General features: G+C 28.7%; 114 protein-coding genes, 2 tRNA genes, 1 other RNA gene, 1 pseudogene, 1 riboswitch and 1 other annotated feature (1 of these 120 running past the window's edge). Of the genes and pseudogenes, 17 read left to right on the top strand and 101 right to left on the bottom strand.

The window, feature by feature from the left end:
- The 7 genes from dltA to O3802_RS05750 all read right to left on the bottom strand — a co-directional run.
- A protein-coding gene (gene dltA, locus O3802_RS05780; protein WP_371458692.1) for a D-alanine--poly(phosphoribitol) ligase subunit DltA crosses the window boundary here: on the bottom strand, nucleotides 1-1,248 show its 5' portion. It extends 255 nt beyond the left edge of the window; only the first 1,248 of its 1,503 coding nucleotides appear in the window; the start codon lies at nucleotides 1,246-1,248; its stop codon lies off the left edge, out of view.
- A 150-nt stretch (nucleotides 1,249-1,398) separates the two neighbouring features.
- Complete coding sequence (locus O3802_RS05775; RefSeq protein ID WP_371458691.1) at nucleotides 1,399-5,250, bottom strand: PD-(D/E)XK nuclease family protein; 3,852 nt, start codon at nucleotides 5,248-5,250, stop codon at nucleotides 1,399-1,401.
- A 56-nt stretch (nucleotides 5,251-5,306) separates the two neighbouring features.
- Entirely contained in the window at nucleotides 5,307-8,336 is a 3,030-nt protein-coding gene (locus tag O3802_RS05770) for an AAA family ATPase (protein WP_371458690.1), read from the bottom strand.
- Nucleotides 8,323-9,459, bottom strand: coding sequence for an exonuclease SbcCD subunit D (locus O3802_RS05765; RefSeq protein WP_371458689.1), 1,137 nt, complete (start codon nucleotides 9,457-9,459; stop codon nucleotides 8,323-8,325). Before O3802_RS05765 ends, O3802_RS05770 begins: the two co-directional genes overlap by 14 nt.
- A 92-nt stretch (nucleotides 9,460-9,551) precedes the next feature.
- Nucleotides 9,552-10,856: an RIP metalloprotease RseP gene (rseP, locus tag O3802_RS05760; RefSeq protein WP_371458688.1), complete on the bottom strand. Its 1,305-nt coding sequence runs from the start codon at nucleotides 10,854-10,856 to the stop codon at nucleotides 9,552-9,554.
- 17 nt (nucleotides 10,857-10,873) lie between these two features.
- Entirely contained in the window at nucleotides 10,874-11,647 is a 774-nt protein-coding gene (locus O3802_RS05755) for a phosphatidate cytidylyltransferase (protein ID WP_371458687.1), read from the bottom strand.
- Entirely contained in the window at nucleotides 11,637-12,401 is a 765-nt protein-coding gene (locus tag O3802_RS05750; protein ID WP_371458686.1) for an undecaprenyl pyrophosphate synthase, read from the bottom strand. The genes O3802_RS05755 and O3802_RS05750 overlap by 11 nt, the downstream gene beginning before the upstream one ends.
- Before the next feature lie 531 nt (nucleotides 12,402-12,932).
- Between O3802_RS05750 and O3802_RS05745 the strand changes: the two genes are divergently transcribed.
- Genes O3802_RS05745 through O3802_RS05730 form a run of 4 tightly spaced genes read left to right on the top strand, consistent with a single transcriptional unit; the run spans nucleotide 12,933 to nucleotide 16,660 of the window.
- On the top strand, nucleotides 12,933-13,952 hold the full coding sequence (locus O3802_RS05745) for a methionine ABC transporter ATP-binding protein (protein ID WP_371458685.1): 1,020 nt from the start codon (nucleotides 12,933-12,935) through the stop codon (nucleotides 13,950-13,952).
- Complete coding sequence (locus O3802_RS05740; RefSeq protein ID WP_371458684.1) at nucleotides 13,942-14,622, top strand: methionine ABC transporter permease; 681 nt, start codon at nucleotides 13,942-13,944, stop codon at nucleotides 14,620-14,622. The genes O3802_RS05745 and O3802_RS05740 overlap by 11 nt, the downstream gene beginning before the upstream one ends.
- A 20-nt stretch (nucleotides 14,623-14,642) precedes the next feature.
- Complete coding sequence (locus tag O3802_RS05735) at nucleotides 14,643-15,467, top strand: MetQ/NlpA family ABC transporter substrate-binding protein (protein ID WP_371458683.1); 825 nt, start codon at nucleotides 14,643-14,645, stop codon at nucleotides 15,465-15,467.
- A 20-nt stretch (nucleotides 15,468-15,487) separates the two neighbouring features.
- Nucleotides 15,488-16,660, top strand: coding sequence for an aminotransferase class I/II-fold pyridoxal phosphate-dependent enzyme (locus O3802_RS05730; RefSeq protein ID WP_371458682.1), 1,173 nt, complete (start codon nucleotides 15,488-15,490; stop codon nucleotides 16,658-16,660).
- A gap of 45 nt (nucleotides 16,661-16,705) precedes the next feature.
- Here the strand turns inward: O3802_RS05730 and O3802_RS05725 are convergent, their stop codons facing one another.
- The 45 genes and pseudogenes from O3802_RS05725 to O3802_RS05505 form a co-directional block, all read right to left on the bottom strand.
- The gene (locus O3802_RS05725; RefSeq protein WP_371458681.1) at nucleotides 16,706-17,179 is read right to left on the bottom strand and encodes a LysM peptidoglycan-binding domain-containing protein; all 474 of its coding nucleotides are present in this window, start codon (nucleotides 17,177-17,179) and stop codon (nucleotides 16,706-16,708) included.
- A gap of 16 nt (nucleotides 17,180-17,195) precedes the next feature.
- Nucleotides 17,196-17,372 carry a DUF6501 family protein gene (locus O3802_RS05720; RefSeq protein WP_371458680.1) on the bottom strand — a complete coding sequence of 59 codons (177 nt, stop codon included), beginning with the start codon at nucleotides 17,370-17,372 and terminating at the stop codon, nucleotides 17,196-17,198.
- Nucleotides 17,373-17,482: 110 nt separating this feature from the next.
- Entirely contained in the window at nucleotides 17,483-18,925 is a 1,443-nt protein-coding gene (panF, locus tag O3802_RS05715) for a sodium/pantothenate symporter (RefSeq protein WP_371458679.1), read from the bottom strand.
- Nucleotides 18,925-19,170 carry a DUF997 family protein gene (locus O3802_RS05710; protein WP_371458678.1) on the bottom strand — a complete coding sequence of 82 codons (246 nt, stop codon included), beginning with the start codon at nucleotides 19,168-19,170 and terminating at the stop codon, nucleotides 18,925-18,927. The genes panF and O3802_RS05710 overlap by 1 nt, the downstream gene beginning before the upstream one ends.
- Complete coding sequence (locus O3802_RS05705) at nucleotides 19,158-19,766, bottom strand: phosphatase PAP2 family protein (protein ID WP_371458677.1); 609 nt, start codon at nucleotides 19,764-19,766, stop codon at nucleotides 19,158-19,160. Before O3802_RS05705 ends, O3802_RS05710 begins: the two co-directional genes overlap by 13 nt.
- Nucleotide 19,767: 1 nt before the next feature.
- On the bottom strand, nucleotides 19,768-20,850 hold the full coding sequence (locus tag O3802_RS05700; RefSeq protein WP_371458676.1) for an undecaprenyldiphospho-muramoylpentapeptide beta-N-acetylglucosaminyltransferase: 1,083 nt from the start codon (nucleotides 20,848-20,850) through the stop codon (nucleotides 19,768-19,770).
- A 2-nt stretch (nucleotides 20,851-20,852) separates the two neighbouring features.
- Nucleotides 20,853-21,344 carry a pantetheine-phosphate adenylyltransferase gene (gene coaD / locus O3802_RS05695; protein ID WP_371458675.1) on the bottom strand — a complete coding sequence of 164 codons (492 nt, stop codon included), beginning with the start codon at nucleotides 21,342-21,344 and terminating at the stop codon, nucleotides 20,853-20,855.
- A gap of 2 nt (nucleotides 21,345-21,346) precedes the next feature.
- A complete protein-coding gene (rsmD, locus tag O3802_RS05690; protein ID WP_371458674.1) occupies nucleotides 21,347-21,898 on the bottom strand; it encodes a 16S rRNA (guanine(966)-N(2))-methyltransferase RsmD in 552 nt (183 codons plus the stop codon).
- A 124-nt stretch (nucleotides 21,899-22,022) separates the two neighbouring features.
- The gene (locus tag O3802_RS05685; protein ID WP_004632449.1) at nucleotides 22,023-22,295 is read right to left on the bottom strand and encodes a DUF2129 domain-containing protein; all 273 of its coding nucleotides are present in this window, start codon (nucleotides 22,293-22,295) and stop codon (nucleotides 22,023-22,025) included.
- Nucleotides 22,296-22,303: 8 nt separating this feature from the next.
- On the bottom strand, nucleotides 22,304-24,391 hold the full coding sequence (gene pnp, locus O3802_RS05680; RefSeq protein ID WP_371458673.1) for a polyribonucleotide nucleotidyltransferase: 2,088 nt from the start codon (nucleotides 24,389-24,391) through the stop codon (nucleotides 22,304-22,306).
- A 278-nt stretch (nucleotides 24,392-24,669) separates the two neighbouring features.
- Nucleotides 24,670-26,304 (bottom strand): Na/Pi cotransporter family protein, encoded by a 1,635-nt coding sequence (locus tag O3802_RS05675; protein WP_314004492.1) that lies wholly within the window; start codon nucleotides 26,302-26,304, stop codon nucleotides 24,670-24,672.
- Between the two features lie 210 nt (nucleotides 26,305-26,514).
- Nucleotides 26,515-26,796 (bottom strand): 50S ribosomal protein L27, encoded by a 282-nt coding sequence (rpmA, locus tag O3802_RS05670; RefSeq protein ID WP_031552190.1) that lies wholly within the window; start codon nucleotides 26,794-26,796, stop codon nucleotides 26,515-26,517.
- Between the two features lie 5 nt (nucleotides 26,797-26,801).
- Nucleotides 26,802-27,131, bottom strand: a complete 330-nt coding sequence (locus O3802_RS05665) for a ribosomal-processing cysteine protease Prp (protein ID WP_371458672.1) — start codon at nucleotides 27,129-27,131, stop codon at nucleotides 26,802-26,804.
- 2 nt (nucleotides 27,132-27,133) lie between these two features.
- Nucleotides 27,134-27,442, bottom strand: a complete 309-nt coding sequence (gene rplU / locus O3802_RS05660) for a 50S ribosomal protein L21 (RefSeq protein ID WP_003144981.1) — start codon at nucleotides 27,440-27,442, stop codon at nucleotides 27,134-27,136.
- A gap of 19 nt (nucleotides 27,443-27,461) precedes the next feature.
- Nucleotides 27,462-27,533: a sequence feature (ribosomal protein L21 leader region), on the bottom strand.
- 81 nt (nucleotides 27,534-27,614) lie between these two features.
- Nucleotides 27,615-28,322 (bottom strand): restriction endonuclease, encoded by a 708-nt coding sequence (locus O3802_RS05655; protein ID WP_371458671.1) that lies wholly within the window; start codon nucleotides 28,320-28,322, stop codon nucleotides 27,615-27,617.
- A 68-nt stretch (nucleotides 28,323-28,390) separates the two neighbouring features.
- Nucleotides 28,391-29,281, bottom strand: coding sequence for a YidC/Oxa1 family membrane protein insertase (locus O3802_RS05650; RefSeq protein ID WP_276767993.1), 891 nt, complete (start codon nucleotides 29,279-29,281; stop codon nucleotides 28,391-28,393).
- Between the two features lie 147 nt (nucleotides 29,282-29,428).
- Nucleotides 29,429-30,706, bottom strand: a complete 1,278-nt coding sequence (locus O3802_RS05645) for a solute carrier family 23 protein (RefSeq protein WP_371458670.1) — start codon at nucleotides 30,704-30,706, stop codon at nucleotides 29,429-29,431.
- A gap of 181 nt (nucleotides 30,707-30,887) precedes the next feature.
- Complete coding sequence (locus O3802_RS05640) at nucleotides 30,888-31,472, bottom strand: peptidylprolyl isomerase (RefSeq protein ID WP_281666146.1); 585 nt, start codon at nucleotides 31,470-31,472, stop codon at nucleotides 30,888-30,890.
- Nucleotides 31,473-31,527: 55 nt separating this feature from the next.
- The gene (gene thrS / locus O3802_RS05635) at nucleotides 31,528-33,471 is read right to left on the bottom strand and encodes a threonine--tRNA ligase (protein WP_371458669.1); all 1,944 of its coding nucleotides are present in this window, start codon (nucleotides 33,469-33,471) and stop codon (nucleotides 31,528-31,530) included.
- 373 nt (nucleotides 33,472-33,844) lie between these two features.
- Nucleotides 33,845-35,041 (bottom strand): leucine-rich repeat domain-containing protein, encoded by a 1,197-nt coding sequence (locus O3802_RS05630; RefSeq protein ID WP_371458668.1) that lies wholly within the window; start codon nucleotides 35,039-35,041, stop codon nucleotides 33,845-33,847.
- The gene (locus O3802_RS05625; RefSeq protein ID WP_371458667.1) at nucleotides 35,022-36,590 is read right to left on the bottom strand and encodes a hypothetical protein; all 1,569 of its coding nucleotides are present in this window, start codon (nucleotides 36,588-36,590) and stop codon (nucleotides 35,022-35,024) included. Before O3802_RS05625 ends, O3802_RS05630 begins: the two co-directional genes overlap by 20 nt.
- A 3-nt stretch (nucleotides 36,591-36,593) precedes the next feature.
- The gene (locus O3802_RS05620) at nucleotides 36,594-37,553 is read right to left on the bottom strand and encodes a glycosyltransferase family 2 protein (RefSeq protein WP_371458666.1); all 960 of its coding nucleotides are present in this window, start codon (nucleotides 37,551-37,553) and stop codon (nucleotides 36,594-36,596) included.
- Between the two features lie 16 nt (nucleotides 37,554-37,569).
- Complete coding sequence (locus O3802_RS05615) at nucleotides 37,570-38,601, bottom strand: L-threonylcarbamoyladenylate synthase (protein ID WP_371458665.1); 1,032 nt, start codon at nucleotides 38,599-38,601, stop codon at nucleotides 37,570-37,572.
- Nucleotides 38,602-38,613: 12 nt separating this feature from the next.
- Nucleotides 38,614-39,402 carry an energy-coupling factor transporter transmembrane component T family protein gene (locus O3802_RS05610; protein WP_371458664.1) on the bottom strand — a complete coding sequence of 263 codons (789 nt, stop codon included), beginning with the start codon at nucleotides 39,400-39,402 and terminating at the stop codon, nucleotides 38,614-38,616.
- Nucleotides 39,395-40,285, bottom strand: a complete 891-nt coding sequence (locus tag O3802_RS05605) for an energy-coupling factor transporter ATPase (RefSeq protein WP_371458663.1) — start codon at nucleotides 40,283-40,285, stop codon at nucleotides 39,395-39,397. Before O3802_RS05605 ends, O3802_RS05610 begins: the two co-directional genes overlap by 8 nt.
- Nucleotides 40,270-41,091 (bottom strand): energy-coupling factor transporter ATPase, encoded by an 822-nt coding sequence (locus O3802_RS05600; RefSeq protein WP_371458662.1) that lies wholly within the window; start codon nucleotides 41,089-41,091, stop codon nucleotides 40,270-40,272. Before O3802_RS05600 ends, O3802_RS05605 begins: the two co-directional genes overlap by 16 nt.
- 141 nt (nucleotides 41,092-41,232) lie before the next feature.
- Complete coding sequence (truA, locus tag O3802_RS05595) at nucleotides 41,233-42,030, bottom strand: tRNA pseudouridine(38-40) synthase TruA (RefSeq protein WP_371458661.1); 798 nt, start codon at nucleotides 42,028-42,030, stop codon at nucleotides 41,233-41,235.
- 48 nt (nucleotides 42,031-42,078) lie between these two features.
- Entirely contained in the window at nucleotides 42,079-42,768 is a 690-nt protein-coding gene (locus tag O3802_RS05590) for a pentapeptide repeat-containing protein (RefSeq protein ID WP_371458660.1), read from the bottom strand.
- 268 nt (nucleotides 42,769-43,036) lie between these two features.
- Nucleotides 43,037-43,138: riboswitch (purine riboswitch) on the bottom strand.
- A gap of 148 nt (nucleotides 43,139-43,286) precedes the next feature.
- On the bottom strand, nucleotides 43,287-43,898 hold the full coding sequence (locus O3802_RS05585; RefSeq protein WP_371458659.1) for a phosphatase PAP2 family protein: 612 nt from the start codon (nucleotides 43,896-43,898) through the stop codon (nucleotides 43,287-43,289).
- Nucleotides 43,899-43,964: 66 nt separating this feature from the next.
- Nucleotides 43,965-44,897 (bottom strand): dihydroorotate oxidase, encoded by a 933-nt coding sequence (locus O3802_RS05580; RefSeq protein WP_371458658.1) that lies wholly within the window; start codon nucleotides 44,895-44,897, stop codon nucleotides 43,965-43,967.
- 103 nt (nucleotides 44,898-45,000) lie between these two features.
- Nucleotides 45,001-45,411, bottom strand: a pseudogene (locus tag O3802_RS05575) (GNAT family N-acetyltransferase); the annotation flags it as partial.
- A 142-nt stretch (nucleotides 45,412-45,553) separates the two neighbouring features.
- A complete protein-coding gene (locus O3802_RS05570) occupies nucleotides 45,554-46,603 on the bottom strand; it encodes an LLM class flavin-dependent oxidoreductase (RefSeq protein ID WP_281666159.1) in 1,050 nt (349 codons plus the stop codon).
- A gap of 147 nt (nucleotides 46,604-46,750) precedes the next feature.
- Nucleotides 46,751-47,113, bottom strand: a complete 363-nt coding sequence (locus O3802_RS05565) for a TIGR02328 family protein (RefSeq protein WP_371458657.1) — start codon at nucleotides 47,111-47,113, stop codon at nucleotides 46,751-46,753.
- Nucleotides 47,113-47,502, bottom strand: a complete 390-nt coding sequence (locus tag O3802_RS05560; protein WP_371458656.1) for a YbgA family protein — start codon at nucleotides 47,500-47,502, stop codon at nucleotides 47,113-47,115. Before O3802_RS05560 ends, O3802_RS05565 begins: the two co-directional genes overlap by 1 nt.
- Before the next feature lie 48 nt (nucleotides 47,503-47,550).
- The gene (locus O3802_RS05555) at nucleotides 47,551-48,309 is read right to left on the bottom strand and encodes a DUF4261 domain-containing protein (RefSeq protein ID WP_371458655.1); all 759 of its coding nucleotides are present in this window, start codon (nucleotides 48,307-48,309) and stop codon (nucleotides 47,551-47,553) included.
- A gap of 65 nt (nucleotides 48,310-48,374) precedes the next feature.
- Nucleotides 48,375-48,689, bottom strand: a complete 315-nt coding sequence (locus tag O3802_RS05550) for a TfoX/Sxy family protein (protein ID WP_371458654.1) — start codon at nucleotides 48,687-48,689, stop codon at nucleotides 48,375-48,377.
- Between the two features lie 26 nt (nucleotides 48,690-48,715).
- Nucleotides 48,716-49,153 (bottom strand): hypothetical protein, encoded by a 438-nt coding sequence (locus O3802_RS05545; protein WP_371458653.1) that lies wholly within the window; start codon nucleotides 49,151-49,153, stop codon nucleotides 48,716-48,718.
- Between the two features lie 204 nt (nucleotides 49,154-49,357).
- Nucleotides 49,358-50,311: a hypothetical protein gene (locus O3802_RS05540; RefSeq protein WP_371458652.1), complete on the bottom strand. Its 954-nt coding sequence runs from the start codon at nucleotides 50,309-50,311 to the stop codon at nucleotides 49,358-49,360.
- 79 nt (nucleotides 50,312-50,390) lie between these two features.
- Nucleotides 50,391-50,711 (bottom strand): hypothetical protein, encoded by a 321-nt coding sequence (locus O3802_RS05535; protein ID WP_371458651.1) that lies wholly within the window; start codon nucleotides 50,709-50,711, stop codon nucleotides 50,391-50,393.
- A gap of 139 nt (nucleotides 50,712-50,850) precedes the next feature.
- Nucleotides 50,851-51,591 carry a TraX family protein gene (locus tag O3802_RS05530; RefSeq protein ID WP_371458650.1) on the bottom strand — a complete coding sequence of 247 codons (741 nt, stop codon included), beginning with the start codon at nucleotides 51,589-51,591 and terminating at the stop codon, nucleotides 50,851-50,853.
- 81 nt (nucleotides 51,592-51,672) lie between these two features.
- Nucleotides 51,673-52,851, bottom strand: coding sequence for an AAA family ATPase (locus O3802_RS05525; RefSeq protein WP_371458649.1), 1,179 nt, complete (start codon nucleotides 52,849-52,851; stop codon nucleotides 51,673-51,675).
- A 14-nt stretch (nucleotides 52,852-52,865) separates the two neighbouring features.
- Nucleotides 52,866-53,270: a hypothetical protein gene (locus tag O3802_RS05520; protein WP_371458648.1), complete on the bottom strand. Its 405-nt coding sequence runs from the start codon at nucleotides 53,268-53,270 to the stop codon at nucleotides 52,866-52,868.
- Nucleotides 53,271-53,456: 186 nt separating this feature from the next.
- A complete protein-coding gene (locus O3802_RS05515) occupies nucleotides 53,457-54,566 on the bottom strand; it encodes a tetratricopeptide repeat protein (RefSeq protein WP_371458647.1) in 1,110 nt (369 codons plus the stop codon).
- Between the two features lie 67 nt (nucleotides 54,567-54,633).
- Nucleotides 54,634-55,098: a DUF2004 domain-containing protein gene (locus tag O3802_RS05510; protein ID WP_371458646.1), complete on the bottom strand. Its 465-nt coding sequence runs from the start codon at nucleotides 55,096-55,098 to the stop codon at nucleotides 54,634-54,636.
- A gap of 137 nt (nucleotides 55,099-55,235) precedes the next feature.
- Nucleotides 55,236-55,742: a YfbM family protein gene (locus tag O3802_RS05505; protein ID WP_371458645.1), complete on the bottom strand. Its 507-nt coding sequence runs from the start codon at nucleotides 55,740-55,742 to the stop codon at nucleotides 55,236-55,238.
- Nucleotides 55,743-56,171: 429 nt separating this feature from the next.
- On the opposite strand from O3802_RS05505, the gene O3802_RS05500 reads away from it, so the two are divergent.
- A complete protein-coding gene (locus tag O3802_RS05500; RefSeq protein ID WP_371458644.1) occupies nucleotides 56,172-56,351 on the top strand; it encodes a hypothetical protein in 180 nt (59 codons plus the stop codon).
- Nucleotides 56,352-56,732: 381 nt separating this feature from the next.
- Here the strand turns inward: O3802_RS05500 and O3802_RS05495 are convergent, their stop codons facing one another.
- The 13 genes from O3802_RS05495 to O3802_RS05435 form a co-directional block, all read right to left on the bottom strand.
- Nucleotides 56,733-57,128 carry a GNAT family N-acetyltransferase gene (locus O3802_RS05495; protein WP_371458643.1) on the bottom strand — a complete coding sequence of 132 codons (396 nt, stop codon included), beginning with the start codon at nucleotides 57,126-57,128 and terminating at the stop codon, nucleotides 56,733-56,735.
- Between the two features lie 62 nt (nucleotides 57,129-57,190).
- Nucleotides 57,191-57,706, bottom strand: a complete 516-nt coding sequence (locus O3802_RS05490) for a hypothetical protein (RefSeq protein ID WP_371458642.1) — start codon at nucleotides 57,704-57,706, stop codon at nucleotides 57,191-57,193.
- A gap of 108 nt (nucleotides 57,707-57,814) precedes the next feature.
- Nucleotides 57,815-58,369 carry a hypothetical protein gene (locus tag O3802_RS05485; protein ID WP_371458641.1) on the bottom strand — a complete coding sequence of 185 codons (555 nt, stop codon included), beginning with the start codon at nucleotides 58,367-58,369 and terminating at the stop codon, nucleotides 57,815-57,817.
- A gap of 223 nt (nucleotides 58,370-58,592) precedes the next feature.
- On the bottom strand, nucleotides 58,593-59,336 hold the full coding sequence (locus O3802_RS05480) for a DUF4336 domain-containing protein (RefSeq protein WP_371458640.1): 744 nt from the start codon (nucleotides 59,334-59,336) through the stop codon (nucleotides 58,593-58,595).
- A 344-nt stretch (nucleotides 59,337-59,680) separates the two neighbouring features.
- The gene (locus O3802_RS05475; RefSeq protein ID WP_371458639.1) at nucleotides 59,681-60,958 is read right to left on the bottom strand and encodes a DNA cytosine methyltransferase; all 1,278 of its coding nucleotides are present in this window, start codon (nucleotides 60,956-60,958) and stop codon (nucleotides 59,681-59,683) included.
- Nucleotides 60,921-63,581, bottom strand: coding sequence for an SNF2-related protein (locus O3802_RS05470; RefSeq protein ID WP_371458638.1), 2,661 nt, complete (start codon nucleotides 63,579-63,581; stop codon nucleotides 60,921-60,923). Before O3802_RS05470 ends, O3802_RS05475 begins: the two co-directional genes overlap by 38 nt.
- 2 nt (nucleotides 63,582-63,583) lie before the next feature.
- Complete coding sequence (locus O3802_RS05465; RefSeq protein WP_371458637.1) at nucleotides 63,584-64,828, bottom strand: hypothetical protein; 1,245 nt, start codon at nucleotides 64,826-64,828, stop codon at nucleotides 63,584-63,586.
- A 572-nt stretch (nucleotides 64,829-65,400) separates the two neighbouring features.
- Entirely contained in the window at nucleotides 65,401-67,278 is a 1,878-nt protein-coding gene (locus tag O3802_RS05460; RefSeq protein ID WP_371458636.1) for a hypothetical protein, read from the bottom strand.
- Nucleotides 67,279-67,502: 224 nt separating this feature from the next.
- The gene (gene rlmD, locus O3802_RS05455; RefSeq protein WP_371458635.1) at nucleotides 67,503-68,846 is read right to left on the bottom strand and encodes a 23S rRNA (uracil(1939)-C(5))-methyltransferase RlmD; all 1,344 of its coding nucleotides are present in this window, start codon (nucleotides 68,844-68,846) and stop codon (nucleotides 67,503-67,505) included.
- A 182-nt stretch (nucleotides 68,847-69,028) separates the two neighbouring features.
- Nucleotides 69,029-69,475 (bottom strand): ACT domain-containing protein, encoded by a 447-nt coding sequence (locus O3802_RS05450; protein ID WP_111742867.1) that lies wholly within the window; start codon nucleotides 69,473-69,475, stop codon nucleotides 69,029-69,031.
- Nucleotides 69,476-69,485: 10 nt separating this feature from the next.
- Complete coding sequence (gene obgE, locus O3802_RS05445) at nucleotides 69,486-70,790, bottom strand: GTPase ObgE (RefSeq protein ID WP_371458634.1); 1,305 nt, start codon at nucleotides 70,788-70,790, stop codon at nucleotides 69,486-69,488.
- Nucleotides 70,791-70,958: 168 nt separating this feature from the next.
- A tRNA-Asn gene (locus tag O3802_RS05440) sits at nucleotides 70,959-71,032 on the bottom strand.
- Nucleotides 71,033-71,053: 21 nt separating this feature from the next.
- A tRNA-Gly gene (locus O3802_RS05435) sits at nucleotides 71,054-71,127 on the bottom strand.
- A 381-nt stretch (nucleotides 71,128-71,508) separates the two neighbouring features.
- Here O3802_RS05435 and O3802_RS05430 point away from each other — a divergent pair.
- The 4 genes from O3802_RS05430 to O3802_RS05415 all read left to right on the top strand — a co-directional run bounded on the left by O3802_RS05430 (nucleotide 71,509) and on the right by O3802_RS05415 (nucleotide 75,025).
- A complete protein-coding gene (locus tag O3802_RS05430; protein WP_371458633.1) occupies nucleotides 71,509-72,126 on the top strand; it encodes a hypothetical protein in 618 nt (205 codons plus the stop codon).
- A 1,013-nt stretch (nucleotides 72,127-73,139) separates the two neighbouring features.
- On the top strand, nucleotides 73,140-73,550 hold the full coding sequence (locus O3802_RS05425) for a helix-turn-helix domain-containing protein (RefSeq protein WP_371458632.1): 411 nt from the start codon (nucleotides 73,140-73,142) through the stop codon (nucleotides 73,548-73,550).
- Complete coding sequence (locus O3802_RS05420; protein WP_371458631.1) at nucleotides 73,540-73,716, top strand: hypothetical protein; 177 nt, start codon at nucleotides 73,540-73,542, stop codon at nucleotides 73,714-73,716. Before O3802_RS05425 ends, O3802_RS05420 begins: the two co-directional genes overlap by 11 nt.
- A 256-nt stretch (nucleotides 73,717-73,972) precedes the next feature.
- Complete coding sequence (locus O3802_RS05415) at nucleotides 73,973-75,025, top strand: type I restriction endonuclease (RefSeq protein WP_371458630.1); 1,053 nt, start codon at nucleotides 73,973-73,975, stop codon at nucleotides 75,023-75,025.
- Nucleotides 75,026-75,222: 197 nt separating this feature from the next.
- Here O3802_RS05415 and rpmG read toward each other — a convergent pair whose 3' ends face one another.
- Nucleotides 75,223-75,372 carry a 50S ribosomal protein L33 gene (rpmG, locus tag O3802_RS05410; protein WP_003145675.1) on the bottom strand — a complete coding sequence of 50 codons (150 nt, stop codon included), beginning with the start codon at nucleotides 75,370-75,372 and terminating at the stop codon, nucleotides 75,223-75,225.
- Nucleotides 75,373-75,509: 137 nt separating this feature from the next.
- Nucleotides 75,510-76,163 carry a fructose-6-phosphate aldolase gene (gene fsa, locus O3802_RS05405; protein WP_371458629.1) on the bottom strand — a complete coding sequence of 218 codons (654 nt, stop codon included), beginning with the start codon at nucleotides 76,161-76,163 and terminating at the stop codon, nucleotides 75,510-75,512.
- A gap of 166 nt (nucleotides 76,164-76,329) precedes the next feature.
- Between fsa and O3802_RS05400 the strand changes: the two genes are divergently transcribed.
- Complete coding sequence (locus O3802_RS05400) at nucleotides 76,330-76,683, top strand: hypothetical protein (RefSeq protein WP_004632884.1); 354 nt, start codon at nucleotides 76,330-76,332, stop codon at nucleotides 76,681-76,683.
- 46 nt (nucleotides 76,684-76,729) lie between these two features.
- On the opposite strand, the gene O3802_RS05395 is transcribed toward O3802_RS05400, so the two are convergent.
- From O3802_RS05395 to O3802_RS05305, 19 genes are all read right to left on the bottom strand, one after another.
- Nucleotides 76,730-77,572 carry a DegV family protein gene (locus O3802_RS05395; RefSeq protein WP_371458628.1) on the bottom strand — a complete coding sequence of 281 codons (843 nt, stop codon included), beginning with the start codon at nucleotides 77,570-77,572 and terminating at the stop codon, nucleotides 76,730-76,732.
- A 29-nt stretch (nucleotides 77,573-77,601) separates the two neighbouring features.
- Nucleotides 77,602-78,030 (bottom strand): DUF1836 domain-containing protein, encoded by a 429-nt coding sequence (locus O3802_RS05390; RefSeq protein ID WP_281666002.1) that lies wholly within the window; start codon nucleotides 78,028-78,030, stop codon nucleotides 77,602-77,604.
- Between the two features lie 113 nt (nucleotides 78,031-78,143).
- Entirely contained in the window at nucleotides 78,144-79,496 is a 1,353-nt protein-coding gene (locus O3802_RS05385; protein ID WP_371458627.1) for an MATE family efflux transporter, read from the bottom strand.
- Between the two features lie 114 nt (nucleotides 79,497-79,610).
- Nucleotides 79,611-79,875: signal recognition particle sRNA large type (gene ffs / locus O3802_RS05380), an RNA gene on the bottom strand.
- A gap of 106 nt (nucleotides 79,876-79,981) precedes the next feature.
- Nucleotides 79,982-80,242 (bottom strand): hypothetical protein, encoded by a 261-nt coding sequence (locus O3802_RS05375; RefSeq protein ID WP_371458626.1) that lies wholly within the window; start codon nucleotides 80,240-80,242, stop codon nucleotides 79,982-79,984.
- A 92-nt stretch (nucleotides 80,243-80,334) separates the two neighbouring features.
- Nucleotides 80,335-80,781: a threonine/serine exporter family protein gene (locus O3802_RS05370; RefSeq protein ID WP_371458625.1), complete on the bottom strand. Its 447-nt coding sequence runs from the start codon at nucleotides 80,779-80,781 to the stop codon at nucleotides 80,335-80,337.
- 11 nt (nucleotides 80,782-80,792) lie between these two features.
- The gene (locus O3802_RS05365; protein ID WP_276766770.1) at nucleotides 80,793-81,563 is read right to left on the bottom strand and encodes a threonine/serine exporter family protein; all 771 of its coding nucleotides are present in this window, start codon (nucleotides 81,561-81,563) and stop codon (nucleotides 80,793-80,795) included.
- A gap of 31 nt (nucleotides 81,564-81,594) precedes the next feature.
- Entirely contained in the window at nucleotides 81,595-82,281 is a 687-nt protein-coding gene (locus tag O3802_RS05360) for a tRNA (adenine(22)-N(1))-methyltransferase (protein ID WP_371458624.1), read from the bottom strand.
- A gap of 25 nt (nucleotides 82,282-82,306) precedes the next feature.
- Complete coding sequence (locus O3802_RS05355; protein WP_371458623.1) at nucleotides 82,307-83,518, bottom strand: DNA polymerase IV; 1,212 nt, start codon at nucleotides 83,516-83,518, stop codon at nucleotides 82,307-82,309.
- A 93-nt stretch (nucleotides 83,519-83,611) separates the two neighbouring features.
- Complete coding sequence (locus tag O3802_RS05350; protein ID WP_371458622.1) at nucleotides 83,612-85,447, bottom strand: ribonuclease J; 1,836 nt, start codon at nucleotides 85,445-85,447, stop codon at nucleotides 83,612-83,614.
- Nucleotides 85,440-86,219 (bottom strand): ribonuclease HII, encoded by a 780-nt coding sequence (locus tag O3802_RS05345; protein ID WP_371458621.1) that lies wholly within the window; start codon nucleotides 86,217-86,219, stop codon nucleotides 85,440-85,442. Before O3802_RS05345 ends, O3802_RS05350 begins: the two co-directional genes overlap by 8 nt.
- Nucleotides 86,209-87,087: a ribosome biogenesis GTPase YlqF gene (gene ylqF, locus O3802_RS05340; RefSeq protein WP_371458620.1), complete on the bottom strand. Its 879-nt coding sequence runs from the start codon at nucleotides 87,085-87,087 to the stop codon at nucleotides 86,209-86,211. The genes O3802_RS05345 and ylqF overlap by 11 nt, the downstream gene beginning before the upstream one ends.
- 259 nt (nucleotides 87,088-87,346) lie before the next feature.
- Complete coding sequence (locus O3802_RS05335; RefSeq protein ID WP_371458619.1) at nucleotides 87,347-88,009, bottom strand: methionine ABC transporter permease; 663 nt, start codon at nucleotides 88,007-88,009, stop codon at nucleotides 87,347-87,349.
- Nucleotides 88,009-89,022 carry a methionine ABC transporter ATP-binding protein gene (locus O3802_RS05330; RefSeq protein WP_371458618.1) on the bottom strand — a complete coding sequence of 338 codons (1,014 nt, stop codon included), beginning with the start codon at nucleotides 89,020-89,022 and terminating at the stop codon, nucleotides 88,009-88,011. The genes O3802_RS05335 and O3802_RS05330 overlap by 1 nt, the downstream gene beginning before the upstream one ends.
- A gap of 358 nt (nucleotides 89,023-89,380) precedes the next feature.
- Nucleotides 89,381-90,364, bottom strand: a complete 984-nt coding sequence (locus O3802_RS05325) for a DHH family phosphoesterase (RefSeq protein WP_371458617.1) — start codon at nucleotides 90,362-90,364, stop codon at nucleotides 89,381-89,383.
- Nucleotides 90,365-90,381: 17 nt separating this feature from the next.
- Nucleotides 90,382-91,689: a DRTGG domain-containing protein gene (locus O3802_RS05320; protein WP_371458616.1), complete on the bottom strand. Its 1,308-nt coding sequence runs from the start codon at nucleotides 91,687-91,689 to the stop codon at nucleotides 90,382-90,384.
- Nucleotides 91,690-91,959: 270 nt separating this feature from the next.
- Nucleotides 91,960-93,339 (bottom strand): bifunctional UDP-N-acetylglucosamine diphosphorylase/glucosamine-1-phosphate N-acetyltransferase GlmU, encoded by a 1,380-nt coding sequence (gene glmU / locus O3802_RS05315; protein WP_371458615.1) that lies wholly within the window; start codon nucleotides 93,337-93,339, stop codon nucleotides 91,960-91,962.
- Entirely contained in the window at nucleotides 93,332-94,186 is an 855-nt protein-coding gene (purR, locus tag O3802_RS05310; protein WP_371458614.1) for a pur operon repressor, read from the bottom strand. Before purR ends, glmU begins: the two co-directional genes overlap by 8 nt.
- A 247-nt stretch (nucleotides 94,187-94,433) precedes the next feature.
- Nucleotides 94,434-94,841 (bottom strand): hypothetical protein, encoded by a 408-nt coding sequence (locus tag O3802_RS05305; protein WP_371458613.1) that lies wholly within the window; start codon nucleotides 94,839-94,841, stop codon nucleotides 94,434-94,436.
- A 255-nt stretch (nucleotides 94,842-95,096) separates the two neighbouring features.
- Between O3802_RS05305 and glmM the strand changes: the two genes are divergently transcribed.
- The 4 genes from glmM to O3802_RS05285 all read left to right on the top strand — a co-directional run bounded on the left by glmM (nucleotide 95,097) and on the right by O3802_RS05285 (nucleotide 99,977).
- Nucleotides 95,097-96,440: a phosphoglucosamine mutase gene (glmM, locus tag O3802_RS05300; protein ID WP_371458612.1), complete on the top strand. Its 1,344-nt coding sequence runs from the start codon at nucleotides 95,097-95,099 to the stop codon at nucleotides 96,438-96,440.
- 771 nt (nucleotides 96,441-97,211) lie between these two features.
- Nucleotides 97,212-97,940, top strand: coding sequence for a metal ABC transporter ATP-binding protein (locus tag O3802_RS05295; RefSeq protein WP_371458611.1), 729 nt, complete (start codon nucleotides 97,212-97,214; stop codon nucleotides 97,938-97,940).
- Nucleotides 97,933-98,772, top strand: a complete 840-nt coding sequence (locus O3802_RS05290; RefSeq protein ID WP_281665987.1) for a metal ABC transporter permease — start codon at nucleotides 97,933-97,935, stop codon at nucleotides 98,770-98,772. Before O3802_RS05295 ends, O3802_RS05290 begins: the two co-directional genes overlap by 8 nt.
- Nucleotides 98,773-99,080: 308 nt before the next feature.
- Nucleotides 99,081-99,977 carry a metal ABC transporter substrate-binding lipoprotein gene (locus tag O3802_RS05285; protein ID WP_371458716.1) on the top strand — a complete coding sequence of 299 codons (897 nt, stop codon included), beginning with the start codon at nucleotides 99,081-99,083 and terminating at the stop codon, nucleotides 99,975-99,977.
- A gap of 59 nt (nucleotides 99,978-100,036) precedes the next feature.
- Here O3802_RS05285 and O3802_RS05280 read toward each other — a convergent pair whose 3' ends face one another.
- Genes O3802_RS05280 through O3802_RS05270 form a run of 3 tightly spaced genes read right to left on the bottom strand, consistent with a single transcriptional unit; the run spans nucleotide 100,037 to nucleotide 102,439 of the window.
- Nucleotides 100,037-101,179, bottom strand: a complete 1,143-nt coding sequence (locus O3802_RS05280) for an FtsX-like permease family protein (RefSeq protein ID WP_371458610.1) — start codon at nucleotides 101,177-101,179, stop codon at nucleotides 100,037-100,039.
- 3 nt (nucleotides 101,180-101,182) lie between these two features.
- Complete coding sequence (locus O3802_RS05275) at nucleotides 101,183-101,863, bottom strand: ABC transporter ATP-binding protein (RefSeq protein ID WP_371458609.1); 681 nt, start codon at nucleotides 101,861-101,863, stop codon at nucleotides 101,183-101,185.
- Complete coding sequence (locus O3802_RS05270) at nucleotides 101,864-102,439, bottom strand: TetR/AcrR family transcriptional regulator (RefSeq protein WP_371458608.1); 576 nt, start codon at nucleotides 102,437-102,439, stop codon at nucleotides 101,864-101,866.
- Nucleotides 102,440-102,583: 144 nt separating this feature from the next.
- On the opposite strand from O3802_RS05270, the gene O3802_RS05265 reads away from it, so the two are divergent.
- Both O3802_RS05265 and O3802_RS05260 read left to right on the top strand, forming a co-directional pair.
- On the top strand, nucleotides 102,584-103,492 hold the full coding sequence (locus tag O3802_RS05265) for a TDT family transporter (RefSeq protein ID WP_371458607.1): 909 nt from the start codon (nucleotides 102,584-102,586) through the stop codon (nucleotides 103,490-103,492).
- Between the two features lie 40 nt (nucleotides 103,493-103,532).
- A complete protein-coding gene (locus tag O3802_RS05260; RefSeq protein WP_371458606.1) occupies nucleotides 103,533-103,856 on the top strand; it encodes a hypothetical protein in 324 nt (107 codons plus the stop codon).
- A gap of 258 nt (nucleotides 103,857-104,114) precedes the next feature.
- Here the strand turns inward: O3802_RS05260 and O3802_RS05255 are convergent, their stop codons facing one another.
- The 10 genes from O3802_RS05255 to O3802_RS05210 form a co-directional block, all read right to left on the bottom strand.
- On the bottom strand, nucleotides 104,115-105,392 hold the full coding sequence (locus O3802_RS05255; protein ID WP_371458605.1) for an ISL3 family transposase: 1,278 nt from the start codon (nucleotides 105,390-105,392) through the stop codon (nucleotides 104,115-104,117).
- A 106-nt stretch (nucleotides 105,393-105,498) separates the two neighbouring features.
- Complete coding sequence (locus O3802_RS05250) at nucleotides 105,499-105,804, bottom strand: hypothetical protein (protein WP_371458604.1); 306 nt, start codon at nucleotides 105,802-105,804, stop codon at nucleotides 105,499-105,501.
- A gap of 116 nt (nucleotides 105,805-105,920) precedes the next feature.
- Nucleotides 105,921-106,106 (bottom strand): hypothetical protein, encoded by a 186-nt coding sequence (locus O3802_RS05245; RefSeq protein WP_371458603.1) that lies wholly within the window; start codon nucleotides 106,104-106,106, stop codon nucleotides 105,921-105,923.
- Nucleotides 106,107-106,206: 100 nt separating this feature from the next.
- Nucleotides 106,207-106,503 (bottom strand): hypothetical protein, encoded by a 297-nt coding sequence (locus O3802_RS05240; RefSeq protein WP_371458602.1) that lies wholly within the window; start codon nucleotides 106,501-106,503, stop codon nucleotides 106,207-106,209.
- 13 nt (nucleotides 106,504-106,516) lie between these two features.
- Nucleotides 106,517-107,014: a hypothetical protein gene (locus O3802_RS05235; protein ID WP_371458601.1), complete on the bottom strand. Its 498-nt coding sequence runs from the start codon at nucleotides 107,012-107,014 to the stop codon at nucleotides 106,517-106,519.
- A 213-nt stretch (nucleotides 107,015-107,227) separates the two neighbouring features.
- Nucleotides 107,228-107,407 carry a hypothetical protein gene (locus O3802_RS05230; protein WP_371458600.1) on the bottom strand — a complete coding sequence of 60 codons (180 nt, stop codon included), beginning with the start codon at nucleotides 107,405-107,407 and terminating at the stop codon, nucleotides 107,228-107,230.
- Complete coding sequence (locus tag O3802_RS05225; protein ID WP_371458599.1) at nucleotides 107,400-108,131, bottom strand: hypothetical protein; 732 nt, start codon at nucleotides 108,129-108,131, stop codon at nucleotides 107,400-107,402. The genes O3802_RS05230 and O3802_RS05225 overlap by 8 nt, the downstream gene beginning before the upstream one ends.
- 245 nt (nucleotides 108,132-108,376) lie before the next feature.
- Nucleotides 108,377-110,230, bottom strand: coding sequence for an ATP-dependent helicase (locus O3802_RS05220; protein ID WP_371458598.1), 1,854 nt, complete (start codon nucleotides 110,228-110,230; stop codon nucleotides 108,377-108,379).
- Between the two features lie 82 nt (nucleotides 110,231-110,312).
- A complete protein-coding gene (locus O3802_RS05215; RefSeq protein ID WP_371458597.1) occupies nucleotides 110,313-111,104 on the bottom strand; it encodes a hypothetical protein in 792 nt (263 codons plus the stop codon).
- Between the two features lie 12 nt (nucleotides 111,105-111,116).
- Entirely contained in the window at nucleotides 111,117-112,235 is a 1,119-nt protein-coding gene (locus O3802_RS05210; protein WP_371458596.1) for a phage tail tip lysozyme, read from the bottom strand.
- Between the two features lie 90 nt (nucleotides 112,236-112,325).
- On the opposite strand from O3802_RS05210, the gene O3802_RS05205 reads away from it, so the two are divergent.
- Nucleotides 112,326-112,859, top strand: a complete 534-nt coding sequence (locus O3802_RS05205; protein ID WP_371458595.1) for a hypothetical protein — start codon at nucleotides 112,326-112,328, stop codon at nucleotides 112,857-112,859.
- 81 nt (nucleotides 112,860-112,940) lie between these two features.
- Here O3802_RS05205 and O3802_RS05200 read toward each other — a convergent pair whose 3' ends face one another.
- Together O3802_RS05200 and O3802_RS05195 are read right to left on the bottom strand one after the other, a co-directional pair.
- Nucleotides 112,941-115,025, bottom strand: a complete 2,085-nt coding sequence (locus O3802_RS05200) for a CD3337/EF1877 family mobilome membrane protein (RefSeq protein WP_371458594.1) — start codon at nucleotides 115,023-115,025, stop codon at nucleotides 112,941-112,943.
- Nucleotides 115,026-115,101: 76 nt separating this feature from the next.
- Nucleotides 115,102-115,343, bottom strand: a 242-nt coding sequence (locus O3802_RS05195) for a hypothetical protein (RefSeq protein ID WP_371458593.1), incomplete at its 5' end; no start/stop codon positions are given.

The raw sequence follows: 115,343 nt of genomic DNA, 5'->3' as shown, positions 1-115,343 counted from the left end.
GTTATTATCTATATCTTCTAGTTCTATTCTATGCCCGTGAAGTTTCACCTGAAAGTCTATACGCCCTTCGCAAAATAACATATCATCTTTGATATATCCTAAGTCTCCTGTTAAGTAGCTTCGCTCTTCATTTTCGACTACCTTTCCTAAACCAAATTTTTCTTGTGTTATTTCTTCGTTTTTGTAGTAACCTTTGGCTACTGTATTTCCGATTATTATTATTTCCCCACGACCTGTTTCATCCATATCTACTAAATCAATCTTACTTCCCCATTTTACCTTTCCTACTGGTAGATTCTCAGCGTATTTTTTATTTACTTCTTCTGTAATTTCTACCCATGTGACCATTACTGTTGATTCTGTTGGTCCATAGGTGTTTATTACTTGTGTGTTTGGAAAGTTTTTATGAATTTTTTCTACTGTGCTTGAGAATAGTTTTTCTCCGCAAAAGACAAATTGTTTTACTTGTGGTAATAGGTTCTTATTGAAGTTTTTGTCTATAAAGCACATTTCTATAAATGATGGTGTTGATATCCATATGGTTGCTTCTGATTTTTGTAGTTCTTCAAACATTAGTGCAAAGTTTTCTTGATGTTGTTTATCTATTTGAACTAATGTAGCTCCCATATATATACTTGGCCATAATGACATTACTGATAAATCAAATGAAAATGGTGGATGCCCTAGAAATACTTGATCTTCTTTGTTTGTATAATATTCTGTATACCAATGCAGGAAATTATTTATATTATTGTAGGTAATACATACCCCTTTTGGCTTACCTGTACTCCCTGAAGTAAATATTATATAAAATGTATCTTCTCCTTGAACTTGGCATTCCTTATCTATTTGCTTATCTGTTGTTTGGATTATATCATAGGCTGTTTTTACATCTATTGTTTCACAACCTAGTTCTATCTCTTCTGTGATTAGCACCACTTTTGATTTTGTTGTTTCAATTATCTCTTCTACTCTTTCTTTTGGTGTGTTTATATCTACTGGACAAAATGCTCGTCCGCTTTTTACACACGCTAAAAAGTAGACTGGCATTAGCGGGTGCTTATGCCCATAAACAACTATAGGATTCTTGTCTCCTTTTAGTTTCTCCTCTAAATAATATGCTAGCTTTTCTGCATATTCTATTAGATTTTTATATGTTAGTTTACCATCTAAATATTTGTTGTTTATATAAGCTACCTTAGTACTTTCTTTATATTGATTTATTTTTTCAAAAAAAGTTTCTCTCACTTTACCACTTCCACTCTATTTTTGTTTCCATATTACTATTATAATACAAATTTTAGCAAAAGTGATTAAAACATAATTAAAAAAATAAAATTATAAAAAAAATTACCTATATATATTTTTCTATAATTACATATAGGTAATTTCTAACAGCTATTTACCTAATATTTTTGCCTTCAACTCTTTTACTTTTAAAGTTATTTTTTTCTTATATTCTAACCTTGTGTCAGCATTAGCAGAATAATTAAATAATGTATCTTTTTCGGCCTCGTATTGGCCATTTACTTCGTAGTTTGTTAAGGAATAATTAAACGAATATATCTCTTCTAATATCATTAAAATATTATGAAGATTTTTTTCTACCAATATATCTAGTTCCTTACTCGTATATGCTTTATAATCATCTGATCCATGAATTCCACCTTTTTTAGTTGTTCGTATATACATAACATCGGCATTGTTATCTACAAAGTCACTTCCAAGTATTAAATCTTTATTCCCCAAACCACGTAAACGATACGCATTAATATCTTTTCCAATACGCGCTATCTCTCTATAAAAAATACCAAGGATATCTTCTGTTTTTTTATTAAAAAGTATTTCGCAAGCTAAAGAGTAAGTTAGTATTTGTGATATAAACCCTAATTCAAGAGATTCTAATGAAAAATCAGTTTGGCTACTCTTATAATCTATTACAACTATATTTTTCCCAAGTGTATCTACTCTATCAATAAACCCTACAAATTTAATATTAGGTATGTTGTAAGTAAAACCTAATTGTTTTTCTATTACCTTACCGCTTTCTAATTCTTTACAAGTGATTTTCTCCTTATTTATTGTAAGTTCAAATGGTTTTTCTAAAAATGTTGGACTATATTTTGTTAATGAGCAATACTTTATTTCCACAGCAATCGCTAATTCTATTCGGCGTAACATCGTTTGAAGTATGTAATTGTGTGTACTTAATAATTCTATTAACCTCAATGTTTCAACTATATCTTTGTTGCTATTATCAAAAATAACTTTGTGGATTAACTTTCTTACTTCAAACCTATTAACAATATCATTATCATATTCCTCAGAAACCGATAATTTTTCTCCGCTAGCTTTGATAAATCTAATTGTACGCTCGTCTGCCATAACGGCATGGAAAAATCTTCCTATAACAAGATTATCAATATCAATAGTTTGTTCTTCTTTTATATCTAGTACCCTTTTTATAAAGAATAAATATGGATTTTTTTCATAATCTGATATTTTTGAAATACTAAATTTAGAAAAATAACTTTCTCTTTCTTGAAGAAATTTTTTAATACTTTTATTTGACAATTCAAATCTATAATCGCGTATAATTTTATCCAAATAATTTTTCACCAGAGTATTTTTATCAAAATATACTCTATCGCTTAATTCACCACGAACTTCATAGATTTGATTATCATTTTTTTCATTATCAAACTTATATCCTTCTAAAAATACAATTAATAACTCTGCTAATTTTTCCGCTTCTTCAGTACCACTGTCTTTTACTTCCATAAAACGACGATAAGCTTTTGAAAATATATAATTATATTCTTTTTTCGTTAATAATTTATCTATATTTGCCTTGTAATAATCATAGAAAGATAAATTGAACTCCAACATTTTTGAAACACCTATTTCTTCTAAATTTGGAAACAAATTTTTTACTACACTTAAATATGGAGAAGAAAAGTTTTCTTTAAAACTTTTATCTAATAAACTATAACTAATATATGTTTTTTCTCTTGCCCTAGTTAAAGCTATATAAGCAACAAACTCTTCATCTATAAGAGCCGCTTCAGTTGTAGGTGACATGAATAAGTTCTTCTCAAAGAAATCTTCTTTATCTATATCATCTAATAGTCCATGTTTTTTTGATACTGGGAGTACATCTTTGTTAAATCCTATAACAAACACTACCTTTTTATTCTCAACTTTTGCCAAGTCCATAGATGACATTATTATTGCTTCATTAATTTCTGGAATTAATCTGTAGTTTATAGTTTTTAGTCCCATAATAACTAACTCTACAAATTTTTCATATTCAATTTTTTCATCACCAAATTTGTCCGTGATATCGTTTAGTAACTCTAGAGTTTTTTTATAGACTTGACGGTCAATACTGTCTATCTTCAATTCCTCTATATTCTCATATTCACCATCTTCTTTATCTAGATACATTTGAATATTACAATAATTAAATAATTCTTCTATTTTTTTAATATAACGCTTAGTTTGAGTATTTTTGAACTTAGAGACCGTTTCTATTTTTTCTAGTAATTCCAATAAAATACCTTTACAAAGTTCAAAAATAAAACTATCAATATCAGCACTCTTGGAAATAAGCTCTGCCTTTTCCAAACTCTTTTTGCTATATATTAAATTTGTATTTAATATATTTTCTAATTTATCAATAGAAACCACCTTAACTCCAGCAGACAATGCTTTTAAAGTAATTTTGTCATTTGCAATATTTACTAATTTTGGTGATAGTGATATTTTTTCTTCTAATTGCTCATTAGATGTTTGAGAAAAAGTTTCCTTAATTTCTTTAGTTGTTAGATTTACATTATTTCCTGTTAGAAGATAACTTACTACTTTCCTACGATAAATATTTTCAAAATCTGTCAATCTAGTTTTTAAAATATTTAAAAGTCCCGCTTTAAAGTCTAAGTTTTCAAAATTCAATACTAAATCTAAAAATTTTATTAATCTATGATTACTTACATTTAAGTTTTTATCAAGGTACACATCTAAATTATAATCTCTAAAAATAGTCATGTAATTTTCATATGTATTATCTCGATAGAGAATTGCTATATCTGTATTTTCTATGCTTTTTTCTAATCTCAGTTTCAAAATTTGACGTGCAACTTCTTTTACTTCTAACTCTTTATTTTTTGCACAAATAAGCTTAATACTATCATCTAGCTCAAACTTATCTTTAAAATTTTTATAATGTTTAGTTGCTAATACTCTATTAGCTTTACCTTCAAAACGAGTTTTATGCTTTTGGTATAGTTCATATGTTGTTACTAATGCTTCTTGTACTTGCATTTTTATTGGAACTACTTGCTCTTTATTTTCAGTAAATGCTATAATATCTAATTCCACATCTTTATTACGGCGTAATATTTCATTTATACTGGCCATCATTTCATGAGATTTTCTGAAAATATCAAGTTTATACTTATCATCTTTATAGACATCAACTAAATAAAATGGTTTATATTTTATTTTATCTAGTTCGTAACCAGCAACTAACTGAGCTAAATCTACATTAAAATACCTATTAGCATCAGCAATAACACTAAGAACTACTTTTTTGGATTTTAAAATCAATTTTTCTATGTAACTATATTCTTGAGCTGTGAAATTATAATATGCATCTATATAAAATATATAATCACTAAGGTCTACATATTGAGAATAAAGTAAAAGTTCATTTATATAATCTTGCTTATCATATGTTGTTGTAACTTTTAACAATGCTGTGTACTCTATATAAAATTCTAATATCGCTTCTAATTTTTCATGTCGCGTCTTCTCTAAATTAGAATTTTTTTCTAAATACTCTTCTAGACTATTGACACTGATCTGATAATTCTTTAATTCTGTAATAATCTCCTCAACTACTTCTATAAAATTACTATCATTTAAAATACGTTTTACTAGAAAATTATCACTATTTTTCAAATTTTGGGCAGCTTTGTAAAAGTAAAATGGTTTTATGTCTTCCCCCAACCTTTTCAAGTCATCTAAACCTAAAAGTTGACCTAGCTTTTTCGTCAAACTTGAAAAATTCATAACATCTATATTGAAGGTTCCTCTAAACTTTTCACAAAGTATTGTTTCAAAATTAAAGCTATTTTGTTCTGGGGTAAGAATTATTATCTTATTTTCATGTCTATTTTTTTCAATATCTTCTAGCATAAAGTGCGTTTTACCAAAACCACTTGGAGCTATTAATAATTCTAAATTCATAACTACCTCCTTCAAAAATTATCTTTATGTTAGCCTGACTCAAGCTACTATACATTCTATACTCCAGAAATCTTTACTTTAGCATAGTTATTTTTTGAGTAGACTTCTAATTTCGGTCTTATTCTTTCTTTTAATTCACTAACATGTGAAATTATACCTATATTTCTACCATAAGATTGTAACTCTATCAATGTTGTTATCGCAGTATCTAAGGTTTCTGCGTCAAGAGAACCAAATCCTTCATCAATAAATATGGTCTCAAGAGAAATCCCACCACTTTCATTTTGAATAACCTCTGCTAATCCAAGTGCTAATGATAGTGATGCAAGGAATATTTCACCACCCGAAAGTGAGCTTACCATACGTGAACTATTTAAATAAACATCATAGATTTCTATGTCTAAGCCCTGAAGTCCGCCACCTTTAGCTTTTTCTATTTTTCTTTCGAATCTATATCGTTCATCTGTCATCTGTAATAATCTCTTAGTTCCTGCTTCTAATATAAGATCTAAGTAATAACCTTGAACATATGTTTCCAGGGATTTTTTACTTTCTGTTTTCCCACTAATTACATTACTTAAGGCGAAAACTTCACGTGCCATACTTATGTTTTTTTCTAAAATTGTAAATTCTTTTGATAGATTTTCAAAAAGATTAGTATTACTCTTAAACTTGGTCTTTGAAATAGTAACTTCTTCAGCACAATCCATCATTTCTTGTTCTTTTTTCAATAATTTTTGAGCATATTCAACTAAATTTGGTCGTTCTTTATTCTGTAATTCTTCTTCTAAACGTTGAATATTATCTAAAATTATTTTTAGTCTATCTTCATAAACTTGAATTTCGTTTTTATAACTCTCAATATCATCTAATTTTACCAAATCATCTTTAGCTATTTTCAAACTATTATAGTATAATTTTAATTTAGAGTCTTCAAATTTTTCAATTATATTTTCTATAGTTTTTTCAACTTCTAATATATTTTTATTACTATTTTTTAACTCTACTATTAATTCTTTTTCTTTTAACATCAAGTTAGTTTTTACCTTTTGATAAAATTCTTGCTTTTCATCATAACTCAATATTATTTGTTTTTGTTTCTCATAATATTGTTTAAACTCATCTAAAGAAATATCAATATTTTCCGTATATTGTTGTTTTTTAGCTTGAGCGATTACAAGTTTTTCTTTATACTCTGATTCAAATGATATTAGTGAGTTCAATTTTTCTAACTTTTCAGCAAGTTCATTTCTGCAATTTGAGACCTTTTCTATTTTTTCAAAAGTAATTTTTCTTTCATTATCTTCATTCTTTTTCTCCACTACAAATTGTTCAAGTTCCTCTTTTGCGGAAAAATTAATTTCTATTTTTTTACTTGCTAACTCCTCTTGTAAGATACTTAAATCTTCTTTTTCTTTTACGACAAGTGTTTCTAAACGAATTATGTTCTTAATAATATCATCTAATTCATTTTTAGCATCTTCATTTTCTGTTTTTATTACTTGTTTTACAGCTGGAAGTTTTTTAATCTTTTGTTGACAAAGCGGACAACAATCACCTTCATGTAGATGAACTAAAAAAGTATTTAATATTTCTTGCTGTTTATTTTTTTCTAATTCTAGAATTTTTTGTTCTAGTTCTTTTTGTCTACTATTGGCTAGGCTTAGTTCAGTTTGCTTTTCTTTCAAATCTGCAGCTTTACTTTTTATAGTATTCTCTAAATTTTGAAAATCTTCTAATTTTTCTGCTTCTGTCTCTTTTTTCAAAATATCAAGTTTTAATTTGCCTATGCTATTTTCTAAAATATTAAGCTCTTCTTTATATTCTTCTAAATTTACATTATAATCAGTTACTTCTTTTTCTAATTGTTCTATTGCACCTTTTGTATCTTCTATATTTTTTAACTTTTCACTATAAAATGCGATATCTTTTTCTGCTTGATAGAAAAATTCTATATTTTTATAAAAATAGTTGTAACGAGCTATCTCTTCTCGAATATCGTTGATACTATCATTTTGAGTCAATATTTCTTCGCCTAATTTTTTATTTTCTTGAATTTTTTCACCTAATATATTTTGTTCTTTAGATAAGGTTTCTTTATTTTTAATCAATTGCTCTTTCTTATCTAAGTAGTTGTCATAGTCTAGTAATTTATCTTTATTTTTTCCCAGTTCCTCTAACTGTTTAACAACATTCTTTAAATGAATTATCCTTTGTGCATCCTCTAATAATTTTTTATGTGAATCGTTATTTTCTTCTAAATTATTAAACTTATCATTTAACTTATCTAACTCACTATATTCAATTTTCAATTTTGTTAGCTCATCTTCTAAATATTTTTGATGTTTTTCTAATTCATTAACTTCATTCTTTTGAAAAACTAGCTGTTTTTCTACTTCCTCAAAATCACTTTCTTTTAAAAATTCGATTTTTGGAAAATCTTTTTCAAAATTAAACTGCTCAAATTTTGTAACTAACTCACGTTCTTTTAACTTATAGTTGCTATCTAAAGTTTTAGCATAATTTTGCAACTTATCCACAAATTTTTGATAAAAATGTGTATTAAATAATGAACGTAAAACTTCTTTTTTTTCGTTAGAATTTGATAATAAAAACTCTTTAAACTTACCTTGTGGTAAAATTATAATTTGACAAAATTGTTTATCGTCTAATCCAATAATTTGCTCTACTTTTTCTTTTACATCATTTTCCTTTGTTGCAAGAATAGTTTCTATTCCAGCGTTTATCTCCATTAAACATACTTTTCCTGATGTAATATTTTTGTTTCCTGTCTTTAAATATGCTAACGTTCTTTCTATTCGATAATGTTTTCCTTGTAATTCAAAATCAAAAATCACAATTGTTCTGTCTTTATCATCTGCTGTTTTGGTTCTAAGAGATGCTATATCTTTACCACTAGTTGTTTTATTATATAATGCATAGACAAAAGCATCGAATAAAGTAGATTTACCAGAGCCTGTCTTGCCTGTTATTAAAAACATAGGCTCGTTTATTATTTCATTCCATTGTATGACCTCGTGCTTATACGGTCCAAACTCTCTAAGTTCAAGCCTAATTGGTTTCATCTTGCTCTACCTCTCCTATTATTTGTTCTAATACCTCTCTTTGTGTACTTGTTAAAGTATCTAATACCTGTTCTTCGTAAAAACTTTCTATAAGTTCTAATGGATTTTTTTTAAGCATTTCCTTATTTACAGAATTCTTCGAACTATCTAATCTTTTCGCCTTTGATTTAAGCAACAATGTATTTGGATAAAATTCTTTTATACGTGGCATAGGGTCTGTAACACCCTCTAACTTACCTAATTCCATGCTGAAATAGTCATTCTCTGTATCAAATTTTTCTCGATATTCTTTAGAAAAAATTTCATCATAATCTGCAACAATATTATGCATTTTTCTTTTTTGCTTAATTGGAATAAATCTATCATCAAAGTTTTCTTTTGTTAATTCTATTAGACGCACACCTTTTTGTTGGTTGCTTTCTGAAAATGAGTAAGCAAGCGGACTACCACTATATTTAATACGTTCTTCATTTAAAGCATTCGGGTTATGTAAATGTCCTAGCGCTACATAATCAAACTTTTCAAAAACATTCACCCCAACATTTTCTACAGTCCCTATAGAAATTTCTCGTTCTGAATCTGTCGGCTCAGCTCCAGCCACAAAAGTATGTGCTACCAAAATATTAATTCGGCTTTCATCTATATTCTTATAAATTTCGTGAACAACCCTTTTTGTTGCAGCATGGTGTGTAGTCAGTTTGTCATCTTCAAAATAAACTTTTGCTTCATAAGGTTCGAAATATGGTAATAGATAGATATCCGCATCTTTGTATTGAATTTTATGGAAAGCTTCTTCTAGCTGTGTTGCTAGATAAAAGTTATGTTTACTAAACCACGCTTGACCAACAGCCAAACGTTCACGGCTATCATGATTTCCACTAATTGCAAATATAGGTAAATCACATTCAATATTAATTTTTATCAACAATTCCTGCAGTAATGTTGTCGCTTCTCTACTAGGAACACTTCTATCATATAAATCACCAGCTATTATTATAAAATCCAAATCATGTTCTTTTATTTCTTCGATTAGATTATTAAGGACAAACTCCTGATCATCTAATAAATCTATTTGCTGTAATTTTCTACCTATATGCCAATCAGCCGTATGTATAAATTTCACCCTACTACCTCCAAAGTTTCTATCTATTATATTATATCAAAAATAGTAATATAAAAAAATAAGCCGAGGATATTTTCTCGACTTGTTTTTTGTTATTTTCCAAATAATCTTTGAATATCATTCCATGTTACAGCAAGCATAAGTGCTACCATTAATAATCCAAATGCAATAGTTAAATAATATTGAGCTTTTTTATTAATTGGACGTTTGAAAATTGCTTCATATATTACGAAGATAATTCTACCACCATCTAGCACTGGAATAGGAATTAGGTTCATAAGTCCTAGGTTTACACTTAAAATACCTGTCCAACGAAGCACTGTTACTAAACCACTTTTAGCTGCGTTACTAGACATTTCATAAATTGCAACTGGACCACCAAGTTGATCTAAACTAAAACCACCAGTAAATAATGATGTAAATAGATTTATTATCGCAGTAAAAATCATAGTTCCATAAAACAATGTTTGTTGCAATCCATACTTAATTGAGCCTAGGAAATCTTTCTTAGTTTCTTCAAATTTTCCTATACCTAGCTTATATGTTTTTGTTTCTTTACCTTTTGATTTTACTATTTCTTCTTTTGGAGTCACTTTAAATTCTTTAATTGATCCATCGCGTTCAACCTTTAGGGTTAATTCTGCACCATTAGATTCGGTAACCTTTTGGACTAACCCTGCCCATGTATTTACTGAAGTGCCATTTACTTCCGTAATCTTATCACCTTTTTGTAGACCTGCTACTTGAGCTGGTGAATCTGCTGCTACAAGACCAAGTTTAGCTTCATTATTTTGGACAGGGACACCTGTATAAAGAGCTAGTCCAACAAATATAACTGCTGCTAGGACGAAGTTCATTAAAGGACCTGCAAATAATGTCCAGAACTTTTTCCCCCATGAATGTGATGAAAACATTCTTTCTACCGGGGCTACTTGTTCTTCCATTCCACCAAAGACAACACAAGCATCTTTTCTTACTTCATAACGTTCTAATTCATCTCCAATAAAGCCTTCGATAAACATATCATACGTTAAGTCAAATTCATTTAGTTCTACTGGTAAAAGATCCATATTGTTAGTTTTATCTAAAACTATTTTTTCTACCTTATCATTTTCATCTAACTTAAGGTTAACTTTCATCCCTTTTTTTAAATCATATACCGATACATCATTATTAAAATCAAAGACATTATCAGGCATTTTTACATATCCACCAACAGGTAATAAACGAATCGTAAAGTTTGTTTCACCTATTTTTTTATGGAAAATCTTTGGCCCCATACCAATAGCAAATTCTTGAGCAAGAATTCCTGATTTTTTCGCAACTATAAAATGACCAAATTCATGAATAGTTACTACTACAAAAAATATTAATATAAATGCTATTATTCCTTGCATCTAATACTCCTCTCTAATTACAATAGGTTTAATAATAAAATTAAACATGGTGCTGATAATATTACAGAATCAAATCTGTCAAAAATCCCTCCGTGTCCTGGAAGTAGATTACTACTATCTTTTACTCCATATTCACGTTTATATGCAGATTCAATCAAATCTCCAAATTGACCAATGACACTTACTACTAACGTGATTCCAATAGCTACTGCTAAATTAGTAAAAATACTCGTTGTAAAGTAAAAAACTAAGGCTATTACTATTGATGATAAACTACCTATTACTGATCCTTCTATTGATTTGTTCGGACTAATTTTTGGAGATAATTTATTTTTTCCAAATCTTGTACCACCAATATATGCAAAACTATCAGTAAACCAGATAGTAAGTAGTAAATATCCTATATGTGCTAAACTTAAATCTCTCAGCATATATAATGAATAAAATCCAACAAATATATATACTGTTACGAAAATAATAGAACCTATCTCTACAAGTTTTATTCTATGTCCAGTAACTACAACTACTCCTAACATACCGATTACTAATAAATATACTATACCATACTGTGATAGACCTAAAATTTCTTCACGCAAGTATAATAATGCTCCTGCTAACGATGATAGACCTAAGACAACTATGTTAGTTTCCTTAAAAGTCATTCTGACTATCTCATACATCGCCATTACACCAAGTGCAAATGTTGTGTATTTAAAATAATTTCCACCTATATAAAGCAAAGGTAAAAATACTATTAGTGCAGCTATCGCTGTTATTACTCTAGTTTTCATTTAAACCTCCAAACCTTCTATCTCTACTCTGATATTCTAAAAGAGCCTTATAAAACTCCTCCTCTACAAAATCCGGCCATGCCACTTTTGTAAATATAAATTCACTATAAGCAATTTGCCAAAGTAAAAAGTTAGAAATTCTTTGCTCTCCTGATGTTCTTATTAAAAGATCTGGATCTGGAGTATATTTTGTAAACAAATTATCACTAATCAATTGTTCATCTATTTCTTCTACTTTATACTCATTATTAGCGGCTCCCTGCGCGATTCTTTTAACTGCAGTTACTATCTCATCTTTTGAGCCATAATTAAGTGCAAAAATCAATTTAAGACCTGTATTATTTTTAGTTTGTTCGATAGCATCCTCTACAGCTTTTCTTGTATTCTCTGGTAGTTTCTCCACTACACCTATAACTTCTACTTTAACATTATTTTCCATAAGTTCTGGCATAAAACTCGTAAACATTTTCTCAGGTAAATCCATCAAATAGCTTACTTCTTCCTTAGGTCGTGCCCAATTCTCTGTAGAAAAAGCGTATAATGTTAAATATTGTATTCCTAATTTTGATGCATATTTAGTAATTTTTTTTACAGTTTGCATCCCTTCGTAATGCCCTTTAACTCGTGGCATATTTCTTTTTTTCGCCCAACGCCCATTACCATCCATTATTATCGCAACATGCGTCGGTATTTTTCTTAACTTTTCTTCCGAATTTTTTTCTTCAGGTTTATTTTTCTTAAAAAACTTAAACATACTACCTCCTATACAATTCATTTCATTATATCATATTTGCTTTATAGTTGTACAATAAATTTTATTTTTACTGGTTTTATGATTTTGATTTACTAATCCACTTATAAATCTTCAAAATCACAAAATAATACAAAAGAAATCTTCACAAGTATATCTGAGCAATATCATTACAAATATTAAATAATTTTTTTTGAAAAAAAATAATTAAAAAAATTAAATTTTATATTGCATTGTCAGAAAATTTATGCTAAAATATAGTCATTCGACAATTGATGCAGTGAAGAGTAGAATTTTATAAAAGACTTTCAGAGAGTTCTTGGTTGGTGAAAAAGAGCAGTTAGTTATAAAACGAATGGACTTGGAGCATCTAGTATTTTTACTACGGGTTTGCCCGTTACAGCAAAAGTTATGTTAGTAACTTACTGAGGTATAATAAGTAATTATTATATAAATAAAGGTGGTAACACGGTTAGACGTCCTTTAGCGCAAGCTAGAGTACGTCTTTTTTTCATATAAAGAAAGGAGCATATTATGATTAATCTAAATGGTGTGGGAAAAACTTTTCACCAAAAAGGGCGAGAAATAGTTGCCTTGAAACCCACAAACCTTCATATTAAACAAGGTGAAATTTTTGGTATAGTTGGATACTCTGGTGCTGGTAAAAGTACCTTACTAAGATGTATTAACCTACTCGAAACACCTTCTTGTGGAGAAGTAATTGTTGATGGTCAAATAGTTAATAAACTTAATAGAACCGATTTACGTCTTTATCGTCAAAAAATAGGAATGATTTTCCAACAATTTAATCTACTTAGTTCTAAAACTGTTGCTGAAAATATTGCCTTCAACCTAAAAGCTGGCGATGTAGATTTAAAGGAAATACCTAAACGAATTGATGAACTGTTAGAACTTGTAGGCCTTACCGACAAAAAAAATGTCTATCCTAATCAACTATCTGGTGGACAAAAGCAACGTGTAGGTATTGCTAAGGCGTTAGCTAATAATCCTAAAGTATTACTTTGTGACGAAGCAACAAGTGCCCTAGACCCAATAACTACAAAACAAATTCTGTCATTGTTAAAAGAAATAAATAAAAAGTTAGGATTAACTATTATTTTAGTTACACATGAGATGGAAGTCATTAAACAAATCTGTGACAATGTTGCTGTTATGGAAAATGGCCAAATTATTGAACAAAATTCTGCATACGAAATTTTCTCAAATCCAACTACAAAACTAATGAAAGAATTTATTTCTAATCTTCATAGTGATGATGATTTTGAAGAAAGCCTAGTTACAAGAAGTAAGGAAGAAACGATTATTAAAGTTATCTTTAAAGGAGATGCAGCTAAAGAACCACTTATTCAAACATTGGCTAATAAATATAATGTTACTACTAATATTCTAGCCGGTCGTATTGAATATATTCAAAATAAGCAACTAGGCAGCTTAACTTTTTCTATTAATGGCGAAATGAAAAATTGTGAAGATTTCATTAATTATCTAGTTAATAATGTAGAAGATGTGGAGGTGAGAGTCTATGGAAAATAATCTTAGTTTAGCTGAACAATGGAATGCTCTTCAACCCGAACTTTTAAAAGCATTTGGTGACTCGCTTTATATGATTGGTGTGTCTATTATTATTACTGTTATCGTTGGATTATTCCTTGGGATTGTTTTATTCTTAACAAGTAACAGGTTATTATTTAAAAATGTTTTTATTTATAAAACTGTTGATTTTATAGTTAATACTATTAGATCTATTCCATTTATCATTTTACTAGTATTCTTAATACCACTTACTTTACTATTAATTGGAAAATCAACTGGGCCTACTGGTGCAATAGTTCCACTTACTGTGGCTGCTATTCCACTATTTACTCGTCTTGTTGATACATCACTTAATGAAATTGACTATGGGGTTATTGAATCCGCTGTTGCTTCTGGGGCATCTCTTCCTCTTATTGTAAAAGAAGTATTGATTCCTGAAGCAATGTTTGGAATTATTCAATCTATCACATTAACACTAATCAACCTTATTGCATTTTCAGCAATGGCTGGTGTTGTTGGTGGTGGCGGTATAGGAGACCTTGCCATTAGATATGGTTACTACCGCTTTGATAACTTTACAATGTGGATTACAGTTATTTTATTAATTATCTTAGTCCAATTTACTCAATATATAGGAAATTCTATTTCAAAAAAATTTAAAAAAAATTAATCTAAAGGAGATTTTATATTATGACTAAACTAAAAAAAATATTAACGATTGCATTTACTGCGTTATTAGCAATTACGCTTACAGCATGTGGAGCTTCTAGTTCAAAATCTAACTCTAGCGAGAAAAAAGAAATTAAAATCGGTGCCACATCTGGACCATATGCTGATATGGTTAATAAAGGACTTAAACCTTTGCTTGAGAAAAAAGGTTACAAAGTTACTGTTACTGAGTTTTCTGATTACATTCAACCTAATAAAGCTCTAAATAGTGGTGAGTTAGATGCTAACCTATTCCAACATAAAATTTACATGAAAAAATTTGCTGAAACTAATAAAATGGATTTAACAGCGCTTGTACAAGTACCTACTGCTCCAATGGGATTATATTCTGATAAAGTTAAAGACTTAAAAGATTTACCAGAAGGTGCTGAAGTAACTTTACCAAATGATCCATCTAACGCAGCTCGTGCTTATGCTTTATTGGCTGCTGCTAACGTAATTAAAATCAAACCTGATACAGATGTATTAAAAATAACAAAAAATGATGTTATTGAAAATCCAAAAAATCTTAAATTCACAGAATTAGAAGCTGGACAACTTGCTCGTTCATTAAGTAGTACTACATTAGCTGCTGTTCCTGGTAACTTTGCTCTTGCTGCTAAATTTGATTTAACTAAAGCATTAATCTTAGAAAAAATGAATGACAACAATCGTAACAATGTAGTAGTTACAACAGCTAATAAAGATAAACAATTTGCTAAAGATTTAATAGAAATTGTTAATTCAAAAGAGTTTGATGAAATTATTGATAAAGAATTCAAAGGTTTTGATAAACCTTCAAAATAATACTTAGGACGTGATTAAATATGAAAATTGAACTATCTAAAACAATTAAAAATATTCCAGAAAATGTTTTTTACCCGATTTTCAAATTAATCTCTGACGAAAGTTCAAATGGTAATCCATTATTAAATGCGGGTATCGGAGTTCCTGACTCTGATACCCCTGAACTTTTATTAGAAACTTTAGAAAAATCTATAAGAAAACCTGAAAATATGAGGTATGGAGCATTTGATGGTAAAAATGAGCTATTAGAAGAAATTTCTCATTGGTTAAAGAAAACATATAATATAGATGCTAATCCCAAAGACGAGATTGCTCTAGTCTTTGGTACTAAAGCTGGTTTATCTAGTCTACCTTCTATAATACTAAATCCGGGTGATACTACTCTTCTACCTGTGCCTAGTTATCCAGACTATATACAAGGAATTGCTCTTGCTGGAGCTAATATAGAAGAAATAATATTAAAAGAAGAAAACAGTTATCTAGTAGATTATTCTTCTATTTCTTCTGAATTGGCTGAAAAAGCTAAATTAATATTTCTAAATTATCCATCTAATCCTATTGGAGCTGTGGCAACTAAAGAATTTTATGAAGAAACGGTTCAATGGGCTGAAAAAAATAATATCATTGTTATTCAAGATCATGCTTACTCAGATTTCTATTATAAAGACGGTGTCTCACCTTGTTTTATGCAAACAGCAGGAGCTAAAGAAGTTGGAGTTGAATTCTTCTCTTTTTCTAAAAATTTCTCAATTTCTGGACTGCGTATAGGCTTTGCGGTGGGTAATAAAGAAATTATAAAAGCTCTTCGTGAATATAATACTATATTCCATGCGAATATTTATGGTGCTGTCCAAGATACCGTAATTACAGCTCTTCGAAATCATAGTGAGTTAACCAGACATATCAAAAATACATATAGAACTCGTATAGAAAAAATTACTAGAAAATTAGATGAATTAGGTTATTCTTATTATAAACCAGAAGGCGGAATTTTTATTTGGCTAAAAGTTAAAGAAGGATTTAATAGTCAAGATTTCTTCGAACTTCTTCTGAAAAAATATAGTATCGTAACTATGCCGGGACATGTATTTGGTAGTGGCGGTGAAAGTTACATACGTTTAAGTTTAAGTCTTTCTGATAATCAAATTGATACATTAATAGAAAAACTTAAACAACTTAATAAAGATTTATAAAAGAAACAAGTCATCTTCATTCATTTGAAAGATGACTTGTTTCTTTTATAATTTTGGTATTTGAATTTTCTGACCAGCTGCTATATTATTATTTTCTAAATTATTTGCTTCTTTTATTTTATTAACACCATTTTGTGCATTTGCTTCTCCATAAGCAGCCGAAGCTATACTAAATAATGAATCTCCAGATTTTATAACATAATCTTGTCCAACTGTTGGTTTATTTCCTGTTGTTGCATTATTATTGCTACCTCGATTACTGTTATTAGTACTATTATCATTATTACCTTGATTCTGTTCTGAATTTTTATCATTAGAATTTTTTTCTTCCTTAGCTTTAGGAAGATTATTATTTGTTACCTTTGTTTCTTCTGGTACCTTTGCTACTTGCTGTTCTGTTGTATTTTTAGATTTCCCTACTAGAGAATTAGTTAGGATAGTCGTCCCTACAAGAATTAATGGAGCCAAAACTACAAATATGACAACAAGTACTATATTCTTTAAACTATTCTTTCTCATTTTTATCCTCCACAGATTATTTTACTTCTTCAAAATAATCGTGGTAATATCCGCCTACTTTTCCACTATTATCTTTTACAAATATATATTCTTCCGTCTCATTAACTACTTCATATATTTTTCCGACTGTTAACATATCGTCAACTTTAAATTTCTCTGCATCAGTATGTTTAACTATTACTTTTTTAGACATTATATATCCTCCTTCTGCTCTACATTTTTATTTTATTATATTATAACTACTTTTTCAATTATTTGAATACCTAATATATTATTTTCATAGCAAAATATAAGCTTTATTTATTATATTTTCTTTCTTTTTATACTTGAAACAAATACAAAAACAATTAATGATAACATCAAAGAAATTACCACAGGTTCAATTGCTTTTATTACATAGATATTTTTAAAAACTATATAACTCGTTAACCCTACTAAAATCGATGATATTGCTCCATATTTTTCTGCACCTTTCCAATATAATCCTAATAAGATAGGCCATAAAAATGTTGACTCTAAACCACCAAAAGCAAATAAATTAACATTTACTATTAGACTAGGTGGTCTCATACTAATAAACATTATTAATATTATTACAAGTATATTGATACTATAGACAAATATTGGAATTTTTCTTCCTACTATTTTCTCTTTTATTACTTTAGTACTAAAAAGTACATCTTTTACCAAAGCTGAAGATATTAATAAAAATTGAGCATTTACAGTAGTTATTATCGCTGCCATTGGTGCAGCTAGGACTAAAGCTGCTAAATACCACGGTAATACCTTAAGCGTAATAATTGGAATAACAGAGTCATAATCTTTAATATCTGGAAATACTCCTCGTGCCATAACTCCAATCAAGTGAACCCCAAACATAACTATAAAAATTACAACACTTCCAATAATTATCGATTGTTTTAAACTTCTTTTGTTTTTATATAGCATCGAATTAATAGCTATTTGAGGAATCCCTATAACCCCAACACCAACTAAAACCCAAAATGATGACACATAGCTCGGTGTTAAGCTTCCATTCGCTCCAAAAGGAGTTAAGATTTTCTCATTTATATTCAATAAATTATTAGTAATATTCTCTATTCCACCACCATAACTAATTACTGAATACAGTAATATAATAGTAGAGAAAATCATAATTAACCCTTGAATCATATCTGTAATTAAAATATTTTTTAATCCACCAAAAACTACACAAAAAATAATTATAATTGAGATTATTACAATTCCTGTTTTATAATTAATTCCCATAAAAGCGGCAAGGAGTTTTGCTCCCCCAACCCACTGAGCTGACATAGCAGCAATTAAAAAGACAATCATTGCCAATGTTGACAAGTAAGCAACTACCTTAGATTTATATCTATTTTTTAAATATTCACTAATAGTTATTGCATTTATTTTTTGAGCTGCTGCCTTAAATTTTTTAGCGAGTACAAGCAAAACAAAATACCCAGTAACAACCTGAATAACTGCAAGAAGAACCCATCCATAACCTAATTTATATGCCACACCAGGACCACCTAAAAATGTAGAAGCAGAACCATATGTAGACATTAAAGTTATGGCTAATACTATTCCACTAACACTTCTATCAGCTAAATAATATTTTTCAAAAAATCCACCATGATGATTCTTAGCAGCTCTATTTAAAACTAAAGGTAATAGAATTATGCTAAAAAAGATAACTCCAAATAACATAATAATTTTATAATCTACATCATATTTCATTATTTTTTCTCCTCTTTTATCTCTTTATTAAATAATAGATTTGTAAAAATAACTACTAAAATTATTATAAATATACTTACTACTACAGAACTATAGAAAAACCACTCAGGTAATCCTAGTATATATTTATAATCTTTAACATCTACATTTCTGTACTTAATATAAGCAAAATAGTACCAAAGTGCAAAGTGAATAATAGCTAGGCCTACTGCAATAACTCCCTCTTTTTCTTTTAACTTATCCATTTATTTTCCCCTATAATTCTTCTTATTATGTTATATATTTTTTTATAGTATACTTTCATAAAATCAACAACTATACTCCCTAACAGTAACCCAGCAATAACATCACTTAAAAAGTGCGCACCTAATACTACCCTAGATATAGGAACAGCTATTATTGCAAATATAGCTAACATTGATAAAAATTTTTTCTTATTGATTACAAAAAGTAGTGATATGAAAAACACAACTACTATTGTTGAGTGCCCACTCGGAAAACTATAGCCACTAAATACTTCTGGTAATGGTCTTACCCTTTGAACTGTATATTTGATGATAAATAAGATTAATCCACCAAAACCTGCACTAAAAAATATAAATATTGCTTTTTGGGTTTCTTTTATCCAAATCAAAAAGGCAGATAATAACACCATAATTAAAAGTAATATCTTATCATTAAAAATTGTAGATATAATTTTAGCTGTTTGACCTAAAATTTTTATTTGTAGCAAGTTTGATGTAATAACATCAAACTCATTAGTTGGATAATATACTGCTACAAAAACTAGCAATAAGAATAGTATTATTTTCAAGTAAGTAAAAATCTTAATATTTCTCATTTCACATTTTACCTCCTACTATCTTCAAAATTTTCTTATAAAAGTCATCTACGCTGTTTATAACTTTCTTTTCTTCCTTATATTTTTTCATCGCATCTTTATATTGAGCTAGATTGTTATAAAAGTCATCTATCTCACTTAATTTTAGTGACGCAAATTCTTCTTCTGACACCACTTTAGCAAAGTTATTTTTTTCAAAGAAACGTGCATTCTCTATTTGATCTCCCCTACTTTGATTAGTACCTAATGGAACTAGTATAGCCGGCTTTTCTAAAGCTAAATATTCATATAAAGCATTTGCTCCAGCACGTGAAATAGTAAAATCTACTATCTGAAATACATCAAATAACTCCTGTGCTAAAAACTCATACTGACAATATCCCTCTGCTTTTATATCTCTATTTAATAAATTTTTTCCTACTAAATGTACAATTTGATATTTTTTTGTTAGTTCTTCTATATTATTCCATATATAATCATTTAATATTTTGGAACCTAATGATCCTCCCATTACTAAAATAACGGGCTTTTCATTATTAAAATTACAGAACTTATAACCTACTTCTTTATCGCCATTATAAATGTCATCTCGCACAATAGCTCCAATTAAACTAGCCTTGTCTTTAGGTAAGTACTTTAAAGTATCTTCAAAAGTCGTAAAAATATGATTACTAAATTTAATATTAATCTTATTAGCAAGCCCAGGCGTTAAATCTGATTCGTGAAGTACAACTGGAATTCTTAAAATTCTAGCTGCTAGACAAACAGGTACACTTACAAATCCCCCTTTTGAAAAGACAAATTCTGGTTTTTCCTTTTTTAAAATAAAAATGGAGTCTATAATCCCTTTTAAAACTTTAAATGGATCTATAAAGTTTTCCCATGAGAAATATCTTCTTAATTTTCCAGAACTAATTTCATGGTACTCTACACCAGGAATCTTTTCTATCATTTCCTTCTCTATCCCTTTTTTGCTACCAATATATGAGATTTGGTAACCATTCTTTTTAAATTCTGGAATAAGTGCTACATTAACTGACACATGTCCTGCAGAGCCTCCTCCAGTAAAAAGGATTTTATTCACTATTACTTTCTCTCTTTCATTTTTTTCTCTAATTTTTCTTCAACATTTTTTGGAACAAATTTTGATAAATCTGCACCAAATCCAGAAACACCTTTTACTATACTAGAACTTATAAATGAATATTGTTTATTAGCCATCATATAAAAAGTTTCTATATCATCATCTAACGCTTTGTTCATAAATGTTAGCTGCATCTCATACTCAAAATCTGAGACCGCCCTAAGTCCTCTTACTATAACACTCGAACCTACTTTTTTTGCATAATTTACTAATAATCCTGAAAAAGAATCCACTCTTACATTATCTAAACCTTTTATCGTTTCGTGTATCATGTTTTCTCTTTCTTCTAATGTAAATAAGTATTTTTTATCAGGATTAACCAAAATTGCTACTATAACTTCATCAAATAATTGAGCACTTCTAGTTACTATATCAATATGCCCATAAGTTATTGGATCAAAACTTCCTGGTACAATTGCAATTTTTTTCTTCATTACTATTTCTCCACATATTCAAAGATTACTATATCAGTAATCCCATATTCTTTTTCTTTTACTATTTCTAAGTTTACCGATTCAATAGAGATATTTTCATCTTTGCTTTTTTCACATACTATTAAACAATGTTTATTACAAACGTTATTCTCTAATATAGATTTTAAAGCAAGATCAACTAATCCTTTATCATACGGTGGATCTAAAAAAATCAAATCAAATTTTTCTTCTTTTTTTCCTAAGATTTTTAATGCACGTTTATAGTCGTTTCTATAAACATCATAATTATTCTTTGGAATACGACACTTTTCTATATTTGAATGTATCGTTTTTATTGCACTACTACTGCCATCAATAAACACTGCATACTCTGCACCTCTACTCAAACTTTCTATTCCCAGAGCACCTGTTCCCCCAAAAAGATCAAGGATACGTCCGTCACAATGTAACATATTGAACAAATTTTCTTTTATTTTATCTGTTGTTGGTCGTGTGTTCATCCCATCAACCGAATTTAATTTGATAGATTTATATTTACCAGCTATAACTCTCATTATTCCTCACTCTAATATAATAATTATCAAGTTTTATAGTCATATATGTCTTATTAAGATATACCCAATAAATAAGGGAGATTTTGCCTTTAGCTTGTCTCCCCTAAATTATATATTTCTAACTCTATGAAATTTCATGTTGTTTGGACATTTTTTCTAGATTTTCGAAACTTAAATGTAAGTTAGACATTTCCGAAATTTCTATTTTCTTTACAAATTTCTTTTTCTTTAAGTCTTCTATTATGCTATCCATTCGATTTTCATCAACATATATACACGCATAACGTCCCCTTTTAGAATAAGAAATAAAATTTCCATACTTTTCTAATTTACTTAAATCTTTAAAACTTTTGAAATAGACATATATTCCTCGACGTTCTTTTTCAAATAATTCCATATTATCTCCTAGAAATGAGCTGTCGCGTCTACACGGCCTTTCTCATCTATTTTTATAACTTTAACTTTTAACGTATCTCCAATTTTAACAACATCTTCTACTTTATTTACACGTTCAGCTGATAGTTTAGAAATATGAACTAACGCATCTACTCCTGGGAATAATTCTACGAAAGCTCCAAATTTTTCAATGCGTTTTACTTCTGCCAAATAAACTTCTCCAACTTCTGCCTCACGAGTTATATTTTCAATAATTTCGATAGCTTTATTAATTCCATCTATTTCAGGAGATGAAATAAATACTTCCCCTGTTTGTTCAATATCAATTTTAACTCCAGTTTTTTCAATAATTTCATTAATAACTTTACCACCAGATCCGATAACATCTTTGATTTTCTCTGGTTTAATTCTAATAATTTTAATCTTAGGTGCGAAAGTAGAAACTTCTTCACGTGGCTCAGAAATAATGTTATTCATATGATCTAAGATTTGTAATCTTCCTACACGCGCCTGTTCTAATGATTCTTTTAAAATTTGTTCGCTTAACCCTTCAATTTTTATATCCATTTGAAGTGCTGTTATACCTTCTGATGTACCAGCTACTTTAAAGTCCATATCTCCTAGGTGGTCTTCCATACCTTGTATATCAGTTAAAATAGTATAGTGTTCATCTTTTTTTACAAGACCCATAGCTATTCCTGCTACTTGTGCTTTAATTGGTACACCTGCTGCCATAAGCGCCATAGATCCTGAACAAATAGTTGCTTGAGAACTTGAACCATTTGATTCCAAGATTTCCGATACAATACGAATAGTATATGGGAAATCTTCTTTTGAAGGGATAACTTGCGCTAATGCACGTTCTCCTAATGCACCATGTCCTATCTCACGACGCCCGGGCGCGCGACTAAATCCTACTTCACCTACAGAAAATGCTGGGAAGTTATAGTGTAACATAAATCTCTTGTTTTCTTCTTGAGTCAAATCGTCAATAATCTGCTCATCAGATAAGTTACCTAAAGTTACTACGCCTAGTGATTGAGTTTGTCCACGAGTGAATAATGCTGAACCATGAGTTCTTGGAAGTACATCAATACGTGATGCTAATGGACGAATTTCTGTTAATGCACGACCATCAGGGCGAACTTTATCTTCTGTAATCTCACGGCGAACTTCATCTTTTACAATTTTATCTAATGATAATTTTGCTTCTTTTACAATATCTAATTCATCTTCATCTGTTACACGTTCTTCAAAGACCGAAAGTACTCTTTCTTTAACAGCAGATATTGCTTCATCACGCTCTTGTTTATCTTTAATAGCAATTGCAGATTTCATTTCTGTTAATGATAATTCTAATACTTCATTATAGATATTTTCATCAATAACTTTTAACTCTACTTCCATTTTTTCTTGACCGATTTCATCAACTATTTGTTGTTGGAAGGCTATTAAACGCTTAATCTCTTCATGACCAAACATAATTGCATTAAGCATAACTTCTTCTGAAACTTCTTCTGCACCTGCTTCAACCATATTAATCGCATCTTTAGTTCCAGCAACTTTAAGATCTATTTTTGATTTTTCAAATTGTTCTACGTTTGGATTAATTACATATTCTCCATCAACATATCCAACAGTAACACCTGCGATAGGGCCTTTAAATGGAATATTAGAAACAGATAAAGCTAATGAGCTACCTAACATAGCTGCCATAACTGGATCACAATCATATTCAACTGATAATACTGTTGAAATAACTTGAACTTCATTTCTAAAACCATCTTCAAACAATGGTCTTATCGGTCTATCTATTAAGCGAGCTGCTAATGTAGCCTCTGTTCCTGGACGCCCTTCACGACGCAAGAATCCTCCAGGTATTTTTCCAACTGCATACATTTTTTCCTCATAATTAACTGTTAATGGAAAGAAATCTACATCTTTTGCTTCTTTTGATGCTACCGCTGTAGTTAAAACAACAGTATCTCCGTATTTTACAACAACTGCCGCATTGGCTTGACGAGCCATTTCTCCTAATTCAACAGTTAATTCTTTTCCAGCCCACTGTGTTGTATATATTTTTTTATCTTGAAACATCTTTATTTCCTTTCAACGCTTTTATTTCTATTTCTTTATATAAATCGACTATTTTATTATATCATGAATACTTTTATTTAGAAAGAAAAAAAGAGAAGTGAGTCACTAAAAATCAATTTTTCTGAATCACTTCTCTAATTTTATTAAAGTTTTATATATTTGACTAACACTATTTAGAATATTAAGCTAGTTGTATCTGATATAACTTGTATAAAATAAGTATTATCAGTATAAAAATAATAAATAATATAAAATATATTTTTTGTTTATTAGACATCCTATATATTTCCTTGAATTTCTTTTTCTAGAATATTTCTTGCATGTTCACATACTCTCGTAAAGTGTTGAATTAAGTCCATATAGACTACTCCTGCTGGGATTTCACAATCTCCATCTTTCATACGTTCTGTATGTTTTTTACGCGCTGCTTTTTCTAACGCATATATATTCTCACAAGCGGCTAATGCTGCCCCTGCTATTGCAATATTATTCTCTTCTAATGATTTAATTGTTTTTAAAATAATATCATTACACAATTCATACATTTCTTGAACTTCTGCTTTTGCATCATCTGAGAATTTTAATTTTTTCTTAATTTGGTAATTTACCGAAGTAACAATATCACGTGCATGATCTCCAATTCTTTCAATATCACGTGTTGCATCTAGTAAAATCGATGCTGCTTGACCTTCTTTTGGACTTAATTTTTCTCTAAACAATAGAGTTAAATAATCTGTCATTTGCTCATCAAAATTATTAATTGCCTCTTCGTAAGTCTCTCCTTTTTCGTTTAAAGCCTCTTCTCTAGTCATAAAATACTCTACTGCGTTACGTAGACTTTTTTTAGATAAAATAAGCATTTCAATAAATTCTTTTTGTACTTGACCTAATGCTACTGCTGGTGCACTAGAAATAAGCGATTTGTCTAGGTATTGTGTACTGTATTTAATTTGCTCATCTTCTCCTGGAATCAGCTTAGTTACAACAATTACTAATAGCCAAATGAATGGGAACTGTAATATTGTATTAAGTATATTAAACGTACCATGTGCTGTTGCAATTGTCATTTTAGGATTTAAGCCAAATGTAGTTTCTAAATAAGAAATAAATGCTGTATACGGCGCTAAAACTATTAAACAAATAATAGTTCCAATTACATTAAACAGTACATGAGATGCCGCCACACGTTTTGCTGCAATATTACTTCCTACCATCGCTAATGCTGCTGTTGTAATAGCAGTACCGATATTATCTCCGAATAATACTGGCAACGCTCCATTAAGGTTTAAAGCTGCATCTGCATATAAATTTTGTAAAATCGCAATTGTAGCCGCAGATGATTGAATAAGAAGTGTTAATAATGTTCCAACTCCTACTCCTACCCATGAACTATCATCAATATGAATAAGAATATTTTGGAACCAAGCCATATCTTTCATAGGTCCCATAGCTGTTGACATCATTTTTAAAGCATAGAAAATTCCACCAAATCCAAAAATTACACGCCCTATACTATTTATTAACTTAGCTCGGGTAAAGAATAAAAACGCTGCTCCTATAAAAATTAATGGTAGTGAGTATTTTGAAATATTAAAACCTATAATAAATGATGTTAATGTCGTTCCAATATTAGAACCCATTACTATTGCAATTGCTTGTTTAGTTTTTAATAATCCTGCTCCAACTAAACTTATTGTAATAACTATTGTTCCCGTACTTGATTGAATAAGTATAGTAACAATAATTCCGGCTAATACTGCCATCAGAGGTTTAGATGTATATTTATCTAAAACATATCTCATCTTATCTCCGGCTATTAATTGAAGTCCGTCTCCCATATATTTAATACTAAATAGAAATAATCCCAGACCTCCTAAAAAAGAAAATAAAATTTCTTGCCAAAGTGCTGACACTTTTTTGTCCTCCTAATATATGTTAAGTACATCATTAAATGCACAAATAGATTTTACCACATAAATTTTAAAAGCACAACTAAAATTTTAAAGGCAATAGTCAAAATATTATTATAAAAAATAATTCTAGTTATAATAATTTTAATTATTGAAACTTAATTATTTTAATAAAAAAGATACCTACAATAAATGTAAGTATCTTTTATTATCTTATGCTTGTGGATATACAGAAACTTTTTTACGGCTACGTCCGTATCTTTCGAAACGTACAACACCATCAACTAGTGAAAATAGTGTATCATCTCCACCTTTTCCTACGTTAGTTCCTGGCCAAATTTTAGTTCCACGTTGTCTGTAAAGTATAGAACCTGCAGTTACGTACTGACCATCAGCTCTTTTAGCACCTAAACGTTTTGATTCAGAGTCACGTCCGTTTTTAGTAGAACCTACTCCTTTTTTAGATGCGAAGAATTGTAAATTTAATTTTAACATCATCTCTAGTTCACCTCTCTTATTTCGATAGTTATATAATCTGAATAATTTTCTTCTATAGTTTTTAATGCAACCAACATTGCATTTAACAGAAGTTGTTCCTTCTCCGTAGATTTTAATGATCTATATGTTAAATGACCCGTTTCATCTTCACTTGCTGAAATATCAAACTGAACATCTTCATCTAACTCATCTACGGCATTTATTAATCCAAAAACTACTGCTGATACTCCTGCACAAACTATATCAGAACCATGTTCTGCATAATCTGCATGTCCATCAACAATAACTTGTTTAATATTTTCAACTTCTCTTTTTATTTCAACCTTTATCATAATTAAGCGTTAATTTTTTCAACTACTAATTTAGTGAATGGTTGACGGTGACCTAATTTACGGTGATTGTTTTTCTTAGGTTTGTATTTAAATACTGTGATTTTTTTACCTTTACCTTGAGCAACTACTTTAGCTGTTACTGTCGCACCAGCTACTAAAGGAGCACCAACTTTAGTAGTTTCTCCACCTACTAATACTACTTCGTCAAAAGTAACTGTAGAATCAACTTCAGCCGCTAACTTTTCAACTAAGATTGTTTGTCCTTCTTCAACACGTAGTTGTTTCCCACCTGTTTTAATTACTGCGTACATATCTGCACCTCCTTAAATATTTTTTACTAAGACTCGCCATATAAGGTGGATTACTCACTTTGTTACCTTACACGTGCGGTTGTAGTAGCTATTTTAGGAGCTACTCAACATTACAATTCTAACATATATAACTATACTCGTCAACCATTATTTAAATTTTTTATTGGTTTTTCTATTTAAGATTTTTTTCATTAGATATATTACTTTTAACTTTTTTTATCATATTTTTACAGTTAGGAAAATTACTACATCCTAGCAAAACTATTTTATCTGTTTTTCTTTTATTTACCAAAACACCTTTATTACATGTTTCGCAAATTTCTCCACTAAAGTTTTTCTTGCATTCTTTTTCATATTTATTATAAATTTCAGGTACTATTTCTTTTAATAGTGAGGGAATTCCACTTCTATCTACAAAAGTTATATTTTTAAATTCTTCATATTTTACATATCCTGTAAAATATGAAGTAGTAATTAATATTTTCTCCCCTTCCTTAGTTACTCCATTGAATTCTCTAACCTCACTCTCTCCTACTAATTTTACTTTCTGACTAGTAACATTATAATTTTTACATTGAATAAGGTACTTCTTCTTTTTATTCTCTACAAAAATATCTATTCCTTTATCTTGAAGTGGTGTCAACGATACTTTGTATCCTGCAAGTTCAAAAACTGTGGCAATAAATTTTTCAAAATATTCTCCCTGTTCACCTACAGTCCCAAATCTTTTATTAGGATTTTTTATAAATTCCCTTATTATATTTTCTTTATCTAAATAAGTTTTATCTAAGGTAACTGTACCCACTGTCAAATTTTCAAATAAAACCTCCTCATATTTCCCCGTCCGATTTTTTAATTTTTTAAAAATATTTTTTATCACAACTAATTTTCCTTTCCGTAAAGATACAGTAAAAGGTCTAGCTATCAACCAGACCTTTTAAAGTTATATTATTTTCTTTTTTTCTTATTACTAGAAACAAGTGTTACTTTGTTTGGATCAAATGCTTGTTTCTTTTGTTTTTCAGGTTTGTACGGTGGATAAATTTTATATCCTAAGTATGTTTGGAATATTAAGAATACTCCCCCTACAATATAATACACGGCTACCGCTCCTGCGACCCAGAATGAGAATACAGCAATCATTACTGGACTCAGCCATTGCATCATTTGCATTTGACCTTGAAGTTGCTCTTGACCAGGTTGTGTAACTTGTGGTGTCATTCTCATTGCTAAACGCGTTTGAATTGCATACACTATAAATGCAATTACAGGTAGTATATATGATCTAGTACCTAAACTAAATACTCCTAAAAATGTTGAATTAGTGATTCCTGCTGAATATAATGGATTAGATAGTGTAAAAAATAATCCTGTTAAAAATGGCATTTGTATTAATAATGGTAAACACCCTCCAACACTTAATGGCATTGCATTATATTTTTTCATAATCGCCATTTGTTCTCTTTGAAGTTCCATAAGTTCAGCTCTTGCCTGCGTTTTTTCTTCATTAGAGATTGCACGAGCTTCTTTCTCACGAGCAGCCTTTTGTTTTGCTTGAACTACTTCTAATTCTGGACGAGCTAGCGCCTGCCCACGACGTGCTTCATTTTGAGATTTATAGTTTTTTAACATGAATGGTAGAATTATAATACGTATAATTAAAGTAATTATAACAATTGACCATCCCCAACTACCAACATAGTCATGGATTTTGCTTAAAGATATATCCATTGGTTTTACAAATGTTTCGTAGAATGTTCCACTTCTATCTTGCGCCGAACATCCAGATAAAACAAACATACCTGCAAAACCTAATAAAAGTGCAGATAATTTTTTCAATTTAGTACTCCTTTAAAAATATTTTATAATAAAAAATTAAAAATAAGGTAAGATTCTCACCTTACACAATTTTATTTACCTTGTAAATTATATCAGATTAAAAAGAGGTAGTCAAACCTTTTAGCAACTACCTCTTTAATTATTTTATTATTTTTCTTTTTTAGGTAAGAAAGCATTTAATAGAACACCACTTATTGCTGCTAATGCCATCGCAGGTAATTCAAAATGAATACTTTCAAATTTTAACATTGCTCCACCTACTCCAAGAACAATGATTACTGATGAAATAACTAAGTTTCTGTTAATACTTAAATCTACTTTTTCATCTACTAACATTCTAAGTCCGCTCGAAGCTATAATACCAAATAATAATATTGATACTCCTCCCATAACTGGTGATGGAATAGTAGAAATTAAAGCAGAAAATTTACCTACAAAACTTAATATAAGTGCAAATACTGCTGCTCCTCCTAAAACAAACACAGAAAACACACGAGTAATAGCAAGAACCCCAATATTTTCACCATAAGTTGTACTTGGCGGTCCACCTAATAATGATGCAAACATCATTGCCGTTCCATCTGCTAAAATTGAACGATGTAACCCTGGATCTTTCAGAACATTACGCCCAATTACCTCTGATAATACCATTTGATGGCCTATATGTTCATTAATAGTTACAATCGCGATAGGTACCATAGCAAGGGCAGCTATATTCCATTCTGGTGTGTAAGTTACAAATGGTACTGTAAATTTAGGTAAGCTAAACCACGGAGCATCTATAACAGGTTGGAAATTTACTAGCCCTGCTATAACCGCTACTATATATCCAAATACAATTCCTAATAATACTGGTATTTGTTTAGCAAATCCTCTTAAAGCTACCGCACAAATAATTGTAATTAGTAGTGTAATAAGTGCTACTGAAAAGTATTTCAAATCATAGACTTTTGCACCATCAACAGTTTTGTTCATAGCCATATCAATTGCTGTTGGTGCAAGACCTAATCCAATAACAATAATAATTGGCCCTACTACAACTGGTGGTAGAAGTTTTAATAACCAGTTAACACCGAATTTATAGATAAACATTGCTACTACACCATAAACTAAACTGGCTAAGAAGGCACCAAGCATAGCTGTCTCTACATTATGTGTAGTTGATAAAACTATAATTGGGTTAATAAATGCAAATGATGATCCTAAATATGCTGGAATTTTTCCGCGTGTTATAAATAAATACGTTAATGTCCCAATACCTGATGTTGTCAGTGCTGTACTAGCTGGTAATCCTGTTAAAATCGGTACTAGAACTGTTGCCCCAAACATTGCGAATAAATGTTGCAAACTTAGTGTAATCCAAAGCCCGATACTCGGCTTCTCATGAACATCTAAGACTGGTTTTACTCTTGACTCTTGTGTCATCTTTTTTCTCCTTAATATTATATTATTAATTAGATTGATAAAAGTCTATCCTCTTTTATTCAAACTTTCATAATTATACCACAAGGCTAGTTATAATAAAAGTATTTTTTTACAGAATAATAAAAAAGATAAATTAGCATCAAAATATAAATTTGACTGCAAATCTATCTTTAATTATCTTCTATTCTACATCTATTCCAACAATAACAACTTCTTCTACCGGTTTATCTTGAGCCCCAGTTTCTACTGCTGCAATTTTTTCTAAAGTTTCTGCACCTTCTAATAATTGACCAAAAACTGTATGACGATGATCTAAATGAGGTGTTCCACCTACTTCAGCATATCCTTTAACAGCTTCTTCTGGCCAACCACCTTGTTCTAATGCATCCAAAGTTCTTGCATCTAGGTGATTATTTTGAACAATAAAGAATTGGCTACCATTTGTATTTGGACCTGCATTTGCCATACTTAAAGCTCCATAAAAGTGGAAGTAATCCATTGAAAATTCATCTTCAAAACTATTACCCCAGATTGATTCTCCTCCCATACCAGTTCCTGTTGGGTCTCCTCCTTGAATCATAAAATCTTTTATAACACGGTGGAATATTATTCCATTATAATATCCGTTTTTAGCGTGTGTTACAAAATTTTCTACTGCTTTAGGAATATCTTTTTCGAAAAGTTTAAATGCCATGTCTCCATGCGTTGTTTTAATAGTTACTTTGATTTCTCCATCAAGTATTTCTTTTGTTAATTGTGGTAACATATATTTCCTCCAAGATAAGAGGAAGAACGTCCTTCTTCCTCTTTATTTTTCTTTATTATGCGTTTTTCTCGATTAATCTTTCATTAATCTCTTTTAAGATATTTTCTTTAAATTTAGCAAAACTTTCTTCTTTTTGATCGTGAGAACCAAATATTCTTACATTTACCCCTCTATTTTCAACTTCTTTATCACCTATTACTAAGGTATAAGGTATTTTTTTACCAGCTGCTTCACGAATTTTGTATCCAAGTTTTTCATCTCTATCATCAATAGCAACTTTTACACCAGCTTTTTTAAGTTCTTGCATGATTTCTTTAGAATAATCATAGTGGTAATCATTATTTACAGGAATAATTCGCACTTGGTTTGGAGCTAACCATGTCGGAAGGTCTCCTTTGTATTCTTCTAATAAGAAGGCAACCATACGTTCCATTGTTGACACAATACCACGGTGAATTACTACTGGACGATGTACTTTACCATCTTCTCCAATATATTCTAATTCAAAACGTTCTGGTAATAAGAAATCTAATTGAATTGTTGATAATGTTTCTTGTTTTCCTATTGCAGTTTCTACTTGAACATCAAGTTTTGGTCCATAGAAAGCAGCTTCTCCTTCTGCTTCAACATAATCAAGACCTAACTCGTCTGCAGTTTCTTTTAACATTTGCTGTGCATTATTCCACATCACATCATCATCAAAATATTTTTCTGTATTTTCTGGATTTCTATAAGATAAACGATAGCTAAAGTTAGTAATTCCTAAATCTTTATATGCTTCTTCTATTAATCCTACTGTTAATTTGAACTCATCTTTAAGTTGATCTGGACGAACAAAAATATGTGCATCATTAAGAGTCATTCCACGAACACGTTGAAGCCCACTTACTGCCCCACTTGATTCATAACGGTGCATCATTCCAAGCTCTGCGATACGGATTGGAAGTTCACGGTATGAGTGACGTTCATTTTTATAAACCATCATGTGGTGAGGACAGTTCATTGGACGAAGTACCATTGTTTCGTGATCCATCTCCATTGGTGGGAACATATCTTCTTGATAGTGATCCCAGTGTCCACTTGTAATATATAGATCTTTAGAACCCATAATTGGAGTATAAACGTGATCGTATCCTAATTCTACTTCTTTATCGACGATATATCTTTCGATAGTACGACGGATTGTAGCTCCGTTTGGTAACCATAATGGTAATCCTGCTCCAACTTTTTGACTTGTTGTGAAGATTCCTAATTCTTTACCTAGTTTTCTATGGTCACGTTCACGAGCTTCTTGTAACCTTACTAAGTGTTGTTCTAAATGTTCTTTAGTGAAATAAGCTGTTCCATAAATACGTTGTAACATCTTATTATCACTATTTCCACGCCAATAAGCTCCTGCTACTGATAAAAGTTTAAACTCTTTAATTTTAGAAGTAGAAGCTACATGTCCTCCACGACAAAGATCAACAAAATCACCTTGAGTGTAAACAGTAATTACTTCATCTTCTGGAAGATCATTAATTAATTCAACTTTATATGGATCTGCTGCGAAAATTTCTAACGCTTCAGTACGACTAACCTCACGTCCTTCAATAGCAACATTTTCACTAATTATTTTTTTCATTTCTTTTTCAATATTTTTAAAGTCTTCTTCACTTATTTTGTATTCTGAATCAAAGTCATAGTAGAATCCACCGTCAATTGCTGGCCCAACACCAAAATGAACATCTTTCCCATATAATCTTCTCAATGCTTGTGCAAGCAAGTGTGCTGAAGAGTGGCGAAGTACATATAATGAATCTTGGTCTTCATCATCAGCAACAATAAGTTTTAAGTGTCCATCTTTTGTAATTGGTTTATTCAACTCGATATAGTCTTCATCTAATTTCGCTGAAATAACTTTTTTCTTAAGACTGATACTAATACTCTCTGCAATTTCTAACGCTGTTTTATTATCATATTCTCTAACATTTCCATCAGGAAAAACTAATTTTGCCATTATAAAAATCTCCTTTTATTTACATGAATACTTAGCTTTACATATATTTGTTACACAAATTAAAAAGCCCTTCTCTAGCCTAAACTAAAGAAGGGACGAAAATTTCGTGGTACCACCCAAATTCGAAGTAAATACTTCCTCATAATGCAATTAAAGCTTGCTAACTTTATACTATAAACAAGGTAGTAACATATAACACTTATAGGTATTTCCAGCACCATACCCTCTCTAAAATAAGTTAGCCATATATCGTATCCTAAGTACATATGTATTTTTATTCATTAATGTAATTCTAGCACAAAGACTCTTCAATTTCAAGAGGAAAATTAGAAATAAATTTTCTTTATTCTAACTATTCAAACTATCTAATGTTTTACTTGTTCTTTCTCCAATAACTTCTTATACCACTAAAAGTTACTAAAACAGTTAGCAACATAAATATATAGTTTTTAATACTAAAGTATTTAGCTGCTTCCGTTTTTACTATCTCTAAGTTTTTCTTAATATCATTATCTTTTTTTACAGCCATATTAATTGCTTCAAATTTATCCAAATCACTATTACTAATTTTTGTGTTTTTTACTGCAACATAGTAAAGATATTTATGATTATTTAAAGGCGTTATATCTTTTACCCCAGTATCAGAAATATCTAAACTTGCCAAATGATCAACAGTTTTCAAAGCACTAATATCTTTTAAACCTAGATTTTCATTTAGCATCAAGCGGTATAAATATCTTTTCCCGGCTAATACTGAAATGTCCTCAATATTATTTTTATACAGTAATAATTCTTCAAGATTATCTAAATTTTTCAACGGGCTTATATCACGTATATCATTTCTATCCAAATAAAGTGTACGCAAAGTCTTTAATTCGGCTAGTGGGCTTAAATCTTTTATAGAATTTTTTTCTGCAACAAGGCTTTCTAATTTAACTGCATTCTTCAAAAAAGAAATATTGTCAAAGCCAATTCCAGATATATTTAGACTGCGAATATTATCAAGCTTTAAGTTGTTAGGTATATAATCTTTTAATATTCCATTCATTGAAATATCTAATGATTCAACATTTAGATTATTCATAAAATCTAAGTTATTCATTAAGTTTTTACGAAGAACTAATTGTCTTAACTTCGTAAGCTTTCCTAAACTTTCTGGTTTTTTTATTTTGTTATTAGTTAAATTCAAATCTTCTAACTCTGTTAATTTTTCTAATGGTTTCAAGCCCTCAATAAAATTATTAGAAAGATTCAAACTTTTTAGGTTGGTTGCATGCTCTAAACCTTGAAGAGAGAAAATATTCATCCATGGTAATGATAAACTGGTAAACTGCTTCATCATTCCAACCGTAATGTCTTTTCCTTTATACTTCTTATCTATATGGAATTTATAATACTCTAGCAATGCTTCTTTTAAGTTCAAGTCTTCAAAGTTTATTTTCTCACCACTTTCAGCCTCTGAATAATTCCTTTCACCAAAAGGTACATAAACATCATTCGCCAACACTATTTGTGGTACTGTAAAACTTAAAGTAAGAACCGCTAAAGTGCTATATAGTACTTTTTTCATCTTTTTCCTCTTTTAATTTTTTATACTCTTTTATTTTATTTCTAACAATTACTAAACCATAAGCTGCAAGTGGAATTAAAAATACAAAATATGGGAAAATGTATCTACTCTTCGCTTCCCAAATCATATTAAATAATGTTCCACCTATAAAAGCAATAGGTATAATAGCAAAAAATTCATTTTTCCGTTTATACATAACAACCGCAAAAACAAATGTAAATAAATAAACAAAAACTTGAAATACTTTCATTATAAATTCTAAAACAGTGTGTGTGTGATTAAAATAAATCTGTTTAACAAAAAAGTCTCTAGTCTTTTCAAGTGTTGTTTCATTACTAAAGTTTCGCTGTGGTGCTGTTACTAATAAACTTTGAAACGTAGGTTCTATAAATTGGTTTTCATATTTTCTCTGATAAAAATCAAATGCATATTTTGGATTATCACGAAAAACATTTAACCTCTGCTTCATTGAGGTTTTAGAAATTTCAGTAATACGTTTTTCATCGTACTCTTCTTCTGGCATAATATCATAATTAAACCTATTCCACCAACCAGCCTCACGTTCACCTTCTTGCATTCCCATAGCCACCCAAGTAATTTTTGGAACTCCTTCAGCGATTTCTTTTTGACTTTTCACTTCATAATAATTTGTAATAACACTCTTTGACGCACTCATTAAAAATACACAACTTAAGATAAATGCAATTATCTTCCAATCCTTATTACGAATAAAATAAATTACAGCTACTGCAAAAATTGCCAACAAGTGTATTAAATTATTACCAATTAGAAGTATCGCTAAGTTGATACTTAAGGCGCTTATTACAAGCTGATACCAATGTTTTTCTTTTGTATACTTTATAAAATAATAATATGAAACAAGCGTTAAAAACATTCCAGGTAATAAGCCATAAACAAAAGCTACATAAAAAATAAGTGGAAAACATAACGCACCTAATATGACAACAATATAATTGGTATTTTCATCCTCAAAAAGTATATTCGCAATTTTATACAACATAAAAATTATAAAACTTATAGAAAAACTTTGCATTATATAAAGAATAAATGTTGCTCTTCCAAATAAAGATAATATTATTTGAAAAATAAATACCGTTGTAATTTGATGTGAATAGATATATAAATAATTATCTCCTTTATCAAGTCCACTATAATTTTCACGAATAAAATTATTCGCCTGATCAATTACATGAAATGGGTCAAACTGAACATAATCCCGGCGTAATATTGCAAACAAAATACTTATAATAAAAGTATATATCATAACAAGAAGCACAAGTCGTTTTACACTTATAATCTTTTTCAAATACTTCACTAATATTAAGATAACTATACTAAATATTATTAAGAAAATAATATTTAGTATAGCATTATCCTGTTTATAATATAATGTTTCTTGATAATCGCTAGGAAATATTGCAGTTTTTGTAAGTACTAATAAAGTATTTAACCCCATTAGCACAAAAAATATAATAGCTACTATTTTCACTAAAAAATTAGATAACTTAGTAAATATTTCCTTATTCATAGATTATTTCTCACTTTTTTCTTCGTTCAAGAATTTCTCAACAATAAATCTCGGACGTTCTTTAGATTCTAAGTAGATTTTACCTACATATTCTCCGACAATCCCAAGAGAAATCATAATCATTCCTCCGATAAACCACATTGAAATCATCATACTAGACCACCCAGGTCTAGCAAAACCAGCGAAGTAACTATACAATGTATAGAAGAATACTACCGCAGCGATAAAAATCATCAATGCTCCACCAACTGTAATAAATCTAATTAGTTTTACAGATAAAGATGTAATTCCTTCAAAAGCAAAAGCTAACATTTTTGATAACGGATATTTACTTTCTCCAGCAAATCTTTCTGCTCTTTCATATGTTACGATATCATTTGGATATCCAATCATTGGAACAATTCCACGTAAAAATAAATTTACTTCTTTAAATTCTGCTAAACCATCTAAAGCACGTTTACTCATTAAACGGTAGTCAGCATGGTTAAAAACAGTATTAGCACCCAGTTTTTCCATAACTCGATAAAATGCTTCTGCCGTGAAGCGTTTAAAGAATGTATCAGTCGTACGAGCTGAACGAACTCCATAAACTATATCGCAACCTGCTAGATATTTTCTCATCATTTCATCCATTGCATTAATATCATCTTGTAAATCTGCATCCATTGAGATACTTACATCACAATGATCTTTAACAGTCATAAGCCCCGCTAAAAGAGCATTTTGGTGTCCACGGTTTCTACTTAAATTAATACCACTGAATAATGGATTTTTTTCATGAAGTTCTTCGATCATCTGCCATGTTTTATCTTTAGAACCGTCATTCACTAATACTACACGGCTGTCTTTAGAAATTAAATCTTCATCCATCATATTATTCATTTTAATTTCTAATCTTTTTGCAGTTTCAAACAATACCTCTTCTTCGTTATAACAAGGTATTACTACATATAACTTTTTCATTATAAATCTCCTATTTTTATTTTCTACTTATTGCTTTATTAAGTCTATTCAATAACGCAATATTTTCTTTAGTTTCTTTTATTGGTAAAACATATATTTCTTCTACTTTTTCTTCGTCAAACTCTCTTAGAATATTATATAAATTTTTATTAGATTGTTCAACACTTTTCTCATTATCTGCCAAATATTTTACAGATATATTTAGATTCTCAAACAAATGCTCATTACTTTTATAAGTTATAAAACCTGTTTTTTTATTTTTAGTTTTTAAAAATTCTAAAGCTTTTTCTAAAGAATCTTCATAATATAACAGCTCTGCTTCTGGTGAATAATGACGATATTTCATTCCAGGTGCTATAGGAGTTTGCGTGTCAACCATTACTTCATCATTGTATTTAACGCTACCTAGACCTAAAATTCTTTCAATGTCCTCTTTAGTTATCTCCCCTGGCCTTGCGATAACCAAAGGTGTTCTCGTGCAATCTATTACTGTACTTTCCAAACCAATATCCGATTGTTCATCTTCAATTATAACATCAATCTTACCATTAAGATCATGATAAACATGCTCAAATTTTGTCGGAGATGGTTTTCCACTAGTATTCGCACTAGGTGCGGCTAATAAAACTTTAGTCTCCTTTAAAATCTGGCGTGCCGTCTTATTAGATGGCATTCTTACCGCAAGTGTTGATAGTCCTGCACTAACTTTCTTCGAGATACCATTGTTTTCTTTAGCATTCAAAATTAGTGTCATTGGTCCTGGCCAAAAGTTTTCTATTAACTTTTCTACACGTTCATCTTGATAATCAACTATATCATTAAGCTGATTCATTTCATAAAAATGAACTATTAATGGATTGTCACTTGGTCGACCTTTTGCTTCGTATATTTTACAAACAGCTTCATCACTCGTTGCATCTGCGCTTAACCCATAGACTGTTTCTGTTGGAATCGCAATAAGTTTATTATCTTTGTAGTAAGTAATCAATTTATTATATATTTCTTCTTTATTATTACTTTTAGAAATATTTATTATCTCAGTTTCCATATAATCTCCTTATTACATTATCACTATAAATATTGTAGTCAGAATAATTAATATATAACTTAAATAATCTAACTTATTATATTTTAGTTCTTTATATCTGCTTCTTATAGTTGTTGTACTATATCCTCTTACTTCCATTGCAGTCGCAAGTTCATCCGCTCTTTTTAATGTTCCGATAAACAGTGGAATCAAAATTGGAATGAATTTCTTAGTTTTTTGAATTAAAGTTCCTTCATTAAAATCTGAACCACGTGATACCTGAGCATTTATTATTCTATTAGTTTCTTCTAAAATAGTAGGAATAAATCTAAGAGAAATAGACAATACAAGCGCAAATGTAGAAATTGGAATTCCTATTTTTTTCAAAAATCCTAAGCTCTTTTCTATAGCGTGAGTAATATCACTTGGTGAAGTAGTCCCCATAAATACAACCATCATCATAACTACAAGTACAAACCGAACTGTGATAAGTGCTATACCATAAAAGGCTCCACTATAAATCTTAAAAGCATAAAATTCAAAAATAACATTTCCACTCTTATTAAAAATAAGATGGACTAATGAAGTAAATATTATTAATAATAGAGTAGCTTTTACGCTTTCAATTAGAAAAGCAATTCTTGTTTTAGATAGAATCGTTGCTAGTATCAAAAACAAAGCTAATACTAAAAATTCACCCACACTATGCGCAATAAAAACATCAATAAAATAACAAATTACAAAAAATAATTTCACTCGAGGATCTAAATTATGAATAATAGTATTTAACGGTATATACTTACTTATCAACGAATTATTCATTTTCCTTTTTCCTCTTTATCATATTTTTTAAACTATCCGTCAATTCTTTATATTCCCTAGGAAATAATCCTATATCAATATTTTGCTCTTTCAACTGATAATAAAATTTCAAAATTTCGGGAAGTTCTAGTGAATTATCTTTTAATAACTCTTTATTAGAAAACAACTCCTCTGGCAATCCAGAAAATGCTATTTCTCCAGAATTTATGACATGGACGATATCTGCATACTTTAAGACATAATCCATATTGTGAGTTACAAGAACTATAGTCATTTTTTTCTCTTTTTGCAGAGTTTTGACCATATCCATTATTTCCTCACGACTTCTGTAATCAAGAGCTACAGTTGGTTCATCTAAAATCAATACCTTAGGTTCAAGGGCCAGTATGCCACAAAGAGCTACTTTTCTCATTTCCCCACCAGATAATTCAAATGGAGATTTTTCCAAATAGCTTTCATCTAGACCCACAAGGGTTATCAATTCTTTCGCTCTTTCTATAGCTTCTTCTTCACTTATTCCATAATTTAATGGAGCGAATATAATATCTTTCAACACAGTCGTTTCAAAAAGTTGCTGTTCTGAAAATTGAAAAAGAACAGATACACTTTTTCGAAGTTCTCTCAACTTCTTCGCTAATTCTCGGCGTTCTTTTTTATTCTTAGGCGCTACTATTACCATTCCATCTACATTAACCTCTCCACTTGTCGGAATCAATAGACCATTAAAATGCTCTATTAATGTAGACTTCCCGCTTCCTGTCTTTCCTACTATAACAGTATAGTGGCCTTCTTCTATCGTTAAATTAATATTAGTTAATACTTTTTTCTCATAAGGAGTTTTTTCGTTGTAAATATAGCTAACATCTTTTAAATTAATTTGCATATTTTTTCAACTACACTCCTCTCATCTTCTTCTATTTCAAATGTTTTTATATCTAAATAAGCATTTAATTCATTCTTTATTTTCTCTAAAAAAGGTATCTCTAAGTGATATTTTTTCAGTATATTTATATCGTTATATAAAAAGTTATAACTTCCATTATAGACGATTGTTCCTTTTTCCAAAATTATAATATTATCTGAATAAATACTTTCTTCTGCATCATGAGTTATAGATATAATTGTTAGTTTTTGTTCCCTATTTATTTTTTTTATATATCCTAATATCGATTTTCTTGCAACTGGATCCAACATACTTGTTGCCTCATCTAAAATTAAAACCTCTGGATGCAAAGCTAGTGCTGATGCAATAGCTACTCGTTGCTTTTGCCCTCCAGAAAGCGAAGATGGTTCAAATTTTCTGTAGTTTTTCATATCTACTATATCTAATACTTCACCTATAATTTTCTCCATTTCATCTCGCGGAAGATTTTTATTTTCTAATCCAAACGCTATATCTTCTTCAACAGTTGCACCTACAAATTGATTATCTGGATTTTGAAAAACAACAGCAATCTTTTGACGAATGTCATTATATGTTTCTTTTGTATATTCTTTATTTTCAAAGAAAATTTTGCCTTTAGTTGCCAAATTTTGCCCATAAAGAAATTTCATTAGTGTAGACTTTCCACTACCATTTTCTCCAAGAATTGTTAACCAGCTACCTTTTGGAACTTCAAAACTTATATCTGTTAATGTCATATTTTCAGAATTGTTATATTTAAAAAATACATTGTCGAACTTTATCATTATCTATACTCATTTCTTTAAAACATCATTTCATTATATCAAATTTCAGAATGTTTCTCAAACTTAAACTTTTGTAGTTACTTAGGTAATGTCTCCATACTCTACTAGGCCATTTTTAAATCAAGTACTGGAAATTATGCTCTAAACACTTCCGTATCTATCCTGTCCTTCTTTTATAAATTTATTAATTTCTTCATTATCATAAATAACTTCTTTTAAATATAAGCCAGCTGCATCTGCTTTTGGCCCAGCATATTTTCGTTCTTTTTTATCTAAAATCTCTTTTACATATTCCGCTTCATATTTCCCAGCTGCTACATCTTGAATAGTACCAATTATAATACGCACCATATTATATAAGAATCCATTCCCACAAATATCAAAGTTAATAACACGTGGGTTGGTTTTATCATAATACATATTAAAGTAATAAATTTCTCTAATCTTATCTTCAACACTAGAATTTTTTGAACAGAATGAAGAAAAATCATGTTCTCCTATAAAATAATTCAGTGCTTTTTTCGCTTTTTCAAAATTAAAATTATACTTGTGTTGACCAACATAATTCAGCAAAAACGGATCTACATTTTGACCTATATATAATTTATAATGGTAAGTCTTTCTTGTACTATTATATCTAACATGAAAATCCTCATTACTTGTTGTAACACCGAAAATTCTAATGTCTGCTGGCAAATTAGCATTTAATGCCTTCTTCCACGCTTCATTTGGGATATTCAATTCTGTATCGAAATGAAGAACTTGTCCATAAGCATGTACACCACTATCCGTACGTCCACTCATATATACTCGTATATCTTTTTTGTTTATCTTTTTTAATGCTTTCTCTATTTCTTCTTGAACAGTGTTGTTATTTGGCTGGATTTGAAATCCATGATAACCACTTCCATCATATCTACATAGTAAAACTATTCTCACTCTTATCTCCTAAAAATTTATTTTATAAATATAGCTTTTCACAAACAATTAATAAGCTTTTGCCTCTTCTTCAGTCATCCAAAAATGAATTCCACCGGTAGAATCATACCAGCGATCTTCATTAAAATTCTCTGCATATACCCATTCACCCAACTTATAACAAAAATTTTCTGCTACCGTTGACCACGCTTCATCGAAAAACTTAGAGCCCTCGAAATTTTTTATTTCTAGAACTTTAGCCTTATCGCATCTACAACAATTCATTGTAGAAGAAACTCTTTTAGCATCGCTAGGTATCAACAGTTTTATAATTAGGTTGTCTAAACCTTTTTTATATGCGACAAAAGCCCCTTGTTCAGGACAATGAATACGAAAATTTTCTGTCTTATCATCAAATATTATATTATCTAAAATAGCATTTTCTAAAACTGCTGCATATAGTTTAGCACCTCTTATATCTGCATAAGTCAAATTTACTCGTCTTAGAGAAGCACGCTCTAAATTAGCATTTTTTAAGTTGGCATTTTGCAAATTACAATCATCTAAAAGAACATTAACAAGTTGGCTACTATAAAAATTTACATTTGATAAATTAGCATTAATAAAATTAGAATGCGAAAAATTCATGTTACTTAAATCATAATTTTCTAAATTCATACTTTCTAAAATCAAATTTGTAAAATCTTTTTCTCCTTGTTTTAACTTGTTTTTAAATTGTTCAAAAGAAATTTTTTCCATAAAAACACCTCATTTATATTATATCATAGAGAGAAAAAATAAAAAGTAAAGTCCAAAAATTAAACTTTACTTTTAATATTTAATTTAATTCAAAAGAAAAAAGTAGGTTCTTTATACTACTTTTATAAATTTTTTTACATAATAATTAATAAACTTCTTTTCCTTTTTTCTCATAAAAATATTTAATCCCTGCTTCGATCTATATTTTCATTCGACTACATAATACAGCCTACTAACATATATAATACTTACCATTATAACTTTCTTGCATCGATAGAGAGTTGCCCATAGTCATCAAATTTACGGTTCGATGGTAGAAACTTGCAAGCCATATCCCTGCCTTTATATGTGCTATATTATTTAATTAATATAATACCAGTTATCCTTTAATATTTCAAGTATTTTTTATTATAATTAACAAAAAATTATAATTATACCGTTTTCTTTCCTCTCTAAAAGTTATTATATCAATTATAAATCATGATAACAAATATTTCCTTCTATTTTATTTTTATAACTTATTTTTTTATTTTCTTGTAATAACTTTTATAATAAAATGTCACAACAAAGAAACCTAAACATATTGCTGCTATAGCATCGGTAGGATAATGAACTCCTAAATATATTCTTGAAGTTGTAATTATCAGTATTCCTAAAATTGATATAAGTAAAATAAGATATTTACTTGTTTTTTGAAATACATTAATAGCGATTAATCCTAATGTTAGATACATTATGGTTGCTGATGTACTATGTCCACTTGGAAAACTTAACCCACTAACTTCTATTAATCGATGAATTTCTGGTCGTTGCCTTTCAAATATATTTTTTATAAAAGACATTATTATTCCACATGTTGACATTGTTAGTACCAAAAACAACGCTTCTCTTTTATACTTTAAAAAATACAAAATTACTGTTATCACAACTACTAGTACTGTACTTTGCCATGTGTCGACTATATCAGTTATAGACTTGTAAAAAATAGTTAATTCGCTACTTTCAAAACCTTGAATAAAATTAATTATTCTCAAATCAAAATTTTTTAAAAAGCTATCATAACCTATTGCGATAATTAAAAATGTAAAAATTGATACTAACATTATAAAATTATACTTCTTTTCCTCCATGTCATCTCCTTAAATAAAATTAGGATAACTAGATTTCTTTGTTATTCTATCTAGTTATCCTTTGTTTTAGTCTAAAGTTTTTAATTTCCCTTTAAAATCTTCTATACTTGAGTAACCTTTTTCTCGCATTACTTCTTCTAATTCAGCTGCTAAACGCTCGAAAACTCCAACTCCTTCTTGATGAAGAATTGTACCTACTTGTACCAAATCTGCTCCACACAGTATATGCTCAAAAACATCACGTCCATTAATAACCCCACCAGTCCCAATAATTTTAATATCTTTATTAAGACGTTGTCTAAAGGCACGTACATTTGCCAATGCAGTTGGTTTAATATATTCTCCACCAATACCACCAAAGCCACCTTTTGGTTTGATAACAACCTCTTCCTTATCTAAATCAATGTATAATCCATTACCTACACTATTAACACTATTTACATAAGTTAGTGGAAACTTATTTAAAATCTCTGCCATTGCATCAAAATGGGCGATATCAAAATACGGTGGAAGTTTTACTCCTAGTGGTTTCGTAAAGAACGAGAAAACCTCGGCTAACAATTTCTCTGTTAAATCAAAATCATAGGCAATCTGAGGCTTACCAGGAACATTTGGACATGATAGATTAAACTCAGTTACTCCTTCATAATCACTTTCTTGGATTTTTTTCAACAGTCCAATATTTTCTTCATAACTCATACCTGTTACTGATAGAAATTGTAGCTTGGCACCTTGTTTTTGGCGTTCTAATACATAATCTAAATAATAATCAAATCCATTGTTAGGAAGTCCCATCGAATTAATACTTCCTAATTTTGTATCATAATAACGAGGTTCAGGATTCCCTGCACGGTAATCCCTTGTTGCAGTCTTTGTAACAAAAGCTCCTGCTGCACTTCCAGCAAGTTCATTAAGTTCTTGAACACTCATACAATGAACACCAGATGCATTCATTAAACAATTTTCTAATTCTATTCCTAAAAATGTTGTTTTTAACATTTTTTCTCCCTCCATAAAGCTTTTTATCTAGTTTATCATAAATATTAATTAGTTACTATTGATAAGAAGAACCAAACTATAAATCAAATATCCTCTATTAATACTAACTATTTATTTTTGAATATAAATCTAATGAAACAAATTTCCCATTAGAAAGTTCATGTTCTACTAATACCCCTTCTTTGAAAAAATTCAGACGTTTCGGTACAGCTGAACTTTTGGCATTTTCTGTTTGAACTAGTATCGTAAGTTTATGCAAATTCAACTCAGTAAATGCGTATTCTGTTAAATATTCTACACTTCTTGTAATTATTCCTAATCTTTCATACTCTCCACTTAGCCAGTAGCCTACTTCAGCGCGAACATTGATTTTTATTTCATGAAGATCAATCATACCCGCTACTTTACCATCAACTAAAATCATTAAAACAAACATCTTTTTATCCAGCATTTGTTGTAAGATATCTTCAATAACTTTTTTCTCTTCTTCTGCACTTTTTAAGTTATGAACCCAGGGTAAGTATTCGCCTAATCGCTCTCATTCGTTGTCAATTATGTTATACATTTCCTCTGCATACTTTGTTTCTGGAAGAATCAATTTACATTCTCTTCCATCTCCTAACTGGAATTTTTCAAATAAAAACATTGCTTCATCCCTATTCTTTAAAATTTTCCTCAATAACTTCTGCTAAAAGTTTGTAAGAATGATATTGAGCCTCTTCGTCGTAAATGTAAGAATTAACTATCAGTTCTTCAAATTTAACTCTTTTTTGTAAATCTTTAATTTGTTTTGCGACCGACTCTTTACTACCTATAAAAGATACCTTAGTCATTTTCTCCACTATTTCCTTTTCATGACTAATCAAATTATCTACTTCAAAAGCAATTGGGCCAAAATGGGGGACTTTATTTGTGGCGATAAATTCTCTCCACACCGCTTCTTCCGATTGAAGTGGCGGCATAAGCCCTTTCTGATTACTTGTAACAATATTTAAAAATGATTGTATCATTGTCGTTGATAATCTTTTAGCCTCTTCATCTGTATCAGCTAGTATTGCATTCACTCCTAGTATTACATAAGGCTTGTCAAGGATAGCTGATGGTTGGAAATAACGATTATATATTGCTATAGCATTTTCCATCATCGTTGGTGCAAAATGAGCAGCAAATGAATAAGGTAACCCTAACTTAGCAGCAAGATACGCACTATCGGTGCTTGATCCAAGAATATAAAATGGTAAATACAGACCATGTGCAGGATAGGCTTGAACATAATTCGAACCTTTAAAGTATCCTGATAATTCTGCCAAATCACGCTCAAAATCAGTTTTCAAATCTTTAGTTCTACGTAAAGCCATCGCTGTTGGTACATCTGTACCTGGAGCACGTCCAAGTCCTAAATCTACTCTATTAGGATACAATGTTTCTAACGTTCCATATTGTTCAGCAATCAAATATGGACTATGATTAGGCAACATTACACCACCAGAACCAACTCTAATTTTTTTAGTATTTGCTAGTGTATGCTGAATTAAAAGTTGGGTTGCACTACTTGCAATACTTCTCATATTGTGATGCTCAGCAATCCAATACCGAGTATATCCTAAATCTTCAACTCTTTTTGCAAGACGTACCATAGCATCCATAGCATCTTTAAAACTTTCCCCATGCCTTAATGGCACAAGATTCAATACAGAAACTTTCATAGTTATCTCCTAATTTATATTTTACATATTATCTTTAATTATACTCTTGACTATATATAATAACAAAACAATTTACTCATTAATTTTTAGATATCAAATAAATACTTTTCTCCCTAGAAATTAATATACTATAAAATCTACTTTAAACTAAATCTCTATTCCTTTATCTGCTAAGTTATTTATACATTCCATATAATAACTATCATTATGTTCTTTATAAATTGGTGAATTAATTTTTACTTCTTTCAAGTCTGTATATGGTTTACAAACTTTTCCTCGATAGTTTTTATCAAACCATTCCTCACTCACATTATATCCTCTAGCTATCATTTCATCCATTATTAGTTTATGATATTTATATAACAAAAATGGTTCATAATCAAATACGTAATTGACTGTTGCATGTCTTCTTGCCCAACCATTCCCTCTTAATGCACAGCATTCACGATGTTGCCCTAAAAGTTGTTGTCTAGGTAGTTTGCGAATCAAATCTTCATGCCATAATCTCATTAATTTTCTCCTATAATAAAAGTTGATTCCTGTAAATACTTATTAGGATATTTTCCCAATAATACTCTTATTTCTTTTAAAATCTCGTTTTGTGTTGTTTTTCCATCTCTATACTCTTCTAACTTTGCAAAGAACTTATATTTTTCCTCTGATGTTGCGTTCTTTTTGAAATATCCCCAAACGTGATGAAAAGCATTTGTCACCTGACCTTTATCTTCTGGTAACTTTATCGCTTGTTCAATATATCTTTCTACTACTCTTGTATTAACATCTTCTTGTTTTAAATATTGTCTAATCTCTAAATATATCTGATTCGATTTACTTAACACCAAATATTTATTTTTCACCCAAAGTTTCTGACAAAGGATGCGTTCCTTCTTTTTATCCATAATAAATTATATTCCTTACCTAACAATATTATTTTCTACGGCCGTATTTTAAATCTCTAGCTTTAATGAATTACCATCTACATAAACAGCCTCTGATTCAATGATTTTTATTTTTTCATCTTCAGAGAACCCTATAGTTTCTCCATGTTTTAATGTTACATCATAAGCCAAAACATAATTTAAAATATTTATAAACAAATCATATACTTCTCTATTCGACATAACCGTTTCTAATATTTCTATCTCAGACTTATCAAACTCTTGCATACCATAAGAATAAATACTAGTTTTTTCATTATTACATATAATACCAATATATATCCAAAGCTGTATCGGTAGCATATCACTCAGTAATAACTCTGAAAAATCAACATAAAGCTCTTTAGGAAGTAATAATGTAGCTGATCCTTGATAAATACCTATAGCATCTTCACAAGTACGTAATATAGAAGAATTAATTTTTGTTAATAATGAATATTTCTCTACTGGCGATATATCACTAAATAAAATTGAAACTATCGCATGATTTGTGTGTTCTTTTGTTTCACTTTCTACATTCTCCCATAAATATGAATAACTATACATTGATTCAAGTTCTGAATTAGGTATCGGTACTGGCATCATCGATATGGCAACAAGTTCATCTCCTACTTTGAAGGTAGCTAGTTCATCATTACCCTCAATATCCGTAACATCAAGCTCCCAATATACTCTTAAATCCTCTATTACCTTATCTAAAACATAACCTTTATTATTTTTGAACATCGGCATTGACAAAACAACATTATTTTCATTTAAAGCTTCCATTAGTTTTTCTCCTTTTTTAAAGTTATTCCTTACTATATTTTCTTCTCCATATAGTTTTAATTAATTTACTTTTTTACTTTTCTTGCTGGTAATTCTGCTAACATTGTCATAAATAAACCTGTTAAGTATTCTTTATCATCTACCTCAGTAATTAACAACATTTCCTTTGCTCCTGGATAGGGTAAATCATATTCTATATTTGATACGTAATCTAAGGCTGATTTCACTGGTTTTACAAGTAGTCTGTCATCATATATCCCACCGACAATCTTGTCATTATAATATAAAATATATTCTCCCATCATGGCTCTATATTTAATATTTTCTAAATCATCTAGCTGTTCTAATATAAAATTTAAATATTCTTTACCTGATGCCATATAAATCCCCTATTTTTGACTATATCCTATCTCTCACTCATATACTTTCCTATTTCAGCATCTGTTAATTTTCTTACTTCTGTATTTGGATATTCTTTATATTCTTGAATAGAAAACAATGGCTGTAATGAGTTGCATTTCTTATTTTTATTTTTTTTCAAAAATAATTGTAATTCATTATTATCCGCAAATATTTTATAAGACAGTCTTCCATTCGAACTTTCTATCTCATAAATTCCACAACATTTTTTCAATGTAAAGTCTGCTGTACGCAAATAAAGCTTCGCAATATCTAATGATTTAAACGGAAAATTCCATCTTTGCAATCCCCTAATTGAATCTTTCTCAATACAAATACATCTTCCACAGCTCCCACATATGTATTGTGTATGATTTTTAAGACATTCTACTGGTTTTAATAACGGTGTTACTCTATTTTTATCTGAATAACATTCTTCACACATTTGTTGTCTCTTTTTTAGTATTGTAACATTCACTATACATTTTATATATCACCACATTATGTTATGATGATGGTACGCTTATTCTATTTTACTATATTTTTCTAATCATATAAATATTTAATTTGAATTTTTATCACTTTTATTTTCCCTAGCTTTAAAAAATAGCACCCCATATTTCATCAAATAAAGGATGCTAGTTTATAATTATTGCGTTATATTAAATTTAACTTTGTTAGTTTCATTAGATTTCTTAGAATTTATATGTAGTAAGTTTTGCAAATTCTCCATATCTATAGTGACTTTTCCACTATCATCAACTTGTATTGCGATATATTGTTTAGCTGTTGGATGATAATCCATCCCTTGTAGATCTACATAACGATCTGCTTTATATTCTAACGCCGCTAGATTATAAATAGCTCTACTATTCAAAACTTCACTAATTTTATTTTCTGAACGTGCCGTGTTAACTACCAAAGCTAATGGTTCAAAAAAACTTTCATAATTCGGAAGATAACTAGCTTTTACAAAATATTGATAGTTATCAATATGTGGAGTCGTTATATACAGATAAACTGTATTCCCTTCAACTTTATAATCGTTTAAATCATACGCTCCGGCCTTCCCATAAGCATTAGTGTTTACCTTAAATGACATCGCACCATATACATTCATTTTATATGTTGTCTCTTGGAACGTAAATTCTTCATTTGGAGTAAAGTTATACTCTTTTGCTGCATCTGCAATAAATTGTTTCCAAATATTTTCAAATAATTCTCTTTGATTATTGAAACCTGCCGCTTTAACTAAATCATCAAAATTTTGCTGATTAACAAAAACAGCATCTATTACTTTTAATGCAGATTTTACTTTTTCATCAGAAATACTTTTCTTTTTATTTTCTAACTTAGCTTGAGCCTTTTCCACTCTTGTCAACCTAGTTGTGAAACTTTTACCAGAATTTTGTTCTGTGTATGTACGATCTAATTTTACTGGTTCCACTTTTGCATTCCAATCAAAATCTTTTCCTGGCCCTTGTATCACTTCTTTTTTAGGTTCATCTTTTGAATTATTTGTCGTTGTTGAAGTTGTAGAACATCCAGACAAAGCTGAAACTAAAACCACCGTTCCTAATATTTTTAATAATGTTTTTCTCATATATTATCCTCTCTTTCCTTTTATAAAATAATTAATACCTCTATTATATCCTATAATACAATTTATAATGTTAATCCTTCTATTTTCGCCCTTTAAATAAAACTCCCAATCCTTGTCCTAAAAAACTTGTCATCCCATATATTAAAGCATATATCAACGCACTTTCATTTAAATATATTGTAATAACTGGTATCCAAAGTAATCCTATAATTAAAGACAGCCGCCAATTAAATCCACGTGTCTTGCTATGTATAAAAGAAAGAATCCAGATAATTAAGGGGAATGTTATTAATAATGTAAGAAATGCACCCCCAGCATCTCTACAAAGCAAAGGTGTAGTGACATAAAAAGCTATTATTACAATAATATAAACATAATATTTTCTTATAAACTCTTTCATGAGATATTCCTCCTATCAGTAAGAATAATATTAATACTTATATATTTTTCATATAAATAAATGGAAAATTCTTCCTAACTTTACCAGAATTTTAATAGTATACTTCATTAATATAAAGAGTTTTTCCACTCTCTACGAATTAAAACACTAACGGAATATCTCCATATAACCAAATTCTAAAAATACCTATAATCGCTAAATGGATTGGATAATAGTAATAGAAAAACCATTTTGAACCTATGCTTTGACCTCTTGTCCCATCATATTTCAGTAATAATGGTATAGTAAGTAAAGTAGCAAACTGTAATATTCCATAGAATATATCAATAAATATTATATAAATAGCTGAATAAACACTTATCCAAATTACATAATCTATAACTTGTTGTTTTTCATCCTCTCTATGTTGATACAAGAAAAATGGCATCATCAATGCTATCGAAGACCAATCTGCTACGAAAGTTAATAAACAAAAAATAATAATCGTTAGAGTTTTCAACGTATTATTTATCTTTTCATTTCTAAATACAGCTATCAATAATACTGCCATAGCTAGTGGAAATAACACACTTGTTTTGTTAAAAATGCTACCTACCATTAGATTAAAAGGTATACCTAGGCCAAAACAAAAAGCAAAATGACTAACTATCGCAAATCCCATTAATCTCAGAAAATATTTTTTAATATTTTTAGTATAGTAACAACCTTCTGCTATAAAATACCACATTATAGGTGCTGTTAATCTGCCAATTATATGCATAGTCACCGGCACTGCTCCTTTTACCAAACCTGGATATAGTAGCCATCCTAAATGATCTATTGTCATCGCTATAATAGCAATATACTTCAATTGTGTTGCATTAAATTTTAAATTTCCCAAAAACTTCCTCCTATTGCGCAGTTTTATACCAAACAATCAAATATACTCTACACATTCTATCTTTTATTCCCTTAATATTTTTTAAATTTCAATATTAAGACGATCTTTTATAGCTTGAATAGTTTTTTGGTAATTATCTAAAAAGAAAGTATCTACATCGCTATCAAGAATTAAAAGTTTTTCTTTAAATCCATCTCGCTCAAGTAAATAAATAAGATGGTTTGTAAAATCGTCTCGAATATCTTGACTTGCCATACTCATATCACGAAAGCCATCATTAACATATGCTGATTTTGGTGGAATTAGAATAATAAGATCCCATTTTTCTTTTGAAATAGCAACCTTATATGATAGCTTAAGTGCCTGATACTCCTCTTCTGAAATAATATCTTTAAGATAATAATCTACATAAGCCATAGTCACGGTAGCGTTAGTGTCTACAAAGACAATACCTGTATGACTACCACTATCAATAACATTTGAAGTCTGCTCATTTTGATTAGCAAAAAGACGAATATAATCGTTAGTATCTAGTTCATCATCACGAACATTGTAAAATTCTTGGTAATAACGTGCATACTCAAGGGATATAGGTGCATTAAAAACACGTCCAAGATCTTTTATAAGTGTAGTTTTCCCTCCTGAAGCCGAACCTACTACCAAAACTTTCTTCGTAAAATGGCGACGAAAAGGCTTCGTAATATATCGCCAATATACTAAAGGATTTTTTCGAATTTCAGTACTAGATACTGGAATTATAGTCGAATCAATCATTTTAATTGTCACTTCTTTTTGTTTAATATCACAAAGAGAATTATCACAATCCTTCATATTGTCATATTCGTTAGCAAAAACTTCTTCAAAATAATTAAGTAATGGTTTTTGATAATTTTCCTCACCTACATAAAATGTCATTTTTTCGAATTGATAATCTGTATTTTCTTTGATAAGTTTATGGAGAGTGTCCAACCAAGTATTCCATCCTTTTGGATATGCTTGCATACCTTCTTCATCAAGTTTATCCACTACAACTAATTCATCATCATGAAAGACTTCTCGAACATAACGGAAACGTCGATTAAGATGCAGACCATCACGCGTCCCACGATCTTCTTTCGTATTTGTTCCTGACACAATAATCAAAACTGCATCATTTTCTCGTTTTGCTTTTGTTATAAGATCTACATGACCTGTGTGCATTGGTGCGAAAGCCCCAAATACTACTGCTAATTTTTTTATATTTAATAATTTATGCTTCATTTTCGTTATTCCTCTTAAAACTCCTCGGTTACATCGTACCAACCTTCAACATTAATTTCTTCATCATTTATGTATGTTTCTAAATAAGAATATACTACATCTGCATCTAGGAAAAAGGCGCGATAATGTCTAAAATCAGCTTTATCTTTATACTTTCTACATTCTACTAAGTAAATACCTTCTATTTCATCTATGTTATCTAATGGAATTTGTAAAACTTGAGTTAAGAAGTTTAATGCATCGTCTTCAAAATATTCAATATCTGAGTGTATCTGAACGTAATTTGGATTTTTTTCTGAAGTATCATAAAGACATAGCCATTCTTCACTATCCTTTGTAAATAAATTATCAACTATATACTTTATTTCATCCAAATCAGCTTTTTTCTCACTAATATATTGTGTATCAATTTTTTTCATATACTTATCATCCTACCTTATTATATATTTTTTACTGATTTTTAATTTATTTATACTCATTTATTTTTATTACACCCTATTTTTTAAAAAAAGTTTATCGATATATAAAACACTTATCTTTTTAATTTTTAAATCTATAAGTGTATGATTTCTTTTAAAGATTATTTCTGTATTCAACAGTATTCTTTAAAAATTATGCCTAATACAATCAACTAAGAAGCAACCATATTCAGGATATAGTTCTAACTTAATTATAGGTTTATAATTCTCATTTTGAATTTTATTAGACATTGTTATTAATTTTTCTAAATCTTCTTCGTAACTTTTAATATAATCTTGCTTCTCTTCTTCACAAGAAAAATCATCATCAACCTTCGTTTCCTCTATATTTTTAAGTATGTCATTTTTATACTTACTTACACATTCGTAAAATTTCTCATATTTATTTTTAAGCCAAAGTGTGTAATAGTAATGTTCCCAGTCTGCAAAGTAATAATCAAGAATTGCTTTCTCACACTCTTCCAAAAATAAATCGTATTCTCCTAGAACATAATAAGCTTCAAAAACTTGATAATCTGCAATATCATCAGTAGTTAAATAATACTTCTCATCTTGCCCTACTTCAACTTTTTTTAAATAATAGATTGCTTCTTCCTTATTGCCTAAATATACTTCACAATAAGCAATACATAACAACAAACGCATTCTATCTGGATACTCTGATAATAGTTTTTCAAAAATAACTTTTGCCTTTTGATACTCTTTCATTTCAAATAAACATGCTGCATATCCAAATTGTATTTCATAATCATTAGTTATTTTTAACGCTTTTTCAAAATACATCAGACTTTTATATAAATCTTCAATTATTTTATTACGCTGATAATTTGAAAAACTAGTTAGTGCTAAGCCTTTATATGTTTCAATAAAGGGAGAATTTATCTTGTTGGCTTTTAACAAATATTCATCTTGTTTTTTATCAGCTTCGTAATAGAATCCTAGATTAGTATAAATTCTCGCTTTATCAACATCATTAATTTCTTCATTATATTTTAAAACAAAATCTTCTAATAATTTAATTGTATTTTTTTCATATCTTAATTCTAATTCTACAGAAGCCAAAACACAAACAATATCTACATTAGATGGATATTTAAAAAAAAGATCTTTTAAATATGTTCTGAAATTCTCTAAAACATGTTCTGTTTGACTATAATTTTTAAAAATATTTTCTTTATATTCATTTTCATATTCACTTTTTAATACATTCCAAAATTCTTTTATTACTTTTTTCATAAATACCGCCATCCCAAACACATTACGAACTACAAAAAACTACTTTATTAATTTGTAAAGGGTTCTTCTAACTCTCCCAGTCTATACTTTCTATTTCTAAACCATCATTAAATTTCACACATAGAATTTGATCACTTTCTTCTGGATTAATCATAAAATCAACACTGATAAAGTTCTCCCCAGCCCATAGCAAAATTGCTTCTATTTTCATTTGTTCTACAAATTCACAAATTTCATCTGGTATATCTAATTCCAATTCTTCTTTATGAAAAACAATATACTCATCATCCACTTTTAAATAACATTTTAAAGCTTCTTTAGCTTTCTCAAAATAGTTTTCACTATTGCGTAAAAATTCAGCAAATGTATCAAGAACTCCTACTTTAAATTCATAACCACTATCATACCATAGTGTTGTCATAATTCCATTATACTCTTCTTCCCATAATACGCGAACATCATCACTAAATTGTTCATCTGCATCTTTTTCTGTATCTATCTCGCCAAAAAACTCGTGATTAACTTTACTCATTTTAATTTTCCTCAAACACTTTTAATCTTCTAATCAAAGTAAACTATTTTTTTTAACATTCTAGTTAGTTTGCATCGAACATAGATAAAGTAAACTATATTTTTAATTCTTCGTTACTCTACCTTATCTATAACTCTTTAATAAATTGTAACCAATACATTCCCATCTTCTTCTAACACTTGTTTATAAAAATCTTTCATATTTTGAAAATAATCCATTATTTCTTCTTTTATTTCGTCAGTTTCTTCTTCATAATCCCAAATATCTGGATATAATTCGGCTTCTTTACATTCTTTCATACTAAAAATTTTTAAAGCTTTTTCTATATCAAAATTGTCAAGAGCAAAAACTATATCTTTAATTCTTGATTTTTCTATATAACTGATATATTCCTCAATACCATCAATAGGCAATACTCCAACAACTGCTTCGCTAAGAGGATTATTTTTTATAGGTTCAATACAACTTACTCCTGTAAGTACAAAATGAAGAGCATCCCACATCTTATCAATATCAAGAAGTATCTCAGCTTCATCATTCCAATCTTCAACTTCCTCAAAAATATCATCTTCTTCAGCATAAAAAGATTTAAGTTCTTGTAAATTCGCATCACTTAAATATTGATAACTTGCTATTATTCCCATTCTAATCTCTTCCTTATTTTATAGTTTACTTTATTTAAACTTTTCTCTTTTTAAAATTCTTTCTTTATCATTAAAAATCAAACTATGACTTACTCCTTTATTAATCATTTTAGAAATTAATATATTTATCTTGTTATAGCAATCAGCAAAGCTTTTAGATATGATATATAAATAACATTTTCTCTCTTCAATCATCACTCTTTTCTTATAATTATATCATAAAAAGCGTATAATGTATTATTCATATTATTATATACTCATAATATAATAGTAACTAGGGATATAAAAATATACTAATAAAAATAATAGATTTTTACTAATTTCAAAAAAATATTAAATTATCAAATTCATATATATATATAGGAGAAAATATAATTGATACTATAGGGGGCTACAATATTGTAGAGAAAGAAATAAAGGTGATACATTATGTCAAAACAAGATTCAGAAAATCAACAAAAATTTATGTCATTTATGTTTAGGGGGAAGGAAATACTCAAGCCTTTAAATACAGGTTATATTGACGAAAGAATAAGTTGCATTAGGGAATATTTAAAACTATTGAAACAGATAGCGATGGTTTATTTAAACAATCAAAAATATACATAGGAAAAATCGAAAATAAATATTTAGAAGGGCGTAAACAACGTAACGTTTATTGGGGATTATATATCTTACCTCAAATACAAATAGAAAACGAAAAAACTTTAATTGATGATGGCCAAGTTTTTTATATCAAAAACATCAAAATTAAAACATTTCTTCCCCCTGGGCATACATGGGGATATTTAGTGTATTTAATTGATGATACCATTTGGTTTGGAGCAGATAGCGGGTATGCGTTTTAAATAGACTTACTGAATATAAAGCTAGCCAGTAAAATGGTGATATGTAAATTTTTATCAACCATATTTATTATAATATTAATTTTCGCAAACCTAGAAAAACTAGCATACCTTATATAATTGAATATTAAACACTAAATTATTTCTATTCCCCCCTAGGTATAATAAACGCATTTTCAGCTTTGTTTAAACCAATTTTAGGATAGTAACCCATCACACTTGGAGCAGAAAGTAATATAATTGCAACCTTCTCTCCTAATATTTTTCTACACATACTAATAAGGTTTTTACCTATACCTTGTTTTTGATATTCTTTATCTATTGCTAAATCAGACAAATAGCAGGCATAAGAAAAGTCTGTCATTCCACGTAAGATACCAACTAATTTATCATTATCCCATGCTGTTAATACAAAATTAGAGTTATTTAACATTAATTCCAATCTTTTCAAATCACTTGTAGGTCTTCTTATTCCTGATTTAATTAAAACCTGCTTATACTCTTCTACTGTTACTTTTTTATTACTAAAATATTCAATCATATCTTATTATACCTCAATAAATTCCAATTTATTTCATAAACTATTTCACTATATCATCCATTTTATTTTCTAGATCTTTTGTAAATAGACAATTCCTTTATTGCAATATCCAAAGAACATCGTACTCTATTCTTTTCTTTATTTTCCTTTACAGAACTAACCAATACTATTCTGCATTGAGGAATTTTTAATATATAGGTTCCATACCAAAAAGGCTGAGGTTTAGGAATCTTAATATCCAGCTCTCCTTTTTTAATATGTACTTTTCTATCATTCCAATTTAGTTCAGCGTAATCTTCGTAAAGGTCAATATATGCTTCTTGATCCTCATGACTCCAAATTTTCTTTGCAATCCATGTTGGAAATAGCATAAATATAGGAATCAAGGCAAATATCAAGTAAACAGCATGTATTGGATGTTCTCTAAAATATATAGGTCCGTATTCTGGTCCTTTGTCTATACCAGAAATTGTTAAAAATCCGAAAAAAACCAATAGCCCTGCTGCTACTCCAAATATAACCAAAATATATAAGACACCTGGTGAATATTTATTATGTCTAAACTTTATTCTTTTCATTTTTAAAATCCCTCTTTATAAGTCTCAATTTTCCTTTTTCGGAGAATAACATATAAGATTTTGTATTATCTTTATTTCTACTATCTCTGCATAATCTCTAAGTAATTTTTAAGCTAACTCTAGATTTAAAACTTCTCTAATAACTTTATCTTCACCTATTGCTGATATTTTAATGTAATCAAATCCATCTTTTTTAACATCCTCAAAAGAAATTTTTTCTCCATTGATTGTTTCCAAATAGTCATTATCATCAAATTCAAAATCTTCTTTTTCCTCATCATAATCTATACTATAACCTAAATCAATTTCTATTTTAGAATTGGGAATATCTAATTTTACAAGTGGACGATTATCAACCGTCTCTAAATCAAATTTATCACAAAATAGTGAGTTGTATCCATATTTTAATTGATCATAAAGTAAAATTTCTTTTCCTGTTTGAATGCATTTCGCTACACCCTTACAAGGTTTTATAGCTGAAGTTTTTTCATCAAAAATTTCAGTAATCACAGCATCAGAATCCAATTCGCCAAAATAATAGATTTCAAAGAACCCATTATACTTGTCTTTTTCTACTTCATTAACTATCCTAATAGATGAAAAATCCTCTTCTACTTCAACAACTTTATAATTATTTTCTTTCAGATAAGTTGGTATTTTCATATAAAAACTCCTTAAGTCATACACAATATTTTATAAATATATTATATATATTTCTTTTTTATCAAGTAAAAAATGTGTTTGAAGATAAAATTTAATTGATATATACCTTTCTTGCTATATTGCATTTTATGCAAGAAAAAGTCTAAATATCATCTTGTTCAAATGACATTCTGAAACCAATTCAAATACAAATAGTTTTCATTATATCATAAGTCTCTCCTTATTATTTTAGCAACCAAAAGAAAGCTTCCTTTAATTTATTACTACCGTCTTCTAATATAATTCTTCCATGAGAGAAGATAATTTTATCTGCCCTCCAATTTTCAATTATACTATAACTTTTAATAGCTTTTTTCTTAAAAAGAAAAGACAATCGTAAATCTCTAGGCGTTCGTGATTTAGGATATTGATTATCTCCGACTCTAAATAAAAATTTATAAAAAAAAGGGAGATTATTTACTTCAATATTTTCTATTAAATCCGTTAATATTAATGTCGAACTTTCTTTATGAAAAAAGGCAATTTCTTCCATTGCTACACTCCCCTTAAAGGGAGTATATAGTATCTCCTCTGACCAAATAGGTTGATAGTTAGAAGTAAATGATATGAAGTTTTCCTTTTCTTCCACGTTTAGTTTATCATTTACTCCTTTTGCTAACCAGATTTCTGCTTTGGGATAGTGTTTGTACCAGTCTAAAATGTAGCTATAGTGATATTTGTTAGGAGCTACAATATAAGCTATCTCACCTAGTCCCCTTATTTTATCATCTAATTCCCTGTTAAATGCAATTGGAGAGTGTATCCACAACTTATTATTGGACAGTCTAACTATTGTCATTCTTGTTGTAAAAGGAATTTTAAAAACTTTAAAATTCATTTGTATTTCTGTTCCATCTACAATCCAAATGTTTTTGTCAAGTTGTTTCAATTCATTAATCGGAGAATATAATTTCAATAATCCTTTCATAAATGCTCTCTTCCTTTCAATTCTATTCATTTATTTTTTTACTAAAAAATCCCCCCTCAATATTTTATATTTCAAAAAAGAAATTCTCGATTATTTTTTCTATATTACCATGCAAAGTAAAAGGGTCAGATGTTTTATGAGCTTAATTCATAAATTTTTCAAATCATTTCCCCCTTACTAAACTTCAAATTTAGTTGTTTAAGAAAATATAAAATCTTAATTAATATAAAAATAATACACTTGTGAAAGAAAACAATTATTATACAACCTTATTAAAATGTTCTAACTTGATATATACACGTAAAAACAAATTAATATCATCATAAATAGTATATATAACAAGTCTATAATTTATCTTTATTTATTATTGCTAGAAGTTCTTCCCCGATTTCTTTTATTAGATCAACTACTAAGGCATTCCCCATTGTAAAATATCTATTTGTATTTGTAGCCCCCTCTAATTCTGTCCATCTATCAGGAAAAGTATTTATTCTTTCTGCTTCAATCGGAGAAATTACTCTAAGCTTATTATTTCCAGGATCTTCTACTACATGACTCATTCTAGAAACTGTAGCTTCAGATGTAACCATAGTCCTAGCAGGTTTAGATAATGAATCTGGAAACTGCATACTACCCATCCCATATTTATATCTGTGTCCTGTACGAGAAATCTTCACCTTTTTAAATCCACCTTTTAACTCTTTAAACTTTTCAATTTTTTCAGAAGTCAAATATAATTCTTTATCTTCTAAATTATGTATTACTAATTCTCCTAAAATCGCTTCTTTTCTAGTTTTTGGAATATAATTAGCCATAAATACCTTCCCCTCTATCATAACACCCGTTTTACAAAATCCTTTTTTTATAGAAAAAGTATCTGAAAACTCTTTAATTGATTGAGTCAAATCTAAGTCAATAGCTCTAAAATCAGATATTGATTCATTAATCATGCTACTTGAAAATGGAGCCATATCAATTAAAAAATTTCTTATTTTATTTTCTTCTTTAATAATATTAGATACATATTTATTAAAACTAGAACCATTTTTAAAAGCAAATATAAAAGTTCTTCTTCGTCGTTGAGGATAGCCATAATCTGCAGCATTTATCATTTTCCAAGAAACGGCATACCCCAAATCTGATAATGTTCTTAAAATTATACCAAAATCACGACCTGGTTGTTTACTATTAACTCCAGGAGAAGCAAGTAACCTATCAACATTTTCAAATAATAGGTAATTTGGTTTCTTTAGTTCTATAACTTCTCGAATTTCCCACCATAATACTCCTTTTTGACCTTTAATACCTTTAGCTCCTGATGTTGCAACAGAGTAATCTTGACATGGAAAACCAGCAACTAATAAATCCATTTCTGGAATTTGATTTTTATCTAATTTTGTAATATCTTCATTACTTATTAAAGTATTGGGGAAATTCTTTATATATATATTAAAGGCAAATTGGTTTTTTCTTGATGGTTCAAATTGATTAGCCCAAACTACTTCATACAACTTGCTGGCTCTAGATAACCCAAGGTGAAATCCTCCAACACCAGCAAACATCTCAACAGTTCTTATTTTAAATTTATTCATCTTCTCTATTAATTCTTTTCCTTTCTTCATCAATTATCTTTATTGCATCAAGGATTTCATTCTTACTATATTCAACTACTAATGTTTTATCATCAATTGCCTCATACATTAACTTTTCTTTATCTTTCAATCTACTATATATCTTTTCATCAACAAATCCAGGACGAAAGCTACTTATATCTTCCGATGCGGTCTGTAAATAATAGTATCTGGTATACTGATTTTGATTAAGTCCTAAACGGTGAATTCTATCTCTAGATTGCAACATAAAAGTTAAATTAAAATTATATTCAAAATATACTGCATCATGTACAGTTTGATGTAAAGAGATTGATTCACCTAAAGTTTGAGGATTAGATACTAAAACTTGTACATCTCCATCCTTAAATTCATCGATTAATGTGGCTCTATTTAATTTCTCAGTACCACCATATACTAGGTTTACTTTAATACCTTTTTCTTTCAATGCATTTGTTATTTTGAAAAGTGTATCTATAAAAATACCCCAAACTAGTACTTTTTTCCCTTCTGAAACTAATTTATATACCAATTTAATTCCCTCATTGAATTTTGGAGATACCATACTATCTATATTAATATCTTCATATGAATTATTTGAATTATTTGATTTACTATTATCTAATAAGGAATTAAATTCATTTTCTGATATTGTATATATATCCCCATCATCATCACACGACATTAATTCATTATAATTAATCTGTTTAGTTACTAAGGAAGGATTAGTTGAAGCCTGTATCAATCTAATTAATCGAGCTAAACTTGATTTCTCATTTAAATAAATCCGTTCAGCTAACTCCAACTGTTCCTCACTCGGGGGCACCACTTCAATATAATCATCTTCTGCCAACGGAACATTCAAATCTTTCTTGCTAGTTCTCCAGAAAAAAGGATGAATCTTAGCATTAATTTCTCTAATTTGTTTTACTTTTGGTTTAAATAAATATTTAATATCCCATTCAAAAAATGAATTATACTCGTTACCATATAATATATGTAAAAAATTGTATATATCTTGATAACTATTAGGAATTGGTGTACCTGTTAAAACATATTTAAATTTAGTTTTTTGGGATAATGCTAAAGCTTTTTTAGCCCTAATACCATTAGGATTTTTAATTCTATGTACCTCATCAAATACAAGCATAGTCCTAACATCCATATTATCATTTATTTTTGTCAAGTATTTTGGTAATGATTCATAATTAACTAAAACCAGATTACTAACTCCCCAGTTAACTGATAAATCATAATCAAAATCCTTAGAAGTTTGAGTATCAATAGATTTTAGCAATTTCTTTTTACCAAATACTTTTTTAAATTCTATTTTCCAGCTATCAAATGCATTCAAAGGACATACAACTAACAACCTATCAATTCTTTCATTTTCTTGTATTCCTAGTCTATTTAAATATGCAAATACACCAAGAATCATTGCCGTTTTACCTGCTCCTGGAACAGAAAAATTTGCCGCTCTAGACATTTCATACATAAAATATGCAGATCTCAAATGTAGTTCATACAATGGCCTAGTTACTTCTGATTGTATAATATCAGAAAATTCTTTAAATATTTCAATTTTATCATTAGGAAAATTATCTAACTCCCCTTTATAAACATTACCTAAAATTTTATACTTTTCTATAGAGTATTTATACTGTTCAAGGTACTCTATAACTGAATTTGTTACTGTAACATGTATATTTTTTCTTTTAGCTCTTTCTTTAGTAATAGAAATTATTCTTTCTATGTCCTTGTATGTTGTTGAAGGTTTAATTGTTAAATAATCATCTTCAAAATATATTGAAATATCGCTTCCTTTTCTCAATTTTCTATCACTAAATACTAATTGAATATCCGTTTTATCAATACGTATAACTGTGTTATCTATTAACTTGAAAATTATTTCATTTTCAAAATTATCAAAATTATTATTACTATCATCAATCTTCTCAATAGCTTCAATGTTTGACTGAGATTGATATTTTGCTATTTCCTCATACGCTAATTCTGAAACCTCTATAACTTTAACTCTCGGTTCTTGGTTGCCCCATAATCTATTAAATCGTTCTTGATTCGATTGTATTCTCTTTTTAACATTTTCACTAGAATCCCAAGATACATCAACACTAATACTTTCATAATTAATATTCATGCCATTTTTAGTTTCATTAACTGATCCGTTAAAAAAAATCTTTTCATCCCCTGATGAAATTATTCCAAATTTATCATGAAAAATACCTTCTTCTGTTAATGCTATTTTTATTCTAGCTCTACCCATTGCAATCATAAAAGCCAAATTTCCAAGTTGTTGCTGAACATTAGAGGTAAGTCTTTCATTTCTTTCTGCAAGTTTTAGTGGTTTAATGGTTTCAAGTAAATCATATCCTGCCTTAATCCTATTATAATCTTCCTTACTAATTTCTTTCGAAATAATATATTCAAGATTACCTCCATTTTTAGCAAGCTCTTCTAAACTTTCATAGTAGAAATCTACACCGGCTGTACTAAAGTATCCAGAGACACGTTGATATAAATCAGCTTCTTTTAAAAGTGGTTGATAAAATTCTCCAACTATAGAACTAGAATATTCCGGTCTTATTTTATTTTTTATTTCTTTTGAGAATGCCATAATTATATGCCCTTCTTAAGTCTATATAAAACATCTTTAATTTCATCAATTATTACTTTAGCCTCAAAATTTTCATCAGGTGTCATATTTAAGAAATCTTCAGGCTCTATCCCTGATAATACATCCCTTATGTTCTCTAACTCTATAAGTGGTTTCATCCTATCATTTTCATTTTTCCCTTTAAAAACGAGCCTGTTTGTAGATTTTATTAATACATTTACACTTTCTTGCACTTCGTTATCTTGCTCAATTACTGCTTTAAGTTCATTTGCTGTTTGAATAGGCTTATTTTCAAACGCATCCATAATAATATCTACTTTGTCATCAACAGCATCTAAAAAATATCCTAATCTTTCATCACTGCGTAGAATATTTTGTTTTAAATCTCTCATTATACGAGTTGAATCACTTTGATTATCAACAGTTTTAGAGACAGCAAGGTACGCTAGTACCGCTTCTTTAATGGATTCTTTATTGTTAGATTTTAAATTAGTTATAGTACTTTCAATTTCTTCTATTGGACCATCTAGATTTAAATCTCTAGCCAAATAAAATTTATCTATTGGGTTTCCTCCTGGTGATACAATTTCTATAAACTTAATAATTAATTCTGCCAACCTTATATCTCGATTAATTTTTTTTGTGTTCTTCGCACCAGATGCTCTTTTATATTCTTCAATACTCATTATTTTCTCAACTTTTATAGTATTATAAACATCAAAAATACGGTCAATTGGATTATAACTAATTCTCTCTTCTCTTCCTAATTGTAAGTCTAATTCTAATTCTTTAATTATTTTTTCGTCTGATTTTACATCTAAATGCAATATTACCGCATTAAACTCTTGAGCTCGACCTGTTTCTCTCTCCAACATTCTTAAAGCTGTAAATCTTCTATTACCATCTATAACTCTACCATCTGGAAGCACAACACCTGGTTCTTGTTGTGATTTTTCATTAATAGAATCTTTAGTATCTTTCATAGCATTCTTATTAGATTCACAAATAAATTGCTCAAAAATTTTATTATATTCTGAATCACCAGCCTCTGGAGTCAGCAATCCATGGATGGAACTATATTTCTTGTACATAGTATTAATACGTCCATTTTGATCATTATAATACAAAAATTCTAACGGAATCGCATATACATCATATTTATCATCAATTTGATTCCTGATTGATAATTTTTTCCTCTCTCTAGTTTTTTTTAACTGGTTTGCTGCTGCTCTCTCTAACAAGTTCATATTATTTTTCCTTATCCTTTCATCTAAATTTATTTTTCTTTAGTTTTCTATTTTTAGCAACCTAAGCAATCATTTTATTTTAATCAACCTGTGATTACTTTTAATTTATATCTTATCCCTATACTAGTACCACCTCTACTCTTTATCGACAAGTTTTCTTTTAATTAAATTCACTGTTAAGGAGGAATAATTGATTGTATTTCCAACTTAAAATCAGAGTATTTTCTATGAATTTTCCTTTGACATCAATACTACGCACTCAGCGGTTCGCTGTTACCGCATCACTATCGCTCTGCGACAGCTATCGCATAAAGCATTCGTAATTAATGACTTCGGTCTACGCCCTTGTCATTAAAACGACTGCTTCAACATGAAACGAATGAACACTAAGTATGTCAAGTGAACCAGTCTGTATGTGGAAACATGTCTATAAACCTTTTAACGATAGTAAAAAGTTATCGTTAAAAAGTATCAGACTATAATGCCCAAATTATATAGGACACTTTTTGAGGCATGTTTTAATGAATATGATTCTGTTTGAGAAAATATATCTTAAGAACTATTCAAGTATATTATTTTAAACTATTTAATTTATCTTCTTGTTTACAGTACTTCTCGATTATTCTATAATATTTGTCTTTGTTGAAATCTCGTCGTGTAATATACAATTTATATCTTTTAAAAAGTTTATCATTTAAAATATTTTTTTCTATTGCACAATATGGGCTTATTTCATAATTATTGTTCTTTCTAAGAAAATCAATAAATGTATTTGCTTTTTTATTTCTAAACAATTCTGGAGATAACATCCCTATTTGGAAATATTTTTTATTTTTATTATCAAGATAATGTATCATGGGCTGATTGCCTGTAATAAAATTATATAATTTTATATCTTTTAAAATATATATTCCCTCTCTTTCAACAAAGGGATAAGAAATATTTGTTAATAAAATCGGGACTACATTTACATTATCTATATTGCAATTAATATCCTTAAGTCTTGAATTAATGCTTTTCTTTCCATTCTCATCCTTGGTAAAATATTTTAAATTACGTTTAAATTTATCAATATAATAGTCTAGTTCCTGAATATTTCGACAATATCCTCTCACATTATCATGCTGAAATTGAGTTTTGCACTCAATGATAAACAATGTATTATCTATATATAGTAAAATATCTAATTCATAACTCTTGCCATTACTATTTGTTTTGACATTCTTAATAGCACTATGATTGTAACTTAATAATAACTTATGTATGTAATTTTCATATTTTGAGCCCTTTTTAAAGATTTCATTATTATTGGTAAAAAGAACCATTATACTTTTTAGTGGTTCAATCATTTTTATTATTGATGGAAGCATAAGTATAAAATTGTTGTATTCAATTAAAAATGATGAGAATAAATCATTTTTGCTTTTACCAAATACCAGATGATTAAAAATAGCTTTTATTTCATCTACACTAAATTTGTTTTGTGATAAATCATATTTTAATTTATCTATATCTATTTTTAGTACGTTTTTTTCATTAATAGTTAGTTTGTAAAAATAAGTGTATATGGAAACCCATCTTTCCAGTTTTATGCCTAGGTATTCTTCAGTTAAGTCATCACTATAAAAGAATTCTTTTAATTTTTCTCTAAAGGAATTTGAATATTTAATTATATCATTTTTATTATCAAAATATTTCAAAGTTTTAGCATTATTTAAATCATTATATTCTAAAAATGAGAATATTCTATCCGTAATTATTCCATGGTTTTCACTAATATATAATTTATTAAACAATCTAGTCTTTACTTCCACATCTCCAAACATCCAATTACCAATTATATCATTTACTAAATTTAATAACTGAATTAAAACTAGAATATCAATTACATCTTTATCATCAGTATTTTGGTAATATGTCGATTCGCCACTTGTAAATCCATTTCTAAGCAATATGCCCAATCCTAAAATGATATTTTCACTAGAAGCTTTATATTGTTCTTGCTCATACTCAGATGAAGTTTTACTTAATATATCTAAATTTATAGATATTTGAGTATTAAACCTTTCCAGCAATTTTAAATACGAACACTTCATCAGTTTGATTTTTAATATATCTTTTTTAATTTGATCTCTTTTTTTGTTTAGTTTATCACCCTCTTTAGATAATCGTCTAAATTTCTTATAACTATTATTTGAAAGATTATCTTTAACCCAATTTTTTATTAGACATTTAGTATCGTTACTAAATAATGTTTCGTTTCTATCTGTAACAAAAAAACCAGCGTATTTTAAAACTTTTAGTATTTCTTCCTCATTTTTGTTTTTGTTAATATAATCCAAATAGTCTAAAGGATTATTCTTTAAATATCTTTCAATTGAATTTATTCTCACATCATTGTATTTCTTCCTCATATGAATACCCCATATTATTTTGCCAATATTTATCAATTTCCGTTTCTTAAGTATTTTCAAAGCATAATTATTATTTACAATATATAAATTTTTTCATCTATCCCATCGACTACACGTGCATGTTTTTGTTTTGTCAACTCAACCATGCTACAATTTCTCGACGGATACATTACCATAAAATAATTACAAGAAAAATACTGAAATCAAAATCATCTACTTCAACTCCCAGATTTCTTTCATTTCGAGATTTTTCTAGTCTTTCACTTCTGAACTTTTGACATCAATACTACCGTCTCCACATGATACGTTTCTGGAAACATATCTACTGGTTGAACAGCCCCTAGTTTATAACCAAGGTTTCTCATGATTTCCATATCTCTTGCCAATGTTGCTGGATTACAACTAACATAAACTACTTTTTCTATATCCATTGCTGCAAGGTCTCTCAAGAAACTTTCTTCACATCCTTTACGTGGTGGATCGACAATAACTGCATCTAGTTTTATATTTTGTGAGACTAGTTTTTTTATTATATCTTCACTTTTTCCTAATAAGAATTCTGCATTAGTTATATTATTATTTTTCGCATTTTCTCGTGCATCTAGTACTGCTGCTTCTACTATCTCAATCCCGTATACTTTTTTTACTTTTTGTGCAGCGAATAAACTTATCGTTCCAATACCACAGTACGCATCAATTATCGTATCATCTTCTTTTAGTTCAGCTAGTTCCAATGCTTTACTATATAAAACTTCTGTTTGAATTGGGTTTACTTGGTAGAACGAGCGTAAAGATATCTTAAACTCTATTCCTCCCAAAGTATCAGTTATATAATCTCGTCCAAATAGATTTTCGGTTTTATCTCCAAAAATAACATTAGTCTTTTTATCATTAATGTTCAACATTACGCTAACTATTCTATCATCTAATTTCGTAATTTTTTCTACAAACTCATTCAGATTTGTAAATCTCTCTTTGGCAACTATCCCTACCATAATTTCACTTTTGCTAGAATTTGTTCTAAACATTATGTGGCGAATTGCACCTTTGTGACTCTCTTCATCATATACTGATAAATCTAATTCAATTATCAAACTACGAATATCATTCATTAGTTTATTGTGTTCATCATATTGAATAAAACATTTTTCAATATTAATCACATCATGACTACGCGGTTTGTAATAACCCATTCGTACTTCATTATCCACTTTTTGAACTGGGATAACTGATTTATTACGATAGTGATATCCATCTTTCATCCCCAAAGTTGGTAACACTTCGACACTATCTGCACCTAAGGTTTTGTTCATAATATTTTGTACTTTTTTCGTTTTAAAGCGCAGTTGTTCCTCATAATCCATATGTACTAAATTAGCTCCTGATGTTTTTGGTACTCCTTCAACACGCTTATCAGAAACTTCTATTATATTTAACACTTTACCATAGCCAAGATTCTTTTTTAATTTTATTATTTTGAATTCAATAAATTCCCCCTCTATCACGTCTTCGATAAAAATTGGAAAATTATCTACTTTTACTACTCCAAGACCATCATGAGTATAATCAATGACACGTCCCGTTAATATATCATTTTTTTGCATATTAGTCCTTTCTAATTCATTCAAGATAGCAACCTTATAATCTATCTTCTACTATTAAAAAATTTATCTAATTTCTAATTTTTATGAAAAAAGAACAGCAATAGGAAACTTTATCTCCTACACTGTTCTCCTATTAATTATATATTTACTATATCGAAATTGCATAATAAATATTTATTCAATTACATACTTACACCAATTACTTTTATACCATTAACAAATTCAAGGTTTTTAATTTGTTTTGTTAATTTTTCAATATTAGTGTGCTCGGCATCTATTTCTAACGAAATAATTATAGTTGCTCGAGCATTAATTGGTACTGTTTGGTGGATAGTAAGTACACTACATTTTTCATCATTGACTATTCGTAATATTTTACCTAAAATTCCAGGAATATCATCAACGTCTATTGATAATGACAAAATAGACTGTCTTTGAATATCTTGAATTGGGAAAATAGTATCTTTATACTTATAAAAAGCACTTCTACTTAAATCAAATCTCTTTGATGCTTCTAAAATAGATAGTTTCGGGTTTTCTTCAAGAGCTTTTTTCATAATCAATGTTTTTTTTACTGCTTCAGGTAATACATCTTCTCTGATTATATAATATACTTTTTCTTTATCCATAGTTTTGCCCCTATTCTACAAATTCAAACTCACCTTTTAGAATCTTAACTGTATCGCCATTTTTACATCCACGTTCATGCAGTGCATCATCTACTCCCATAGAACGCATTTGTTGCGCGAATCTTCTTACAGACGCATCACGATTAAAGTCTGTCATTAAGAATGCACGTTCGATACCTGGTCCACTTACTACATAAGCACCTGTATCATCTCTTGTAATCTTGAATGTTTCATCTTTTGGTTTATGTTTATAAAGAACTCTATTTTCCATACTTTCTTCTTCAGTATCAAGTTCATAAAGCATATTAGGATCCGTAGAATCTAATATATCACTTATTTTATAAAGTAGATTATCTACATTTGTTCTAGTAAATGCTGAAATTTCTACGATATCAACTTCTTCACCATCAGCTGCTAATTTAGATTTAAACTTTTCTAGATTTTCTTGTGCTGCTGGAATATCCATTTTATTAGCGACTACAATTTGTGGACGTTCTAATAAACGCATATTATATTCACCTAGTTCTTGATTAATAATTTTATAATCTTCATAAGGATCACGACCATCAGTTGCTGACATATCTACTACATGAACTATTACTTTAGTTCTTTCTATATGACGTAAAAACTGATGTCCTAACCCTACACCTTGACTAGCACCTTCGATAAGTCCTGGAAGGTCGGCCATAACAAAACTACGATGATCTTTTGTTTCAACTACTCCTAAATTAGGAGCTAATGTTGTAAAATGATAGTCTGCAATTTTTGGTTTAGCTTTTGAAGTTATTGATAGTAATGTTGATTTCCCTACTGATGGGAATCCTACTAAACCAACATCGGCCATAAGCTTAAGCTCAAGAGTAAGATTACGTTCTTCTCCTGGTTCACCATTTTCTGCGATTTCTGGAGCTGGATTTGATGGTGTTGCGAAACGACAGTTACCACGTCCACCACGTCCTCCGCGTGCTACTATTACTTCTTGTTCATGTTCTACAAGGTCAGCAAGTACTTCTCCTGTATCAGTATCACGGATAACAGTTCCTGGTGGTACTTTTAGATATAAATCTTTTGATTTACGTCCATGCATACCTTTACTCATTCCGTTTTCCCCATTTGGTGCAACGAATTTTTTCTGATAGCGATAGTCCATAAATGTTCTAAGCCCTTCGTCAACTATAAAAACAACGTTGGCTCCACGACCACCATCTCCTCCCGCAGGCCCACCTTTAGGAACATACTTTTCACGTCTAAACGCTACTAGACCATTCCCACCGTCACCTGAACGGACAAATATTTTTACCTCATCTAAAAACATACTATTCTCCTATATCTCTTTTTCTTTTATAATTTCTATTAAAAACTATTCCTAATCACTCTTTACAAGTATACATATCCCATTTATTATATCATAATTTTTTATGGAAAAATACTATTAAATAGTTTCAAAACAAAAAAATAACGGCTGCCTAGCAACCGCAATGTACTCCACAGGCAGGACTCGAACCTGCGACCCTCTGATTAACAGTCAGATGCTACTACCAACTGAGCTACTGTGGAAAAATATCTAAAATAAAAAAATGGAGCGGGTGATGAGAATCGAACTCACAACATCAGTTTGGAAGACTGAGGTTTTACCACTAAACTACACCCGCATTTGAAATTTTATTTAATTGTTATCTTGTTATGTTTAATATTATATTACAACTATTATGCTTTGTCAATATTTTTTTCATTTTCTTTCAGATTTTTAAAAATTATTAATAAACAAAAAGCCTTAAATATTTATACTTTAAGGTTTTTCTAACTTTATTATTTAGTTTCTCTGCTCAAGGATACCTGTTAGTTTTGCTAATTGGTACTTACTCATGTTCAACTCTGTTAAACGTTTATTTGCTAACTCATAAAACTCTTTCATAAATGTTTGACCTTCTTTCACTATTTTGGTATAATTTATTCAAGTATTTCCAGGAAATTAAATTCTACTACTAAACCTTTTCTATGAAATACTTAATATTTTAGAAAGGAACTAAGCTATGAGCAATTCAAATAAGCTATTTTATTATCCAGATAATCTAGTTTCACTAAGAAAACAAATAGAAATAGCACTTGAACCAGTTGTAAAGCAACAAGAAATAATCAATCAAGCTATTCAAATCTTAAATAAACCACTTGTTAGCAATTTAACCAAGCTAAGAGAAACTATTAACGCTTATTACAGTGAACCTCTTAAAATTGCAAACCGAGAACTTAAAAAACTGTACTCTACTAATACGTTTGAGCCACAACAAAAGTTAATTTCCGAAGTACTAAAAGATTTAAGGTTTAATATCCCAGCTGAAACACTAACTCGTGAATTTTCAATACTACAAGAAACTATCGTGATCTCTAAACCATATTTATCTAATGATATTCAAGAAGAAATTGAATTAGGGTTTGAAAATCAGATAAAAGAAAATAATAAAATTCTTAACAATCCTTTTTTGAATAAAGAAGTTATTTTAAAACTAGTATTGAATAATAACTTAAATTTAATATTTTCTTTAATGGCATTAGTTATTCAGTATTATTCAAACGATAAACTTTATATCCTTATAAGTAGCGCTTTCGCATTAATATACTCTTATATACTAAATCAGCATAATATGAAGTAGATATAAATGAATAATTGTTATGTAAGATTATTATCTCTGTTCTTTCCTCCTTTCCTCTCTTAGATATTTTTTATGTTGTAATTACCTCAAAGGAAATTAAATTGTGATTATATTCAAGATTTACTATTAGTAATTGAAGTTGTTACAACATACAACCAAAGTTTTACACTATCTAGTCATGTAAACGAGTTATCTTATTACACATTTAATGAATTACAATACCATATGTATCAATAAAAAGCGGTTTCCCTTTACTAATATGAACCAAATATGGACTATGATATGAGTACTTTGGACTTGAGTTTCCAAGATTATGAATTTCTAAATTCAGTAAGCCCAGAGAAAGTGTGGACTAAAACAACTAATATTTGTACAGAATTAGGTATCAAAACCCTTAGTGGTTTAGTTCAAATATCTTCACAAGTCTTTTCTCTAATCATTTAAGTCTTAATTAACTTATTTTTTGCTGTTGAATTTATTTCAGCATCATCAACAATAGCTTCAATAGTGAGTTTATCATGCCCAGATGAATTAATTTTTAATTTAAAACCAATCAATTTATCTATTTTTTATCATCTAAATAATATTGATTATTATCTTTTATAATAAATTTCATAAATATTCTTTCTCTAATTAATTTATAATCAAGTTAAACTTTATTGGTTAATTAAAAAATATCGTTAGGGCTGATTTTTAATACCTCACATAGTTTTTAAAAATCAAACCAATTTATATTTTGCCCATTTCCTTTTTCCAAATTGACACTATATAGTATGATATTTTCCTAGCCTATCAGCTAGTTTTCTTTGTATTAATCCAGAGTTTACTCTGGCTACTTTTAACGTGAGTTTTAATGTCACTTTATTTCTTCCTCTCTCAAGTTATTAATTTAAGTACAACTCAACTTAAACTTGATGGCAAGAATTTTTTAAAGAAAAACTTGATCTTTTCTTTTTTTATTGAAAAAGTTCAAATTTAAGTTTATAATAATGCTTAAGAAAGGGATTTTTATTATGTTAAATATAGATGAAAAAGAAATTCAAAAAATCTTTTCTGATAATCTAAGATACTATTTAAAATTAAATAATAAAACTCAACTTGATTTAGCAAATGCTATTGGTGTTAGTAATACGACCATAAACAATTATGTTGAAGGATACAACACGCCACGAATGGATAAAGTTGATAAAATTTGTAATTATCTTAGAATAACAAAAAGTGGTTTACTAGAAGATAAATCAAAACAAAAAGAAATCGATATAGCAAACATGGTTAATGATCTAAAGGATAATCTAAATAGTAGCCAAGCCTTAATGTATAGCGGAGAGCTAATGGACGACATAACAAAAGAGTTAGTTCTCGCTTCAATTGAACAAGCAGCAAGAATAGCGATGGCTCGACATAAGTCAGAAAATGACGGTTAAAGATGTTTATCGCTCCTTAGTAAAGGAGTTTGGAACAACTAATCCATTTAACATCGCTAGACAATTAGGAATAACAGTACTATCTAACGATTTAGGAACAAATAATAAGCTATATCATACATTAGAAATCAATAACGAAATATACCTCTATAATACACATAAATAACAACTTATCTTGATTCTGACAAATGATATACCTTGGCTCATGAATTAGGACATTTTATTTTGCACAGAGGCTCTTACTTATATTTCCTTAGGCGTATCAAGGTAAGAAATAGAAGATGACGTATTCGCAAGCTATTTTATAGTGTCAGATAAAGAAACAAAAGAAATAAACAATATAACTTACATATCGGAATCATTTAAGATTGATTATAGAATATGTGAAGAAAGAATTAAATATATTTAAAGGAGAATTAATTATGGAAAAATTTACAGAACAAATTAAACTGCTATCAGAGAGGACTGCTAAATTAAAAGATACACTAAATACAGAAGAAGCGACTAAAACAGCACTAGTGATGCCCTTTTTCCAACTATTAGGTTATGATGTATTTAATCCTTTAGAATTTTCACCAGAATTTATTGCTGATGTAGGAATTAAAAAAGGAGAAAAAGTTGATTATGCTATTTTACAGGGTACCGAACCTGTTATTTTAATAGAGTGCAAATCAGTTAATGAAAAATTAGATAATCATGATTCACAATTATTTAGATATTTCGGGACTACCGCATCTAAATTTGGGATATTAACAAACGGTTTAGAATATCGATTCTACACTGATTTAGATGAACAAAATAAAATGGACAGTACTCCATTTTTACAATTTAACATAAACGAGTTAAAAGATAACCATATTGTAGAAATTTTTAAATTTACAAAAGAAAATTTCGAGGTTTCTAAGATTTCAAAAACCGCATATGAATTAAAATACGTAAATTCACTAAAAAATTATTTAAACCAACAATGGAATGAGCCTTCAGAAACATTTATTAAATATTTACTAAACGAGATATATGATGGGGTAAAAACTAAACAAGTTATAGAACGTTTCACCCCTATTGTCAAAAAAACGTTTCGTATTTTTATAACAGATCAGGTTAATAGTAAACTGAGTGCGGCACTAAATACAACTGTTAATGATAAACACGATGACCATGAGGTTGACGAAGTTATTATTGAAGATGATGGAATTGTAACCACTCCAGAAGAACTTGAGGCGTATGCCATTACTAAAGTATTGTTAAATGATGTGGTAGATAATAATAGAATATTCTATCGTGATAATCAAACATATTTTAACATCTTACTAGATGATAACATAAGAAAATGGATAGTAAGAATATATCTTAATCGAAGTAAGAAATATATAGTGTTAAACAATGGTAAAAAAGAAAAAATAGAAATTTCTACACCTATGGATTTAACTAAATATAAAGATGAATTAATAAATATAGTTAATCCATTTTTATAATTATTAATTTGAGGAAATTGAAGCAGGAAAAGAGTAAATATTTATTAATTTCTTTAATATATACTAAAATGGTAAAAAATGATTAAACAATACAATAAAAAAAATCACAAAAAATACTATATATTTCAAATTACAACATAGTCAAATGCAAAACAAAAAGCCTTAAACGTTTATACTTTAAGGCTTTTCAAACTTTATTATTTAGTTTCTCTGTGTAAAGTCACTTTTTTTAATCTTGGACAGTATTTTTTAAGTTCAATACGGTCTGGATTATTTCTTTTGTTCTTTTTAGTAATGTAGTTTCTATCACCACATTCAGTACAAGCTAATGTTACATTTACGCGCATTAATATAACCTCCTATAAAATTCAATCTTAACAACTTTTTCATACAACAAAATATATTTTAACATAACTTACTTAATATTTCCAGTATAAAATGTTAATTTTCATAATTTTTTTTAGAAAATCATATCAAATGTTTTTTACTCCCCAAAAACTTTATAATAATCTTGTTTGAATTTTTCAATACCGATATCAGTAAGGGGATGTTTAATCATTTGTTTTATTACACTGTAAGGCACTGTTGCTATATCACATCCTATTTTTGCACATTCTACTACATGAATAGGATTTCTAACACTTGCTGCGATAATTTCAGAATCAATATCGTTGTTAGAGAATATTTCTACGATTTCTTCAATTAAAATTAATCCATTATGTGAAATATCATCTAAACGTCCTAAAAATGGTGAAACATAAGTAGCACCAGCACGAGCAGCAAGTAAGGCTTGGTTCGCACTAAAGATAAGTGTAACATTCGTTTTAATTCCTTCTTGTTTTAAAATCTTAACAGCACGTAATCCATCTTCAGTCATAGGAATTTTTACAACCATGTTTGGATGAATTTTAGCGATTTCTCTAGCTTCTTCTACCATATCTTTCCAGCAAGTAGTCGTTGCTTTTACTTCACCACTTATTGGTCCATCAACTATTTCTGTGATTTCTTTAATAACTTCTTTAAAATCACGACCTTCTTTTGCTATAAGTGATGGATTAGTTGTTACCCCGCAAATCACCCCAAGGTCGTTAGCTAACTTAATGTCATCCACATTAGCAGTATCTATAAAAAATTTCATTATATAATCCCCTCTCGATTCTTTGTCTTTATTTTATCATAACACATCAGAAAAACGATTTCAATTTTTTATTTACTTACAGAAAATATTTCTTTTCTAGCTATCATCATATTTGTTTTTTGAAAAAATATATGGTAGAATAACACTATATTTTAGGAGGCAAATGATGAAGAAATTTTTAGAAAAAGTACCTTATTTAATTTTTTCTTTCTTTTTATTTATAATACTCCCTCTATGTTCTTATTTTATATCTAATAAATCAGGAATGATAATTTTACTTCTTATATTTATGTATCCTATTGTTAGTTTTGTAATATCATTTCTATATGCGTATAATAAAAAGGACTTTAGTTACTTATTTTCATTTATTATAGGTTTCTTCTACTTAATATCTTGTTTAATTATTTTGAACTTTGATATTCTTATCTATGGACTTGGTTATGTATTCTTTAGTTTGTGTGGACAAGGTATTGGTTTTTTAGCAAATGAACTCCGTAAAAATAAAAAAAGTACTAAATAGGGTTTAAAAAAACGGACTGATGAAAACTCATCTAGTCCGGTTTTTATTATATTTCATATCCCAATAATATTCCACCTTCTTCTCCATAAAAACTACAGATTCCAGAAGCGGGTACTACGATAAATTCTATATTTTCAAATTTTTCTTTTAATTTTTCTTCTATTTTTTCACAAATATTTGTATTATTTCTATGAGTAATTACAGCTCTTCCACCTTTATACCCAGCTTTAATCATTTCGTCTACTACAGTAGAAACAGCTTTTTTCTCTCCACGAACTTTGTGTAGTAAATGCAATGTCCCCTTACTACTTGCTTCTCCTACCATACGCATATTTAGTAATCCTACTACCGCAGCCGCAAGTTTATTTAAGCGACCATTTTTCACTAAATTATCTACTTTTTCTAATACAAAAATAAGTTTTGAGTTCTCCCAATATTTTGTTATTGTAGCAACTACTTCGTCAAAAGATAATCCTTCTTTAATCAGTTCATTTATTTTAAGGAGCAGTAAGTCATTTTGCCCACCTGCTGAAAGAGTATTAATAATATGTATATTAACATTATTATTTTCTTCTTTTATCATTTTTTCTGCTATAACTGCACTATTATAACTTCCAGACATCCCACCAGTCAAAGTCAAAACTATTACATTCTCTGCTCCTCTATAAGCTGATAAGTAAGCTTCCGGACTAGGACACGCTGATCTAGCCGGTTCTGAACTAGCGTATACTTCTTCCATCATTTTATCAATATCTAAATCCAAATTATCTACAAAAACTTTGTCCTCTACTTGAAGAGAAAACGGTACTCTTTCATAAGCAACATTTTCAGCTTTATTAGGGATTTCCCTAAAATCACATGCAGTATCTACAACTATTTTCCACTTCATTTTTTATTCTCCTCTTTTTACCTATTATATTATTTTAGATCATCTGCTAATTCTAATGTCTGCTCATATAACCTTACAGTTGCACATGCTGATTTTATAACAATAGGTATTTCATCAGTATCCTCACCGTTCATACAAGCTACAAAATTATTATACATTATTTCTGATTTATTATTTTTTGTAAGCATTGTTAATGTTTTGCTTATTTCTTGAATTGAGAAAACATTTTTCAAATATGTAATAACTATTAATCTGGCCAATTGGCGTCGACTATATTTTTTCTTTATGGGTTTATCCACATAATGATTTTTAACATAATTGTTAATCATAGCTGATGTTAAACCTTTATCATTTTTCAGCATTATTGGACTATGTAATTTATTAACATACTCTAGTACTTGGTCTAAATATAAATCTATTTCGGGTAGTTCTGACCATTTTGGATATTCTCTTACCAAATTTCCTCCACCTCTTTATCTAGTTTTCACAATTACATTATATTGTTTTTTAAACTAATAGTCAAGAAAAATAAAACTTTTCCACAAGATTTCTCTTATGAAAAAGTTTTTTATTATACTAATTGTTTTTTTATATTTTTCTTCATATACATATAATATACTAGAACTCCCAGTGCATATGTCCCTAAACCTATTATCCACCCTATCCAAAGACCATCTATGCCTATACCTTTCTTAAACACTAAAAAGTACGCTACTGGTATACTTACTAAATAATAACCGATAAACATCGTTACGCATATAGGTACAACTTTTTTATAGCCACGAAGAACTCCAGCCAAAGCTGATGCAAAAGAATCACAAATTGCAAAACCTATCGCATATAATAATAAATGTGCTGTTAAAGATATAACATCTAAATCCTTACTATACAGATAAGGAATATTAGCATCGAATATCCAAACAATCAGTCCTGCTAAAAATGCAAAAATCATTCCCATTATTACTCCAAGAATTGTATAACGGCGTGCCATTTTATAATTTTTTGCCCCTACATGATAGGCTACTATTATCGTAACAGTATTTGCTACACTCACTGGTAAACTATATAAAAAACCTGAGAAATTCAATGCTGCCTGATGTGAGGCTATAATTGTCGTATCAAAACGCGATACCATTAGAGATAAAGTAGAAAATACTACAGTTTCTAGCGCTGTGGCTATAGCTATCGGTACTCCTAGCTTAAATATTTCTCCCCAATGTGAGAATTTAATTCCTTCTTTTTCAAAAATCTTATATTTATTAATTTTTGGGTGCTTTAGTGTTAAAAATAAAGCTATGAAGAATAGTACCATATAAGTCAACGATACCGCCATACCATTACCTGCTCCACCAAGCTCCGGCATACCTAGCTTACCAAAGATAAAACCATAAGCTAATAAAACATTCACAGGTACAGAAATTACCATCATTATCATAGATAATCCAGTAAGTCCAAGGCTGTCCATAAAAGCTCTAAGTACAACATATAAAAATATCGGTAAAACTCCTATACTTTCGTAAAATAAGTATTTTTTTGTAACCCTAGCTATGTTTTCATCCATGCCTAACCCATTAACTATGGGCTCTGCTAAAGTATTTAATCCTATAATAAGTATGATACTAATAAAAACTGCAATATATAAAAACTGACGAACTTTCGTTGGGATTTCTTGTTCTCGCCCTTTCCCCATCAATTGTGATACTATTGGAACTATTGCAAGAACTATAGAATTTAGGGTATACATTACAGGATTCCAAATATTAAAACCCATGCTAACTCCTGCAAGGTCAGTAGGACTGTAATGACCAGCCATAAAGGTTCCTATCATAGATGATGAATAAGAGATTATTTGATATATTAGAACTGGAAATAGTAACTTCACAAAAATTTTAGACTGTTCTTTTATATTCTTACCTTGATACATAGTTCCTCCTTATTTTATTTACACTTTTATATCATTGTATATCCAGTTATAATTTATTTTCCATAAAAAAAATCCAAAAGTACATACTTTTAGATATCATCGATTTATAAAATAATATGCAACTGAGACTTGAATAGATTAGAAAACCGTTAGTTTAATCGACAACTCAACCTTGACAAAAACTTACACCCACAATGACATTACTTAATGCTGCTTCCTTCCGGACCTGACATGGTTCATAAGTATTGCGTCGTAAGATGCCTTAGTCTCAACATTACGTGTTAAACCCGACATTCCCTAGTCTACCCGCATCTCAGTATTCAGCCTTGCTAAAGCGGATTGCAAGTACAGGGCACCGCTAACTCCCCACCTAGCATTTCTTAATTATAGCAAATAAAAAATTAAAAATCAAGAGCTTTACAAAAAAGGTTATAGCTATAAAATATATCTCCTTAGTTACTTTTATCAATCTCTCACTATTTACTCTAATGTATTAATTTATCCAAGTCATCTATGTTTAAAATACAGTCTTTCTCATTAATGACTAAACAAGGTATCCCTATTTGCATACTCCCTTGAATTCCTTCAAATGCTTTATATGTATCTCTAACGTATAAAAATTGTTTCAAATTTTTTAGCGAAGATAATATTTCTACCTCTTCATAGTCTATTTCTAATTCTGTCAATTTTTCTTTAAACGGCGCTGTATCTGGACAACTCTGTGCATAATATAAAATATTTTTCATAAAGTATTTATCCTCTCTATCATATTTATTTAAATCCTTATATTTTAATTTTATCATAAAATAAAAATAAGCTCTATAATTTAGTATAGAACTTACCTTTTTCTTTGTATTTTTACCCTTTTTATTGAATCAGAAAAAACTGATGCTAAAAGTATCCCCATCGCAATAGCTCCCGCTTGTAGCAAGGTTTCTATACCTACTTTAAATGCTACATTGTAATTTTTTGTAACTAAATTTTGCATAGTATTGTACATCCCATACCCAGGAACGAGAGGAATTATTCCAGTATATATAAAGATTGTCGCTGGCATACGAAGTATTTTAGAAGTACTCGTCGAAAGAATCCCTACACATAAGGCACCAAAAAAACTTCCAATTACAACATCTGTTAATAATTTAACTATTACATATACCAACCATCCGGCTGCTCCTATTAATGAACAGCTCAATAGTGATTTTTTAGGTGCATTAAAAAATATTGCAAATGCAAATGTTACAACAAATCCTGCAATAAATTGTATATAAATATTATATTCCATGGTTTACTCCTTTACACTATTTTTAATCCCATAACTACGCCTAATGCTATTGCAATCGATACAAAAATAGCTGATTGCACCCCTATTATTCCAGATAAATAATCCCCCGCCATAAAATCACGGACTGAATTGGTAATCTGTACCCCAGGAACAAGTGGCATAAGGCTTACGATAATTATACTAACCGGATTATGTATAAGAAAGAATTTAGCAAGTGTCATTACTAGTACTGTAGAAATAAATGCCCCTAAAAAATTTGCTAGGAAATATATTACTTTATATCTTCCAATAAATAGTAAAAATGCGGTTTCTACAGCCATAACTACAAAAGAAACTATACTATCTTTAAACGTTCCTCCGAACATAATGGCAAAAAATGGTGCTGATATAGTCAATGCAGATAATACTGCTAAATTAGAATACCTAGTTTTATTTTTTATATCTTTCATTTTTCTAAAGGCATAATCTAGAGAACATCCACCCATAACCATTTTTCTCGATAAGTCATTTAATAATGAAATTTTTTCAAGATTTCTATCTCCTAAAAATACTCTTCTCATTGCTGTATAAGTCGTATCATCATATACAAATGATACAATTACAAAATTATAGGTAACTAGAATATTTGGAGCTTTTATATTCCCAAACGATTTATAAATTCTATTTACTGTATCTTCTACTCGATACACTTCTGCACCATAAAACAACATACTTTTAGCAATCTTCACACTAAAATTTAAAAGTTTTTTTGCATCCTGTTCACTTTGCAATAACTGAAACATTCCTTACCTCCTTCTCTATTCATTGATGCTTCTATTTTAAGTCGATGATTTCTTTTATTTTTTTAGCTTTTTTATGTAATTCAATAACTTTTTCTTTTGTTACTTCTTTAGCTTTCTCCAGCTGAGATAAGATATAATTAACTTTATCCAACTCTTGTTTTTGTTTTTTTATGAATAAATCATTTTTTTCTTTTGATAAAAATTTACCAAAATTTTTTTCATCTTCTGTTAAAGACATCTGTCCGCTAGTTGCCACTATAATCTCATAAATATGTCCTTCTTCTTCTATAATATTCTCTGCAGTAATAGTATAACCTAAATCTTGCAATTTTTCACGGACAAATCTTTCTCCTAGATTTGGTTGTAATATTAAATTTGGTCTATTAATTAATTTATCTTTCCCTTTTTCCAAAATATCAGCAATTAGTTTTCCACCCATACCACAAATAGTAATTACTTCTATATTATCGGCAAGCTCAATTGCATCTAACCCTGCAGCTTTTCTACATTCAATAATTCTTGATAGTCCTTCTTCTTCTACATTCTTTATAGAAACTTTATGTGGCCCTTCCACTATTTCCCCAGCAATAGCAAAGTTAATCTTATTTTCTTTTACTAGATAAATTGGCAAATAGGCGTGATCACTTCCTATATCAGCCAAACGCTTATCTTTTACATAGCTCGCTACCAATTTTAATCTCTTATTTATCGCTAACATTTTCATCCTCCTATCTTATATACTATTAATCTAAAAAGTCTTTACTAAAACTTGTCGTAATTATTGTTTTTTTCTTTTTAGAATCAAATTCTTCAAAATTTGTAATAATAGTATCTCCAAATTCACTTTTTAATTTTTTTGATAATTTTCTTAATTTTTCTTCTCCTTTATAGTCCTTAGAATCAAAAATATCAAGTTGAACTTTTAGTTCTTTCTCTTTTTTTATATCATTTAACGACACTCCTAAAAGTCTAACACCTTTAGAAAAATCATAATGTTCTAACAATAATTCCCATGCATATGTAAAAATTTTGTCAGGTTGATTAATATATTCTGGAATCTTCTTTGATCTTGTTATACTTTTAAAATCATTAAATTTTATCATAATAGATATATTATTTCCAACGTAATCCCTTGTCTGTGCTCGAGCGCTAACTTTTTTACTCAATTTTTTTATTTCGTTCAAAATATCATCTTCTTCTATAATATCTTGGGCAAAGGTTTTAGAATTACCAATAGATTTTCTTTCTACTGTATATTTTAATCCTCTATTATCTTCTCCGTTAGCGCGTTGTTTAAGTCTTAATCCCTGAATTCCCAAAACACTATGTAATATGACCTCATTAGCATTTGCCACATCACCTATAGTATTAATACCTAGTTTTTTTAGCTTTTTAGTTGCTGATTTCCCACAACCGTTCATCTCACCTACATCTAGATTCCAAAGAATATCTTTATAATTATTTTTATTAATAATTGTAAAACCGAGAGGTTTCTTGAAGTCTGAACCCATTTTTGCAAAAAATTTATTAAACGAGACCCCAACACTTGAAGGCATGCCTAATTGTTTATAAATTCTTCTTTGGATAGTTGCTATTACTTTTACAGGTTCTGGAAAATCACTTAAATCAATATATGCTTCGTCAACGGAAATAACTTCTACTTTTTCTGTATATTGGCGAACTAAATCAAAAATTCTCTTTGATTCTTCTTGATATTTTACCATATCAGGCTTAAGTATTTTTATATTCGGACACAGTTTCCTTGCATCTCCAACACGCATAGTTGATTTTACACCTTTATCTCTAGCTTCATAATTAGCTGTTACAACAATTCCATGACGTGTTTTGATTTCTCCAGCAATAGCTAAAGGTTTCCCTTTTAATTCTGGATCATATTTTTCTTCTACACTAGCATAAAAACAATTCATATCAATATGCGCTATTACCTTTGACATCACTACCCCCCCTATTTTTATAATATATTAAGAGCAGGATATTTATATAGCAACTTGCACTACACTATACTCCCGCTCTTATATTTAGTAATTTTAAATCAGTGTAAAATTAACAATTATAATAGGTTTTCTCTTTGTATTATCATATAATAAACTTGATAACATACTTCTAACTTCAGCTTTTATAGCTGCACACTCTCTGATACTCTTAATAGGGTTATTTTCTATATACTCTATTATTTTCTCTTCAGCTTCTTTTATAAGCTCCATACTCTTCTTAACATATACAAAACCTTTTGTTTGAATGCATGGACGACCCACCAGAATTTTTTCTTTCCTACTTATAGCATATGAAGCTACAAAAATTCCATCATTTGATAAAAGTTTTCTATCTTTAAGAACACTATCTTCAACATCGCCAATTCCACGACCATCTACTAATATATTACCTACTGTAACGTTATTAGGTATTACTTTTGCTTTATTTCCACTAATTTCTAGTGTAGTACCTTTTGCTAGAATATGAATATTGTTAGCCGCTACTCCTGTTTCTGCTGCGATTTCAGCATGTTTACGTAGATTTCTGAATTCTCCTTGAACTGGGACAAAGAACTTCGGCATAAGCATATTTAACATCATCTTCAATTCTTCACGAGTAGCATGGCTCGCAGCGTGAAGACGTTTTGATGCTGTTACTACATGTGCACCAAGTTTAACAAGAAGATTCAATGTTTGGAACAACATTACTTCCATGTTAGGCGATGGTGTCGCTGCAATCATAATAGTGTCCCCTGATTCTATTTGAATACCTTTAATATTCTTCTCAGCAATATTCTTCATAGCCTCGATTGGTTCTCCTTGATCACCAGAAGATAGAATACAAATTTCATTTTGTGGATAATTACCAAGCTCATCTACTGTAATTAAGTTTTCATCTTCTATTGCCAAGTAATTCATATTTCTCGCAGTATTAATAGAGTCTTCTATCGCTTCTCCTAGTAATAAAAGTTTTCTATTTTGTCCTAATGCTGCACGAACTATATGTGAAATTGTTAAGAAATTTGAAGCATAACAAGTTACGATTATGCGTTTATTCGCTTGATAAAATGCATTATCAATTTGCTCAGCTGCTTCATTTTCAGGTACATTATAGCCTTTCATATTAGCGTTGCTAGAGTCACTAAGTAAAGCTAATACACCTTTTTTCCCTAATGTACTAATTTTAACAATATCAGATTTATATTCTTTACTTACAGATTGGTCAAACTTAAATTCTCCAGTATAAACAATATTACCTTGTGATGTTTCTATACAAATACCAAGTGAATCAGGCATAGAGTATGTTGTTTTGAAAAAAGTAATACTCGCATTATTAAAATCATATTTATTATTTTCTTTTACATAGTAAAACTTAATACGACGTTTAATTCCTAAATGTTTTAAATGATTTTTTAATAAATCAATAGTTAATTTAGACCCATAAACTGGACATTTAAGTTTATCTATTATATATGGTACAGCCCCCATAGAACTTACGTGCCCATTTGATAGGAATATCCCTTTTACTTTTTGTTTATTACGAACTAAATAACTAATATCTGGAATTACTGCATCAATCCCTATCATCTCTGTTTCAGGGAACATAAGACCTGCATCAAGCACAAAGATTTCATCAGCTATTTCTATCATATACATATTTTTAGCTACTTCATCTACTCCCCCTAGAGGTGTAATACGAATTTTAGGAATTAGTTTTTTAGCCTTATTCTCTCTTGAATTTACTTCCTTTTGTATATTACTTTGATTTTTTTCTATTTTTATATTCTTTTTATTTATGGAATTATTATTTCTCTTTTGATGAGTTTTTTGTTTATTATTAACATTTTTACTTACTTGGATATTCTTTGCAATACTAATATTATTACTCATTATTTCCTCCTTGTTTAATCATACTTTTTACCGGTTCAAAATCTCTTCTGTGGATTGGGGTAATACCGTATGCCTTTAACCCTTCCAAATGCTTTTTCGTTCCATATCCTGCATTATTTTCAAAATCATAGTGTGGATATTTCTTTGCATATTCTTTCATTAATCTATCACGATATACTTTCGCTATAACTGAAGCCGCTGCAATAGAAACACTCTTTTCATCACCTTTTACCATACTAAAGTTAGGTATTGGATAGTTTTCAAAAGGCATCGCATCAATTAATAAAAAATCTGGTCTTACTTTTAATTGTTCTACTGCACGTTGCATCGCAATACGTGCGGCATTATAAATATTATATCTTTCAATTTCTTCATTGCTTACTTCACAAATAGCGTAAGCCACTGCTTCTTCTTTTATTTTTTCAAAAAGTTCTTCACGCTTTTTCTCTGATAATTTTTTTGAATCATTTAATCCTTCGAAATAACTACCTTGTTTTAAAATTACCGCTGCAGCAACGACTGGACCTGCTAATGGGCCACGTCCTACTTCATCAATACCACAGATGTATTTACATCCTTTATTATAACATTTATTTTCATAAAATGATTTTTTTTCGTACTCTTTTTTATAAAAAAGTTTTTTTTCTTGTTTTTTATCAAAACTTACCAGCAATTTTTGAACACCACTTCTCTCATCATTTCGTAGCTGTTCTAAAATTTCTTCATTTGGATTATCTTGTGATAAAATTTCTTTTACTTCATTAATTTTCATCACTAACCTCTTCATTTATCATATCATTATAGTTATCTAATGTAATTAGCCCAAACTTTTGTGTTCTAAAATCTTGAATAAGAAGTTTTATTGTTGAATCATAATCATAATCTCCACCAATTTTTTTGAAACGTTTATTTGCAATTTTTTCCATTATAAAGACATTCTCATCATCAGCAGTAACGTCTATTTTATACAGATTATTCATATTTTCTAAATAACTTTGTTTCAACAATTCTATTAAATATAAGCTCACATCATCAAGTGGCGTAATATCATCTTTTATAGAGCCAATTAGACTTAATTTCTTACCAATTTCTTGATTATCGAACTTCGGCATAAGAATACCTGGGGTATCTAAAAGTTCTATATCTTTATTAAGTTTTAACCACTGTTGTTTTTTTGTAACACCTGGTTTATTGGCGGTATTTGCTACATTTTTTTTAATTAATTTGTTTATAAAGGTTGACTTACCAACATTTGGTACGCCAATAACCATTGAACGTATAGCTCGTGGTTTTATTCCTTTAGCCACTTGTCTTGCAATCTTTTCTGCAAGCTCTTCTTTTGCTTTATCGATAACTTTATTTAAATTATTGCTATTTTTGGCATCTGTATAAACTACTGTATAACCTTTTTTCTCAAAATAATTCTTCCATTTAGCTGTTTCTGTTCGATCACATAAGTCTATTTTATTAAAAATAATTATCTTCTTTTTATCTTTTACTACTTCATCTAAATACATATTATGAGAAGATAATGGGCAACGAGCATCTACTAATTCAAAAACTATATCTACTAATTTTAACTTTTCTTTTACTTCTCTTGTTGCTTTTGCCATATGTCCAGGAAACCATTGAATTACCATGAAATTTTATCTCCTTTAAATTTACTTTATTTGTTTTTTTATTAACAATTCTTCAATACTTTTTTAACAGTCCTTTATATTTTACCATATTTTAGGCATTTTTTTACATAATATGATAGTTTTATGAAATAAAATCATTACTTATTTCTTAAATTTCTTATAGATGATTATAACTACCTCTCATAGAAAACATAATATCTATAGTGTAAATTCACACTAATTACAGTAAAAAAGAGAAGTTAAAAACTTCTCTTTTTTACTAACGTTTATCAATTTTTTTAACTACCGTATCTCCTAAAATTTGAATAGCAAAAACGATAACTAGAATTAACACTGTAGCAACAAATGTTAGTGTGCTATTATTACGTTGGAATCCATCTAAATAAGCAAGGTTTCCTAGCCCTCCAGCACCGATGACACCAGCCATCGCTGTTGCACCTACTAACGCAATAGCCGTAACTGTTAAACCAGAAACAATAGCTGGTAAACTCTCTGGAATTAATACTTTGGTTATAATAGTGATTCTTTTTGCGCCCATTGCACGAGCAGCTTCTATAACCCCCTTATCAACTTCACGAAGACCTATTTCTACAAGTCGAGCATAGAATGGTGCTGCTGAAATAATAAGCGCAGGAATAGCAGCTTGAACCCCAATAATAGTACCAATCAAAGCTTTTGTAAAAGGAATTAATAATACTATTAAAATAATAAACGGAATTGCCCTAAAGATATTTACTATCGCCGTTACAACAGTGTAAAATCCTCTACCAAAAGCACCTTTACTGTTTGAGGTAATATAAAGTAATAATCCTAAAAATAACCCAAGTAAAAATACTGCAATCAATGACTCAAATGTCATAATTAATGTTTCTATTGTCTTTTCTTGAACTTTATCCCAATTAACTCTTGAAAACTCAAACATTATAACACCTCCGTTAAAATTCCTAGCTCATTTAGTCTAGCTATTACTTTTTCTACATTTTCGTTACTTCCTATTAGTTGGACAAATAATGTTCCAATGTTAGCATTAGCTGTTTTATCAATATGTCCATTAATTATATTAAAATCAAAGTCAATTTCTTTTATCAACATGCTGAGAATAGGCTTTTTAGACGTATTATTATCAAACGTAAATTTAATTATTATACCGTCTGTAAATACTTTTTTCCATTCTTCAATATTTTCACGTTCTTCTATCTCTGAAGCAAACGATGTTTGACTTAAGAATTTTTTAGTAACTTCTTGCGTCGGATGATAAAATACTTCTGATACTAAACCATCTTCAGCTATAGTTCCTCCGTCAATTACTGCAACTTTAGTACAAATAGTTTTTATAACATTCATTTCATGCGTAATAAGAACAACTGTAATATTAGTTTTTCTATGAATCTCCTTAATAAGATTTAAAACCTCTGCAGTTGTTTCTGGATCAAGTGCACTCGTTGCTTCATCACAAAGGAGTATCGATGGGCGCCCTGCTAATGCACGCGCAATACCAACCCTTTGTTTTTGTCCACCAGATAGTTGAGACGGATAGGCATTAAGTCTATCTTCAAGTCCTACTAGTTTCGCAAGTTCTTCTACTCTTGCTTTTATTTCCTGTTTTGATTTTCCTAAAATTTCTAATGGGAAAGCAATATTTTCTGCAACAGTTCTGCTCCACAAAAGATTAAAATGTTGGAAAATCATTCCTATTTTTTGGCGTTTCAGACGACGTTGTTCCTCTGTAATTTTATTAAAATCATCACCATCAATAATTACTTCTCCATCTGTTGCAACTTCCAATCCATTTAGAAGTCGAACTAAAGTACTCTTACCTGCACCAGAATAACCAATTATTCCGTAAATATCCCCTTCCTCCACTTTAAGATTAATATTTTTCAATGCATGAACTTTATTATCATATATCTTATTTACATTCTTTAACTCAATCATGTGCTTCTCCTTTCAATAAATTAAAATAAAAACGCCCTTACTCCTCCACGGAATAAGGGCGTTTTACGCGGTACCACCTTATATTTTACTTATAACTACTAACATAGCTTATCCTATAACGTGGATACCCGAACAAAGTTTACAATTAATGTTTACCTTATTAACCACTCGAACCATTTTCCTAAATGTCATAATATGTCTTCACAGCAAACGACACTCTCTTTGATTATTTAATCTAGTACTTATAAGAGTATTGGTTTTATATTAAACTTTGCTATTAGTATAGCATCATATTTTTTTACTGTCAAGAATTAACTTAAATATTCTTTTAACACCTATTTAAACTAATCTTGGTTATCTACTTTATACTATTTTCTCTTAAGTATTCTCCTACTAATCGAGCCATATCATCTAGAAGATCATCTAATTCCTCCCAGTTTTTTACAGTTGCACCACTAGCCAAAGGATGCCCCCCACCTGCATACTTTTCTGCAAGAGTATTTATAACAGGTCCTTTCGAACGAATTCTTACACGCACTTTGTTTCCTTCATCAATTGCAAAACACCATGCATAAAGTCCTTCAAGACTTCGCAGTAAATTAACACCAGTAGATACTTCCCCTGGATCAACTCCATACTTATCCATATCTTCTTTTGTGATTTTTAAATAAGCTACACCAGTTTGATATACATCATATTTCTCGAAAATGAATGCTCTAAAACGCATAAGATTTTCACTAATAATTTCCATTCTATCCAAGAGTTCACTCATATTAAAATCATATTTTATAAGTTCAGATGCAACTCTCAATGTTTCATTTGATGTATTTGGGAATAAAAATCTACCTGTATCCCCAACTATACCTAAATAAAGCAATTTTGCTGCTTCATCATTTAATTTAATATCATATTTTTTATTTAAATATGTATAAAAATTGTAAATAAGTTCACTACAAGACGAAACCTCTGTATTAACTAAATTAATATCTCCATAATTATCCAAAGGTGGATGATGATCTATTTTTATTAAAAAGTTATTTTTTGTAAATAGTTTTCCATCTATTCTAGGAAAGTTAGCTGTATCCGTTATTATTATCAAAGCATCTTTATAGTCATCTTCTACAACTTCACTATTTTTAAACAGAAAGCACAGTGACGGTGAATCTTTTCCTACTGTAATAACTTCTTTTTCAGGAAAGTTAGTTTTTATAAGTTGGTACATCGCACCTTGTGATCCATAAGCATCTGGATCCGGTCTTTCATGACGATGAATAATTATTTTTTTACTTTCTTTTATTTTTCGAAAAATTTCTTCATATAGATTTTCATAAGTTTCTAACATTTAGCTTCTTCTTTCTACTAGTTTCTTTGGAATACTTGACAAGTTACCATAGCTTTAGCTACTAATTCAGTTTTATCAAATACTTCTACATCAAATTTGGCAGTTTTTCTACCTATATCCAAAATATTAACTTTTGTTGTCACTGTACGATCTAACGGAACTGATTTTAAGAAATACAATGAAACATTTTGCATAAGAACTTCACTTCTATTGTAGTTATAACTTGTTATATGAATTGATTCATCGATAATACTTAATAGTGCCGAACTAGAGAAAGTACCAAACTGATCTAGCATTTGAGGAATAATTTTGACTTGAAGCCCATCAGCTCTTGGTACAATACCTTTACGCATAATTTCATCAAAAGTATCGTTATTATGTCCTTCTTGGAATCTATTACTAGTTAATAATGAATTTATTACTAATTTTCTAGTTACTATCCCTAACAATGTGTTTTTAGCATCAATTACAGGCATAAGTTCAAATCCTTCTAATAGCATAGTATTCGCTACAGAAGAAATAGGTGTATCTAATGTTGTTGTAGAAACCTTACGTTCCATAACTTCCTTAATTAATGCATCTTTGTCTTTTAAGAATACATCACGAGCAGTAATAATACCAACTAATTTTCCATATTCATTGACAACTGGATATCGTGTATGCCCTGCTTCTAACTGAAGATTATACCAATCTTTTACTGTATTATTAAGATTTATTGTATATAAATTTTCTACTTTTATATAAATACTTTCTACTGTTATAATATCACGTTTAATAATTTGGTCATTTGTTACCCTATTAATTAAATGTGTGACAGAAAAAGTATCGTGTGGCGTTATAATTAATGGAAGATTTTTACTATCTGCTAATGATTTTATATAATCATTTGGAATATATCCTCCTGTTACTAAAATAGCACATCCTTTTTCCAGTGACATTTCAATAATTTTAGGGCGATTTCCTATAATTAATAATGTTCCTTTTCTTATATGTTTTCCTACTTGTTCAGAATCCATAGCTCCAATAGCAAAGTCTTGAACTATTTCGTGAATTCCTCCGCGTCCTGCTATTAATTGTCCACTAACTATATTTACTATTTCAGAATAAGATAATTTTTCAACATTATCACGTTCTTTTTTCTGAATACGTACAGTTCCAACACGCTCTATCGATGATACAAATCCTCTATTTTCTGATTCTTTAATGGCTCTATATGCCGTTCCTTCACTAACTTTTAATTCTTTTGCCACTTGACGAACTGAAATCTTGCTTCCAATCGGTAAACTTTTAATATACTCTAATATTTTCTGATGTTTTGATTTCATAATTTTTCCTCCTTTTTTATTATAATACAAACTTTTATTTTATAACACTTTACTACTATAAGTAATTATATACTTTTTAAGGCTCTATTTCAAGCATAAAAACGATGAAATTCAAGTTATATTACTTACATTTCATCGTTTTAAAAAGTTTTATTTTTAGAAAAATAATTTATATTAGTAGTATAAACATTATTCCCACTTTATATTATTACAGCAATGTTTTTACTTTTCTTCTATAACACCTTTATAGATTTTTTAAAAATTATATTACTACTTTCTACCAGCAGGTAGCTTTTTAGCATAACCCTCTTTAGTCTCTTGTTTAGCTCGAGCAATTACTAATGAATCTTCTGGAACATTTTTCGTAACAGTAGACCCTGCTGCTATAACTGCTCCATCTCCTATTTCTAATGGCGCTATTAAGTTCGAATTACATCCTATAAAAGTATTGCTACCTATTGTAGTTTTATATTTATTCTTACCATCATAATTTACAGTAATTGTGCCACAACCTATATTTGTATTAGCTCCAACAGTAGTATCTCCAAGATAGCTTAAATGGGCTGTTTTAGAACCTTCTCCATATATTGTATTTTTCAGTTCTACAAAGTTTCCTACTCGAACATTATCTCCAAGCTCACAATTATTTCTAATATGAGAATATGGACCCACACTTGTTTTATTTCCAATTTTTGAATCCTTAATAGTTGAAGATAGAACTTTTACACCATTACCTATAACTGCATTTTCTAAATATGAATTAGGCTTTATTTGACAATCTTCTCCTATAATAGTATTTGATTTTAGCGTTACATTTGGGTAGATAGTAGTATCTCGCCCAATAATAACATTAGGTGCAATATAAGTGTTAGTCGGGTCTACCAGCGTGACACCCGCTAACATATGTTTGGTATTAATCCTATTACGCATTACATTTTCCGCATAAGAAAGTGCAACTCTATCATTAACTCCAAATGTCTCATCAAAGTCATCACACAAATAAGTTTCAATAATTTCTTTTTGCTCACGAACTAAAGCAAGTACATCTGGTAGATAATATTCTCCTTGCTTATTATCATTTTTAACCTTTTCAAGCATTTTAAATAATAGTTTGTTATCAAAACAGTATATCCCTGAATTAATCTCTTTTATTTGTTTTTCTTTATCTGTCGCATCTTTTTCTTCAACAATTTTCACCAATTTTCCATTAACATCTCGAATAATTCTTCCATAAGCAAATGGGTCATCAGCAATAGCAGTTAGAACAGTTGCTTTAGCTTTACTCTTTTCATGATGATCTAACATATTGTTTATAGTTTCTGGACGAATAAGTGGAGTATCTCCATACATAACTATTGTTGTTCCCTCTTTATCAGCAAGTTCACCTTTAGCCATTTTCACCGCATGCGCTGTTCCTAATTGCTCTGCTTGAAGAACAAACTTAGTTCTATCTCCTAATACTTCTTTAACTCGTTCAGCACCGTGTCCGACTACTGTGATTACTTCTTGCATTTCTAAATCACTTAAACTATCTAAAACAAGTTCTACCATAGTTCTATCACAAACTTTATGCAATACTTTATATAATTTTGATTGCATTCTTGTACCTTTTCCAGCTGCAAGTATTACCGCATATCTGTTATTACTCATTAATGTTATCCTCTTTCTCTACTTGTCTTAATTTTTCTATTACATTTCCTAATTTCACATCAAAAGTTCCATTAAATTCATCTATATTATCAATTTTTGATAAATATAAATAATCATCTTCATGTTCTCGTGGTGAATCGAAACATTGCGTTATTATTACCTTACCTACCACATTAACATCAAATTCATTCATAAGGCTTTCCATACCTGTAAGTACTCCACCACCACGCATAAAATCATCTACTAACAAGACTTTCGAGTGGCTTTCCAAACTTCTCTTAGATAAAATCATAGTTTCTATTTTTTTTGTAGACCCTGAAACGTAGTTAATAGCTACTGTTGTTCCTTCTGTGACCTTGTTATCACGTCTTATAGTAATAACCGGTTTATTTAAAATAGAAGCTATCGCATAAGCTACAGGAATTCCTTTGGTTGCGACAGTGACTACAGCATCAATTTCTTTATTTTTATAGACAGTTGCAACAACACGTCCTAACTTATTCATAAGGCTAGGATTCCCTATTATGTCAGACATAAAGATATATCCACCAGCAAGTAAACGACTTCCATCATTTATTTTTTCTATAAAATCATTAAGGATAGTCTTCGCGTCTTCTTCTACTAATGTCGGTGTAAAAATAACTCCTCCACTAACTCCTGCAAGTGTCTTAACTTCGCCAATATTTTCTTCTTTAAAACCATTTTTTATAATATGGATATCTTCACTGATAGAAGATTTTGCTTGATTAAATTTTGAAACAAAATAGGTCAAAGGTATTAGCTTATTTGGATTATTTAATAAATATTCCGTCATTACTACTATTCTTTCGCTTCTCTTTAATTTCATCTTCTACTCCTTATAAAATATATTTTATATGAACTTTAGTACATTACATAAAATTCATATTTTTTCATTTAATTCGTATATTATAACTATATAATACCATTATCGTTCGGATTAGTAAAGAGAACCTCCTTTTTTTACACTAAAATTAGTTATTTCGTCCTTGATTTTCACGAAAAACTTACTTTTATAAAAAATAAATAAAGAAACTCTTCTAAATTTATTTTTCTAAAGATTCGGCATATCTCCCTCAAACCTCTAGATATTCTGCTGTTTCTCCAGATTCTCTTTTCCCCCAGAAGATAGTAAAGATTTTACCGAACCACCCTGGATAACCCTGTATCCTTGTGATTTGCGTCCTATTCTCCCCTAAGTCTAAAACTTTGCATATAAGTATAGATTTCAATGGTTTGTGCTCAGCGTGTATTTCCACAGTCATATTTTCTTCATCTATACTATATAATTCACAATCCATTACTATCCCTTCCTTAGAAGTTATATTATATTTTCTTCCAATTTCAAAAAAGTTAGTATCCATTGAATAGAAAATTCCACTATTTGTAGAGAGATCCGGCAACCACTTATTCATCTCTTTTAAAGCTTGCCAAGCAGATGCTGAACTAACATTTAATACTTTATCTCTTTGATACATTTTCATTGTATTCCATCTCCATCTTTTTATTTAACATATATGTAATTCATATTATTATCTTAAATTTATTATACAAACTACACTAAAATTTAGCAATATTAATTAAATCTATATTTGTAATCAAAATAATTTTTCTCTCTTACTTTACTTTTATCTAAATTTCTTATAGTAACTATACTATAATCAAAGCAAAACCTTGACTTATCGTTGTTTATATAGTAATATTCACTTATAAATAAAAAATAAGGAGTTTATTTTTTTATGAGAAAATATTTTGGAACAGATGGTATCCGTGGTGTCGCTGGCGAATCACTTACCTCTGATTTAAGCTTTAAAGTAGGAAAAGCCCTTGGTAAATTACTTACTGAAAAAAAAGAGCACCCAAAAGTAATAATCGGTAGAGATACCAGAATTTCTTGTGATATGATTGAATATGCCCTAACAGCAGGACTAACAAGTGTTGGAGTTAATGTTATGACTGTAGGAGTAATACCTACACCTGCTATTGCTTATTTAACTAAAACTATTGAAACAGATAGCGGAATTATGATTTCTGCTTCACACAATCCATACCAAGATAATGGAATCAAAATTTTTGGCCCAGATGGTTTTAAACTAACTGATGAACAAGAACTAGAAATTGAAGATTTAATTGATAATTCTGACCAAATCGAAAATGCTAGTTACGAAAATATAGGTAGATTGTATTCTGGTAGCGAGCTTAGTCAAAAGTATATTCAGCATATTAAACAATCTATTACAGGAGATCTTTCTAAACTTAACATTGCAGTTGACTGTGCCAATGGTGCTACTACTGGAGTGGCTCCATTCTTATTTGGAGATTTAGAAGCTGACATTGAAACTATCGGTTGTATGCCTAATGGTATTAATATTAATGACAATGTTGGTTCTACAAAAATCAATACTCTTGTTGATTTTGTAAAAGAAAATAATGTTGATGTCGGTTTTGCTTTTGATGGAGATGGCGACCGAGTATTAGCTGTAGATGCTAATGGAAATGTTGTTGACGGCGATAAAATTATGTTTATCCTTGCTAAATATCTTAAAGAAAAAGGCGAACTTAACGACAACATGGTTGTTTCAACAGTAATGAGTAATATTGGATTCTACAAAGCTATCGAAGAAAATGGTTTACAATCTATAAAAACTGCGGTCGGAGATAGATATGTTGTTGAAGAAATGAGAAATAATAATTACTCTTTAGGTGGTGAACAATCAGGCCATATTATCTTGATGAACTATGCTACTACTGGGGACGGGATATTAACAGCTGTCAAGCTAGCTGATATCATCAAAACTTCTGGAAAAACTTTACAAGAGCTTGCTAGTGAGGTAAATATCTACCCACAAAAACTAGTTAATATAAAAGTACTAGATAAAAAATTAGCCATGGAAGATCAAGATATTCTTGAAGAATGTGCTAAAGTCGAAAAAGAGCTTAAAGGAAATGGACGTATTTTACTACGTGCATCAGGTACTGAAAATCTAATACGGGTTATGGTTGAAGCTAGCAGTGATGAACTTACAGATAAATACTGCGAACAAGTTGCAAAAATAGTTCGTGAAAAATATGAAGTAAAATAGTTATTATTAAGGCCTTTCAATATTTGTTTAAAAATATCTTTATAGAGGGATAATGTTATCCCTCTATATTTGTTTTTATAATTATTATATTTTCTAAATTAAAATACTAAATTATCTTTTTTCTTATCCAATTTACCTACGTTTTTTTGTATATCTTCTAGTCAATTTTTTTTGTATATTATCTACATTATATTGTATATTTTTATTCCTATTATTATCTTAATAATTTCCTAATATCTAATATATATTTAAATATAAAGTTTCTTTTTCAAAAATAAATTACTCTTAAACAGTAAACTAATACTGCCCCTATATTTACTGTAATATAGGCATTATTTATATTTTTGTTATAAATAAAATAGTAACTATTATCAAAATATTAATTTTTTTATGTAAAATTTTAATTATCAATATTTTTTCAAAAAAAAATTAATATATTTTGGAAAAAAATTGATTTTCCTCTTGTTTTTTGTATATACTTCTGATATACTTATAGGTGAAGTAATACTATATTACTTCATATGTTCTTTTATTATAAGTCTCCCTAGCTTATAATAAAGACTTTTCATATTTACTCCCTTATTTCTACCTTACAATATTTTTTGTAAGGTAGGTTTTTTTATTTTAAACTTATTTTTCCAATATTATTTAATATTTTCCTTTACACTTCTCTTTAAGGTATTTTTTTGCTTTCATGCAACATTCCTCTTGACTTTTAATGTTTCCTAAGGTAAACTTTAATGTAGATAGAAAAGAATGGACGGAATATATATGATAAATATAACTAATCTGAGTGTTCGATATAAAGATACACTTGCTATTGATAATATAAATTTACAAATAGATAAGCCATCTATCATAGGTATTATTGGGCCTAACGGTGCTGGTAAATCAACACTAATAAAAGCTATTTTGAATATTATTCCTTTTAAAGGTACAGCAGAAGTTGATAACAAAATATCAAAAAATGCACTGAATAATATTGCATATGTAGAACAAAAAATAAACATTGATTATAATTTTCCTATTAAAGTTAGGGAATGTGTGTCACTTGGCGTTTACCCAAAAATAAAATTATTTCACAAATTAAAAAAAGAACATTGGAAAAAAGTTGATGATGCTCTTAAATTGGTTGGATTAGAAGAATTTTCACATAGACAAATTAGTGAATTGTCTGGTGGTCAATTCCAACGTGTACTTATCGCTCGTTGCTTAGTACAAGAGGCCAAATATATCTTTTTAGACGAACCTTTTGTAGGTATAGATTCTGTTAGTGAAGAAATTATTATGGATACGCTAAGAAAATTAAAAGAAAAAGGTCACACTATTCTAATAGTACACCATGATCTTCGAAAGGTTCATATGTATTTTGATAACGTTCTGCTTATCAATAAAGAGCTAATTGCCTATGGAGAGACAAAAGAAACCTTCACAAGAGAAAATTTAACAAAAGCTTATGGCACAGATTTATTCTTCCTAGGGGGTGGTACTAATGATTAAAGAATTCATTGATGGGCTTTATAGCTTTCATTTTTTACAAAATGCACTTATTACCGCAATTATCATTGGTATTGTCGCTGGTGCGGTAGGATGTTTTATCGTCCTTCGCGGAATGAGCTTAATGGGAGACGCCATTTCTCACGCTGTTCTCCCTGGAGTCGCTATTTCTTACATACTTGGTATTGACTTCTTTATCGGAGCTATAGCTTTTGGTTTACTTGCTTCGATTATTATTACCTTTATCAAAGGAAACTCAATTATCAAAAGTGATACTGCCATTGGAATAACTTTCAGTTCTTTCTTGGCGCTTGGGGTTATCCTTATAGGTGTTGCAAAAAGTTCTACCGACTTATTCCACATATTATTTGGTAATATACTAGCTGTACAAGATATTGATATGTATATTACAATCGGAGTTGGAGTTTTTGTCTTACTTGTCATTAAACTATTTTTTAAAGAATTACTTCTTACTTCGTTTGATGAATTATTGGCTAAAGCTATGGGAATGAAAGTTAACTTTTATCATTATTTACTTATGATACTTTTAACATTAGTTTCCGTTACAGCTATGCAAAGTGTTGGTACTATTTTAATAGTGGCTATGTTAATTACACCAGCTGCAACAGCATATTTATATGCTAACAGCCTTAAAACAATGATATTCTTATCATCTACTATTGGAGCAGTTTGCTCAGTATTAGGTTTGTTTATTGGATACTCATTTAATATCGCTGCTGGTTCTAGCATTGTTTTAACACTCGCAGCAGTATTCGCTATAAGTTTCTTTATAGCGCCTAAGCAAAAATTTATAAAACATAAAAAAAATAACTAAGTTCATAAATATACAGCTTACTTTATGATAAATTAAAGATTAAAATGATACTTAGTAGTCATTTTAAAAATTAAAGTAATATTCCCTAAAATTATTTTACAAAATAAAAACTACCTAAATACAAAATACTTCTGAAATAATTAATAATTTTAGGGGAAATTATTATAATCTTTTCATCCGATAATAAGTATCATTACGAAATATCTTATACATGAAGTAAGCTATAATGAAAAAAATTATCAAATAAGGAGGCCTATAATATGAAAAAATTAGGTTTTAAGAAATTAGGATTTTTATCACTAATTTTTATGTTAGCTGTTGGACTATTCGCTTGTTCTAATGCTAATAAAAATTCAAATACAAGCGAAAAACTTAAAGTTGTGGCGACTAACTCTATTATCGCCGACATCACTAAAAACATTGCAGGTGATAAAATTGATTTACACAGTATAGTACCTGTTGGACAAGATCCACATGAGTACGAACCACTACCTGATGATGTTAAAAAGACTTCGCAAGCTAACCTTATATTTTATAATGGTATTAACTTAGAAACTGGTGGAAATGCTTGGTTTACTAAATTAGTACAAAATGCTAAAAAAGAAGAAAATAAAGATTACTATGCTGTAAGTGATGGAGTTGAGGTTATTTATCTTGAAGGGCAAAATGAAAAAGGTAAAGAAGACCCTCATGCATGGTTAAACCTTGAAAATGGTATGATTTACGCTAAAAACATTGCAAAACAACTTAGTGCAAAAGATCCAAAAAATAAAGATTTCTATGAAGCTAATCTAAAAAATTATCTAGAAAAACTAGAGACATTAGATAAAGAAGCTAAACAAAAATTCAACAATATTCCAAAAGAGAAAAAAATGATTGTAACTAGTGAAGGATGCTTCAAATACTTCTCTAAAGCTTACAACGTACCTTCTGCATATATTTGGGAAATTAATACAGAAGAAGAAGGAACTCCTGATCAAATTAAAGCATTAGTTGAAAAACTACGTAAAACAAAAGTGCCTTCTCTATTCGTTGAAAGCAGTGTTGATGAACGTCCAATGCAAACAGTATCAAAAGATACTAATATTCCAATCTTTGAAAAAATCTTCACAGATTCTGTAGCAGAACCAGGGCAAAATGGTGACAGCTACTACAATATGATGAAATGGAACTTAGATAAGATTGCTGAAGGGCTTTCTAAATAATTAACTTACCCAGAAAAAAATCTCCTACAAAATAACTTTAAGTTTTGTAGGAGATTTTTTTAATCTAGTATTATCTTTTTAGCATCAATCATTCTTATTTTTTTATAATAATATCTTATAAACAATTCATATATTAAAATAAATAAAATTGAACTTATTAATAATGATAAATAATCAAAATTATATACTACCTGACTATCTAATTCTTTCGACAACTTAATTAATAACACTTTTATTAATACATATTGATAGACTGTTCCTATAATAAAACCTACCAGTGCCACTATTCTATATTTAGACAATACTATTTGAGAACATTCACTAACAGAATACCCCATTATATTTAGGATAGAAATATTTTTCTTATTATTACTAACTATAACCTCAAGAGTTATCAGGAGAATAGATAATGACAAAATTACACCTATTACTGTCATAATCATTCGTATTATAGTATCAACAAAATCTCTCATTCCTAATGACATTTGAATCATTGAAGAAAATGACATTGCGGCAAAAATAATAAAGAATATTAGTGTTTTATTACTATACAAAATTGTCGACTCTAATTCTTTTATAAATTTTTCTTGTATCTTTGGTTTTCTTTTCTTAATAATTTTATTTTTCAACTCTAGTTGTTTTAGCAAAACTGTTGTTGGTACATTTAATTTTAATAAAACATACATCATTGATAATATTAAGAATAGCAATGTCGGAAGTAATACTAAATATATTAACGGCTGTAGATGGAAGTCTATTGTTAGATTTGTAAGTATATTATCCTTGTTTCTACTCTCATAAAACTTTGGCATCAATAAATACGAACTACCAAAACCTAAAAAAGTTCCTAAGAAAATCAGTAAGCTAAACACTGAGAAATTTTTTGATATAAACATATTACTATATCCTAAAGCTTTTAAAATCCCTATCTTATGTTTCGACTGGTCTATATGCTGTTTTATATAAAAAAGTAGCATTATTGCTGAACTAATTGAAAGTATTACTCCAGTAACAATTATAACAAACTTCGAAACTATGAGCTGTGTATCATAGAATTTTTTTTGAATTAAATTTAGAGTAGTTATATCTAAGTCTTTTAAATCTAAATAAAAATTAAAAAATAATGTCGTAACAAATACCGCACAAAAACTTATTATTACTACTGCTATAGCTTTCTTTAAATCTTTAACTTCAACTATCATAAATTACCATCCTATCTCAGCCACAGTTTTTGGAGTACTATTTTCTTCTATCGATGATACCTTACCACTTTTTACATGAACTATTTTATTGGCAATTTGTGCAATATTTTCATTGTGAGTAACCATTATCATAGTAAATTTTGATTCATTTCTTAATTTAAAGATATACTCCAATATACCTCTTCCTGTTTCTTCATCCAATGCTCCTGTAGGTTCATCCAAAAACAATACTTTTGGTTTCTTAGCTAATGCTCGAGCAATAGAAACTCGTTGCTGTTCTCCTCCTGATAATTCATTAGGATATTTTTCAACCTTATCCTCTAAACCAAGTTCTTTTAATATTTCAGAACAGTCACTATTATTTGCTAAATTAGCACCAATTCTAACATTCTGGAAAACAGTTAAATTATTTAATAAATAATATTGTTGAAAAACAAATCCTATATTCTTTCTGCGAAATTCTGTTAATTGAGTTTCTGTATAATTACTTATGTTTTCTCCATTGTATAAAACTTCTCCTGAATCTGACTTTTCTAAACCTGATAAAATATTTAATAATGTGGATTTCCCTGATCCAGATGCTCCTAATATAACTACAAAATCATTTTCATCTACACTTAGATTAATTCCTCTTAAAACATCTTGACCAGCAAATTCTTTCCTAATATCTTTTGCTAAAATCATTTAATTATTCTCCTTCAAAAAACTCTTTACTAAACTTCTAGCTATCTCTGTCGTTGCTTCTATTATCTCAATCTTAGTAAAACTATATATTCCTGTAACACTTAACGTTGCAATCCCATGACTATAAGTAAATAAATGTGTATAAAATTTTTCAGCGCTTTTTATAGATATCTTATGTTCATTCACTATTGACTCTATAACTTTTTTATACTCATAATCATACATAGGGAGAAAATCTTTAAAATCTTCAATCTCTACACTTTTATTCATAAATAGCCATTCAAATAATTTTGGTTCATTTTTAGAGAATAATATATATTCAATTCCAAGCCTTTTAAATGGACTTTCATCTTTTAAAGAAATTTTAACCTTGTGTAAAAATTCATTTCTAGCTAATTGATTGACTTCTCTTATCAAATTTTCCATATTACCAAACAAACTAAATATTACTTTCGTAGAAGCATTTAATTCTCTTGCAATAGTTCGTGCACTTATTTCCTTTATCCCATTAATTCTTATAAAGTCAAGTGCAACCTCTAAAATTTCTTCTTTAGTAAATTTAAACTTAGGTGCCATTGTATTCCCTCCAATAAGAAACAGGTGTTTCTTATTGGGATTATAGCATCTAAAATTTTGTTTGTCAAGAATAATCATATTATTATTGCGCTTTCAAATTTTATGTTATACAATAGTAGTAAGTAATGATATAAGGAGTTATCTATGAATATGATTAAAAATTTACCTACACCAATTGCTGGCCTTGCACTTGGTTCTGTTGCTCTTGGCAATATGTTTCAAATATATAGTTCTATATTACAGACTATTTTTAGCTTATTATCTTTAATAATTATTATCCTATTAACAATAAAGTTCTTTCTATATAGCGATAAACTAAAAGAAGAAATGAAAAATCCTGTTTTAGCAACAGTGCTTGCGACTTATCCAATGAGTATTATGTTATTAAGTTCTTTTTTCAAAAAATATATAGGGTTATATAGTTTACCTACTTGGATTATTGGTATATGTCTTGATATTTGTGTTGTTAGCTATGCTACTTATAATTTTATTATCAAAGACAAACATATTAAAAATATTTATCCAACATGGTTTATTACCTTTGTTGGACCTGCTGTAGTTACTGTGACGGCAATTAATTATAATGTAGAAATAGTTGGCTTAATCTTTTTTTATTTCTCATTAATCAATTATTTATTACTCTTACCATTTGTATTATATAGAGTTTATAAATATAAACACTTCAATGAGGGAGATTACCCAACGATTACGGTATTTTCTGCACCTGGCGGTCTGTTATTAGCTAGTTATATGATTGGAGTAACTCAAAAAAATAACTTTATTCTTGCAATACTAATACCTCTTACGGTTTTATTATTCATTTTTGTCTTAATACAATTACCATTTTTACTAAATAGAAAGTTCTACCCTAGTTTCTCTGCCTTTACTTTCCCTTTAGTAATATGTGCTATAGCTTTTCAAAAAACCGGAATTTATTATCAACTAGGTGATTTTTCTATTCTAAAAATTTTAATTCATCTTAGCGAATTATTAGCAATAATTATTGTAATTTACATATGGTACGGCTTCATTAAAAATTTATCATATAAATAATTAAACTACTTTTTATAAATTATTTAAGGAGATGATTCATATGAGTAGAAAAAAATATGCTATCATTATATTATTATTTGCTATCCTTGTAATTTCTTTTGGTATATACATAGATAATACTAAATTTGAACATACGGGAAGTATACTAATGTGCTGTCTATACTCTTTTATCTGCTTTTTTACATCTTATCTACTTATATATAAAAAAAGCTATAATATTCTTGCTGGTATGACTGAAGAGGAATATAACAGAATAGAAAAAATACCTGAAGAAAAACAAAAAATGGAAAAAATTTCTAAAAGAGTTGGTTATATATTTGTTTTTATAGGTATTCTATTCTTGTTTTCCATTTATTTTATATGATTGAAAAAGACACAGTTTAAATTTAAGGTTCTTTGTCAATAGATGTTGATAAAAAAAATGATAAAAAAATATTTAGCTCATAAAACATTGATATTACTAGCTTAATTCAACTTTTTTTATGAGTTTTTTCTATATTTTTTACACTTTTTTAAAATTTTTTTACAACAAATAAACCTACCAAATAGAAAATTTTGATTTTTATTATCTCTACTATTCTTACATAGGTTTATTATTCTATTCTATTTTCTTTTCTACTAATTATCCTGTTCTATTTCTTTCTTGTTGTTTATTATTCTTCGATAAATAATTAAATATCATAAATATCCTTGTTCTAAAATTTTGAAAATTTCTATACCCACAAGCATTATTTTTTAATCTCTTTATATTTCTGTTTGCAGCTTCTACTACTCCATTTGAATATGGATAAATTATAGAATTAATAATATATTCTTTATATTTTAAATACGTTCTTAAAGTTGATTTTATTTTCCAATGATTAATATTTGTATCTCTAAATATATCATCTAATTTTGATACATCTTTATTATCAAACATTTCAAATACTGACTGCATTAAGTAATACGCTTCTTCTAATTCTTCTGATAATGATAATATATATTTTATTACATCATAATCAGAATAAAAGTCATATCCTCTATACTTCTTATAATGCGTTGTTACATTTTCCGATTTTAATTTTATGAGATCTCTAAATCTATAGAGAACTCTATAATTAAAATCAGTAACCTTATATTTATTCATTAATTCTATTCTTATTCTATTTAATGTTTCCGTTGCTAATTTAATTATATGAAATCTATCTATTATTATTTTAGATTTTTTAAAATGTTTCCTAGCCAAACTTATATAAGTATCCCACATATCAGTAACAAAATATTCTACTTGTTCTTTTGCTTCTACTGTATATCCTGAAAAATAGTCATCTAAATATTGTTTTCTTCTTGTTACTAAAAAATCTTTTACTCTTCTATTTTCTATATCATATATTAAACAATTATACTTACCTTGATATGTTTTAACTCCATTTATTTCATCTATTCCTACTACTTTTGGTAATGTATCTTTTCTTACTTTTATATTTTTTTTATATCTTGATACCTGCTTTTGTACATAAGATGTTGATATTTCATTACTATTAGCTATATCATTTAATGAATTTTTCGTCTTTGCTAACTGGTAATCTACCACATTTGATACTGCTTTTAACTTTCTACAATGTTTTTTACAATCCTTAAACATTACACTAAAACAATAATTACACTTTTGACAAAGTATTCTTTGTTTTTCTAATACTAAATATGATTTTACACCACAAATATTTAATATTTGTAATTTTACTACATCTACACCATTTTTTAATAATTCCTGATTTTTACATTTAGGACATTTTTTAGGAACATAACTTATACTACCATATATATAATTTACTTGTTTATTATCCTCTTTAATTTTTTCAGAATGATACAATCTTAATCTTTTATCTTTAAAATTTAAAAGTTCTAATACATCAATCATAAATATTACCTAACCACTTTTTTTTACTTTATTTTATCATATTAGACACTTTTATTATTACTATTTAAACATATTACAAATAAAAAAAGAGAGTTTTTACACTCTCTTAATAATATTTAGTTTCTATTAATACATTTCCATTATTATAATGGTCTAAAAACTGAAAATCATTTAATTTTATATAATTTTTTATTGTCTTTCTTATCACTTTTGAATCTTCTTTAAACTTATCTTTTACTGGTTTAACTTCATAACTCATATAATTACATGGTTTACTTTCTGATTCTATTTCTCGAAGCCAAATACTTTTATCACTTATTTTTACTATTTGATAAAAATCCCAATTTGTTTGTTCATAACCCCAACAAGCTGACAAAATTTCTCCTACTGCTAATCTTTCTTTATATATCATTATTTCTTCTCCTTTGAATATAATTTATAAGTTAATTTATAATTGGTAGTTGCTTAATTAACTTATCTTTATTATAACGCAGTTGCGTTGTTTTGTCAACTATTTTTTTATGCGTTTTATAAATTTCTAGATTTTTTTTCCTGGTTTATTAACTCTTCTAACTCCAATAAATGCTCATGTGTCGCCAACTTTAAAAATCTTTTTGTATTACTTCTTAAATTTCTATACAATCTTTTTTTCTTACTTTCCTCATTATTATTATATAACTCTCTATCTCTTTTATTTCTTTGTTCTTTTTCCATCTTCCATTATCCTTTTTTTACTTGATCACTTCTGTGTTTAAATTAAAAAAAGGATAAGGCTTTTATACCTTATCCTTATAAGCCTACTATATCTATTACTTTATTCAAAAAATAAAAGTCGATAATTAGAAATTACTTCTCTAACTTGATTTAATTCATTTTCTAATTGTAAAATTTCTTGATAAATTATTTCACTATCTACTTTTGAAACTCTCAACACTTTATTTTCTTTATAATAATTATCGTTTATTTCTAAAATATAATCAAATGGAGTATTTTTTAATCGACCCTCAAACTGTAAATTTCCGTATCTATCATTTAACACTAATACATTTCCTTTATCTTCTACAGCTAACGCTATAAAATCAGTATCTTTTATTTTATCAAATAATTTCATTAAACTTACACCTCTATTCATCTTCTAATTCTATTTCTAATTGTTTATATAAATTATAATCTTTCGTATACAATCTATCACTAAAATCTATTTCTACTTTTCCTGTCGCTAACAAATTTTTATTTATCTGTTCTATTTCTTTAATTCCTAAATTACTATATTCAATTATAGTATCAAAATAATGAACTCCTTTAAAATAAAATTCATAATCTGAACTTCTATAATTTTTACCTTCCATTATTTCTACTATAAAATCTTTATACTTATTATCTGAAATCCTTTCAACAAAACTATTATAATAATCTAATGCCTCATCTCCTGATGTTTCTAATAAATACTTATATAAATCTTCATCATAATCTTCATCAAACAATATATATTGTTCCTCTTCAAGACTAGGTGAATTAGAATTTAATAACATACTTAAATCATAATAAATACCTCTAAAATTATCTCCCTCTATCTCTACTTCTCTTTGATACCCACTATGCTTAAATTTTAATACTAACATTGTTCTTTTCTCCTTAATTATTTTTATTGACAAGTTAGAAAAAATAATTTAAAATTAGGTTATTCAATTATTTTTTAATTGAAACCTTTGAATGAGAAGAATTAGCTTGTAATTGGTAGTTGCTTGGCTGATTCTTCTTTTTTTATTTTATCTTAACTCTTAATATTATTATAACGCAATTGCGTTGTTTTGTCAACTATTTCCTTATATGTTTTATAAATTTCTTTTCTTTCTCTCTTGAATTAATTGCTCAAATTCTGCAATATCCTCACAATCCATATTTTTAATAAAATTTCTTGCAGTAGAACGCTTGACTATATAATTTTTACGCTCTCTATTCTTATCATCCCAATTCTTATTAGCTTTTCTTTTTGATTCTGATAACTTACTCATATCTAACACCCACTATTTCTTCTGGTTTAACTTCCGCTACGATATATTCCTCATATTGTCCACGGTTAGAATCATTAGGTGCAATTTCATTTCTGTAAGCCTCTACTTCAACCTCAAGCACCACATCTCCATATTGTGTGAAGCTTGTAACATCTGATATTGGATTGAATAAGTAAACAACTTCTGTCGAATTATTAGCTCTTCTGTTTCCCTCCCAATTATCATTACCAGTTTTAGAAATTGGTAAAATACCTTCTTTTAAAATTTTATCCAAATCTTCTGAACTAACATTTTTGTATAATTTCATTTTCTTTGGTTCTCTAAATTCAAAAGGAACAATTGTAGATAAATAATTTTTATTACCAATTTTAACCCCTTCATTAAATATATTAGTTACTCCGTAATAATCAAGTTTTAGTTCGTGTAGAAACTCAAATACTACTATTCTATCATTCCACTCGTATTCAGAATTAATATATTCTTCTTCATTCCCTCTTATCACAACAGTTACCATTTTAATATCCGGTTTCTTAAAATACCAACTGCAATGAGTAATATTTACCATCTCAAGAACTACACGGTCATTAAATCTTCTAATATCAAATGTAATAGTCTCATATTTTGATGTTTTTACAAATTTAAAAATTGATTGAGCATCAAGTAAATACTCTTTTGTTACATCTATCATTAGAGACCTACCGTTTTTTTCTATAAATTTTCTCACTGTCTTTTACCTCTTTTCTTATTTCATACCTTTATTATATCATACACGTTATAACGTGTCAATAGTTTTTTAAAAAAAGACATAAAAAAAGAGCCGACACCGGCTCAGCCATAAGGCAATGTAAATAAATACTTATTTGAACTCGAATGATTAGATTCAAAATATACATTCTCTCAAACTATAAAATACCGTATTTACCTATAACTAAATAATACTACTAATTATAGATTTTGTCAATAATTCAATTAAAAACTTTCCTGTATTTCCTTTAATTCTTTAATAAACATATTATCACTACTTCCTAATACAAATAATCTTTCTTTTGCCCTTGTCATTGCTACATATAATAATCTTCGTTCTTCTTCTATTACCTGTATTCCTGCCAAATCATTTTTATCTAATTTTTCGTAATTAGCTTTATTCAAATAAGGATATTTTTCATGCAAATTTACTACAAATACATTCTTATATTCTAATCCTTTGCTTGCGTGCATTGTCATTATTTGCACTTTATCAGCTTTTCCTGTATCTTTAAAATATTGAATATAATCTAAATATTCTGTTAAAGTCATATATCCATTTTTTTCATAATACCTATTTGCTTCTCTTACAAATTCCTGTAAATAATGATATTCTGATAATATTACTTCATCAAAAAATTCTTCTACTACTTTTTCTATAATTATTACAAATGATTTTTCCATATTATAATCTTTAAATTTGTCTACAAATTTTTCTATTTTAGAAGCATACCTTTTTAATTCTTTATATTCCTCATAATTTTTCATTATCTGATAATAACTTTTTATATCTTCCTGTACTGAAATTTCTTCAATTTTATTATAAAATTGTTCTCCTAAACCTAATTTCATATTTTTTATTATTCTACTTAAAGAAATATTATCTGTATCTATAATTAAAAATTTTAACACTGCCATTAAATCTTTTATAATTTTTCTCTTTAATAGTGGAAATTCTCCTACCATTGTATAACCTATATCATTTTTTACAAATTTCAATTTTAAATCTGATAAATAATCAAAATCCCTATTTCTTATTAATATTGCTATATCATTTTTATTTGAACCCAATTTTTGTATTTGATCAAATAAAAATTCTATTTGATTTTCTTTAGAACTTATTTCTTGTATATCTGGAATCACACCTATTTTATCAGACCTTAATGTTTTATCAATTCTATTTTTATTTTGCTTAATAAAACCATCTGCTAAATTTAATATTTGCTGTGTCGACCTATAATTTCTTTCTAATTTTATAACTTTACAATCAGGATATTCTAATTGAAAATCTCTAAAATATTTTGAATTACTTCCTCTCCAACCATAAATAGCTTGGTCTTCATCTCCTACTATCAATACTTTATTTTTATTTTTTAATAATTTAATTAATTTATATTGCTCTTTATTTACATCTTGATATTCATCTACAAATATATAATCAAACGCTGAACTTACTTCTTTTCTTATTTCTGGATAACGTTCTAATAATACTATTACTAAATTTACTAAATCATCTAATTCTATATATCCATTGGCAAATACTTCTAATACGTAAGCGTGATACAATTCTTTAAATAATTCTTCATATTCTTTATTGGAACTTTCTATATATCTATTATTCTTTTTAGCGTTAAAATCTATTAATAATCCTTTAATAGTCTTATTAAACTCATTTACTTTATTATATAAATCATTAAATCTTATTATTTTATCTAGTATTTTTTCTCTGCCCTCATCTTCCAATATTTTTAAACTTTTATAGCCTAACAATTCATAATTATCATCTTTATCTAAAATACTTTTTGCCAACTGATGAAATGTATTAACTACTACTCCTGAATGATTAGTACATAATGAATTATTTACACGTTCTCTTATTTCTCTTACTGCTTTATTTGTAAATGTAACTGCTAATATATTATATGGAATTACTCTTTGTTCTTTAATCAAATATATTATTTTTTTAACTATAGTATTTGTTTTACCTGTTCCTGCACCTGCTACAAGCATTATTTCATTATCATTACTTAATACTGCTTCTAATTGTTCATTATTCAAACTTTCTAAATACTTATACACTATTTTATACCTCTTATCCTTTTTATCACTAATAAAAAATAGAGTAGAATTAATCTACTCTAAATTAATATATATTCAAAGTTTAATGTTTATGCAATCCCCCAAATAATACATCAAACATTTTTTCTAATTGTTCATTTTCTTTAAATAATTTATCTAATTCTTTTTTCTTTTCTTCTTTTATCTTTGTTTGTTTACTAATTTCTGATATTACTTCTTCTTTAGCTTTCTTATATCTCGCTACACTTTCAGTTTTTCCTTGTTTATTATATTCTTCTATTTTTTCATCTGTAAATTTTAATAATTCTTCTTGTTCTTTTAATGTTTTTTCTGCTGATTTTATAGCACCTTGATTAGATATAATATGATGTGATAATTTTTCATGTTCATTAAATTTATCTTTTGTAGCTTTTGTTAAATCATATTTTTTTGCTTCTTGTAAATTTAATTCTACTTCTCGTTTATCTTTACTATCTCGATTATTTTCCATTATCACCTTGAAATTATCATCTACTAATAAATCAGCTTCTAATACTAACATGTGTTCATCATTTTGAAATTGATTCATTTCTTTTTTTTCATTTTTAAACATTATATAATACTTAAAATCACTACTATAATCTGTTTCACTTTTTGCGAACACTAACATTATTTTCTTATTATCTCTATCATTAATTATCCTATATGGCAAAAATTGTAATCCTTTATTATCTTTTTCATATTTTTCTTGCACAGGTGTATATTGCACTTTATTTTGTTGTTGTGATTCTTGTTTTCCTTTATTATAAAATTTATAAAAAGTAAAAACTGATAATACCACAAATAATATCAACAATAATAATGTTTTCTTATTCTTCTTTATAAAATCTTTCATTTTCTTTTACTCCTATTTATATTGTCTATAAAATGCTTCTGCAAATTTTAATCTTTCAGCTAATGCTACAACTCCTGCTCTTTCAAAATATCTTTCAAACAATTCTGTTGCCTCTGATACATCATGAATATTTTTAAAATCTTCAAAAGACTTTGAACCAAACTGAATATTTTTCATTTCCTCTATAGTGAAATTAAGTTGTGCTGTTAAACTTGCTACATCTAAATTATTTTCTTTAGACCAATTTTCTAATTTTGTTCTTCTTTCAAAACTCCATTGAGCAAGTCCAAAACCTATACCATTACCTATCTCTGTTATTGCAGGATTCATTCCACTTTCACGTTGAAAATTACCCATTATTCCAGCTGTTGCTTCTGCACTAAAACCTTGCTTTTTAAAGAAATTCCAAACTTTCTCTGCATTATCACCACCTACTAACTCTGTATCAATCCCATTAACACCGTTACAATTTTTATTACTTGAACTTTCTACATGAGTTTCTAATTTATCACTTACTCTTATTATATCCCCATTATTTAATACTTCCTTACCCAAATATGGTGAACTATCTTTAGTAGCCAAACTAGGTGGATTTTCCTGTACCTCAAAATGAACATGATATACTGTTGTCGCTCCAGTATTACCTAATATTCCTATCTGGTCGCCTTTTTTCACAGTATCACCTTGTTTTACTGTAGCTTCTCTTAAATGCCCATAATAAGCATGTTTACCATTTCCCATATCTATTAATACATAATTTCCACCTATACCAGTATAACCTACTACTTCTACTGTTCCATCTGATATTGTATGTACCCCAACTTTTTCAGAACTAAAATCTCTAAAATTAGTAGGTTGTACATCTATTCCTGTATGTCCTATATTTCCATATAATGTTCCTATATTTTGCTTTGCCCATGCTGTTAAACCGAATCCTTGCAACACTACATAATCCTCTGCAAATATATGCCCACCTGCATTTATTGAACTTCCATTACAACCTTTATTACTTGTCATTGCTCCACCTATCGTAAATATTAAAACTATAGGTAATAATAAGAACAAAATAAAAAAAGGTAAACAACCTAACGCTACCTTTCTTCCTACTTTATTCTTTTTTTCATCTTCCATTTTATCAACTCCTACTTAAATTACTTCAATTTTTTTATCTTAAATTTCTATGATATAATATTAATATATTTATTTATGGAGGAATTACATATGATTAAAGAAATTTTTGATATTCTAAATTCAAAAAGCAACACTTTATTTTCAAAAATTACACTCTTAATTTTTATATTATCTATTGCAATATCATTAAATATTATTAACATTAATATTGAATTAAATAATTATTTAATTTTTAAATACATAAATAATTATACAACTGAAATTACCCAATTATATATATTAACAATTAAAATTTTAGGTATCCTTGTTATAATTCAATCTATAAAATTCTTTATATACGTTAAAATTACTCATCGTTGGGATAAAAAAGAAAATAGACTCCCACATACTACTTATGACTTGATTAATGATATTACTAATATTCTTACTAAAACAACCATTATTTTTACTTTCACAAATATAACAAATTCAACTAATTTTCCTATAGAAAATATCAAAAATTCTTTTACATTTAATAATATAGAAGGCATCTTTTTTATAATTGGTACTTTTATATTAACTTGCAATATCTTTATATACTTATTAGGTATTTTTTTACCTGGAAAAAATAAACCTTTTTTTTAAATGAAGAAAAACAATTAAATAACAAAAACAAAAATTCTACCTCTCTTAAAATTAAAAAGGATAACTAGTTCTAGCTATCCTTTATCTTTTATTTAATTCTTCTAACATACTATTATATGCTTGTTCATCTTCTTCTGTAATTTCACGTTCACTTGAAGATTTCGTTTGAGATATATTTTTCATTTGTTCTTTTAAATAATCAGGGAATGGTGCTGAATATACTGGTTTATTGATAGAAGTAAAATTCTTAGTTTGTCCTGCTCTATTAACTATATTCTCTAATCTTCTAGAATCACTTTGATTTTGATATAATCCATTATTTTTACTTTCACTTGCATAATCAATTATACTATGCAATCTTTCTTTATCATTACCTAATTTATCTAAGTATTTATTATATTCATCTTGTGTTAAATTAATATTACTATATTGTCCTGTATAATCTGAATATTTTAAAGAACTATCTTCAACTAATGGTCTGGTTTCAACATAATCATTACTTGAAGAACCTAAACTATCATTACCACTAACATAATCAGATTGACTTGTTCTATAATCATCATAATTATAATTATTTCCTCTAGTCATATTACTTAAATTTTGATTATATTCTGTTTGAGGTGTACGAACTGAATCATTTATAACATCTTTATTCAGTATTCTTTGTTCTTCATCTAAAACAGGCTGATTATTTAAAGAATTACCACTTACATTACTTTGATTATTACTTGTAACCTCTTGTGGTGTACGTTCTACTTCTTCATAATTATAACGTTCTCGAACTTGTGGAGAATCTAGATTTTCTTCTGGTGCTTTATTTTCTTGATATGAATTTTCTTGTTTATTCATATCTTGATTTTCACCACTCGATCCACTGTTAAATATCGAACCATTAAATCTAGGTTTTCTCATCATTCCATTAAGTGTTGACATACCTATATTTCCTACTCCACCCGCTGAAAGAGTTGCTAAAATCTGTTTTCTATTCTTCCACATTGCCACTAAAGATACTACAAGTAATATTGTTGATGTTGTATATATAGTTAATGGACTTGCATTTGAACTTTCCATTATTTTTCTAGTTAAATTCATTACCAACGATACCAATAATATTACTAATCCCAACATTGCCTTTATTGCATATAAACCAAATAAATTTTTAAATACACTTATATAACTCATTCTCATAAATGGTAAATAAGAAGCTAATAATGTAAATGGCACTATTAATATATAAAAAAGTATCTGTATCTGAATTATAAAATTAAAAAACGCTATTACATTAAAGGGTAACATTAATATTAAATTCATAATTACAGATAAAAAAGATACTGTAAGTTTATGAGTTCCTGAATATGTTGAAATCCAATAATTCTGATTAGATTCACCTTTATAATCTTTATCATTTAATTCATATTCTTTAATATACTTATCTTGGTCATCAGAAACTCTAAATTTTAACAAATCATCTACTCTATTTCCACTTTCACTTTTAAAATTAGAATTACTATTTACTTTTTCTTTATCCAACTCATTAAAATTTAAAAGTAAAAATGGCTGTTCTACTGCTTGCTTAAAGAACTTCTCCCTTAATATATCTTTACCATCTAATTTTTCATCACTTCCTAATAATTTATCTCCACTCGTCGCTATAGTTGATTGAACATCATTAGAAAACTCATTAGCACTATTAATTATACTGCTTGCATTAGTAACCCATAGAGTACATATCCCAATTAAAAGCACTAATTGAAGCATATCCTTTACTCCTCGATGTGCAGATACCATATAACGCATACCTGCCACTACCGCACCAATAAAAAATAGAAGTATTCCATATTTACCAAATACATTATTGTATATAGTTGAAGATGTATCACCTAATAAATTTACAATGCTATTTAATGCGTCACTATCATACAACATTTTTAAGAAAAAATCTGTAATACTCGCAACTACTTTAGCTACTCCAAATAAAAAATTAGCTATCATATTTGACAAACTAGCTGTTTTTAACAATTTAGCCTCATCATATATATAACTTTGATATTGTTCTAAATTATTATATTTATCATCAATACTTGAAGCATATACTACGCTTATTGTAGAAAAAACAAATAATAACAAACTTATCATTATATATATTATTTTCCTCTTTTTTGTCATTTCTAACTCCTTTCGTAAATAAAAAAAAGATAACATTATTCCGTTATCTTTTTTATAAATTATTATTAATTTACCCCTAAAATTCCGCTTTTAAATTTTTATTATTATTTTCTTCATACACTTTTTTCTGAAGCATATTAGCTACTATACTTTCATCCCCTGAAGAAAATCTAACAACTTTACTTTCCTTATCAATTAAATAAACATCTGTATCTGACTTATCTTTTTTGTCAGGAAATGTAATTTTATAAGTATTATATTGACCTTTAATTTTATCTAAATTATAATTCACGTCATATACTTCTATATTAATATTTT

It is taken from the genome of Gemella sp. 27098_8_92, assembly GCF_041433685.1.
Classification (GTDB): Bacteria; Bacillota; Bacilli; order Staphylococcales; family Gemellaceae; genus Gemella.
Note: the sequence above shows the minus strand (reverse complement) of the source record. Positions and strands in the feature narration are given on the sequence as shown.

What these genes read in the sequence shown, in the direction of transcription:
- O3802_RS05775 (WP_371458691.1), bottom strand. Translation starts at nt 5,250, where the DNA reads ATGAATTTAGAATTATTAATAGCTCCAAGTGGTTTTGGTAAAACGCAC.
- O3802_RS05770 (WP_371458690.1), bottom strand. Translation starts at nt 8,336, where the DNA reads ATGAAACCAATTAGGCTTGAACTTAGAGAGTTTGGACCGTATAAGCAC.
- rseP (WP_371458688.1), bottom strand. Translation starts at nt 10,856, where the DNA reads ATGCAAGGAATAATAGCATTTATATTAATATTTTTTGTAGTAGTAACT.
- O3802_RS05755 (WP_371458687.1), bottom strand. Translation starts at nt 11,647, where the DNA reads ATGAAAACTAGAGTAATAACAGCGATAGCTGCACTAATAGTATTTTTA.
- O3802_RS05750 (WP_371458686.1), bottom strand. Translation starts at nt 12,401, where the DNA reads ATGTTTAAGTTTTTTAAGAAAAATAAACCTGAAGAAAAAAATTCGGAA.
- O3802_RS05745 (WP_371458685.1), top strand. Translation starts at nt 12,933, where the DNA reads ATGATTAATCTAAATGGTGTGGGAAAAACTTTTCACCAAAAAGGGCGA.
- O3802_RS05740 (WP_371458684.1), top strand. Translation starts at nt 13,942, where the DNA reads ATGGAAAATAATCTTAGTTTAGCTGAACAATGGAATGCTCTTCAACCC.
- O3802_RS05735 (WP_371458683.1), top strand. Translation starts at nt 14,643, where the DNA reads ATGACTAAACTAAAAAAAATATTAACGATTGCATTTACTGCGTTATTA.
- O3802_RS05730 (WP_371458682.1), top strand. Translation starts at nt 15,488, where the DNA reads ATGAAAATTGAACTATCTAAAACAATTAAAAATATTCCAGAAAATGTT.
- O3802_RS05725 (WP_371458681.1), bottom strand. Translation starts at nt 17,179, where the DNA reads ATGAGAAAGAATAGTTTAAAGAATATAGTACTTGTTGTCATATTTGTA.
- O3802_RS05720 (WP_371458680.1), bottom strand. Translation starts at nt 17,372, where the DNA reads ATGTCTAAAAAAGTAATAGTTAAACATACTGATGCAGAGAAATTTAAA.
- panF (WP_371458679.1), bottom strand. Translation starts at nt 18,925, where the DNA reads ATGAAATATGATGTAGATTATAAAATTATTATGTTATTTGGAGTTATC.
- O3802_RS05710 (WP_371458678.1), bottom strand. Translation starts at nt 19,170, where the DNA reads ATGGATAAGTTAAAAGAAAAAGAGGGAGTTATTGCAGTAGGCCTAGCT.
- O3802_RS05705 (WP_371458677.1), bottom strand. Translation starts at nt 19,766, where the DNA reads ATGAGAAATATTAAGATTTTTACTTACTTGAAAATAATACTATTCTTA.
- coaD (WP_371458675.1), bottom strand. Translation starts at nt 21,344, where the DNA reads ATGAAGAAAAAAATTGCAATTGTACCAGGAAGTTTTGATCCAATAACT.
- rsmD (WP_371458674.1), bottom strand. Translation starts at nt 21,898, where the DNA reads ATGAGAGTTATAGCTGGTAAATATAAATCTATCAAATTAAATTCGGTT.
- O3802_RS05685 (WP_004632449.1), bottom strand. Translation starts at nt 22,295, where the DNA reads ATGGAATTATTTGAAAAAGAACGTCGAGGAATATATGTCTATTTCAAA.
- pnp (WP_371458673.1), bottom strand. Translation starts at nt 24,391, where the DNA reads ATGTTTCAAGATAAAAAAATATATACAACACAGTGGGCTGGAAAAGAA.
- rpmA (WP_031552190.1), bottom strand. Translation starts at nt 26,796, where the DNA reads ATGTTAAAATTAAATTTACAATTCTTCGCATCTAAAAAAGGAGTAGGT.
- O3802_RS05665 (WP_371458672.1), bottom strand. Translation starts at nt 27,131, where the DNA reads ATGATAAAGGTTGAAATAAAAAGAGAAGTTGAAAATATTAAACAAGTT.
- rplU (WP_003144981.1), bottom strand. Translation starts at nt 27,442, where the DNA reads ATGTACGCAGTAATTAAAACAGGTGGGAAACAACTACGTGTTGAAGAA.
- O3802_RS05645 (WP_371458670.1), bottom strand. Translation starts at nt 30,706, where the DNA reads ATGACACAAGAGTCAAGAGTAAAACCAGTCTTAGATGTTCATGAGAAG.
- O3802_RS05640 (WP_281666146.1), bottom strand. Translation starts at nt 31,472, where the DNA reads ATGTTACCACAATTAACAAAAGAAATACTTGATGGAGAAATCAAAGTA.
- thrS (WP_371458669.1), bottom strand. Translation starts at nt 33,471, where the DNA reads ATGGCAAAATTAGTTTTTCCTGATGGAAATGTTAGAGAATATGATAAT.
- O3802_RS05630 (WP_371458668.1), bottom strand. Translation starts at nt 35,041, where the DNA reads ATGAAAAAAGTACTATATAGCACTTTAGCGGTTCTTACTTTAAGTTTT.
- O3802_RS05625 (WP_371458667.1), bottom strand. Translation starts at nt 36,590, where the DNA reads ATGAATAAGGAAATATTTACTAAGTTATCTAATTTTTTAGTGAAAATA.
- O3802_RS05620 (WP_371458666.1), bottom strand. Translation starts at nt 37,553, where the DNA reads ATGAAAAAGTTATATGTAGTAATACCTTGTTATAACGAAGAAGAGGTA.
- O3802_RS05615 (WP_371458665.1), bottom strand. Translation starts at nt 38,601, where the DNA reads ATGGAAACTGAGATAATAAATATTTCTAAAAGTAATAATAAAGAAGAA.
- O3802_RS05610 (WP_371458664.1), bottom strand. Translation starts at nt 39,402, where the DNA reads ATGAATAATTCGTTGATAAGTAAGTATATACCGTTAAATACTATTATT.
- O3802_RS05605 (WP_371458663.1), bottom strand. Translation starts at nt 40,285, where the DNA reads ATGCAAATTAATTTAAAAGATGTTAGCTATATTTACAACGAAAAAACT.
- O3802_RS05600 (WP_371458662.1), bottom strand. Translation starts at nt 41,091, where the DNA reads ATGATAAAGTTCGACAATGTATTTTTTAAATATAACAATTCTGAAAAT.
- O3802_RS05590 (WP_371458660.1), bottom strand. Translation starts at nt 42,768, where the DNA reads ATGGAAAAAATTTCTTTTGAACAATTTAAAAACAAGTTAAAACAAGGA.
- O3802_RS05585 (WP_371458659.1), bottom strand. Translation starts at nt 43,898, where the DNA reads ATGGAGGAAAAGAAGTATAATTTTATAATGTTAGTATCAATTTTTACA.
- O3802_RS05580 (WP_371458658.1), bottom strand. Translation starts at nt 44,897, where the DNA reads ATGTTAAAAACAACATTTTTAGGAATAGAATTAGAAAATTGTTTAATG.
- O3802_RS05570 (WP_281666159.1), bottom strand. Translation starts at nt 46,603, where the DNA reads ATGAAAGTTTCTGTATTGAATCTTGTGCCATTAAGGCATGGGGAAAGT.
- O3802_RS05565 (WP_371458657.1), bottom strand. Translation starts at nt 47,113, where the DNA reads ATGAGATTATGGCATGAAGATTTGATTCGCAAACTACCTAGACAACAA.
- O3802_RS05560 (WP_371458656.1), bottom strand. Translation starts at nt 47,502, where the DNA reads ATGGATAAAAAGAAGGAACGCATCCTTTGTCAGAAACTTTGGGTGAAA.
- O3802_RS05555 (WP_371458655.1), bottom strand. Translation starts at nt 48,309, where the DNA reads ATGGAAGCTTTAAATGAAAATAATGTTGTTTTGTCAATGCCGATGTTC.
- O3802_RS05550 (WP_371458654.1), bottom strand. Translation starts at nt 48,689, where the DNA reads ATGGCATCAGGTAAAGAATATTTAAATTTTATATTAGAACAGCTAGAT.
- O3802_RS05545 (WP_371458653.1), bottom strand. Translation starts at nt 49,153, where the DNA reads ATGTGTGAAGAATGTTATTCAGATAAAAATAGAGTAACACCGTTATTA.
- O3802_RS05540 (WP_371458652.1), bottom strand. Translation starts at nt 50,311, where the DNA reads ATGAGAAAAACATTATTAAAAATATTAGGAACGGTGGTTTTAGTTTCA.
- O3802_RS05535 (WP_371458651.1), bottom strand. Translation starts at nt 50,711, where the DNA reads ATGAAAGAGTTTATAAGAAAATATTATGTTTATATTATTGTAATAATA.
- O3802_RS05525 (WP_371458649.1), bottom strand. Translation starts at nt 52,851, where the DNA reads ATGAAGCATAAATTATTAAATATAAAAAAATTAGCAGTAGTATTTGGG.
- O3802_RS05520 (WP_371458648.1), bottom strand. Translation starts at nt 53,270, where the DNA reads ATGAAAAAAATTGATACACAATATATTAGTGAGAAAAAAGCTGATTTG.
- O3802_RS05515 (WP_371458647.1), bottom strand. Translation starts at nt 54,566, where the DNA reads ATGAAAAAAGTAATAAAAGAATTTTGGAATGTATTAAAAAGTGAATAT.
- O3802_RS05510 (WP_371458646.1), bottom strand. Translation starts at nt 55,098, where the DNA reads ATGAGTAAAGTTAATCACGAGTTTTTTGGCGAGATAGATACAGAAAAA.
- O3802_RS05505 (WP_371458645.1), bottom strand. Translation starts at nt 55,742, where the DNA reads ATGGGAATAATAGCAAGTTATCAATATTTAAGTGATGCGAATTTACAA.
- O3802_RS05500 (WP_371458644.1), top strand. Translation starts at nt 56,172, where the DNA reads ATGTCAAAACAAGATTCAGAAAATCAACAAAAATTTATGTCATTTATG.
- O3802_RS05495 (WP_371458643.1), bottom strand. Translation starts at nt 57,128, where the DNA reads ATGATTGAATATTTTAGTAATAAAAAAGTAACAGTAGAAGAGTATAAG.
- O3802_RS05490 (WP_371458642.1), bottom strand. Translation starts at nt 57,706, where the DNA reads ATGAAAAGAATAAAGTTTAGACATAATAAATATTCACCAGGTGTCTTA.
- O3802_RS05485 (WP_371458641.1), bottom strand. Translation starts at nt 58,369, where the DNA reads ATGAAAATACCAACTTATCTGAAAGAAAATAATTATAAAGTTGTTGAA.
- O3802_RS05480 (WP_371458640.1), bottom strand. Translation starts at nt 59,336, where the DNA reads ATGAAAGGATTATTGAAATTATATTCTCCGATTAATGAATTGAAACAA.
- O3802_RS05475 (WP_371458639.1), bottom strand. Translation starts at nt 60,958, where the DNA reads ATGAAGAAAGGAAAAGAATTAATAGAGAAGATGAATAAATTTAAAATA.
- O3802_RS05470 (WP_371458638.1), bottom strand. Translation starts at nt 63,581, where the DNA reads ATGGCATTCTCAAAAGAAATAAAAAATAAAATAAGACCGGAATATTCT.
- O3802_RS05465 (WP_371458637.1), bottom strand. Translation starts at nt 64,828, where the DNA reads ATGAACTTGTTAGAGAGAGCAGCAGCAAACCAGTTAAAAAAAACTAGA.
- rlmD (WP_371458635.1), bottom strand. Translation starts at nt 68,846, where the DNA reads ATGCAAAAAAATGATATATTAACGGGACGTGTCATTGATTATACTCAT.
- O3802_RS05450 (WP_111742867.1), bottom strand. Translation starts at nt 69,475, where the DNA reads ATGGATAAAGAAAAAGTATATTATATAATCAGAGAAGATGTATTACCT.
- obgE (WP_371458634.1), bottom strand. Translation starts at nt 70,790, where the DNA reads ATGTTTTTAGATGAGGTAAAAATATTTGTCCGTTCAGGTGACGGTGGG.
- O3802_RS05430 (WP_371458633.1), top strand. Translation starts at nt 71,509, where the DNA reads ATGAGCAATTCAAATAAGCTATTTTATTATCCAGATAATCTAGTTTCA.
- O3802_RS05425 (WP_371458632.1), top strand. Translation starts at nt 73,140, where the DNA reads ATGTTAAATATAGATGAAAAAGAAATTCAAAAAATCTTTTCTGATAAT.
- O3802_RS05420 (WP_371458631.1), top strand. Translation starts at nt 73,540, where the DNA reads ATGACGGTTAAAGATGTTTATCGCTCCTTAGTAAAGGAGTTTGGAACA.
- O3802_RS05415 (WP_371458630.1), top strand. Translation starts at nt 73,973, where the DNA reads ATGGAAAAATTTACAGAACAAATTAAACTGCTATCAGAGAGGACTGCT.
- rpmG (WP_003145675.1), bottom strand. Translation starts at nt 75,372, where the DNA reads ATGCGCGTAAATGTAACATTAGCTTGTACTGAATGTGGTGATAGAAAC.
- fsa (WP_371458629.1), bottom strand. Translation starts at nt 76,163, where the DNA reads ATGAAATTTTTTATAGATACTGCTAATGTGGATGACATTAAGTTAGCT.
- O3802_RS05400 (WP_004632884.1), top strand. Translation starts at nt 76,330, where the DNA reads ATGAAGAAATTTTTAGAAAAAGTACCTTATTTAATTTTTTCTTTCTTT.
- O3802_RS05395 (WP_371458628.1), bottom strand. Translation starts at nt 77,572, where the DNA reads ATGAAGTGGAAAATAGTTGTAGATACTGCATGTGATTTTAGGGAAATC.
- O3802_RS05385 (WP_371458627.1), bottom strand. Translation starts at nt 79,496, where the DNA reads ATGTATCAAGGTAAGAATATAAAAGAACAGTCTAAAATTTTTGTGAAG.
- O3802_RS05375 (WP_371458626.1), bottom strand. Translation starts at nt 80,242, where the DNA reads ATGAAAAATATTTTATATTATGCACAGAGTTGTCCAGATACAGCGCCG.
- O3802_RS05370 (WP_371458625.1), bottom strand. Translation starts at nt 80,781, where the DNA reads ATGGAATATAATATTTATATACAATTTATTGCAGGATTTGTTGTAACA.
- O3802_RS05365 (WP_276766770.1), bottom strand. Translation starts at nt 81,563, where the DNA reads ATGTTTCAGTTATTGCAAAGTGAACAGGATGCAAAAAAACTTTTAAAT.
- O3802_RS05360 (WP_371458624.1), bottom strand. Translation starts at nt 82,281, where the DNA reads ATGTTAGCGATAAATAAGAGATTAAAATTGGTAGCGAGCTATGTAAAA.
- O3802_RS05355 (WP_371458623.1), bottom strand. Translation starts at nt 83,518, where the DNA reads ATGTCAAAGGTAATAGCGCATATTGATATGAATTGTTTTTATGCTAGT.
- O3802_RS05350 (WP_371458622.1), bottom strand. Translation starts at nt 85,447, where the DNA reads ATGAGTAATAATATTAGTATTGCAAAGAATATCCAAGTAAGTAAAAAT.
- O3802_RS05345 (WP_371458621.1), bottom strand. Translation starts at nt 86,219, where the DNA reads ATGAAAATTAATGAAGTAAAAGAAATTTTATCACAAGATAATCCAAAT.
- ylqF (WP_371458620.1), bottom strand. Translation starts at nt 87,087, where the DNA reads ATGGTAATTCAATGGTTTCCTGGACATATGGCAAAAGCAACAAGAGAA.
- O3802_RS05335 (WP_371458619.1), bottom strand. Translation starts at nt 88,009, where the DNA reads ATGTTTGAGTTTTCAAGAGTTAATTGGGATAAAGTTCAAGAAAAGACA.
- O3802_RS05330 (WP_371458618.1), bottom strand. Translation starts at nt 89,022, where the DNA reads ATGATTGAGTTAAAGAATGTAAATAAGATATATGATAATAAAGTTCAT.
- O3802_RS05325 (WP_371458617.1), bottom strand. Translation starts at nt 90,364, where the DNA reads ATGTTAGAAACTTATGAAAATCTATATGAAGAAATTTTTCGAAAAATA.
- O3802_RS05320 (WP_371458616.1), bottom strand. Translation starts at nt 91,689, where the DNA reads ATGAAATCAAAACATCAGAAAATATTAGAGTATATTAAAAGTTTACCG.
- glmU (WP_371458615.1), bottom strand. Translation starts at nt 93,339, where the DNA reads ATGAGTAATAACAGATATGCGGTAATACTTGCAGCTGGAAAAGGTACA.
- purR (WP_371458614.1), bottom strand. Translation starts at nt 94,186, where the DNA reads ATGAAATTAAAGAGAAGCGAAAGAATAGTAGTAATGACGGAATATTTA.
- O3802_RS05305 (WP_371458613.1), bottom strand. Translation starts at nt 94,841, where the DNA reads ATGAAAATGTATCAAAGAGATAAAGTATTAAATGTTAGTTCAGCATCT.
- glmM (WP_371458612.1), top strand. Translation starts at nt 95,097, where the DNA reads ATGAGAAAATATTTTGGAACAGATGGTATCCGTGGTGTCGCTGGCGAA.
- O3802_RS05295 (WP_371458611.1), top strand. Translation starts at nt 97,212, where the DNA reads ATGATAAATATAACTAATCTGAGTGTTCGATATAAAGATACACTTGCT.
- O3802_RS05290 (WP_281665987.1), top strand. Translation starts at nt 97,933, where the DNA reads ATGATTAAAGAATTCATTGATGGGCTTTATAGCTTTCATTTTTTACAA.
- O3802_RS05285 (WP_371458716.1), top strand. Translation starts at nt 99,081, where the DNA reads ATGTTAGCTGTTGGACTATTCGCTTGTTCTAATGCTAATAAAAATTCA.
- O3802_RS05280 (WP_371458610.1), bottom strand. Translation starts at nt 101,179, where the DNA reads ATGATAGTTGAAGTTAAAGATTTAAAGAAAGCTATAGCAGTAGTAATA.
- O3802_RS05275 (WP_371458609.1), bottom strand. Translation starts at nt 101,863, where the DNA reads ATGATTTTAGCAAAAGATATTAGGAAAGAATTTGCTGGTCAAGATGTT.
- O3802_RS05270 (WP_371458608.1), bottom strand. Translation starts at nt 102,439, where the DNA reads ATGGCACCTAAGTTTAAATTTACTAAAGAAGAAATTTTAGAGGTTGCA.
- O3802_RS05265 (WP_371458607.1), top strand. Translation starts at nt 102,584, where the DNA reads ATGAATATGATTAAAAATTTACCTACACCAATTGCTGGCCTTGCACTT.
- O3802_RS05260 (WP_371458606.1), top strand. Translation starts at nt 103,533, where the DNA reads ATGAGTAGAAAAAAATATGCTATCATTATATTATTATTTGCTATCCTT.
- O3802_RS05255 (WP_371458605.1), bottom strand. Translation starts at nt 105,392, where the DNA reads ATGATTGATGTATTAGAACTTTTAAATTTTAAAGATAAAAGATTAAGA.
- O3802_RS05250 (WP_371458604.1), bottom strand. Translation starts at nt 105,804, where the DNA reads ATGATATATAAAGAAAGATTAGCAGTAGGAGAAATTTTGTCAGCTTGT.
- O3802_RS05245 (WP_371458603.1), bottom strand. Translation starts at nt 106,106, where the DNA reads ATGGAAAAAGAACAAAGAAATAAAAGAGATAGAGAGTTATATAATAAT.
- O3802_RS05240 (WP_371458602.1), bottom strand. Translation starts at nt 106,503, where the DNA reads ATGAAATTATTTGATAAAATAAAAGATACTGATTTTATAGCGTTAGCT.
- O3802_RS05235 (WP_371458601.1), bottom strand. Translation starts at nt 107,014, where the DNA reads ATGTTAGTATTAAAATTTAAGCATAGTGGGTATCAAAGAGAAGTAGAG.
- O3802_RS05230 (WP_371458600.1), bottom strand. Translation starts at nt 107,407, where the DNA reads ATGAGTAAGTTATCAGAATCAAAAAGAAAAGCTAATAAGAATTGGGAT.
- O3802_RS05215 (WP_371458597.1), bottom strand. Translation starts at nt 111,104, where the DNA reads ATGAAAGATTTTATAAAGAAGAATAAGAAAACATTATTATTGTTGATA.
- O3802_RS05210 (WP_371458596.1), bottom strand. Translation starts at nt 112,235, where the DNA reads ATGGAAGATGAAAAAAAGAATAAAGTAGGAAGAAAGGTAGCGTTAGGT.
- O3802_RS05205 (WP_371458595.1), top strand. Translation starts at nt 112,326, where the DNA reads ATGATTAAAGAAATTTTTGATATTCTAAATTCAAAAAGCAACACTTTA.
- O3802_RS05200 (WP_371458594.1), bottom strand. Translation starts at nt 115,025, where the DNA reads ATGACAAAAAAGAGGAAAATAATATATATAATGATAAGTTTGTTATTA.